Below are 107,322 nucleotides of genomic sequence, written 5' to 3'. Positions count from 1 at the left end.
GGGCGGTCAGGCTAGGGCGGTGGTGGGGAGGTCGACGATGTGGGCTCCGCCGTCGACGACGAGGGTGGCGCCGGTGATGTAGGAGGCGTCCGGCGAGGCCAGGAAGCGGATGGCGGCGGCGATCTCGTCGGGGTCTGCTGGACGGCCGAGCGGCACATCCTTGCTGACGATGGCGTAGCCCTCCTCGCGGGAGGCTAGGCCGGCCTGGCGCGCGAAGTCGTCCATCTCCTCGTCCGCCATCGGGGTGCGCACCCATCCCGGGCACACCGCGTTCACGCGGACCCCGCTGCGGCCGTAGTCGCGCGCGAGGCTGCGGGTGAGCCCGAGCAGGGCGTGCTTGCCCACCGTGTAGCCGGCGACCCCCGGGCCGGCGAAGAGCCCGGCGAGCGACGAGACGACGACGATGCTTCCGCGGGAGGCGGTCAGCGCGGGCAGCGCCGCCCGGGCCAGCACGAACGCCGTCGAGACGTTGGTGCGGAACGACACGTCCCACGCCTCGTCTGAGGTCTCGGCGACGGTGCCGAGGCCGTGGCCGCCCGCGTTGGCGACCACCGCATCCACGCGCCCGAAGTCGGCGACCACGCGGGCGAGCGCAGCCTCCGTCTGCTCGCGGTCGCTCGTGTCGCACGGCAGCGCGAGACCGCCGAGCTCCTCTGCGACCGCGTCCAACGGTTCACGTCGCCGCCCGAGCAGGACGACACGCGCGCCCTCCGCGGCGAACCGGCGCGCGGCAGCGGCACCGATGCCGGTGCCCCCTCCGGAGATGACGACGACGGGCTTCTGCATGGCGGTCCTTTCGAGGAGGGGATGGGAGGCGTCAGGCCGGGAACGACGAGCGCGCCAGGTAGCCGAAATCCGAGACCAGGGCGTGCCCGTTCACGGGCCGGGACACCGGGGACGCGAGGTAGAGCACGTGCCGCGCCACCTCCTCCGGGCTCTGAACGGGGAAGCCGACGTCGGAGAAGCCGACGTCGGCCACCCCCAGGTCGGCGCGCGACATCGGCGTGTCGACCACCGACGGACACACGCAGTTGACGCGCACGCCGTCCGGCGCGAGATCGACCGAGAGCGCCCGCGCCAGCTGCAGGACGGCGCCCTTCGATGCGTTGTACGGCACCATCCCGGGCGCGGCGACGAAGCTGGAGTCCGACGCGAGCAGCACCATCGCCGGACTCGCCGAGCGGCGCAGATACGGGAGGGCGTGCTTCGCGGTGAGGAAGGTGCCGGTCACGTTGACCGCGAGCACGGCGTTCCACTCGTCGAGGCCGATGTGCTCGATGCCGCGGCCGAACGGTCCGGAGATTCCGGCGCAGGCGACCACCGCATCCACACCCCCGAGGGAGGCCGCGGCGGAGTCGAGCGCGCTGCGCACCTCGTCCTCCACCGTGAGGTCGGCGCGGTGGGTCACGGTGCCGCCCGGCGAGCGGTCGATCCCCGCGACCTCCGCGCCCTCCGCGGCGAACGCGCGCGCGCACGCCGCTCCGATCCCGGAGGCGGCACCGGTCACGACGACGCGCCGTCCGGCCAGGTCCAGATCCATGGGTTCCAGCATCCCGTCGGGCCGCCGGTGCCGGAACGGCGAACGGGCACCCGTGCGCGCACAGGACAACGGCGTTCGCTCGGCGACAAGCCCGCGCCGCCCCGCGGCTGCCACGATCGACGCACCGGGCCGAAGCCGTCCCGGCTGCGGCCCCCCACGCAGCCCCCGAAGAAGGAACCCCATGAGCGAACCCCGCGCCCACGACCGTCTCAAGGCGAACAGCCTCGGCGTCGCCGGCATCGTCTTCCTCGTCCTCGCCGCCGTCGCCCCGCTGACCGGCATCGTCGTCGTCGCCTCGCTGGCGATCGCGCTCGGGAACGGCGGAGGGACCCCGGCCTCGTTCCTCATCGTCGCCGTCGTGCTGCTGCTCTTCGCGGTCGGCTACGCCCAGATGTCGAAACAGCTGGTGAACGCCGGGGGCTTCTACGCCTTCGTGGTGAAGGGCCTCGGCCGCACCGGCGGCCTGGTCGCCGGGCTGATCGCCACGATCGGGTACAACTTCTTCGTCGTCGGCACGATCGGCACGAGCGGCTTCTTCATGCAGACCGTCATCGCCGACCTGACCGGCCTCAACGTGTACTGGTACGTCTGGGGCCTGCTCTCGATCGTCGTGTCGTTCCTGATGGCGCGGCGCGGCGTGGACTTCTCCTCCAAGATCCTCGGCGTCTCGCTGGTGCTCGAGACGCTCATCCTGGTCGTCTTCGACATCTCCGTGCTGGTGCAGAAGGGATTCGACGTCGCGGCCTTCAGCCCGCAGGCGGTGTTCTCCGGCTCGCTGCCGATCGGTCTGCTCCTCGCCGCGACCGGCTTCCTCGGCTTCGAGGCGACCGCGCTGTTCAGCGAAGAGGCGAAGCGGCCGCTGAAGACCATCCCGCGTGCCACATATGTCGCGATCTGCGCGATCGGCCTCATCCTGGCGGTCACCACGTGGGCGGTCGTCAGCGCGACGGGAGTGCCGCAGGCGCAGGCGGTCGCGGTGAAGCACCTGCCGACCGGCGACCTGATCTTCACGCTGTCGCAGCAGTATCTGGGAACGGTCATGACCGACATCATGATGATCCTGCTCCTGGTCAGCCTGTTCGCCGCGATGCTCGCGTTCCACAACTCAGCAACGCGCTACCTGTACGCGCTGGGCCGTGCCCGCGTGCTTCCCCGCGCGCTCGCCCGAACACGTCCCAACGGCGCGCCCCAGCTCGCGGGCATCGTGCAGGCCGTGTTCGCGGCCGTCGTCGCTGGCCTGTTCGCCCTGGCCGGGCTCGACCCGATCTCGTCGCTGGTGCCCAGCATGATCGGCTTCGGGACGCTGTGCGTCCTCGTGCTCCAGGCGCTCGCGGCGCTGTCGATCGTCGTGTACTTCCGGCGCCGCCGCGACCCGCGTTGGTGGTCCACGTTCGTCGCGCCCGGGATCGGCTTCCTCGCCCTGCTCGTCATCGTCGTCATGGCGATCGTCAACTTCGACATCGTGGCCGGCTCGGACGCGCTGGCGATCCGCCTGCTGCCGCTGCTGCTCGTGGTCGCCCTCGTCGGCGGCATCGGCTTCGGCTGGTACCTGCGCCGGTCGAAGCCGGCGGTGTACGACGCCCTCGCCACCGACCTGGAGAGGTTCGACGCCCACGCGACCACCGAGGCGGAGGCGCAGGAGCCCGTCGCCTGATCCTCGCCACTCCTCACCCGGAACGGATGGCCTCCAACGGCCAGCCGTTCCGGGTGAAGTACGCGGATAGCCGAGCCAGAACAGCGTCATCGCTCGCGGACGGGTCACGGAGCCAGCGCTTCCGCGCCATTGCGATCAGCGCCTCCCTGGCCGCCGATTCGTTGGCGTCGGCCGTATAGCCGATGAACTCCGGCATCGACCAGACATCGAGAACGCCGGTCGCTTCGAGCTGCTCCCTCAGTGCGCGGTCATCGGTGAGAACCACATCGGCATGCCCCCAGAGAGCAGCGGCGACGACGTGTCGGTCTTTGTCGTTGACTTCGATCTGCACCGTCACGTCGACGGCACCCGGCCACGCGACGCGTGCCTCCGGGAACACGGCATTCATCGTGTCCAGGAGCGCGGTGCGATCGGCTGGGCTCATCCCTTCGGGAAGATGGCGGCGGACTTCGTCCAGCACGCCATCGCTCCAGAGAACGCGGCACGTTCCTGCTTCGGCGAGGGAGAGAACGATGTCCCGCCAACGAGCCCGCACGAGGATATTGGCATCGGCAAAGACCCGGAACGGCACGTCAGAACGCGTCGCCCTCGTACCCGCCGGCCTCCTCCGTCAGGTCGGAAAGACGATCCAGCCCCTCGCGCCTGCTGTGACGGCGCTCCTCGGCATAGCGCAGGACGTCGGCCAGAGCGACCCGACGATGGGTGTTGCGGTAGTGCACTTCGAGTTCTCCCTTGTCGAGAAGCTGGACGACGAACATACGAGAAACCCCGAGAAGGTCGGCTGCCTGCGAGGTGGTGAGCAGGGTTCCCGTCGAAGCGATCACCACCGCATCGCCGTGAGCGAGGCGGCCGAGCAGCTCGACGACCGCGTTGGCGACGTCAGCCGGGAGGGACACGGAGACCGTCTCGGCCTCCAGCCTGATCGCGCCGGACGATCCGCGAAGGGCGGCAACGAGACCCTCCAGTTGAGACCGCTCCGAGGCATCGACAGCATCCACCGCGCGGGAATCGATCAGCGTCATGTGAGCTCCCTTCGCCTCGAGGCTAGTCGGGCGGGCAGCTAAACGCAATAAGCGCTCTATTCGCTAAAAATGCATGCAATGCCTGCAGGGCACCGCAGCCGAGGAGGTCGCCTGATCGGGCGCTGGCGGACAAGCGCCGCGCGCCCGCCGTCAATGCGGGCGCGCGGCGCCCTCCGCATACTGGACGAAACCCGGAACCGAAGGACCCTGGATGCACCAGCACAGCAGCACCGTGACCGCGCCGACCGCGGTCGTCCACCCGCTCGACCCGCTCACGGCGGACGAGCTCGCCGCCGGCCGGGCCGTTCTCGACGCGGCCGGCCTGATCGGACCCGGCACACGCTTCCCGAACGTGCTCCCGGTCGAGCCGGAGAAGACGGCCGTCACGGCCTTCTCCCCCGGCGACGCGATCGAGCGCAGGATCCTGTACGTGCTGCTCGACACCGCCACCGGCGAGGCCGCGGAGGCCATCGTGTCGGTGACCTCCGGAGAGGTGATCGAGCACCGGGCGCTGGGCACCGCCGACTCCCCGTACGGCCAGCCGCAGTACCTGTTCGAGGAGTACGAGGCCGCCGAGCGCATCGCCAAGGCGTCGCCGGGGTGGCAGGCGGCGATGCGCCGCCGCGGGCTCGAGGACCGGATGGAGTTGGCCTTCTGCGCGCCGCTCGCCCCCGGCTTCTTCAACCGGGCCGACGAGGCGGGCCGTCGCGCCATCCGCTCGCTCACGTTCCTGCGCGACAGCCCGGAGGACTCGCCGTGGTCGCATCCGGTCGAAGGCCTGATCGTGCACATCGACCTCACCCGTGGCGAGGTCATCCGCGTCGAGGACGAGGGCGACATCCCGGTGCCCGAGCTGAACGGCAACTACGACGCCGCCACGATCGGGGCCGCGCGCACCAGCCTGAAGCCGATCGAGATCACCCAGCCGGAGGGTCCGAGCTTCCGCGTCGACGGCAGCCGGGTCGAGTGGGAGAACTGGAGCTTCCGTGTCGGCTTCAACGCCCGCGAGGGGCTGGTGCTCAACCAGGTGGCGTTCCGCGACGGCGACGAGGACCGGCCGGTCCTCACGCGCGCGTCCGTCCCGGAGATGGTGGTGCCGTACGGCGACACCACGCCGACGCGGTTCTGGATCAGCTACTTCGACGCGGGCGAGTACCTGCTCGGCAAGAACGCGAACACCCTGACGCTCGGGTGCGACTGTCTCGGCGTCATCCACTACTTCGACGGCGTCGTCGCCGACGACCACGGCAACCCGGTCACGATCCCGCAGGTCGTCTGCATGCACGAGGAGGACTACGGCATCCTCTGGAAGCACACCGACCTCACCGGGAAGACCGAGGTGCGCCGCTCCCGGCGCCTGGTCGTCTCGTACTTCTCCACCATCGGCAACTACGACTACGGCTTCTTCTGGTACCTCTACCTCGACGGCACCATCCAGGTGGAGGCGAAGGCGACCGGCATCGTGTTCGCCGGGGCCGGGGTGCCGGGGTCCACCGACCCGCACGCCGCCGAGATCGCGCCGGGACTGTTCGCCCCGGTGCACCAGCACCTGTTCTGCGCGCGACTGGATGTCGCCGTCGACGGGGAGCGCAACTCGCTCGCCGAGGTGGATGCGGTCGGCATCCCGATGGGACGGGACAACCCCTACGGCAACGCGTTCACCTGGACGACGACCCCGATCGAGCGGGAATCGGACGCGGCGAGGACGGCGAACACCGCGACCGCGCGGGTCTGGGAGGTCACCAGCGCCGAGCGGCGCAACGCGGTGGGGAGGAAGACGGCCTACCACCTCATCCCCCAGCCGAGCGCGACGCTGCTCGCACAGCCGGGCTCCAGCGTGTACGATCGCGCGACGTTCGCGACGAAGCACCTCTGGGCGACGCGCTTCGACCCGGCGGAGCGCTTCCCCGCGGGCGACTACCCGAACGCGCACGCCGGCGGCGCCGGCCTCCCCGCGTGGACGGCCGCCGACCGGTCGCTCACCGACGAGGACATCGTGCTCTGGCACGTCTTCGGGCCGACGCACATCCCGCGCCCGGAGGACTGGCCGATCATGCCCGTCGACTACTCGGGCTTCCTGTTCAAGCCGTACGGCTTCCTCGACCGCAACCCCGCCCTCGACCTGCCCGACGGCGCCGCAGCGACCTCCTGCTGCGGCGGCGGGGACGGCTGCACCTGCGGGCACTGACCACCCCATCCGACGAAGGAGTCCCATGTCCATCACGCTGTCCGACACGTCCACCTGGCTGCCGCTCGACGGCCTCGCGCCCGGGTTCGATGCGAACAAGGCACCCACCACCGGCGACCTCGCCGGTCGCACCATCACGGTCGTCGACGAGCGCGGCACCCGCATCGCCCACCGTTTCGGCGACTCCCGGGTCGAGTGGGAGTACACCCCGGGCGACGGGGACGCGATCGAGGCGAGCACCGGGTCGGATGCGTACGAGGCGTTCCTCGTCGACGACGGCCTGTACTTCGCGCAGTTCCACCACGAGCACAAGCCGGATGAGGCGGTCTCTCTCATCCTCGATCTGGCCAACGGCCGGGCGCTGTCGGTGATCCAGGCGATCGGCGGCCCGTTCCCCGGGACCACGGCTGTCAAGCAGCTGTTCGTGCCCGCCGTGATCGAGGGCGCGGAGCAGCGGGGCGCGGCCCCGGCGCCGACCACGACCCTGATCGGGCGCCGCGTGATGTGGGTGTACAGCTCGCTGCACGCGTACGAGCACGTGTACCTGAGCCCGAACTGGTACACCTGGCAGTGCCTCGCCGGCCCCGAGAAGGGACTGGCCGACACCGACGAGAACTCGGTCTGGCAGGTGCGCCCGGGCATCTACGTCTTCGCCTGGCGCGAGAAGGTCATCCCCTGCGCGTCGGTCACCATCGCCGACCACCGCGATCAGAAGGCCATCCGCTCGCACGGCGTGCTCTTCGGACTCGACGAGAGCGGCCGGGTGCCGACGCACTTCACGTTCGGCGCCCACGGCAGGCTGCTGTCGAACACCGTCCACCCCGCGCCGTACGACCCCACGGAGGCGTGAGGGTGACGACGGCCGACCTCATCGTCGCCGGGAGGCTCTACACCGTCGACCGGGAGCGGCCCCATGCCGAGGCGATGGCGGTGCGCGACGGCCGCATCCTCGCCGTCGGCACGCGCGACGAGGTCGCTGCGCTGCGCGGACCGCAGACCCGCGACCTGGACTTCGGCGACGCCGTCGTCATGCCGGGACTCGTGGACGTGCACAACCACCACGCGCACGCCGGCCGTGCCGAACTGTATGAGCTGACCTTCCCGAACACCGCCTCGCTCGACGAGGTCCTGGACGCCGTGCGCGCCCATGCCGCCCGGAAGGGGCCCGACGAGTGGATCGTGGGAAGCAGCTGGGGCACCGGCCTCCTCGACGCCCTCGGTCACGCGGCGGCGCGGCGCGCCCTCGACGAAGCGGCCGGGGGCCGTCCGGTGCTGCTCACCGACGACAGCCACCACAACCGCTGGGCGTCGAGCCGGGCCCTGGAGCTCGCCGGGATCGACGCCTCCACCCCGGACCCCGACCGCGGCGTGATCGTGCGCGACCCAGAGACCGGGGAGCCGAGCGGCGTCCTGCTCGAAGCCGCGGGTCTGCTCGTGGAGGAGGTCGCCGGCCCCGCCGTGACGCTCAGCCCGGAACAGCAGCAGCGCTCGTCGGCGCGCGCGATCGAGATCCTGCACTCGTACGGCATCACGGCGTTCCAGGATGCGGCGATCTCGCTCGACCAGATGCGTGCGCTCAAGGCGCTGGACGACCGAGGAAAGCTCCCGGCCTGGGTCGTCTCGTCCATGACGGTCAACGACCAGATCTTCGGCTACGCGGAGCTGGGCGATGCGCTCATCGAGCACCGGGAGGAGCTGACCGGCGAGCACCACCGTCCCGACTTCATCAAGATCTTCCTCGACGGCACACCACCCGCCCACTCCGGGGCCTTCCTGGAGCCGTACCTGCCCGCCGAGGGGTACGGCGACCACTTCCACGGCTCGACGACCATGCCGGCCGACGAGCTCCTGGGCTGGTTGCGCCGGACCGCCGCGCAGGGCATCTCGGCGAAGATCCACTGTTCGGGCGACGCCGCCGTCCGGATGGTGCTGGACGCGGTCGCCGCCGTGCGCGCGGACGGGCACACCGGACCGCTCTACCAGATCGCGCACGGGCAGTTCATCGCGGCGGACGACCTCCCGCGGTTCGCCGAACTGGGCGTGGCCGCCGACATCTCCCCGTTCCTCTGGTTCCCGGGCGTCATCGCCGACGCGCTGAGCACCGTCCGTCCCGCCGCCGAGGTGAACGGCCTACAGCCGAACCGGTCGCTGATCGACTCCGGCGCCCTCGTCGCCGGCGGCTCCGACTGGCCGGTGAGCGAGACGCCGAACGCCTGGGAGGGCATCCAGGGTCTCGTCACCCGGGCCGACCCGCACGGGCAGCGGCCCGGTGTGCTCGGCCCGGAGCAGGCGATCACCCTGCCCGAGGCGATCGAGGTGTTCACCCTGAACGGCGCCCGCGCCATGGGCCTGGGCGACGTGACGGGCTCGCTGACCGCCGGGAAGTCGGCCGACTTCGTCGTGCTCGATCGCGACCCGTTCGGCATCCCGGTGACCGAGCTGGTGACCCTGACCGCGCAGCGCACGTACTTCGCCGGACGCGAGGTGTTCTCCCGCGCGTGACGCTCCGGAGCGCCCGGGAGTCTTTCCCCTACACTTGTGGAGACTCCCGGGCCGACCGGGCGACGAGGGGAGGGCCATGCCCAAGGTGATCGACCACGACCAGCGGCGTTCCGACATCATCGACGTCACGTGGGGGCTCATCGTGAAGGGCGGACTCGAGGCGGCGACGATGCGCGAAATCGCCGCAGAAGCGGGGTTCGCCAACGGCGCGCTGAAGCACTACTTCCCGGGCAAGGACGAGATCATCCAGGGCACGTACGACCGTGCGCTCGGGATGATGAGCTCGACCGTCGAGAGCGCGGTCGACGGCAAGACCGGGCTGGAGGCGCTGAAGGCGATCGTCTACGCCTCCGCGCCGACCACTCCCGAGTCGATCACGGCCGGCCGGGTGCTGCTGAGCTTCTGGGAGCGGGCGCTGTCCAACCAGGACCTGCACGCGTCCTACCGCACGCACCTCGTCTCCTGGCGCACCGGGCTCGCGTCGTACCTCGCGCAGGGCCGCGCGGACGGCGACATCGTGACGGACACTCCCGACGAGCAGCTCGTCGACGAGATCGTGCTCATCAACGCGGGCGCGAACATCATGAGCCTGCTGGCGCCGGAGCTGTCGACCCCGGAACTCCTCACGGCCCAGCTCGACGCGTTCTTCGACCGGATCACGCGCCGCTGAGCGGCCGTGGCCGCGACCGTTCGCAGTCGGCCGCGGCCACGGCCCGGGTCAGACCGCGGTCGCGACCAGGATGCGCGGGCTGCCCGGCAGGGCGACGGTCCGCTCGGCGCGCCAGCCGGCGTCGGTGAGCCAGGTGCGCACCACCGCCTCCGGGTACACCACGGTGCCGTCGATGTTGTAGTACTCCCCCGCGTGCAAAGCGTCGATCTTGCGCTGCTGCGGGTCGTCGTCGAGGAAGAAGTCGAGCAGGACGAGCGTCGCGCCGTCGGCCGCGGCCGCCCGCGCGTTGCGGAGGATCGCACGGTTCTGCGCGTCGTCGAAGCGGTGGATGACGTGGTTGACCAGCACCAGGTCGTGGGCGCCCTGCGGCGCGGCCGTCGCGGTCTCCGCCCCCTCCACGGTCGTGCGGTCGGCGTAGCCGGCTTCGGCGACCGCCTGGCGCACCGGCTCGACCGACTGCGGGTCGAAGACGAACCGCACCCGCAGGTCCGGGTTCGTCTTCAGGCCCTCGAGCGCGAACGCGGGGCTGAGGCCGCCGAGGTCGAGCGCGTCCCGGTACGGGGAGAAGTCGAACGACCGCCCGAGCATGGCCGCGTGCAGCTCGTTGTACCGCATGACGCCGGCGAGGAAGTCGCCCCAGCCCGACTCGTCGAGCTCCAGCACGCCGGGCGCGTCGGAGTCGACGGTGCGGTCGTAGCCGAGCCATTGGGTGTAGCTGGTCGATCCGAGGAAGGCCAGGAAGGGCCCGAGGTCGAGCTCGGCTCGCGCACCGGTGAGGAATGCCGCGGAGTCGGCCGTGAGCGCGTAGCGTCCCCCCTCGCGCGTCAGCAGTCCCTGCGCGGACATGCTGTCGGCGAGGATGCGCACCTGGCGCTCCGGCACGCCGGTCGCGGTCGCCAGCCCGGCTGCGTCGAGGGGGCCGTCCGCGAGCGCCGGGAACAGGCCGACGCGGCTGGCGGCGAACAGCTGCTTCGCGCCCATGAAGCCGATCGCGATGTCGACGATCGTCTCGGGGCTGGGGGTCTGGATGGCGGTGGTTGGGGTCACGTCGCGGCTCTTTCGTTCGGTCGTCTCTGACGGATGAGAGGGAGGATCGGGCCGACTCTACCCATTTCCCGGTTTATTTTCTACTATCATAGAAAAACCGGACGCGAAGGACGACGATGCCCACCACCACCCTTGCCCTGCACTCCACTCCGGCCGTCGCCGGCGCACCCGCGCGCGGGCCCGTCCTGCTGCTCCACGGCTTCGCCGCCAGCGCCCGGGAGGACTACCTGACGACGGGATGGCCGCAGGCGCTCGCAGCCGCCGGGCACGAGGTGCACGCGGTCGACCTGCCCGGCCACGGCGACTCCCCCGCCGTCGCCGGCAGCGCCGCGACCACCTCCGCCGTCGTCGCGGCACTGGCGGCGGTCGTCGACGACCTCGGAGCGGACGTCGACGTCATCGGCTACTCGCTCGGAGCACGTCTCGCCTGGGAGCTCCCGGCGGCGACCGGGCGCGTCCGCCGCCTCGTGCTCGGCGGCCTCAGCCCGTTCGAGCCGTTCGCCACGGTCGACACGTGCGCCGTGGCGCGCGCGGCGGCAGGAGACGGGCGGCCCGCCGACCCCCTCGTCGCCATGATGGCGACCATGATCGCAGCGCCGGGCCGGGATACCGACTCCCTCCTCGCGCTGATGGCGGGGCTCGCCGCGGAACCGTTCGACCCCGCGCTCGGCGCGCCCCGGGTCCCGACGCTTGTGGTCGCCGGGGCGGACGACGTCATGACCCAAGGCCTGGATGCGCTCGCCGCAGGCCTCCCGGACGGCCGGTTCCTGCGCGTGCCCGGCGACCATCGCGGGGCGCTCGACTCGGAGGCGTTCCGCGCGGCCGCGATCGCCTTCCTCGGCGGACGGCCCGGCGACGCCGCTATGTGACGGCCACTCGCTCGCGGCCGGCCGAAGGGGTTCCGGCCGGCCGCGTCCCTCCGAAGTAGCCCGGGTTCAGGGGGCCCAGGTGCCGTCCGGGGCGACGGCACCGTCCAGCCACAGGCCGGCGGTGGCCTCCCGCAACCGCTCCGCGCCGACACGGTCGAGCAGCTCCAGCGCACCCAGGTTGTCCTCGAGCTGCGACAGCCGGCTGACGCCGAACAGCACATTCGCCGTCGCGGGATGCGCCAGCGCGAAGGCGATGCCGAGCTGCGTCGGAGTGGCGCCGAGGTCGGCTGCGATCCGCTCCACCTCGGGGTAGACGGCGACGATCCGCTCCCGGATGCCGCCGACATCCGCGCCGATCTTGCGCGCGGGCGACAACTTGCCGGCGAGGATGCCGCCCTCGAAGACGTCGGAGGCCTGGAGCGCCAGAGTCCCGTCCGCGAAGAGCTCGCCGTAGTGCGACCCCTCGGCCATCGCACGGCGCACCAGGCCGTACTTCAGCTGGGCGAAGGTCGGCGGGGTGAGCCCCTCCGCCTCCGCGGTCTCGAGCGCCGTCCTGACATCCCGGATAGCCCAGTTGTTGACCCCCCACGCGTCGAAGCGGCCGGCCGCGATCTGCTCGGCGACCTCGCGGACGATCCGCGGCACATCCACCTCGCCGACGTAGTCGCCGACGACGACGAGGTCGGCGCGGTCGACGCCCACGCGGTCGAGCGAGACGTCCAGCTGCCCGGCGAACGACTTCTCCGGGTACTCCCACAGCCAGAGCTTGCCGCAGAGCAGGTAATCGTCGCGACCCAGGCCGGCGGCGCGCACCGCTTCGCCGAAGAGCAGGTCGGTGCGCGCGTTCTCGGCGTGCGGACCCATGTCGTAGTGAGCCACGTCGAAGAAGGCGGCGCCGACCTCGTGCGCGCGGCGGATGAGCGCGACGGCTTCGTCCGGCGCCATGCGGTCCCAGGTGTTCCAGGAGCCGAGGGCGAAGACGGGCACGTCGGGACCGCCCGGGCCGAGGGGGCGGGTGGGGATGCGGACGGTTCCAGCGGACACGGGGCCTCCTTGCGACCATGGTTTTTCTACGGTTGTATAATATACCGAGCGCCCCGCGGGAGTGGCGCCCCCAGCAGAGAGGTGCACCGTGACCGACACCACCCACCCCCACGAGCCCACCGGAGCGGACGCCGCCCCGCCCACCGAGCGAACGGTGCTCATCACCGGCGGAGCGGGCGGCATCGGGCGCTGCATCGCGGCCGCGTTCCTCGCGAACGGGGACCGCGTGGTGCTGGCGGACGTCGACGCCGACGCCGTCGCCTCTGCCGCGGCCGACCTCGGCCCCGGCGCCTGGGCGGTCGCGGTCGACATCACCGACCCGGTGGCCGTGCAGGCCGCGGTCGAACAGGTCGTCGCCGACCACGGGAGCGTCGACGTGCTCGTCAACAACGCGGGCGTGCTGTCGGTGCACGGCCGGCTCACCGAGCTCTCCCCCGACGACTACGGCGTGATCGTGCGCGTCAACATCCTGGGCACCTTCACCGTCACGCAGGCCGTCGCCCGTCACATGACCGCCGCGGGCATCCGCGGGGCGATCGTCAACATCTCCTCCATCGGCGGCCGCCAGCCCACCCCCGGGATGGGCGCCTACGAGTCGAGCAAGGCCGCCGTCGACTCCCTCACCCGCTGGGCCGCGATCGAGCTTGCCGACGCCGGGATCCGCGTCAACGCCGTCGCACCCGGACCGGTGCTCACCCCGATGCTGCGGGCCGGGATGCCCGACGGCTCGCCCGCGCGCGCCGCGTGGGCGTCGCGCATCCCGCTGGGCCGCCTGGCCGAGGTGGACGATGTCGCGCCCGCCGTGGTCTTCCTGGCCGGCGCCGACCACATCACCGGCGTCAGCCTCCCCGTCGACGGGGGCCAGCTGCTCGCGTGACGCGCGGAGCGCCTCGCCTGGGGCGCGGGTAGCGCCGCGCCTGGGGCGCGGGGCGCCTCGCCTGGCGCGGGTAGCGCCGCGCCTGGTCCGCGCGAAAGGGAGGCGGCCGGCCCGTGAATCGCGGCCGACCGCCTCCCTTGTGCGCCGGCGACCGGCGTGTCGCCCGAACAGTACTCCCGACGCGCGCACTCGCTTCCGTCGGACGACACGCCCGGAATCTCCTGCTGGGCTGCCTCCCGTCGGAGAACCGAACGCGCGGCGGCCGATTCTCCGACCGAAGCCGGGGCCCGGGCCGGAACGGCCCGTCCGGCTCAACCGTCACCGCCCTACCGCCGCACCACCCCTGCTTCCGTCGGACGACACGCCCGAAATCTCCTGCTGGGCTGTCACCGGTCGGAGAATCGATCGCACAGCGGCCGATTCTCCGACCGAACCCGCCGGCCGGCAGCGCGCAGCCGGCCTACACCGCGGCCGCGACGCGCTCAAAGACGATGTCGCCGTCGACCACGGTCAGCTCGACTCCGACGGCGGGCAGCTCGCGTGGCGAGAGGGACAGCGGGTCGGCCTCGAGCACGCACAGGTCGGCGGCCTTCCGCGGCTCCAGGCTGCCCTTCCACGGTTCCGCGCCGTCCTGGCGTGCCGGCACCGTCGTGTATGCGCGCAGCAGCCGCCGCATGCGCGCCGCCTCGTCTCCCGGGGCCGGCGCGCCGAGCCAGGCGTCGGCGTCCGCCACGCCCTGGCGCCAGTCCGGGGCGAGGATCGGCGCGTCCGAGCTGAGCGACACCGGCACACCCGCCGCGGCGGCCGCCTCCAGCGGCCACGCGGACGCCGCCACCTCGTCCCCGAGCACGGCGGCGAGCCACGGCGCGGTCGTCACCGCGATGCCGGCCTGCACGTTGAGGCCCATCCCGAGCCGGGACATCCGGGCGAGGGTCTCCGGCGTGACCAGGTCACCGTGGATGATGTAGTGGCGCAGCTCCATCCGGCTCTCCGCCAGCGCATCCTCGACGGCATCCACGACGGTGTCGATCGTCCGGTCGCCGGTGGCGTGCACGCCGACCTGCAGCCCCAGGCGGTTCGCCTCCCGGATCATCAGCCGCAGGTTCTCCTCGCGCTCCTCCGCGTCGGCGCCGTCGACCAGGAGGCCGCCGGAGCCGCCGTCCGGGTAGCGGTGCCGCGTCCACGCCTGGTGCATGGGCGGGATGCCGTCGGCGAAGATCTTGACGCCCGCCACCCGCAGCCAGGTCGGGCGGTCGGTCTCGCGCCGGAGTGCGCGCAGTCCGGTGAGCACGTCGCCGAGCGTGCTCGGCCCGTCCAGCACACCGAACAGGGCGAGGACGTTGACGCGCGCGGTGAGCGCTCGCTCCGCCTCCAGCTCGATGTAGGCCTCGAGCACGTCCTGGCCGAAGCAGCCCGTGGCACCGGAGTCCTCGCCCGGGCCGAGGCCGGGCTCCGTGTACGAGGTGATCCCGAAGGACGCGGCGAGCTCCTGCGCACGGAGGATCGCCGCGCGCCGGTCGGCGCGGGTGGCCAGCAGCGGGGCCGAGTGCGACGTGTCGTGCGGGTCGCCGCCTGCCGCGTCCCCCGAGGCCTCCGGCCCGGATTCGTCGCCCATCGCACCGAAGACGGTCCGCGGCCACATCGCCCCGAGCCAGGCGGCGTGCAGGTGCGAGTCGTTGATGCCGGGCAGCACCGCGCGCCCGTCCAGCTCGATCACGCGGGTGCGCCGCCCGATCGTGTGCTCCACGTCGGCGTCGCTGCCCACGCGCAGGATGCGCCCGTGCCGGACCGCGATCGCGGTGCCGGTGGTGTCGGCGTCGTCGAGCGTGTGCACGACGCCGCCGCGGAGGACGAGGTCGGCGTGGGGGTCGGCGCCGGTGCCGACGGTGGTGGGGTGCACGGTTCCTCCTGTTCGCGGTCGACCTGGCAATTTTGGTCAACGTATGTAGAATAACCCACACCGACGATCCTGGAGCCATCGATGACGATTCCCAGCACCACCCGAGCGGCCGTCCTCACGGCGCACGGCGAACCCCTCGACCTGCAGGAGCTCCCGCTGCCCCGCACGCTGGAGCCGGGAGCGGCGCTCGTCCGCATCTCGTGCGCGACGCTGTGCGGCACCGACATCGAGATCTGGTCCGGAGCGATGACCTTCCCCGGGATGCTCCCCCTCGTCCTCGGCCACGAGATGGTCGGCGAGGTGGTCGCCGTCGGCGAGGGCGTCCACGACACGCTCGGGCGCCCGCTCGCACCGGGCGACCGCATCGGCTGGTCGGAATCAACCTGCGGCGAATGCTTCGGCTGCACGGTGCTCCGGCAGCCGGTGCACTGCTCGCGACGCGGCTACGGCTTCCTGCAGCGCTCCGACGTGCCGCCCTACGCGACGGCCGGTCTCGCCGACTACGCCTACGTGACGCCCGGCGCCGCAAAGCTCCTGCTGCCCGACACGGTGAAGGACACCTGGGCGTCCATGGCGGGATGCGCGGCCAAAACGGTCCTACGGGCGTTCGATCGCGCCGGCGGCGTCCGGCCCGGATCGCGCGTCGTCGTGCAGGGGTCCGGCGCGCTCGGCATCTTCGCGACGGCCGTCGCCCGGCTCTCCGGCGCGGGAACCGTGATCACCGTCGGCGCCCCGGCCGACCGTCTCGCGGCCGCGCGCCGCTTCGGCGCCGACGTGGTCGTCGACATCGCAGGCGGATCGGACGCGACCGTGCAGGCCGTGCTCGACGCGACCGGCGGACAGGGCGCCGACCTCGTCATCGACCTCGCGGGAGCGCCGAGCGTCGGACCGGAGGCCGTCGCGATGGCCGCGCCCCGCGGAACGTTCGTGGTCGTCGGCTCCACCGGCCCGGTCGGCCAGCCTCTCGCCCTGAGCGCGGTCATGGGCAAGGAACTGACGGTCGTCGGATCGCTGAACGGCGACATCGCCGACTACTTCCGCGCCATCGAGTTCTTCTCCGCCTTCGCCGGCCGGATGCCGTGGGACGAACTGTTCAGCACCCCGGTCGGGCTGGCGGAGGCGTCGGCGAAAGTCGCCTCGATGGCCGCGCTCGGCGAGATCAAGGCCGTCGTCGATCCGCGGATCGGCTGAGAGGAGCATCCCGATGACCACCACCATCCCCACCCGCCCGATCGGCCGCTCCGGCCTGCGCACGGGCGTCCTGTCGCTCGGCTCGTGGCACACCTACGACCGGATGGACTTCGCCGACGCCGTCGAGCTCGTCTCCACCGCGGTCGAGCACGGCATCACCCTGTTCGACGTCGGGGTCTACGGCTTCCGCGGCATGCAGCCGCCGGTCTTCACGGACGTGCTGTTCTCGGCCATCGTCCGCGCCGCAGGTCTCGCACGCGACAGCTACCTGCTGTCCGAGAAGCTGTGGCTGGAGGGCTACGGCGAAGGAGGGTTCCGCCCGCAGCTGGAGAACGCCCTGTTCCGCGTCGGCGCGGACTACGCCGACCTCGTCATCCTCGGCGACCTCCGCCGCCACGACCTGCAGCTGCGCGACCTCGTGCTCGACCTCGCCGGGCTCACCGAGGCCGGGCTCATCCGGGCCTGGGGTGTGAACAACTGGTCCGCCGCCGCCATCCAGGCGCTCATCGACATCGCCGCAGAGGAAGGCGTCCCCGGCCCGCAGGTCGCCCAGCTGAAGTACAGCGTCGCCCGGCGGTCGATCCCCGACGGGGAGCCGTTCGCCCGCCTCTTCGAGCAGGGGCTCTCGATGCAGGCCTCCGACGTGATGGAGGGCGGCATCCTCGCCGGCAACGTCTCGCCGGGGCGCGAGGTGGGCCGCGACCCGGGCGGGATCCGCGACCGCATCGTCGCCGACGTGCCCGCCTTCGCGGCCCTCGCGGCCGAGCTGGACACCACCCCGGCACAGCTGGCCGTCGCCTTCACCCTCACCCACCCGGCCACCGCCACCACCCTGTTCGGCGCCAGCCGCCTGGAGCAGCTGACGAGCAACCTCGCCGCGGTCGACCTCGTCGAGCGCGTCGGCGCCGAGACGCTGCGCGCCCGCGTCGAGCCGTTCTGGGCCGACCGCGGCGTCGTCGACCCGGCCGGCCCCTGAGCCGCAGGAACGCGTCCCGCAACAGCAGACCACGACAAGGAGCATCATGACCGTCGTCCCCGTCCCCTTCGACCCCGACATCGCACCGGTGCTCGACGCCATGGCGGCCGACCCGCAGCCGCCGCTCAGCCGCGAGAGCCTCCCCGCGACCCGCCCCGGCGCAGCCACGCTGTTCCCGTCGGCCGCCGAGGTGATCGGCGCCCTCCCGATCGACGCGGAGGACCGGGTCATCCCGGGTCCGGCGGGCGCCCCCGACCTGGAGGTCACGATCCTCACCCCGCGCGGCCACGATGCGACGCGGCCGGCGCTGCCGGTGCTCTACAACATCCACGGCGGCGGGATGATCGTCGGCCACCGCAGCTGGGAGACCGGCCGCCTGGTGCAGCTGGTGGACGAGCTCGGCGTCGTCGCCGTCAACGTCGAGTACCGGCTCGCGCCCGAGAACCCCTACCCCGCCGGCGTGGAGGACTGCTACGCCGGGCTGGTGTGGCTGGCGGAGCACGCCGCAGAGCTCGGGGCCGACCCCGAGCGGATCGTGGTGATGGGCGGCAGCGCCGGCGGCGGCTTCTCGGCCGCGGTCGCGCTGCTCGCGCGCGACCGGGGCGGTCCCGCGCTCGCCGGGCAGCTGCTGCTGTGCCCGATGATCGACAACACCAACACCACGGTCTCCAGCCACCAGTACGCCGGCATCGGCACGTGGACGCGCGAGGCCAACCTGCTCGCGTGGGAGTGCGTGCTCGGCGACGAGCTCGCCTTCAGCGACCGGGCCCCGCAGTACGCGGCGCCCTCGCGGGCCGATGACCTGTCCGGGCTGCCGCACGCCTACATCGAGGTCGGCGCCGCCGAGCCGTTCCGCGACGAGGACGTCGAGTACGCCTCCCGCATCTGGGCCGTCGGCGGTCAGGCCGAGTTGCACGTCTGGTCGGGAGGCTTCCACGGCTTCGACATGTACGCACCCGGGAGCGAGCTGACCCGCGCGGCGCTCGACGCCCGCCACTCGTGGCTGCGGCGCATCCTGGAGCTCCGGTGACGACCGGCGCACCCCGGCCGGTGCCGTACGACCCGGAGCTGACGGACGGGCTCGCCGCCTTCCTCGACCAGGTGGAGGGCATCCCGCTGCGAGCGCACACCATCCTGGAGAACCGCGCCCACTTCGCGACGATCATCCCGTCGATGGAGCAGCAGGCGGCAGGCAGGGCGGTGGAGTGGGAGGACCTGCTCGTCCCGGGGCCGCACGGCAGCCCGGAGGTCGCCGTCACCGTCGTCCGGCCGGCCGGCCACGATGCCTCCAGCGCCCGTGTTCCCGGGGTGCTCGGCATCCACGGCGGCGGCCAGGTGCTGGGGACGCGCTTCTTCGGCACCGGCGAGCTGATCGATCTGGCCGTCCGTCACGGGATCGTCGGCGTGGCCGTCGAGTACCGCCTGCACCCGGAGGCCAGGGACGCCATGGGCGAGACCGCGCGCGGGACCGCCGCCGCGGAGGACTGCTACGCCGCGCTGCTGTGGTTCGCCGCGCACGCGGCCGGGCTCGGCGTCGACCCGGACCGCCTGCTGGTGTCCGGCGCGAGCGCCGGCGGCGGCCTCTCCGCCGCAGTTGCCCTGCTCGCGCGCGACCGGGGCGGTCCGCGGCTCGCCGGGCAGCTGCTGAACTGCCCGATGCTCGACGACCGCAACGAGAGTCCGTCGAGTCGCCAGTACGACGGCCTCGGCGCGTGGGACCGCAACAACAACGACACCGCGTGGGATGCCATCCTCGGCCCCGACCGGTTCGGCGACGACGTCTCGCCGTACGCGGTCCCGGGACGCGCCGCCGATCTCTCCGGCCTCCCGCCCGCGTACATCGAGGTGGGAGCGGCCGAGGTGTTCCGCGACGAGGCGACCGCCTACGCCTCGCGCATCTGGGCCGCGGGCGGCTCCGCCGAGCTGCATGTCTGGAGCGGGGCGTACCACGGCTTCTCCGGCTTCTCCCCCGGGGCCGTCGTCTCGCGCGCCGCGGTCGACGCCCGGGACAGCTGGGTGCGCCGCACGCTGCGGCTGCCGTGACCGCCACCGCCGCCGTGGCGCCCCCGCTGATGAGCGTGCGGCGCAGCATCCTGGTGCTGGGGGTCCTCGAGGCGTTCGGACCGCTGTCGATGGACCTGTACCTCCCTCGGCTGCCGCAGCTGGCGTCGTCGCTGCACACCAGCGACGCGATGGCGCAGCTCACCATGTCGGTGTGCATGGTGGGACTCGGGGTGGGGCAACTCGTCGCCGGTCCCCTCTCCGACCGGTTCGGACGCCGCCGGCCGCTGCTGGTCGGCGTTGCGCTGTTCACCCTGTTCTCGCTGGCCTGCGTGTTCTCGCCGACGGTGGAGGCGCTCCTGGTGGCGCGCCTCCTGCAAGGGCTCGCCGGGTCGGCCGGGCTGGTCATCACGATGGCGGTGGCGCGCGACCTGTACAGCGGCGCCGACCTGTCGCGGATGCTGTCGCTGCTCACGCTGGTGAGCGCGTCGGCGCCGATCGTCGCCCCGGTCGCGGGCGGGGCGCTGGCGCTGGTCGTCGACTGGCGCGGCGTGTTCCTGGTGCTCGCGGGGGTCGGCGGTGCGCTCTTCCTGCTCGCCCTGTTCGGGCTGCGCGAGACGCTGCCCGCAGCGGCACGGCACGGCGGCGGGATGCGGGTGCTCCGCGCGCACTTCGGCTCGCTGATGCGCGACCCGGTCTTCGTGCTGATGGTCATCGCGGCGGCGGCCGGCGGCACGGCGTTCTTCGCCTACCTGTCGATGTCCAGTTTCGTGCTGCAGGACGGCTTCGGCCTGAGCCCGCAGCTCTTCGCGCTGTGCTTCGCCGGGAACGCGCTCGCCAACCTCCTGGGCGCGCAGCTCAGCCGCGTGCTGGTGCGCCGCGGGGGGCCGGCGCGGCTCTACGTGTGCGGGCAGGTGGCGTCGGTGGCCGCGGCCGCGCTGCTGCTGGCGGCCGTGCTGCTCGGCTGGGGGCTGCCGGGCGTGGTGATCGCGCTGCCGCTCTGGCTGTTCGCGTCGGGCCTCGGCGGCCCGAACGGCACCACGCTGGCGCTGGGCTCCCACGCCGCGCGCGCCGGGACGGCCGCCGCCGTGCTCGGGACGGTCACTTTCACGGTCGGTCCGCTCGTCGCGCCGCTGGCCGCCCTCGCCGGCGCCTCGCCCCTCGCGATGTCCGCCACCATCGCCGCCGCCTCCCTCGCCGCAGCCACCGCCGCCGCCCTCGCCGCCCGTCGCCTCCACCCCAGCGCCTCCGCCGTCAGCTCCTAAGTTCTTCGAGCGACACGCCGGTCACAGGTCGAAAAACTCAGGAGCTGATGGCTTGGGGCGGGGTCAGGGGGCGAGGAGGAAGCGGGCGGCCTGCTCGCCGATGAGGACGGCGGGCGCGTTGGTGTTGCCGGTCGTGATGGTCGGCACGACGGAGGCGTCCGCGACCGTGATGCCCGCCACCCCGTGCACCCGCAGGCGCGGGGTCACGACGGCGTCGCCGGACACGCCCATCGCACACGTGCCCACCTGGTGGTGGTACGTGATCGCGGTACGGCGCACGTAGTCCTCGAGGTCGTCGTCCGAGACGGCGGGCCCGGGATGCAGCTCGCGGGCGCCCCACGCGGCGAGCGCCGGACGACGGCCGATGCTGCGGCACTGGCGCACCGATGCGGCGAGCGACGCCACGTCGTCCGGATGGCCCAGCGCGTCCAGGTCGATCGCGACCGGGTCGTGCGGCCCCGGTCCGGTGAGCGTCAGCCTGCCGCGCGCCTTCGGGGTGACGAGCCCCGCCATGAGGGAGAAGCCGTCCGCGGGCCCGGTGAGGTCCTCCTGGTACATGGGGACGGAGAAGTGGATGGGCTGCGTGTCGGGCACGGGGAGCTCCGGCCGGCTGCGCCAGAACAGGTGCGACTGCGTCACCGACACGCCCTTCCGCGGCGGCCCGACCGGCTTCTCCGTCGTGAAGATCACCGGCGACAGCAGGTGGTCGTGCAGGTTGCGTCCCACCCCCGGCAGGTCGTGCACGGGCTCGATGCCGACCGCGCGCAGCTCGTCGGCGGGCCCGATCCCCGACCGCAGCAGGATGCGGGGCGAGTCGAGCGCGCCGGCCGACAGCACCACCTCGTCGGCGCGCAGCCGCTGCAGCTCGCCGCCCTGCTCGAACTCCACCCCGACGACCCGCAGGCCGTCCTGGGCCGGCTCGATGAGCAGCCGGTGCACCCAGCAGCCGGTGCGCACGTCCACGCGGTCCCGCACCGGCTTGAGGTACGCCATGTAGGTGTTCCAGCGCTTGCCGTCGCGCAGTGTGACCTGCTGCTGCGAGACGCCGTCGAGGTGGCCGCTGTTGTAGTCCGGGTTGCGCTCCAGCCCCTCCTCCACCGCCGCCTGGACGATGGACTCCTGGATGGGGTCGAGCGCATAGTCGTCGGTCACCTCGAGCAGCTGCTCGGCCTCCTCGAAGATGCCGCGCACGTCGTCCCACGCCCAGCCGTCGTTGCCGCCCGCGGCCCAGCCGTCGTAGTCCTCCGGCGCGCAGCGCACCCAGATCATCGCGTTCAGGGCGTGCGACCCGCCGAGCACCTTGCCCCGCGGCAGGTGCAGGCGACGTCCGGCAGCGTGCTCCTGCGGCACCGTGCGGTAGTCCCAGTCGTCGGCGGAGTGCCACAGCTCGCCCATGCGCGACGGGTCGTGGATGGCCGGGTTGGCGTCTTCGCCGCCGGCCTCCAGCACCGTCACCCCGTGGCCGGCGTCGGCCAGGCGGCGGGCCACCACGGATCCGGCGGAGCCGGCCCCGATCACGATCACGTCCATGTGTTCTCCCGTCCTCGTCGTCTTCGCCGCCGTCGTTCCCGTGCCGGGCGCCGGTGGATGCTGTCGAGGCTGGCATGCCCGTCCCCGGGCGCAGAACGCGCGGGCGCGCGACGTTCCCGCATCGTCAACGGCCGTGCCCTGCCGGTCAAGACGGCGCAGACGGCCCATGCGGATACTGCTGGGGTCCCCATCCCCGGGCAAGCGAAGGAGCACCCCAGTGGCCACCAAGTTGTTCATCGACGGCGAGTGGACGGAGGCGTCCGGCGGCGCCATCCCCACCGTCGACCCCGCCACCGAGCAGGTCATCGAGGAGGTCGGAACGGCGGCCCTCGCCGACGTGGATGCCGCGGTCGCCGCCGCGCGGGCGGCGCTCGGCCGCGCCGAGTGGGCCGGGCTCCTCCCCGTGCAGCGGGCCGCGCTGCTGTTCCGCCTCGCCGACCTGATCGACCTGCACCACGACGAGCTGGCGGCGCTGGAGACCCGCGACCAGGGGCAGCCGCTCGGCATCTCCAGGATGGTCAGCGTCACCGGAGCCGCCGAGCACTTCCGCTACTACGCCGGCTGGGTGACCAAGATCCAGGGCACCGTCAACCCGGTGTCGTTCCCGGACACCCTGCACTACACGCGCCGGGAGCCGGTCGGCGTCAACGCGCTGATCACGCCGTGGAACTTCCCGCTGATGATCCTGGCCTGGAAGCTGGCCCCGGCGCTCGCCACCGGCAACACGGTCGTGATCAAGCCGAGCGAGGTGACCCCGCTGACGAGCATTCGCCTGGTGGAGCTGTGCCGTGAGGCCGGCATCCCGGACGGCGTGGTGAACCTCGTCACCGGCGACGGATCGGTCGGCGCGATGCTCGCGGAGCACCTCGACGTCGACCACCTGTCGTACACCGGTTCGACAGCGGTCGGCAGGATCATCACGCACGCCAGCGCGAACTCCAACCTGAAGCGGCTGACGCTGGAGCTCGGCGGCAAGGCGCCGTCGATCATCGCCGCGGACGCCGACATCGATGCGGCCGTCCTCGGCAACATCCAGGGCAGCATCCTGAACTCGGGCCAGGTCTGCGCGGCGTACACGCGCTTCTACGTGGACAAGAAGCGCGAGGCCGAGTTCGTAGACAAGCTCGCCGCCGGCGTCAGCGGCCTGCGGCTGGGCAACGGTCTGGAGGAGGGCACCGACCTGGGTCCGCTCGTCTCCGAGAAGCACCTCGGCCACGTGGAGCGCTTGGTCGCCGCCGGCCGCGAGCAGGGCGCCGAGGTGGTCACCGGCGGCGTGCGCGCCGACCGCGACGGCTACTTCTTCACGCCGACCGTGTTCGCCGGCGTGACCGACGACATGACGATCATGCGCGACGAGATCTTCGGCCCGGTGCTCTCCATCACCTCCTACGAGGACGGCGACGAGCTGGATGCGATCGTCGCCCGCGCGAACGACACCGAGTACGGCCTGGCGGCGACGATCTGGACGAAGGACATCGCCACCTCCCAGCGCCTGGCGAACGGCATCCGCGCGGGGGCTGTGTTCGTCAACATGCCCTCGATCCCCGACATGGCCGCCCCCTGGGGCGGCTACAAGGCCTCGGGCTGGGGCCGCGAGATGGGTCCGTGGGCGATCGACGCCTACACCGAGCTCAAGTCGGTCTGGCTCCACTACTGAGCGCGGCCCACACGCAAGCGCTCCGGCCCGGCAGGGTCGGAGCGCTTTCTCGTGGGGGGGGTTCAGCGCCCGATCGACCAAGGGTCGAACAGCGGGACGCCGAACGGCTCGAAGTCCCGGACGTTGCGCGTCACCACGGACAGCTTGCCGACCTCCGCCGTAGCGGCGATGAGCGCGTCCCGTTCGGGACGCGGATCGGGCACGTGGTACCCAGCCGCGACACCGGCGACCTCGTGGTCCACCGGGAGGATGCGGTCGGAGAACACCGAGTACACGTCGTCGACCCAGCGCCGGAGGTCAGCCCCCTGCTGCGGGTCGGTGTGTTCCTTGCGTGCGGTCCCGAGTTCGATCTCGAAGACCGTGATCGCCGACAGGTAGAGCGAGAACGGGTTCTGCCGCTCCAGCCAGCGGACGACGGACGGCTCGGCGCGATCTGGTCTCCGCGTGGCGGAGAGCGTCACCGTGTCGAGCAGCCACTTCACAGGTCGACCTTGCGCGCGCCGAGCAGCGCACGGGGGAACTCGAAGTCGAAGTCGCCGCGGAGGTCCTGCCGCAAGGCGTCGACGACGTTGGGCAGCTCCCCGGTCAGGCGCGAATACTCGTCGTAGGTGAGGAGGACGAACGAAGGCTTTCCGCGGTCGGTGATGATGAGCGGCTCGTCGGCCGCGGCCCGTTTGGCGGACGAGACGTCGTGGTTGAACTCGCGCGCCGTGATGATCGCCATTCGCCCTCCGATGTAGCTACGTACCTACATCGTGCCGCATCCTCATCCACATCTCCAGCCCGCCCGCGTGCCGACCCCTCACGCCGCCCGCTCGCGCAGCTTCAGCCAGGCGGCGCGGCGCTCGGCCTGACGGGCCGGGTCGGCGATGGGCGAGGCCATCAGCAGGCGCTGCGAATAGGGATGCTGCGGAGCACGTGTGACCTGCTCGCCGTCGCCGGTCTCCACGATCTCGCCGCGGTACATGACGGCGACGCGGTGACAGATGCGGCGGACGACGCCCAGGTCGTGCGAGACGAACAGGTACGAGACCCCGGTGTCGCGCTGCAGCTCCAGCAGCAGGTCGATGATGGTCGCCTGCGTCGTCAGGTCGAGTGCGCTCACCGGTTCGTCGCAGACGATCAGGCGGGGCTTCCGGACCAGGGCGCGTGCGATCGCGATGCGCTGCCGCTGTCCTCCGGAGAACTCCTTGGGGTACCTGTCGACGACGCCCGAGGGCAGCTTGACCCGGTCGAGCATCTCCGCGACGGTGGCGCGGGCGGCTCGGCGCCCTGCCCCCGCCATGGTGAGCGGCTCGGCGAGGATGTCGCCGACGGTCATGGCCGGGTTCAGCGACCCGTACGGATCCTGGAACACGACCTGGATGCTGGAGGCGAGGGCACGCCGCGCGGCACCGCTCGCCCGGGTGATGTCCTGCCCGTCGAAGACGATGCGACCGGAGGCGACGGGGACCAGTCCGAGGATCGCCTTGCCCAGGGTCGACTTGCCCGACCCCGACTCGCCGACGAGGCCGACGCATTCGCCCGCTCCGACCTCGATCGACACCTCCTTCAGCGCCCGGAAGCTGCCGCGGCGCTGGCCGTAGTCGACCACCAGGTCCTCGACGCTCAGCAGTGGGTTGGGGGATGCGGTCACGCCGGCACCGCCTTCCTGGTCGCGGGGTCGCCGGCGCCGTCGGGGCCGGCCGGTTCCCGGGATGCGTGGGCGGCGTCCAGCTCGGCGCGGCTCTCCGCGCCGTCGAGGGAGGCCGCGATGAGCTCACGGGTGTAGTCGCTGGACGGCCGGGCGAAGATGCGCTCCACCGTCCCGATCTCGACGATCTCGCCGTCGCGCATGACGACGACGCGGTCGCAGATGTCGGCGACGACGCCGAAGTTGTGGGTGACGATGACGAGGGCCATCCGGTACTCCTGCTGCAGCTCGCGCAGCAGCTCCAGCACCTCGGCCTGCACGGTCACGTCGAGAGCGGTCGTCGGCTCGTCGGCGACCAGCACCGACGGCTTGCCCGCGATCGCCCCGGCGATGAGGACGCGCTGCGCCATGCCGCCGGAGAGCTGGTGCGGGTACACCTTCATCACGCGCGCCGGGTCGGGGATGCCGACCTTGGCCAGCATCTCCAGCGCCCGCTCGCGGGCCGCCGCGCGCCCGAGCTTGTGCACGGCCCGCAACGGCTCCATCAGCTGGTGCCCGATGGTGAACGACGGGTCGAGGTTCGACATGGGCTCCTGCGGGATGTACCCCACCTCGTGTCCGAGCAGCCGCTGGCGGTCCTTGTGGCCGAGCCGCGTGACGTCGCGGCCGCCGATCCAGATCGCGTCCGCGGTGCACGCCCCGCCCGCGGGCAGCAGGTCGAGCATGCTGAAGACGGTCTGCGACTTGCCGGACCCCGACTCCCCCACGATCCCGAGCACCTCGCCGGGGGCGACGTCGAGCGTGATGCCGTGCACCACCTCGAGCTCGCTCCCGTCGGGCGCCGCGTAGGCGACCCGCAGGTTCTTCAGCTGCACGGCGGAGTCGGAGGCGCTGTGCGCGACAGCGCCGGTCGAGGTGGTCACGTCCCTGGGTTCGCCGGAGGAGCGCGCGGCGGCGCGGCGGCGACGGCGCCGGTGCACGGGCGTCCGCACGCTGACCACGTCGGCAAGCGTGGACCCGAGCACCGCGAGCGCGGCGATGGTGATGCCCAGGGCGAGGGAGGGCCAGAGCAGCAGCAGCGGGCTGGTGAGCATGGTCCGGAAGCCCTCGTTCATCATGGCGCCCCAGGCGGGCGTGCGCGCCCCGCCGATGCCCAGGAACTGGAGCCCGGCCTGCATGCCCATCGCCAGCCCGGCCGTGAGCGCGGTCTGGATGATGACCGGCGCGTACACCGCCTTGACGACGTGCCTGGCCATGATGCGGGCGTCGGTGAGACCGGCGACGCGGGCCGCATCCACGTACGGCTCGTTGCGGACGGCCAGCACCGTCGAGCGGGTCAGCCGGAAGTATCCGGGCGCCATGAAGACGCCGAGGGTCGCCATCAGAACGGTGAAGTCGTTGCGCGTGCCGGCCGCCACGATGAGCAGCACGATCATGCCGGGCACCGCCTGCAGCGCGTCGCTGACCCAGCTGGCGGCACGGTCGAAGGAGCGGCCGTAGTACCCGGCCGCGAGTCCCGCCGGGACCCCGACGACGATCGCGACGACGATGGTCACGAGCGCGCCCCAGAGGGTCGACCGGGTGCCCCAGATCAGCCGGCTGAGCACGTCGCGGCCGGCGCTGTCGCCGCCGAGCGGATGCGCAGCGCTGGGCGGCGCCTTGGTGATCGCGAAGTCGACGAAGTTCGGGTCGTGCGGTGCGAGCAGCGGCGCGAACACGGCCACCAGCACCACGAGCAGCAGCACCGCGAGCGACACCGCGCCCGCCGGGCGCCTGAGCAGGCGGACCAGGGTGGAGCCGCGCCGCCTCGTGGCGGCCGCAGCCGCGCTCTCGCGGGGGTCGATGATCACTTCCGTCGCCGTCATTGCACACGCGCTTTCGGGTTGATCCAGCCGAGCACCACATCCAGGAGGAAGTTGACCACCACGACGAAGATGACCGTGATGACGGTGATGCCCAGGAGGATGGGGATGTCGCCGTTCTGGGAGGAGCCGGAGGTCAGGGCGCCGATCCCCGGCAGGGAGAAGATCTGCTCGACGACGATCGCGCCGCCCAGGAGCCCCACGAACATGAGCGCGAGCACGGTCAGCGAGGCGGGAGCCGCGTTGCGCACCAGGTGCACGGTGACCCGCGCCGAGCTGAGTCCGCGGCTGCGGAGGGTCCGGACGTAGTCCTGGTTGTCCGCGGTGATGATCGCGTTGCGCAGCTGCTCGGCGATCATCACGATCGCTCCGAGCGACAGCGCGATCGCGGGCAGGGTGATCGACCGCACCCAGCCTTCGACGCTGACCTGGGGCTGGACGTACCCGACCGCCGGGAACCACTTCAGGTTCACCGCGAACCAGATGACCAGCACGAGGCTCACCCAGAAGCCGGGAAGGGCGAAGAGGATCACGGACGCCGCCTTGATGACCTTGTCGAGGATGCTGCCCGGCCGCAGGCCCGCGAGGATGCCGAACAGGCCGCCGAACACCGCCGAGAGCAGCACGGCGGCCGTGACCACGGAGAGCGTGACCGGCAGCTTCAGCGCGATCTGCGCGTTCACCGGCTGGAAGTTGCGCCACGAGGTGCCGAAGTCTCCGACGACGGCGTGACTGCCCCACTCCCAGAACTGGACGAGCAGCGGGCGGTCCGTGCCGATCTTCGCTGCGAGGGCCGCCTGCTGGGCGGGGGTCGCGGAGGTGCCGAGGAGTCCGGCGGTCGGGTCGCCGATCGCCAGGTGGGCGAGGAAGAAGGTGCCGATGGAGACGGCCACCAGGAGGATCACGCCGGAGACGAGCCTCTTGAGGGTGAATCTGATCATGGAGGGGGTTCCTGCCGGTCGGGGGTGCCGGAGTCGGGTGACGAGCGGTGTCGGGTGGGCCGCGCCGGTCGCACGGCCCACCCGCCGGGGGTCACTTCGCCTGGATCTGGCGGAGTGTGGGGAACATCATCCCGACCACCGGGGTGACCTGGATGTTCGACGTGGACGTGTAGGAGTTGTTCGCCTGGTACCAGACGTCGAACCACGCCTTGTCGGTGACGAGCTTGTTGAGCGCCTCGATCTCGCCGACCTGGTCGCTCGGCTTCGCCGTGAGCACCTTCTCGACGGCGGCCTTGACGTCCGGGTAGGCGTCGACGTCGGGCGTCGGGTTGTACCACTGCGGCAGGTTGATCTGCCGCTGCACGCTCGCGACCGGGTTGGAGTCCATGGAGATGAAGGCGACGAACATGGGGTAGGTCGGCGCGTTCTTCTGGTAGTCCATGTACTGCATGTCGTCCCAGGTGACCGTGATGCCCAGCTGCTTGAACGTCTGGTCCACGACGGGCTGCCACACCTGGAACACCTGCGACATCGGCATGTGCAGTTCGAACCCGTTCGGGTAGCCCGCGTCCGCGAGCAGCGACTTGGCCTTGGCGATGCTGGTCTTGTAGGTGGAGTTCAGCGACTCGACGTTGCCGGGGAGGCCCGACGGGAAGACCTGGTCGGATGCCTTGCCCGCGCCGTTGCCGACGGCCTTCAGGATGCCGGCGCCGTCGAACGCGTAGTTGAGCGCCTGGCGCACCTTCACGTCGCCGAGCGGCTTGAACTTCGCGCCCGCGCGGTCGGTGAACTGCAGGCCCACCCAGCCGGAGACCTTCGCCGCGACGTTCCAGCCGTTCTCCTTCGCCTGCTTGAGAGCCGTGTCGTCGGCGTAGTTGACGTTGATCTGCCCGGAGAGCATCGCGTTGTCGCGCGCGGTCGCATCCTGGATCGGGTAGATCGCGAGCGGCGAGAACGGGAAGTTCTTGGAGTCCCAGTGGTCCTTCACCTTGGTGAAGTGGTACTCCGCGCCGGCGACGCTGGTCTTGTCGAGCGTGTACGGGCCGGAGCCGACCGGGTCCTTCGCGAGCGTGCCCGCGTCGATCGCCTTCGGCGCCATCACGTAGCTTCGGCCGATGCCCATGAAGTAGAGGAGCATGTCGTCGCGCTGCTTCAGGTCGATCTCGACTGTCTTGTCGTCGACGGCCTTGAAGCCCGCGACGCTGGCGTAGGCCTCGCCGCTCCTGGCGCCCTTCTGCAAGTATTCGAGGCTCTTCACCGCGGCTGCGGCGTCGAGCTTCTCACCGTCGGAGAACTTCACGCCGCTGCGGAGCGTGAGGGTGACCGTCTTGAAGTCGTCCGAGACCTTCCACGAGGTGGCGAGGGCCGGGACCGGCTTGCCGTCTCCGTCGACGGCGATCAGCGGGTCGTACACGGCGGAGAGGTAGGGGCCGTCGAAGCCGATGTCGGCGAGCGACGGGTCCCAACTGGTGACGTCGGCGAACTCGCCGATGTTGAGCGGACCGCCGTCCGCTTTGGCGGTGGATGATGTGTCGCTTCCCCCGGAGCCGCAGGCGCTCAGCGCCAGCGCGGTCACGGCGGCCAGGGCCACCGCGATCATTGCTTTCTTCATGGTGTCTTCTCTCGGTTCTCTTCGGCAAGGAGGTGGAACTCGACACAACACGGGGAGCGGGTCGTCGACCGCGATCGCCGGACACTCCGGTGTGTCGTGGCGGTAATTCTACAGTTGTTGACAAGAAAGGCAACCAACGGAGAAAAACGATGGGGAAAGCCTGACACGACGGCATGGGGAACACGAAATCCCGGCAGACGGCTGGAATTTCCGTGCACGACCGCGCCCGCGGTGTACGGGAAGATATACGATCCATGCAGGGCGAACGCGCCCCGCCTCCGACGACGAAGGGACCCACCGGTGCTCGACCGCCCGACCATCCAGGCCATCGCCGACGAACTCGCCGCCGCCGAGCGGGACCGCACGACCGTCCCGCTGCTGACGGCACGCCACCCCGGCATGACGGTGGAGGACTCCTACGCGGTGCAGAAGGTCTGGGTCGAGCGCGGGCTCGCCGCCGGACGCCGGCTCGTCGGCCGGAAGATCGGCCTCACCTCGAAGGTGATGCAGCAGGCCACCGGGATCACCGAGCCCGACTACGGCGCGATCTTCGACGACATGGTCTACGAGACCGGGGCCGTCATCCCGTTCGACCAGTACTCCAACGTGCGGATCGAGGTCGAGCTCGCCTTCGTCCTCGCCGAACCGCTCGAAGGGCCGCACGTCACCCTGTTCGACGTGCTGGGCGCCACCCGGTACGTCGTCCCGGCCCTGGAGATCCTCTCCTCGCGCATCGAGATGCAGGGCAGGACCATCGTCGACACCATCTCCGACAACGCAGCCATGGGCGGCATGGTCGTGGGCGGCCGCCCGGTCGCCGTCGACGCCGTCGACCTGCGCTGGATCGGCGCCCTGCTGTACCGCAACGAGACGATCGAGGAGTCGGGCGTCGCGGCCGCCGTGCTCGACCATCCCGCCACCGGCGTCGCCTGGCTCGCGAACAAGCTCGCGCAGCACGGCACGCGACTGGAGGCCGGAGACATCGTCCTCGCCGGCTCGTTCACCCGCCCGATGTGGGTCGAACGCGGCGACACCGTCCACGCCGACTACGGAACCCTGGGAGCCATCACATGCCGATTCGCCTAGAGGCGACACCGACCTTCGCCGACCGCCTCCGCGCCGCCGACCGCCCCCTGTACGGGATGTGGTCCTGCGGGGGCAGCGCCCTCGTCGCCGAGATCTGCGCCGGGAGCGGCCTCGACATCGTCCTCGTCGACGGCGAGCACTCCCCCGTCGGGCTGGAGTCGATCCTCGCCCAACTGCAGGCCGTCGCCGCCTACCCGGTCGTGCCCCTGGTGCGCGCGCCGTTCGGCGACACGGTGACGCTCAAGCAACTGCTCGACCTCGGCGCGCAGAACATCCTCGTCCCGATGGTGGACAGCGTGGAGCAGGCCGAGGCCATGGTGCGCGCCGTGCGGTACCCTCCGCACGGCATCCGCGGCGTCGGTAGCGCATTGGCGCGGTCGTCCCGCTGGAGCCGCATCCCGGACTATCTCGCCCGCGCGGAAGTCCTCGTCTCGCTCACCGTGCAGATCGAGACGGCCGACGCCGTGGAGGTCGCGGACGGCATCGCGGCCGTGGAGGGTGTGGATGCCCTGCTCGTCGGCCCGGCCGACCTCGCGGCCTCGATGGGCCTGCTGGGCCGGCAGGACCACCCGGACGTGATCGCCGCCGTCGAGCGCGTGATCGCGGCCGGTCGCGCGGCGGGAACGCCGGTCGGGGTGAACGCCTTCGATCCCGCGACCGCGGACCGGTATGCGGCGGCCGGGGCCTCCTATCTGCTGGTCGGCGCCGATGTCACGCTGCTCGCCCGGGCGTCGGAGGCGCTGGCGGACCGGTTCATCGGCGCCTCCCCCGACGCGCCCGCACCGGCGGGCTACTGACCTTGCCCCACAACACGCGGATCGTATATGATCTCGAATACGGTCAGCAGACCCCTTCCCGGACGATGAGGAGCCACCACCCGTGAGCGACATCGGCCACCCCGGCAAGATCATCGCGGTGCACCTGAACTACCGTTCGCGCGCCGCGCAGCGCGGCCGCACACCGGCCCAGCCGTCCTACTTCTTCAAGCCGTCGTCGTCGATCGCGCACTCCGGCGGCGAGCTGGAGCGGCCGGCCGGGACGGAGCTCCTCGCCTTCGAGGGCGAGATCGCCCTCGTCATCGGCCGCCCCACCCGCCGGGTCACGCCGGAGGAGGGCTGGGCGGCCGTGTCCGGCGTCACGGCGGCGAACGACTTCGGCCTGTACGACCTCCGCGCCGCCGACAAAGGCTCCAACGTCCGCTCCAAGGGCGGAGACGGCTTCACGCCCCTCGGGCCGGTCGTCCTCCCCGCCGCCTCCCTCGACCCCGGCGCCCTGCGCGTGCGCACCTGGCTGAACGGCGAACTCGTGCAGGAGGGCACGACCGACGACCTGCTGTTCCCGTTCGGGCGCCTGGTCGCGGACCTCTCGCAGCTGATGACGCTGGAGCCGGGAGATGTCATCCTCACCGGCACCCCCGCCGGCTCGTCCGTCACGCAGCCGGGCGACACGGTCGAGGTGGAAGTGGATGCGCCCTCCGCGCCGGGCGCACCGACGACCGGCCGCCTCGTCACGCGGATCGTCGAGGGCACCATCCCGTTCGGCGACTTCGGCACGAAGCCCGCCGTCGACGACCACCAGCGGGCGGAGGCGTACGGCACTCCCGAAGAGCCCGCATGGAAACTGACGGACGACCGGCGCGCGAAGCTCGCGTCCGTCGCGACCGCCACGCTCAGCTCGCAGCTGCGCAAGCGCGGCTTGAACAACGTCTCCATCGACGGCCTCACCTCGACCCGGCCCGGCACGAAGGTCGTGGGCACGGCGCGCACGCTCCGCTACGTGCCGAACCGCGAAGACCTCTTCGCCTCGCACGGCGGCGGCTACAACGCGCAGAAGCGCGCCTTCGACGCCGTCGGTGCCGGGGAGGTGCTCGTGATCGAGGCCCGCGGCGAGCGCGGCAGCGGCACCGTCGGCGACGTGCTCGCCCTGCGGGCCCAGGTCAACGGCGCCGCCGGCATCGTGACCGACGGGGGCGTGCGCGACCTGGAGGTCGTCGCCGCACTCGACATCCCGACGTTCCACAACGGCCCGCACCCTGCGGTGCTCGGTCGCCGGCATGTGCCGTGGGACACCGATGTGACCATCGCCTGCGGCGGCGCGACCGTGCAGCCGGGCGACGTGATCGTCGGCGACGCCGACGGCCTGCTCGTCATCCCGCCCGCCCTCGTGGACGAGGTCGTGGCCGACGCGATCGAGCAGGAACGCGAAGAGGAGTTCATCGCCGAGCAGGTCGCCCAGGGCGCCCCCGTCGACGGGCTGTTCCCGATGAACGCCGAATGGAAAGAGAGGTACCGCGCATGGTCGACTCAGCGGTGAAGACGGCCGCCCCGAGCAAGTCGCAGCTGGCCTACGACTTCATCCGGGCGCGCATCGACGACGGGCGGTACGTCTCCGGCTTCCGGCTCGTGCTCGGGCAGATCGCGGGCGAGCTCGACATCAGCGTCGTCCCGGTGCGCGAAGCCATCCGGCGGCTGGAGGCGGAGGGGCTGGTGACGTTCGAGAAGAACGTCGGCGCCCAGGTCGCGCTGCTGCAGGAGGCCGAGTACACGTACACGATGGAGACCCTCGCGCTCGTGGAGGGGGCAGCGACCCAGCTCTCCGCTCCCCTGCTGAACGGCGACCACCTCCACCGGGCCCGCATGATCAACCGCGAGATGATCGCCTGCCTCGACGACTTCATCCCGCACCGGTTCACGCAGCTCAACCAGGAGTTCCACGCAGTGCTGTTCGAGGAGTGCCCCAACCCGCACATCCTCGACCTCGTGCACCGCGGCTGGAACCGCCTGACCGTGCTGCGCGACTCCACCTTCAGCTTCGTGCCCGGTCGCGCCCGCGAGTCGGTCGACGAGCACGAGCACATCCTCCAGCTCATCGAGTCCGGCGCCGACGCGCTGGAGATCGAGCTCGCCGCCCGCCGCCACCGGCTGGCGACCCTGGACGCGTTCCACGCGTACCAGAGCGAACACAAGCAGCAGCACTGACCGCACCCATCGAACGGAGGCCGCGCATGGCGCAGCACCACATCCCGGAGAACCTTCCGGACAAGATCCAGCACTTCATCGACGGCCGGTTCGTCGACAGCGTCTCGGGCAAGACCTTCGACGTCCTCGACCCGGTGTCGAACGAGACCTACGTTCAGGCCGCGGCCGGCCAGAAGGAGGACATCGACCTCGCCGTCGCCGCCGCGCACCGCGCCTTCGCAGACGGCCCCTGGCCGCGCATGAAGCCGCGCGAGCGGGCTCGCGTGCTGAACCGCATCGCCGACGCGGTGGAGGCGCAGGACGCCCGCCTCGCGGAGCTGGAGACCTTCGACACCGGCCTCCCGATCACGCAGGCGCTCGGGCAGGCGCAGCGCGCGGCGGAGAACTTCCGGTTCTTCGCCGACCTGATCGTCGCGCAGGCCGACGACGCCTACAAGGTCCCCGGCAGCCAGCTGAACTACGTCAACCGCAAGCCGATCGGGGTCGCCGGCCTCATCACGCCGTGGAACACGCCGTTCATGCTGGAGAGCTGGAAGCTGGCCCCGGCGCTCGCGACCGGCAACACCGTCGTGCTGAAGCCCGCCGAGTTCACGCCGCTGTCGGCGAGCCTGTGGGCGGAGATCTTCCGTGCTGCCGGCCTGCCCGACGGCGTCTTCAACCTCGTCAACGGCCTCGGCGAGGAGGCCGGAGACGCGCTGGTCAAGCACCCGGATGTGCCGCTCATCTCGTTCACCGGCGAGAGCCGGACCGGGCAGATCATCTTCGCCAACGCCGCGCCGTTCCTGAAGGGGCTCTCGATGGAGCTCGGCGGCAAGTCGCCCGCCGTCGTCTTCGCCGACGCCGACCTCGACGCCGCGATCGACTCCACCTTGTTCGGCGTGTTCTCGCTGAACGGCGAGCGCTGCACCGCCGGCTCCCGCATCCTGGTCGAGCGCCCGGTCTACGACGAGTTCCTGGAGCGGTACGCCGAACGCGCGAAGCACATCGTCGTCGGCGACCCGCACGACCCGAAGACCGAGGTCGGCGCGCTCGTCCACCCGGAGCACTACGACAAGGTCATGTCGTACGTCGAGCTCGGCAAGCAGGAGGGCCGCCTGCTCGCCGGCGGCGGCCGCCCGGAGGGCCTGGAGACCGGCAACTACGTCGCTCCGACCGTGTTCGCCGACGTCTCCCCGGATGCGCGCATCTTCCAGGAGGAGATTTTCGGCCCGGTCGTCGCCATCACCCCGTTCGCTTCCGACGAGGAGGCGCTGGAGCTCGCCAACGGCGTCCGCTACGGCCTCGCCGCCTACATCTGGACCAGCGACCTGGAGCGCGCCCACACCTTCGCGCAGAACGTCGAGGCCGGGATGGTGTGGCTCAACTCCCACAACGTCCGCGACCTCCGCACCCCGTTCGGCGGCGTGAAGGCGTCCGGGCTCGGACACGAGGGCGGCTACCGCTCGATCGACTTCTACACCGACCAGCAGGCGGTCCACATCACGCTCGGCCCGGTCCACACCGCCCGGTTCGGCGCGACCGCGCACCGTCCCGAGGAGGCCGCCGAGGCGGCCGAGGACGCCGGCGACGCCTGATCCCCTCCCCCACCACAGCAAGGAAGCTCTGACATGACCTCACCCATCACCCCGGACGCCCCCGAGCCCGCCGTGACCGACGGCGACCCGATCCCGGCGCCGACCCACCGCATCCGGACCCCCAAGGCGACGCCGCCCGACGTCGTCCGCTGCGCCTACATGGAACTCGTCGTCACCGACCTCGCCGCCAGCCGCGAGTTCTACGTCGACGTGCTCGACCTCGTCGTCACCGAGGAGGACGAGGACACCGTCTACCTGCGCTCCTTCGAGGAGTTCATCCACCACAACCTGGTGCTGCGGAAGGGCCCGGTGGCCGCGGTCGCCGCGTTCTCGTACCGCGTCCGCACCCCGGAGGACCTCGACCGCGCCGTCGCGTTCTACTCCGAGCTCGGGTGCCGGGTGGAGCGCCGTGCGGAGGGCTTCACGAAGGGCATCGGCGACTCCGTGCGCGTGGAGGACCCGCTCGGCTTCCCCTACGAGTTCTTCTACGAGGTGGAGCACGTGGAGCGCCTGGCCTGGCGCTACGACCTCTACACTCCGGGCGCGCTTGTCCGGCTCGACCACTTCAACCAGGTCACGCCGGATGTGCCGCGTGCCGTCGCGTACATGGAGGACCTCGGCTTCCGCGTGACCGAGGACATCCAGGACGAGGCCGGCACCACCTACGCCGCCTGGATGCGCCGCAAGCCGACCGTGCACGACACCGCCATGACCGGCGGCGACGGACCGCGGATGCACCACGTCGCGTTCGCCACCCACGAGAAGCACAACATCATCGCAATCTGCGACAAGCTCGGCGCCCTCCGCCGCAGCGACTGCATCGAGCGCGGACCTGGCCGGCACGGCGTCTCGAACGCGTTCTACCTGTACCTCCGCGACCCCGACGGCCACCGCGTGGAGATCTACACCCAGGACTACTACACCGGCGACCCGGACAACCCGGTGGTCACCTGGGACGTGCACGACAACCAGCGCCGCGACTGGTGGGGCAACCCCGTCGTCCCGTCCTGGTACACGGAGGCCTCGACCGTGCTCGACCTCGACGGGAACCCGCAGCCGCTGACCTCCCGCACCGACGACTCCGAGATGGACGTGACCATCGGCGCCGACGGCTTCTCCTACACCCGCAAGGGCGACGAGGCGCAGGGCTTCAAGCTGGGCGCGCAGGTGTAGTCGCGGCCGCCGGACGCACCAGGTGGAGGTGGCGGACACCCTCCTCCACCTTGGTTCCGCCGTCCGGGGCGAAGCCCGCGGCGCGGTAGAACGCCTGCGCCCGCGGGTTCGGGTCGGCGACCCAGAGCGCGGCGGCCGTCCCGTCGGGAACCACCGCCTGCAGCAGCCGGCGGCCGAGCCCCGACCCGTGGTGCCCGGCGAGCAGGTAGAGAACCTGGAGTTCGCGCACGTCGCCGTGCTGCGGGTCCGCGGGGCCGGACATCGCGATGCCGACGATCCGGCCGTCCACCTCGGCGACCGCGAAAGTGTTGGCGGCGTACCGGTCGTCCGAGAGCACCGTCGTCCACATCCGCTCCCGCCTGGCCGGCGCCTCCGGGTCGTCGAGCACGGCGTCGGGCATGATCCCGCGGTAGGTCTCACGCCACGACTGGACGTGCACGCGCGCCATCCCTTCGGCGTCGTCCGTCCGCGCCGGCCTCACCTCGACATTCCCCATCCCATCAGGCTACGGCGTCCGTGCACGACGGTCGGGTAGCCTCGGCCCATGGGGGATGTCGTCGTCGCGCCAGGCGTGCGCTGGTACCGCAGAATGCCGCCCGCAGGACTCGGGCGCCTGGCCCGCGCGGTGTGGTGGGCCGGCCACGGGCAGTTGTTCATCGGGCTCGGACTCGCGGTACTCGGGCCTGCGCTGTTCGGCCTGGCGCAGCTGAGGATCGGAGCGGGTGGCGCCGCCTACACCGGCGTGCTCCTGGTCGCGATGGCGGCGCCCTTCTGCTGCTCCGGGCTGATGCTCCGGCGGTTCGCGCCGCACCTCGACAGCGGCGGGAACGCCCTGTTCTTCCGGGTGATCGAGCTCATCGCGGTCGTGCTGTTCATCGCCGTCCTGTCGATCGCCTTCGTGTTCGTGGACATGTTCGTGCTCATCCTCCTGAGCTGGGCGTGGGTGCTCGGCGCCTCCTAGCGACCCGGCCGCACTCGCTCGGCGGAGGACTTTCGGCCCTCACAGCACAGACCCCGTCGATCGCACCCTTGGCGTATGAACACCAAGACCGTCACGCATTCCGCCGAGGACCTCAAGATCCGTCACGACGTCCAGTCGGAGCTGGGCTGGCAGCCCGCGCTCGACGACCCCGCGCACATCGGCGTCGCCGTCGATGCCGGCGTGGTCACGCTCAGCGGCCACGTGCGCACGCTCAGCCAGCGCCTGGCCGCGGTGATGACCGCGCAGCGGGTGACCGGCGTCCGCGCCGTCAACGACGAGCTCGAGCTGCGACCCGTCGCCGGGGAGCCCGAGGGCGTCGAGCTCGCGAAGGCGGTGGACGACGTGCTCAGCTGGACCTCGGGCCTCCCGCCGAAGGGCATCCACGTCGAGGTGGACGGGCACACGGTCATCCTGACCGGCCTGGTCGACTGGGACTTCCAGCGCACGGCGGCCGCCCGGGCCGTGCAGCAGCTCCGCGGCGTGCACAGGGTGGAGAACCGGGTGCAGCTGACGGGACGACCCGACGCCCAGGACGTCGAGCACCGGGTCCGTCAGGCGATCGTCCGCAACGCCGCCCTCGACGCCCGGAACATCGTCGTCACCTCCGACGGCACGGAGCTCACCCTCACCGGCACGGTCCGCTCGTGGATCGAGAAGCACGAGGCGGAGGTCACCGCCTGGTCTTCGCCGAACGTCACGATGGTCCACAACCTGCTCCAGGTGCACCTGGGGGACGGACGATGAGCGCCGGACGCCCGGCGCGCTCCGGGGCCCTGCTGGAGATGGCGGGCCTGGCCGTCGTCTGGGCCGTGCTGCTCTTCGCGATCGCCGTGCTGGCGCTGCAGCTCCTCTCCGTGATCTACGCGTCTCAGATCGACACGGTCCTCCGCGTCTTCGGCGTGTCGGCCGGCTGAGCGCGCGGCGGCTCCGCCGCCTCGGCCTCCGCGATCCGTCCGATGGTCCGCAGCAGGCTGTCCGGGTTGAGCGAGATGGAGTCGATGCCCTGCTCGACCAAGAAGGCGGCGAAGTCGGGGTGGTCGCTCGGCGCCTGGCCGCAGATCCCGATCGTGATCCCCGCCTCGTGCGCCCGCCGGATCGCCTCGGCGATCATCCACTCGACCGCCGCGTCGCGCTCGTCGAACAGCGGCGCCAGCAGCTCGGAGTCGCGGTCGACGCCGAGCACCAGCTGCGTGAGGTCGTTCGACCCGATCGAGAAGCCGTCGAAGCGGCGCGCGAACTCGGACGCGCGGATAACGTTCGAGGGGATCTCGCACATCATGTAGACGCGAAGGCCCTGCTCGCCGCGCACCAGCCCGTTGGCGGCCATCTCCTCCAGCACGCGGTCGGCCTCGCCGGGTGTGCGGCAGAACGGCACCATCGGGATGATGTTGGCGAACCCGAGCAGCTCCCGTGCGCGCTTCAGGGCGGCGCACTCCAGCGCGAACCCCTCGCGGTAGCGCGGGTGGTAGTAGCGGGAGGCGCCGCGGAAGCCCAGCATCGGGTTCTCCTCCGGCTCCTCGAACGCCTCCCCGCCGAGCAGGTGCGCGTACTCGCTCGCCTTGAAGTCGCTGAGGCGCACGACCACGTCGTGCGGGTGGTACGGCGCGGCGAGCTTGGCGATCCCGCGGGCCAGCTTCTCGACGAAGAAGTCCTTCGGGTCGTCGAACCCGGCCGTCAGCTCCCGGATCCTCGCGCGCGCGTCCGCGTCCACCCGGTCGGGATGCACGAGCGCCATCGGGTGCACGCCGATCACGTTGTTGACGATGAACTCCATCCGGGCGAGACCCACACCGGCGGCGGGGAGGCGCCACCAGCGGAAGGCGGCGCTCGGGCTCGCCACGTTGACGTTCACGCGGGTCCGCGTCGCCGGGACGCGGCTCAGGTCGACCTCAGTGGTCTCGAACGCGAGCTCACCGCCGTAGACGTGACCGACATCGCCCTCGGCGCAGGAGAGAGTCACGGGCTGGCCGTCGCGCAGGGTCTCCGTTCCGGATCCTGTGCCCACCACCGCCGGGATGCCCAATTCGCGGGCGACGATCGCCGCGTGGCTGGTGGATCCTCCGTGATCCGTGACGATCCCGGAGGCCCGCGCGATCACGGCCACCCAGTCGGGGTCGGTCATCTCGGCCACGAGGATCGCGCCGTCCGTGAAGCGCGCGATCTGCGACGGGTCGCGGATGACGCACACGGTCCCGGCCGCGATCGCATCGCCGATCGCGGCGCCGGAGAGCAGCAGCGGACCCGTCTCGGTCAGGTGGTGCTCCACGAACACGGGACGCGTCTTCACCGACTGCACGGTCTCCGGCCGCGCCTGCACCAGGAAGAGCTCGCCGGTCATCCCGTCGCGCGCCCACTCCACATCCATCGGCCGGCCGTAGTGCTTCTGCACCGACCGCCCCCAGCGCGCCAGCTGGAGGATCTCGTCGTCGGTCAGCGTGAACGCGGCGCGGCGGCGGGCCGGGGTGTCGAGCGTCCGGGTGCGTGCGGTGCCGCCCTCGCCGTAGACCATCATGCGGGCCTTCGCGCCGAGGGCCTTCTCGATGATGGGCTCGGCGCCGGGCCGGTCGAGCAACGGCGTGAACACCTGGTACCGGTCCGGGTCGACCGCGCCCTGCACCACGAGCTCCCCGAGGCCCCACGCGGCGCTGATGACCACGACGTCCGGGAAGCCTGTCTCCGTGTCGATGGTGAACATGACCCCCGACGCGCCGAGGTCGGAGCGAACCATCGACTGGACGCCGATCGAGAGCGCCACTGCCAGGTGGTCGAACCCTTGCGCCTCGCGGTACGCGATCGCCCGGTCGGTGAAGAGGGATGCGTAACAGCGACGGCAGGCCGTCAGCACGGCCTGCTCGCCCGCGACGTTGAGGAAGGTCTCCTGGGCTCCGGCGAAGCTCGCCTCCGGGAGGTCTTCCGCCGTCGCGCTGGAGCGCACGGCGACGGCGGGCGTCGGCGTGCCGGTCCGCTCGCCGAGCCGCCGGTAGGCGCGGAGGACGGCGTCCGCGATGGCGGGAGGGAACTCCGCCGACAGGAACAGCCTGCGCAACTCCTGCCCGGCCTCCCGCAGCGTCACGGCACCGGAGCGGTAGCGCTCGAGCTGCTCGCGCAGGGCCGGCTCGATCCCGTTCTCTGCGACGAACGCGCGGTACGCGGAGGCCGTCGTCGCGAACCCGTCCGGGACGCGGATGCCCTCCGGCGTCAACGATCCGGTCATCTCTCCGAGGGAGGCGTTCTTGCCGCCCACCCGCGGAACATCGTCCATCCCGACCTCGTCGAACCACAAGACGAACCCGTCCACCGGTCTCCTCCGATCCGCCGTGGCGCCGCCGGTGGCGCCCACGCGTCGGGGCGACGGTACGTCCCGCCGCGACGGCCGGCACAGGGGCTTTCGGCCCGCCGTCGCGGCCGGGCGGTCAGGCCCGGTCGAGCATCACCTCGAACCGTTCGACGTCGGCGCGGTCGCAGAGCGCGGTCGCCGGGGTGATGACGGCGGCGGTTCCGGCCGCCACGGCCGCGCGGAACGCCGCCTCCACCGGCCGCGACTGGGCGAGCCGGAGGACGAAGCCCGCGACGAAGGCGTCGCCGGCGCCGACGGCGCTGACGACGTCCACCACGGGCGCCGCGAGCCGCAGAACGCCTTCCGCCGAGACGAGGACGGCACCCTCGGCGCCGAGCGTGAGGGCGACATAGCGCGCCGAGCCGTCCGCGACCAGTGCGGTGGCCGCGTCGATCCGGTCGTCGAGGGTCGGCAGCGGGGCGCCGGCGAGCTGTTCGAGCTCCCGCCCGCTCGGCGCGACCGCGAAGACCCCCTCGGCCAGAGCCGCGCCGAGCGCGGGCCCGGACGCGTCGACGACGCACTCCGCCCCCGCCTCCCGCGCCAGCCGCACGGCCCTCGCGTAGAAGTCCGCCGGGACGCCCGGCGGGAGGCTCCCGCTCGCCACCAGGAAGCCGCCGGGAGCGACGGTCTGCCCGATCACATCGAGGCACGCGCCCCACTCCTCCACGCTGAGGGTCGGCCCCTCGAGCACGAAGCGGTACTGCGCTCCCGTCGCCCGCTCCTCCACGCTGAGGCTCTGCCGGGTCTGCCCGGCGATCGGCACGACCACGCTCGGCACGCGCTCGGCGTCGACGAGGCGCCGGTAGGCCTCGCCGATCGGGCCTCCCGCGGTGTACAGGGCGAGGCTCCGGCCGCCCAGGCGGTGGATGACCCGCGACACGTTGACGCCGCCCCCGCCGGGGTCCAGGCGGCTCCCGCTGCAGCGCAGCTTGTGCTCCCTGACCACCTCCTGCGTGGACGCGCTGATGTCGAGGGCGGGATTCAGGGTCACGGTGAGGATCTGCCGGACCGGGCGGGCGTCGACGGGATGCTGCTCCATCGTGGCGGCCTCCTTCTCGGGTACGCCGCGCTCAGCCGCGGTGGCGCCGACTGTAGCGGCCGGCGGACGGGTGCCGCGGGCCCTAGGTCCCGCCCGTGCGGCCCGCCGGCGAGGAGGATCGACCGGGTGGGAGGCGAGCGGATGTACGCGGACAGAATCGAGGCGGGTCGCGAACTCGCCGACAGCCTGCAGTTCCTCGCGGTCCACGACCCGGTCGTGCTCGGCCTCCCGCGCGGCGGCGTCCCGGTGGCGGACGAGGTGGCGAAGGCCCTGCACGCTCCCCTGGATGTGATCGTCGTCCGGAAGCTCGGGGTGCCGTATCAGCCGGAGCTGGCGATGGGCGCCATCGGCGAGGGCGGCGTCCGGGTCGTGGACGACGACGTGGTCCGGATGGCCGGTCTCACCGACGCCGACCTGGCCGAGGTCGAGCACCGGGAGCGGGCCGAGCTGGAGCGGCGCGTCCGCCCGTTCCGCGGCGATCGCGAGCGCGTATCCCTCGCCGGTCGGACGGTCATCATCGTCGACGACGGCATCGCCACCGGGTCGACGGCGCGCGCCGCCTGCCGCGTCGCCCGGGCGCTCGGCGCTTCCCGCGTCGTCGTCGCGGCACCCGTCGGTCCTGCGGAGGCCGCCTCCCGGCTGATCCCGGACGCCGACGATGTCGTGTGCCTGGAGGAGCCGGTGCCCTACTTCGCCGTCGGCCAGGCGTACCGCGACTTCACCCAGACGACCGACGACGAGGTCGCGAGCGTTCTCGCACGCGCGGCCCTCCGGCCGACGGGAGCGCCCGCCGACCTGGACCCGGAGGTCGAGATCCCGGCGGGACGCGTGACGCTCGCCGGATCGCTCGCCGTGCCGGATCAGGCAACCGGCCTCGTCCTGTTCGCCCACGGCAGCGGCAGCTCCCGGCACAGCCCGCGCAACCGCTTTGTGGCCGCTGTGCTCAACGCCCGGGGCATCGCCACACTCCTCCTCGACCTGCTGACGCCCGGCGAGGAGCACGACCGCCGGCTGGTCTTCGACATCGAGCTGCTCGCCGAGCGGCTCGGCTTCGCGACCCGGTGGGCGCGACAGGACGAGACGACGGCCGGGCTCCCGCTCGCCTACTTCGGTGCGAGCACCGGGGCCGGTGCCGCGCTGACCGCGGCGGCTCAGGAGCAGGAAGGCGTCGTCGCCGTCGTCTCCCGCGGCGGCCGCCCCGACCTGGCCGGCGCCGGCGCGCTCGAGCGCGTCACCGCGCCGACCCTCCTCATCGTGGGCGGGAACGATCCGGAGGTGCTCGACCTCAACCGGCTCGCCCTCTCCCGGATGCGGTGCCCGACCCGGCTGGAGGTCGTCCCGGACGCCGGTCACCTGTTCGAGGAGCCGGGAGCTCTGGAGACGGTCGCGCAGCTGGCGGCCGGATGGTTCGAGCAGCACTTGCCGACCGCCGATCGGCTCGCCGCCGGCTGAACCAGCGCGCCGCCTCGTCGGCGCCCCAGACGATGACCGGGCACGGCAGCAAGAGCAGGATCAGCCACGCGGGAGGCGGCGCCGTGCCGAACACCGTCTGCAGCACGGGCACGGAGCAGAGGGCGGCGGCGAAGAGCAGCTCCACGCCGATGGCCGCGAGCAGCGGCGGGTTGCTCAGGACGCCGAGCCGGCGGAGCGAGGTTCGCTCGGTGCGCGCCGCGAAGGCCGTGCCGACCTGGCAGGCGACGATCGTGAGGAACGTCGCCGTGGTCGCCTGCAGATAGACGCCGTGGAGGGGGTCGCCGGGCCCCACGGGCGCCCCCGGCGTCCAGCCACCGGCGACGAGCACCGCGAAGAACGCGCCGAGGGCCAGCGCGGCGGAGAGCACCCCCATCAGGCCCCACGCCCGGAGCAGCAGGCGGCGCGTGATGAGCGGCTCCGAGCGGGGGCGCGGGCGCCGCGACATCACGTCCGGCTCCGCCTTCTCCCGGCCGAGTGCGAGGGCGGGGAGGATCTCCGTCCCCAGGTCGATCGCGAGGATCTGCAGCACGGTGAGCGGGAGCGGGATCGCGCCGCCGGACAGCGCGAACAGCATGAACGGCACGACCTCCGGCACCGCGTGAACGAAGATGTAGAGCACGAACTTGCGCAGGTTGTCGTACGCGCGCCGCCCCTCCCGGATCGCCGTCACGATGGTCGCGAAGTTGTCGTCGGTGAGGACCATCGTCGCCGCCTGCCGGGCGACATCCGTCCCCGAGCGGCCCATCGCGACGCCGATGTCGGCCCGGTGGAGGGCCGGGGCGTCGTTCACCCCGTCGCCGGTCATCGCCACCGTCTGGCCCTCCTGCTGCAGCGCCTCGGCGATCCGGAGCTTCCCCTCCGGCGTGCTGCGGGCGAAGACGAACTCGCCCGGCTGGGCGAGCAGCGCATCCAGCTCGGGCTCCGAGAGCGCGTCCGCCTCGCTTCCCGTGATGACCCGGTCCGTCGCGATGCCGACCTGACGCGCGACCTCGCTCGCGGTCGTCCCGTTGTCGCCGGTGACGACGTGGATGGTGATCCCGGCGCTGTGGCAGGCGGCGACCGCCTCGGGCACCTCGGGCCGCGGCGGATCGAGCAGGGCGACCAGCCCGAGGAGACAGAGGCCGGACTCGGCCGCGGCCGCATCCTCGGGCGGAGCCGACGCCTCCCGGGATGCGAGCGCCAGCACCCGGAGGCCGTGCCGGGCGAACCCATCCACCGCGTCGAGCACCTCCCTGCGATCGGAGTCCGTCGCCGGCCGCGCACGCGTGCCGTCGAAGACCGAGACGCACAGCGGGAGCAGCAGCTCCGGGGCTCCCTTCACCGCGACGAGCAGGCGGTCGCCGCGGCGGCTCACCACGCTCATCCGCTTCCGCTCCGCGTCGAACGGGAAGGTCGCGACCCGAAGCGCCACGCGGGCGCCGAGCCGCTCCCCCGCCTCCCGCAGGGCCGTCTCCATCGGGTCGGACAGGCGCTCCAGCTGGTTGCAGTCCACCATCACCTCGGCGAGCGGGCCGAGCGCGGGGTCCGGCGCCGTCGGGTCGATCGCCCGTCTCGCGCTCCACACGGCCGTGACCGTCATCGCGTTGCGGGTCAGCGTCCCCGTCTTGTCCGTGCAGATCACGGTCGTCGAGCCCAGCGTCTCCACCGCGGAGAGCTGCTTCACCAGCGCACCCTGACGCGCCAGCACCCGCACGCCCACCGCGAGCGCCAGGGTGATGGTCGGCAGGAGCCCCTCGGGAACGTTGGCGACCAGCAGCCCGATCGCGAACACGGCGGCCTCCGGCAGCGACAGCCCCGCCAGCAGGCCCAGCGGGAGGAAGAGCGCGCCGACCCCGACCGCCACTCCCGCGATCAGCCAGGTGGAGCGCCGGACCTGCCGCTCCAGCGGGCTGAGCTGCGGCGTCGCCTGACGGGAGAGGGTGGCGATCCGGCCGAGCTCCGTCGTCGCTCCCGTGGCGAACGCGACGGCCCGCGCCTGCCCGGACGTGCACTGCGCGCCCGAGAAGACCGCGTCCGGGGCGTCGATCAACCGGTCCGCCGTGTCCTCGGCACCGGCCGACCGGGTGACGGGAGCCGACTCGCCCGTCAGCGTGGAGAGGTCCATCTCGACGCTCCCCTCGATCAGCCGTGCGTCGGCGGAGACCCGGTCGCCCTCGGTCACCAGGATGACGTCGCCGGGCACCAGGTCGACCGCCGGCACCTCCGAGGCGACGCCGTCGCGGACCACCGTCGCCTGCTGCGGGAGGTAGCGGGACAGCGCCTCGATCGCCCGCTCCGCCTGCCTCCCCTGCAGATAGGCCACGATCGCGTTGATGACGATGACCGCGAGGATGGCCCAGCACAGGACGGGCGTCCCGGCCACCCACGCCAGCGCGGCCGCAACCCACAGCAGCAGCGCGAGCGGGTGCGTGAACTGCCGCACCAGCTCGCGCAGCCAGCTCGCCCGCCGCCCCGTCGGCAGTGTGTTGGGGCCGTGAATGGTGAGCCGCCGGGCGGCCTCCCTGCTGCCGAGCCCGTCCCGTCCGGTCTTGAGGTCGCGGAGCAGGGTGTCGATGGGCTCCCGTGTGGGCCGTTCGTCCGGCTGCGGCGCCACCGCGCCTCCTCCCCGGCCGCGGACGTCCTCCGGAGCGCGCGACCCGCTCACTCCTATGGAGTCAGGTCCGCGGCCGGCGCGGCAGGGACGAAAGGCCCCCGCGGGAGGCAGGCTCCGTTAGTCCGGAGTCGGTTCAGCGGGAGCCGAGCATGGAGCCGTTCATCGAGTAGCCGCCCCGCGGGTCGGGCGACGGCTCCGGCTCGTCGAACCGCGGGTTCGCTTTGCCCGGGAGGCTCTCCGGGCGCCGGTGCATGCGGCGGGCGAACAGCACCGCGACCACCGTCGCCGCGAGCAGCGCCACCCCGGCCGCGATCAGCGCCCAGCCGATCGTCTCGCCGCGGGCGACCAACGCGATCCCGAACGGCGCCGTCAGCCACGTGCCGGCGCCGGTGATGCAGGCCACCACCCACAGCAGCGCCACCCGCCGCCGCCGGCGCTCATCGTTCTCGAGTCCCGCAAGCAGTGCGCTCATCGTGACCACCCCCTGTCCTGAAGCATAGCGACTGCTCCCACCGACCGGGACCAGGACGCCGGCGCTACCCGCGCTCGACGATCTCGAACCGGTTGCCCTCCGCATCGTGCACCGCGAACATCGCCGGCACGCCGGGCCAGCGCAGCAGCTCGCCGACGTCCACGCCGCGCTCGCTCAGGCTCCGATGGGCGCGTTCGGCATCCTCCGTCTCGAAGCGGATGCCGGTCTCCACGCCCGCGGGCGCGTCGTCGCTCTCCGGCACCAGCGACACCGACACCGCGGAACCCGGCGGCGCGAGCATGATCCACCGCGTCCCGAGCTGCGGCAGCGGTGCGTCGACACGCACCTCGAAGCCGAGCACGTCGCGGTAGAAGGCGAGCGCGCGATCCTGGTCGCTCACGGGGATGCCGATGGTTCCGACGCCGACGATGCCGGGTCCTTCCGGGTCTGCCACGCGCCCATGATGCCGCAGGCACGCGCGCGCGGGAAGCCCCGCCCGCCCCCGCGACTGCGGCGGTGCGGAACGACCGCGGCGCGGCGCGCACCCGCAGACGTTCCGGGAGGCCGCCGATGCGCGGAAGGTGTTCCGGCGGGGAGCGGCTGCTAGGCCGCCGGCCCCGACGGGATCGTGGCTGCGAGGCCCGCGGTGACGTCGACGTAGCCGACCGAGCCGCCCAGTTGCGCGAAGCGCGCCATCGAGGAGATGGGCCGCTTCGTTCCGGAGTCGAGCAGGTAGATGGAGCCGTCCGGCGTCCGGAGGAACTTGGTGGCGGGCGCCCCCACGCGGAGCAGGGCGCAGGTGTAGGAGTCGAGGGGCGTGAACACCAGCGGGTAGAGCGGCTTCGTCGTCGCATCCAGCGACCGGAGCGTACCGGCCGCTGCGACGTAGTCCGTGCCTCCACACGTGATGCCGTAGCCCATGACCGATTTGGCGGCCGGGTAGCCGGCGAGGACGGCGCTGTTGACGAACGAGAATCCTGTGATCCCGATGGAGGCGGGGATGTCGAATGTCGAGAACGGGATCTTGTTGGTGAGGCCGTTGACGAGGTACACCGTCGCGTCGGCGGCACTGCGGACCAGCGTCCCCGACGTGAGGGCGATCGGCCCGATCGGCAGACCAGCGATGACGGAGGCCGGCACGACGCGGATCACGGGGCTCTGTCCCTTGGGGGTGAGAGCCAGGAGCGCTCCCCACGACGAGACGGGCTTGATGTCGGTCGGGCCGACGATGTAGACCGTCCCAGAGCTCGGGGACTTGATGAAGGAGCCGGTGGGGTAGCCGGGAAGCAGCGGGGCGGGAGTGGGAGCGGGCGTCCCGGGCGACGGCGACGGCGTGGACGTCGGAGTCGGGGTCGGGGTCGCCGTGGCGGCGGGGGTCTGCGTCGGAATGACCGACGGCGTCGGTGTCGGGGTCGGCGTCGCTGTGACCGTGTAGCCGCCCGCGGCCGCCGCGGAGCGGCTGTGAGCCCCCCACCCGGCCACGACGCGGTAGGTGTGGGAGCCGGCCGACTGCCCTGGCACCGACACGCTCCAGGCGCCGGATGCAACGTCGACGGAGGCGGTCCCGGCGGCCGTGGTGCCGCCATCCAGGTAGACCGAGACGGAGTTGCCCGTCGCCGCATTCGGCAGCGTACCCGTGAGGACGGTCGTCGTCCCCGGCGTCACCTGGGTGACCGCGGGTGCATCCACCGCCACCATGGGCTCCCACCCGGTGTGCTGGCTGAGGACGCTGGCGGCGTTCCCCTGGATCGGGTAGATCGCCGAGTAGCCTACGCTGTCGGTGCACGCCGCGCTCGACCAGGTCCCGCTGGAGTTGACCCCGACCGCGTAGAAGCCGATCATCGCCGGACCGCCCGAGTCGCCGTGGTACATGCACATGCTCGTCTGCACGGAGTTGACGGTCTGGCCGCCGCTGATGCCCTGCGCGTAGTTGACGCGCTGGACCGTTCCGCACGTCCAGCCGGTCGTCCGGCCGGACTTACAGACATACGCTCCGACGGTGGCGGTGATCGTGCCGCGCACGGGGATGGCGTTCCCGTCCCAGGTCGAGACCAGTGGTCGCGGGGCGACGGCCGGGTTGCTCACGCCGATCAGCCCGGAGTCGTAGCCCCCGCCGAACTGGAACGAGTTGTAGTCGAGGTTGCCGATCGTCGAGCCGGACGTCCCGGTCTGGTTCGGCTGGGTCTGGACGTACCGCGTGGCGGTCACGGGAGCAGCGGGAACCGGGGAGTTGCCGAGCAGGCAGTGCCCCGCGGTCGCGACGCTCGCTGCCCCGGACGCGTTCCACCCGTTGAACCCCGTAGAGCAGATCGAGATGTAGCCGCCGCCGACCGGCAGGTACCATCCCGATCCGTCGACCAGGTCCTCGTAGGATGTGGCCGTGGACACGGCGGGCGCGGCCGGAGGTGCGGAGGCGGAAGGCTCCGCCCCGAGCGCGCGGGCGACCTCCCGCTCGTGCGAGTCGGTGGTGTGCACCTTGAGGACGCTGCCGTCGAGCCACACCCGCGCCGGGTCGATTCCCGCCTTCTGAAGCGAGGCGATGGTGGCCGGAGCAGCGGCGGCGGCCTGCGCACCCGCAAGGTACTGCTGCGGCGTGATGTGGAGGTCCCGGGAGATCGCCGTCTTCAACCCGTCGGGCAGGGTCGACGGGTCGGGCGGCTGCGCGGCCGGGGTCGACGGGCTCGTGGCCGGAGCGGTCGGCGACGGCGCCGGAGTGCCCGCCGCGTCCGGTCCGCTCGTCGTGGGCGGAGGGCTCGGGGCGTCGGCGCGCACGCGGTCGGCCGTACCGGTGCACGCAGCAAGGGCGGCGGCCACGACGACGACAACCATGGAGGTGACCATCGTCACGGATGTCGCGAGCCTCTTCGGCTGCATCAGGCGGCTCCTCCGGCGGTTGCAGGACTCGACCATCGCTGGCTCGGTATCACGCGTCTACCGTACTGGGCCGCGCATCCTTCCGGTCGCGACTCGATCGTTCTTGTACGCAGAACGACAGCCGCCGCACGACCGCACGATGCCGGGACTGCCCGGATCCGACGGCTGAGAGCGTCAGATCTCCGATGCTTTTACTGCTGGGGTACCTGGACTCGAACCAAGAACAACTGAACCAGAATCAGCCGTGTTGCCAATTACACCATACCCCACTGCTCCGAACCGCGGCCCGGGCACGAGAACCAACTCTAGCCTACCCGCAGGCCGGACTACAAAACGGCGGCGTCGTCCAGAGCAAGCCCGATCAGGTCCCGGTTGACCGCGGCGGCGACCGTCGCTCCGGCGCCCGCGGCGACGATGAGCTGCTGCGGTCCGGGTGCCGTGGTCTCCCCCGCCGCGTACACGCCGGGGAGGGACGTGCGGCCGTGCCGGTCGGTCACGAGGTAGCCCTCCTCGTCGCGGTCGAGGTCGAGGGCGTCGGCGAAGCCGAGGGCCGGCGACCACACCGGACGGAGGAAACCGCCGGCGCGCGGGACGACCGTCCCGTCGTCGAGCCGGACGCCGGTCATGACGCCTTTCTCGCCCACGACGTCGTCGATGCGGCGGCGCTCGACGCCGACACCGAGCCGGCCGAGGGCGCGCTCCTCGTCCTCCGTCACACGACCGGCGCCGTTCGTGAAGACGATCAGGTCGTCCGTCCACTGGGTCAGCAGCAGTGCCCGCTCGGCGAGGTCGTCGGTCTCGCCGATCAGCGCGAGAGGCCGGCCGGCCTCCTCGTAGCCGTCGCACTCGACACAGCTGTGCAGCTGGGTGCCGTAGTACGCGCGCAGGCTCGGGATAGCGGGCATCGCCTCGGTCACGCCGGTCGCGATGACCACGGTGTCGGCGGTGACGTCGATGTCGGCGCCGCCGCGCACGCCGCGGCCGGTCACCCGGAAGCCGGAGCCCTCGACGGCCAGCCCGGAGACCTGGGCGAACACCACGGTCGCGTTGTCGTACGCGTCGACCTCCTCCCGGCCCATCCGGCGCAGGTCGAGCGGGGACACCCCGTCGCGCGTGAGGAACCCGTGCGCGCGCAGCGTGGCCGCGTGCCGGGGGCGGTTGCCGTCTACGACGAGCACGCGCCGGCGGGCCCTGGCCAGGTTCAGCGCGGTCGACAGCCCGGCGGGACCCCCGCCGACGACGACCACCTCGTACGATGCGTCCAGCGGCGACGCCTCCCCGGTCATGGCCGTTACCCGAGCGACGCCGACAGGCGGTCGAGGCGGGCGATGGTCTCGGGCTTGCCGAGGATCTCCATCGACTCGAACAGCGGAGGCGACACGCGGCGGCCCGACAGCGCCACCCGGAGCGGCCCGAACGCGACCCGCGGCTTCAGCCCGAGGCCCTCCACGAGCGCCTCCCGCAGCGCGGTCTCGATGGCGTCGTGCGTCCACTCCGACTCGGGCACGAGCTCGAGCGCGCCGAGGGAGGCGGCGAGCACCTCGCCCGCGTTCGCGGGCAGGGACGCGCGCGCGTCGTCCTCGACGACCAGCGAGGCGGCGTCGGTGAACAGGAAGCCGAGCATCCCCGGCGTCTCGCCGAGCAGTTGCACACGCTCCTGCACCAGCGGTGCGGCCTTCGCCAACACCTCGCGCTGTGCGGGCGTCAGCGGCTCCTGCACCACACCGGCCCTGGTCAGGTACGGGATGGTGCGCTCGGCGAAGTCGGCGACATCCAGCAACCGGATGTGGTCGCCGTTGATCGACTCCGCCTTCTTCAGGTCGAAGCGCGCCGGGTTGGGGTTCACATCCTTCACGTCGAACGCGGCCACCATCTCCGGCAGCGAGAAGATGTCGCGGTCGTGGGTGAGCGACCAGCCGAGCAGGGCCAGGTAGTTCACCAGGCCCTCGGGGATGAACCCGCGGTCGCGGTGATGGAACAGGTTCGACTCGGGGTCGCGCTTCGACAGCTTCTTGTTGCCCTCGCCCATGACGTACGGGAGGTGGCCGAAGCGCGGCACGAACGTGGTCACGCCGGCGTCGATCAGCGCGTGGTACAGCGCGATCTGCCGGGGGGTGGAGGACAGCAGGTCCTCGCCGCGGAGCACGTGCGTGATGCCCATGAGGGCATCGTCGACCGGGTTCACGAACGTGTACAGCGGGTGACCGTTCGGGCGCACCACGACGAAGTCGCTGAACGACCCGGCCTTGAAGGTGATCTCGCCGCGCACGAGGTCGTCGAAGCTCAGGTCGTCGTCCGGCACGCGCAGGCGCAGCGCCGGCTGTCGGCCCTCGGCGCGGTACGCGGCCTTCTGCTCGTCGGTCAGGTCGCGCTCGAAGTTGTCGTAGCCGAGCTTCGGGTCGCGGCCGAGCGAGACGTTGCGCGCCTCGATCTCCTCGGCCGTCGCGAAGCTCTCGTAGATGTGGCCCGACTCGACCAGCCGCGCGATCAGGGCGCGGTAGATGTCGTAGCGCTGCGACTGCCGATACGGGCCGTCGGGGCCGCCGACGTCGATGCCCTCGTCCCAGTCGAGCCGCAGCCAGCGGAGGGCGTCGAGGATCATCTCGTAGCTCTCCTCGCTGTCACGCGCGGCGTCGGTGTCCTCGATGCGGAAGATCAGCTTGCCGCCGGTGTGCCGGGCGTACGCCCAGTTGAACAGCGCCGTGCGGATCAGGCCGACGTGGGGCGTGCCGGTCGGGGACGGGCAGAACCGCACGCGCACGTCGGCGCCCGTGGCGGTGGAGAAGGGATGAGCGATCGAGTCAGACATACATCCGCGATTCTACCGGCCGGGATGCTCCCGGCCGGACTACTTCGGGGCGCGCACCGGGTTGACGAGTGAGCCGACGCCGTCCACCTCGACCTCCACCGTGTCGCCCGCCTTCATCGGGCCGATCCCGGACGGCGTCCCGGTCAGGATGACGTCCCCCGGCAGCAGCGTGAAGACGCTGGAGGCGTAGGCGATGATCGACGGGATGTCGTGCACCATGTCCGAGATCGGCGCCTCCTGCTTGAGCTCGCCGTTCAGGCGGGTGCGGAGCACCGCGCTGGGCGAGAGCTCGGTCTCGATCACGGGGCCGAGCGGGCAGAAGGTGTCGAAGCCCTTCGCGCGCGTCCACTGGCCGTCCTTCTCCTGCAGGTCGCGCGCGGTGACGTCGTTGGCGACGGTGTAGCCGAAGATGTGCTCCGCGGCGTCCTCCGCCCGCACGTTGCGGGCGATCTTCCCGATGACGACGGCGAGCTCGCCCTCGTAGTCGACCCGCTCGGACTGCGGCGGGACGACGATCGCGTCGCCAAGGCCGATGACCGCGGTGTTCGGCTTCAGGAACAGCAGCGGCTCCCCCGGCGCCTCGCCGCCCATCTCGGCGGCGTGCTCGCGGTAGTTCTTGCCGACCGCGACGACCTTCGACCGCGGGATGACCGGCGCGAGCAGCGAGCCGACCTTGCCGAGCGGGATGCGCTCCCCCGTCGTGTCGAAACCGGTGAACATCGGGTCGCCCGCGAGGACGACGAGGGCGTCCTCGTCGACGATGCCGTAGTCGATGGCGGGGGTGGACTGGCCGTCGCGGGTGTGGCTGAATCGTGCGATCTTCACGCGTCCGAGCCTACCGCTGCGGGTGCGGGGTCAGTCGGCCGCGCTCAGTCGGCCGCGCTCAGCGCCGCGACGATCCGGGCGATGGCCGGGGTCGGGATGCCGTGCCGCTCCCCGACGCGCAGCAGCGCGCCGCCGAGCGCGTCGAGCTCGCTCGGTGCGCCTGCGGCCAGGTCCTCCTGCAGCGACGTGCGCATCCCGCCGGGGACGCTGCGGAGCGCGCGCACCAGGTCGAGCTCCGCAACGGGGACGCCCTCGGCCGCCGAGCAGGCGACGATCTCTGACACGACCGCCTCGGTGAGCTCGGGATCCTCGCTGAGGGCGGCACCGGCCGGCTGACGCCAATACGACGTCAGCAGGGCGAGCGCGGCGAGCAGCCGGAACTTGGCCCAGAGCACCTCCGCCTCGGTCCCGCCGATGCGCACGCTCGGACCGGCATCGGCCAGAGCTCGGACGGCGGCGGACTCCGCCGCAATCTCCGGCGCCTCGATCCGGACGAACGGGCTGCGGTGGTCGATCACCGTCGCGGAGGCGCGCAGCGCCGACACCGCGACCGACGCGCCCGCCACCGGGACCCCGGGAAGCGCGTCGCGCAGCGGCGCCATGTGCTCGATCCCGTTGAGGAACGACACGACCTCCGCCGGCCGTGCGGCGGCGATCCCGGGAAGCACGTCGGCCAGCCCGTAGGCCTTGGTCGCGACGATCACATGTGCACCCGCCGGCACCTCGGTCTCGGCCCGGATGCGCTGCACGCCGTCGCCGAATTGCTCGCTGCGCACCTCGATGCCGTCGCGGCGAATGGCCTCCACGGTGCCCGGCCTCCCCACCGCGACGACCTCGTGCCCGGCCCGCTGCAGCAGCCAGGCGAACAGACCGCCGACCGCCCCCGGGCCGACGACCGCGAACACTTCGTCATCCTCGTCCGTCACCGGTCGCTCCTCTCGCTCCCGTGCGCCTCACGGCGTTCGCCGCCGAGGTGCTCGTCGTTGTTCCGCCCTGCGCGGTGTCGGGCGCAACGACGAGCACCTCGCGCGGGCTACGCGTCGAGGCGGTACATCCAGTTGTGGCGGTCGTGGGCGCGGCCGTACTGGATGTCGGTCAGCTCCTGGCGCAGCGACATGGTGAGCTCGCCCGGAGGGGCGGTGATGTCGCCGACCGTGAAAGTGTCGGACTTCAGCTCGCCGATCGGCGTGATCACCGCGGCGGTGCCGCAGGCGAACACCTCGACGATGTCCCCGGACTCCACCCCGTCGCGCCACTCGTCGATCGTCACCTTGCGGCGCTCGACCTTGTGGCCGCGGTCGCGGGCGAGCTGCAGCACGGAGTCGAGCGTGATGCCCTCGAGGATGCTGTCCGACTCCGGGGTCACGAGGGTGCCGTCCTTGTAGACGAGCACGACGTTCATGCCGCCGAGCTCTTCGAGGTACTTGCCCTCCACCGAGTCGAGGAAGAGCACCTGGGCGCAGCCGTGCTCGTACGCCTCCGCCTGCGGCAGCAGGCTCGACGCGTAGTTCCCGCCGGTCTTGGCGGCGCCGGTGCCGCCCTTGCCCGCGCGCGACCAGCGGTCGGAGAGCCAGATGGACACCGGGGCCACGCCGCTCGGGAAGTAGGCGCCCGCCGGGCTCGCGATGAGGTAGTACGCGACCTTATTGGCCGGGCGGACCCCCAGGAAGGCCTCCTTGGCGAACATGAACGGGCGCAGGTAGAGGCTCGTCTCGGGCGCCTCCGGCACCCAGTCGCCGTCGACCGCGATGAGCTGCTTCAGCGAGTCGAGGAAGTGCTCGACCGGCAGCTCGGGCAGCGCGAGGCGGTACGCCGACCGCTGCATGCGGGCGGCGTTGGCCTCCGGGCGGAAGGTGCGGATCGAGCCGTCCTCGTGCCGGTACGCCTTGAGGCCCTCGAAGATCTCCTGCGCGTAGTGGAACACCGCGGCCGAGGGCTCGAGCTGGATCGGGCCGTACGGCGAGACGCGAGGGCGGTGCCACCCGCCCTTCGCGGACCAGCAGATGTCGACCATGTGGTCGGTGAAGTAGTTGCCGAAACCGGGGTTGGCGAGGATCTCCGCCCGGGCGGCGGCATCGCGCGCCGCCTCGTTGCGGGTGACGTTCCAGAGCAGGCCCGAGGTCTCGGTGGGTCCGGTGGTGAGGTTGATGCTGGTCGAGGTCATGTCAGTCCTTTGCGCGACGGTGAATCAATTCTGCGCCACCCGGGCGGCGATCGCGTCCCCGATCTCCGAGGTGGAGCGGGACGCGCCCGTGCGGGCGGCGAGGTCGGCGGTCACCGCCTGCTCGACCCGCCCGGCGAGCTCCCTCTCGCCGAGGTGGCGGAGGAGGAGGGCCGTGGAGAGGATCGCGGCGGTGGGGTCGGCCTTCTGCTGGCCGGCGATGTCCGGAGCCGATCCGTGAACCGGCTCGAACATGCTCGGGAAGGCCCCGGCCGGGTTGATGTTGCCCGAGGCCGCCAGCCCGATGCCGCCGCTGATCGCGGCCGCGAGGTCGGTGAGGATGTCGCCGAAGAGGTTGTCCGTGACGATCACATCGAATCTAGCAGGATCCGTCACCAGGAAGATCGTCGCCGCATCGACGTGGAGGTAGTCGACCGCCACATCGGGGTGCTCGGCCGCCACCGCATCCACGATCCGCTTCCAGAGCCCGCCGGCGAAGGTCAGCACGTTGGTCTTGTGCACGAGGGTCAGCTTCTTGCGCCGCTGCTCGGCCTGCTCGAAGGCGTACCGGACCACGCGCTCGACGCCGAAGGCGGTGTTGACCGAGACCTCGTTGGCGATCTCGTGGGGGGTGCCCTGCCGGATGGCGCCGCCGTTGCCGACGTACGGCCCCTCCGTGCCCTCGCGCACCACGACGAAGTCGACCTCGCCCGGAGCGGCGAGCGGGCTCGCGATGCCCGGGAAGAGCGTGGTCGGCCGCAGGTTGACGTAGTGGTCGAGGGAGAACCGGAGCTTCAGCAGCAGCCCGCGCTCGATGTTCGCGCCCGCGAGGCGCGGGTCGCCGGGCTTGCCGCCGACGGCGCCGAGCAGGATGGCGTCGTGGCCGGCGATCGCCGCCAGGTCGTCGTCGGTCAGCACGTCGCCGGTGGCGAGGTAGCGGTCGGCGCCGAGCGAGAAGTGCGTCTTCTCGAACGACAGGCCGCTGCCTGACGTCGCCGCGTCGAGCACCTTGACCGCTTCGGCGATGACCTCTGGACCGATCCCGTCGCCCGGGATGACGGCGAGCTTGACGGAACGGGACATGGCACTCCTGCGGTGGTCGGCGATCGATTCGGTACAGCAACCCTATCGCCGCGCACACGACGCCGCGGCGTCAGGAGCGCACGTGCCGCAGCGTGACGAGCGCCACGATCGCCGCCGTCGCGACCAGCCCCACACCGATCACGGCCGTGACGCCGACGCCGCTGTCGAACGCGGCCCGCGCCGACTCCAGCAGCTGCTCCGCGAGCGGCCCGGGCAGCGAGCCCGCCACCGTCACGGCGCCGCCCAGGGTCTCCCCCGCGGCGTCCGCCTGCCCGGCAGAAAGGCCCGCGGGCACGACGAGCGCCGCCCGGTAGGAGGCGGTGATGATGGTGCCGAGGATCGCCGTCCCGAGCACCGCACCCAGCTCGTAGGCCGTCTCGGAGACGGCGGACGCTGCACCGGCCTTCGCCGCGGGGGCGGTCGAGATGACGAGCTCGTTCGAGACCGTCTCCGCAGCCCCGATGCCCGCGCCCAGGAGCACGAACGACGCGAGCAGGACGGCCCACGGCGCCCCGCCGCCGGTCAGCGCCACGAGGAGGTAACCGGCGGCCGAGAGCATCAGGCCTCCGGCGATGACCACACCGGGCCGGATGCGCCGTGCGACGGGCACCACCACGAGCCCGGCCACGATCATCGTGGCGAGCCCGGGCAGCAGCACGAGGCCGGACTGGAGGGGCGACAGCCCTATCACCAGCTGCAGGTGCTGCGACACGAAGAACAGGAAGCCCACCAGCGAGATCACGCTCAGCAGGTTGACCACGATCGCCCCGCTGAAGGCCGGCCGCGTGAACAGGCGCATGTCGAGCATGGGCTGGGGCCTGCGCAGCTGCCGCCGGACGAACAGAGCGCCCGACGCGACGCCCAGCACGATAGCCGCCACCGCGACCGGCGAGAAGCCGTCGACCGCCAGCACCTTGATCCCGTAGACGACGGGCGCCATCGTGAGCAGCGAGAGCAGGATGCCCACGGCATCCACCGGGCCGGGAGCCGGGTCGCGCGACTCCTTCACCAGCAGCGGCGCCAGCACCAGCAGCGGGATGAGGACGGGCACCGCGAGCAGGAACACCGACCCCCACCAGAAGTGCTCGAGCAGCACGCCGCCGACGATCGGGCCGAGCGCCGACCCGGCCGCGAATCCGGAGGCCCAGATGGCGATCGCGAGCCGCCGCTGCTCCCGGTCGAGGAAGACGCTGCGCAGCAGCGACAGGGTCGAGGGCATGAGCATCGCGCCGAACACACCGAGAGCGGCGCGGGCGCCGACGAGCCACTCGGCGGTCGGCGCGAACGCGGCGAGGGCCGACACGGCGGCGAACCCGGTGGCGCCGACGAGCAGCAGCCGGCGGCGGCCGATGCGGTCGCCGAGGCTGCCCATCGCCACGAGCAGCCCGGCGAGCACGAGCGGGTACACGTCGACGATCCACAGCATCCCGATCGCGGTGGGCCGCAGCGCTTCGGAGATGGACGGCAGCGCGAAGCTCAGCACCGTGTTGTCGACCGACACCAGCAGCGTCGGGAGCATGAGAACGGCCAGCGCCGCCCAGCCGCGGGCGCCGGCGCGGGCGACGGCGGGGACGGGGAGCGTGCTGGTCGAGGACATGAGCACTACTGTACCGTCTGGACGGTACAGTAGCAAGCGAATACGGCTACCATGGGCGTCATGCCGCCCGCCGCGTCCACGCCCTCCTCCTCCCCCGCCCCGGGTGCGGCCCAGAGCTCCGCGCGCGACCGCGTGCTCGACGCCTACGAGGAGCTCCTGGCGGAGCAGAGCGAGCGGGCCGCCACCCTCGACGCCGTCGCCGCGCGGGCCGGCGTCTCCAAGGGCGGCCTGCTCTACCACTTCGCGTCGAAGGAGGCGCTCGCCTCCGGTGTCCTCGACCGGTTCTCTGACCTGATCGAGGACGACATCCGCCGCATGCGGGAAGCCGAGGACGGGCCGGTGGACTACTTCCTGCGCACGTCCATCCCGACCGATTCGCGGTTCGAGCGGGCGATCGTCGCCATCGCGCGGCTGGCGCAGGCTGCCGACCCGCGTGCGCGGGACGCCCTCGCGAGCGCACAGCGCCGCTGGCTGGAGGTGCTCCAGGAGGCCGTCGGCGACCCGCTGGTGGCGCGCACCATCATGCTCATCGGCGACGGGATGTACTACAACACGGCCCTGCTGCCCGCCGCCAACAACGTGCTGCGCGACGAGACCGACATCGACGACCTCGTGACCCTCATCCGCCGCTTCGCGGAAGGCCGCTGACCCCGCACATTCCTGCCGAATGTGCGGAACGGCGGCGCCATTCCGCTCATTCGGCAGGAATGTCGCGGGTCAGGACTCGGTGATGTCGATCTCCTGCATGAGGTCGGCGTCGATCGCCAGGCGCACCTTCTCGAGCAGGCCGTCCGGCACGCGGGAATCGACCGTGAGGACGCTGAGCGCCTTGCCGCCGGCGGAGGTGCGGGCGACCTGCATGCCGGCAATGTTGATGTCGGCCTCGCCGAACTCGCGGCCGTACACCGCGACGATACCGGGGCGGTCGTCGTAGACCATGACGACGAGGTGCTCGGCGACCGGGACCTCCACGTCGTAGCCGTTGATGCCGACGATCTTCTCGATCTGCTTCGGTCCGGTGAGCGTGCCGGACACCGAGATCTGCGAGCCGTCGCTCAGCGCGCCGCGCAGGGTGATCAGGTTGCGGTACTCCTCGCTGACCGAGTCGGTGATGAGGCGGACCTCGACGCCGCGCTGCTCGGCGAGCAGCGGCGCGTTCACGTACGAGACGGTCTCGCTGACGATGTTGGTGAAGATGCCCTTCAGCGCCGCGAGCTTCAGCACGCTGACGTCGTAGTCGGCGAGCTCGCCGCGCACCTCGACGTCGACGCTGGTGACCGGGCTGGCGGCGAGGCCGGAGAACACCTGGCCGAGCTTCTCGACGAGCGGGATGCCGGGACGCACGTAGGGGTCGATCACGCCGCCCGCGACGTTGACCGCGTCCGGAACGAGCTCGCCGGAGAGGGCGAGCCGCACCGAGCGCGCGACCGAGACGCCCGCCTTCTCCTGCGCCTCGTCGGTGGAGGCGCCGAGGTGCGGGGTGACCACGACGTTCTCGAGGGCGAGCAGCGGCGAGTCCTGCGGCGGCTCGGAGACGAACACGTCGAGTCCGGCGCCCGCGATCGTGCCGGTGGTGAGGGCACGGTAGAGCGCGTCCTCGTCGATGAGGCCGCCGCGCGCGACGTTCACGATGAACGCGGTGTCCTTCATCAGCGCCAGCTGGTCGTCGGAGATCATGCCGGTCGTCTCCGGCGTCTTCGGCATGTGGATGGTGACGAAGTCGGCCTGCGCGAGCAGCTCATCGAGCGTCACCAGCTGGACGCCGAGCTGCTGCGCGCGGGCGCTGGTCACGTACGGGTCGTAGGCGATGACATTGGTGCCGAACGACTGCAGCCGCGCCGTGATGAGCGCGCCGATGCGGCCCAGGCCGATGATGCCGACGGTCTTCTCGTACAGCTCGACGCCGGTGTACTTCGACCGCTTCCACTGCCCCTGCGCGAGCGCGTTGTGCGCGGCCGGGATGTGGCGGGCGAGGCTCAGGATGTGGCCGACCGTGAGCTCGGCGGCCGAGATGATGTTGGAGGTCGGCGCGTTCACGACCATGACCCCGGCGTTGGTCGCCGCCTTGATGTCGACGTTGTCGAGTCCGACACCGGCGCGGGCGATGACCTTGAGCACGGGTGCGGCGGCGATGACCTCGGCGTCGACCTTCGTGGCGGACCGCACCAGGATGGCGTCCGCGTCGGCGACGGCGGAGAGCAGCGCCGGCCGGTCGGTGCCGTCCACCGAGCGGATCTCGAAGTCGGGCCCGAGGGCGTCGACGGTGGCGGGCGAGAGTTCTTCGGCGATCAGGACGACCGGCTTTGTCACGTGGCAGATCCTTACGGTGGTGCGAGGGCTGGCTTGGGATGAAGTGCGCCACGGTCGGTGGGGCGCCGAACGGCTTAACTCTAGCGGGGCGTCAAGCGGGCTTTTCGCCGCGTTACGGGAGCGGAGGCGGACGGGCCGGGAGAGGATGGACGGGTGACCCCGTTCGAGATCGTCCAGCTCGTCCTGCGCATCGCGCTCGCCCTCGTCTTCGTGGGGATGGGGGTCCTGCACTTCGTCCCGGGTCCGGCGCGCGGCATGGCCGCGATGATCCCGCCGGCCGTGCGGGTGGTCCCGCCGCGCGCGCTCGTGGCGTTCACGGGCGTCTGCGAGGTGGCGGGAGGGATCGGGCTGCTGGTCCCGGCGACGCGGGTGGCCGCCGCGGTCTGCCTTGTCGTGTTCCTCGTCGCCGTCTTCCCGGCGAACGCGTACGCCGCGGGCAAGACGGAGCGGTTCGGAGTGTTCGCCACACCGCTGGTGCCGCGGGCGCTCCTGCAGGTGGTGCTGATCGCCCTGTGCGTGGTGTGCGCGCTGTAGCAACGCCCAGCGCGTGTGGCGCGATCTCCGGGGTGCCGCGCGCGACGCGTGCGGCACCCCGGAGATCAGGGCACGGTGACCGTGACGGTCGGGCTCAGCGAGCGACCTCGCCATCGACGTAGTCGTCGTCGTTGGAGGCGTTCCAGGCGAAGAGCTTGCGCAGCTCGCGGCCCGTGGCCTCGATGGGGTGCTGCTCGCCCTTCTTGCGGAGGGCGAGGAACTCCGGCGCGCCCGCGTCCTGGTCGGCGATGAAGCGCTTGGCGAAGGTGCCGTCCTGGATGTCGGAGAGAACGGCCTTCATGTTCTCCTTGACGTGCGGGTCGATGACGCGCGGGCCGGAGACGTAGTCGCCGTACTCGGCCGTGTCGGAGACGCTCCAGCGCTGCTTGGCGATGCCGCCCTCCCACATCAGGTCGACGATGAGCTTGAGCTCGTGCAGCACCTCGAAGTAGGCGACCTGCGGCTGGTAGCCGGCCTCGGTCAGGGTCTCGAAGCCGTACTGGACGAGCTGCGAGACGCCGCCGCAGAGGACGGCCTGCTCGCCGAACAGGTCGGTCTCGGTCTCCTCGGTGAAGGTGGTCTTGATGCCGCCGGCGCGCAGGCCCCCGATGCCCTTCGCGTACGAGAGGACGAGCGGCCAGGCGTTCCCGGTCGCGTCCTTCTCGACCGCGACGATGACGGGGACGCCACGGCCGGCCTCGTACTCGCGGCGGACCGTGTGGCCCGGGCCCTTCGGGGCGACCATGATCACGTCGACGCCCTCGGGCGCCTCGATGTAGCCGAAGCGGATGTTGAACCCGTGGCCGAAGACGAGGGCGTTGCCCTCCTGCAGGTTGCCCTGGATGTCGTCGGCGTAGAGGTGGCGCTGCACCTGGTCCGGCGCGAGGATGACGATGACGTCGGCCCAGGCGGCCGCGTCGGCCGCGCTCAGGACGCGGAAGCCCGCCTCCTCGGCCTTCGGCCTCGACTTCGAGCCCTCCTTGAGGCCGATGACGACCTCGACGCCCGAGTCGCGCAGGTTCTGCGCGTGGGCGTGGCCCTGCGAGCCGTAGCCGATGACCGCGACCTTCTTGTTCTGGATGATCGAGAGGTCCGCGTCGTTGTCGTAGTAGATCTCAGCCACTTGGCTTCTCCTTGCTGATTGGTTCGGGGACGTTCTTAGTTCTTGAAGACGCGCTCGGTGATGGACTTGCCGCCACGGCCGATCGCGAGCAGGCCCGACTGGGCCATCTCCTTGATGCCGTAGGGCTCGAGCACCTTGAGCAGCGCCTGCGTCTTTCCGCTGTCGCCGGTGACCTCGATGACGAGGGCGTCGGTCGCCACGTCCACCACCCGGGCGCGGAAGAGGTTGACCGCCTCCAGCACCTGCGAGCGGGTGGAGTTGTCCACGCGCACCTTGATCAGCAGGTGCTCGCGCTGCACCGACTGCGCGGGGTCGAGCTCCACGATCTTGATGACGTTGATGAGCTTGTTCAGCTGCTTCGTCACCTGCTCGAGCGGGAGGTCTTCGACATCCACGACCACGGTGATGCGGGAGAGGCCGTCGACCTCGCTCGTGCCCACCGCGAGCGAGTGGATGTTGAAGCCGCGGCGGGCGAACAGCCCCGCCACGCGGGTCAGCAGACCGGGCTTGTCCTCGACGAGGAGGCTCAGAACGTGCGTGCTCATGGTCACTCCCCTCCGAAGGACGGACTGTGGTCGCGGGCGTACTGGACGTAGCTGTTGCTCACGCCCTGCGGCACCATCGGCCACACCATCGCGTCTGCGCTCACGACGAAGTCGATCACCACGGGGCGGTCGTTGGTCTCCAGCGCGAGCTTGATCGCGGCGTCGACCTCTTCTTCTTTCGTGACGCGGATGCCGAGGGCTCCGTACGCCTCGGCCAGCTTCACGAAGTCGGGGACGCGGACGGTGTCGTGGCCCGTGTTGAGGTCGGTGTTGGAGTAGCGGCCGTCATAGAAGAGGGTCTGCCACTGCCGCACCATGCCGAGCGACGAATTGTTGATGATCGCGACCTTGATCGGGATGTCGTTGATCGTGCAGGTGGCGAGCTCCTGATTGGTCATCTGGAAGCAGCCGTCCCCGTCGATCGCCCACACGGTGCGATCCGGCTGGGCCACCTTGGCGCCCATCGCGGCAGGCACCGAGTAGCCCATCGTTCCGGCGCCGCCGGAGTTGAGCCACGAGTTCGGACGCTCGTACTTGATGAATTGAGCGGCCCACATCTGGTGCTGGCCGACGCCGGCGGTGTAGACGCCCTCCGGTCCGGTCAGCTCGCCGATGCGCTGGATGACGTACTGCGGCGCGAGCAGCCCGTCGGTGGTGGGCGTGTACCCGAGCGGGAACTCCTCGCGGAGCCCGTTGAGGTAGGTCCACCACTCGACCAGCTCGGGCTTGCCGGACCTCGTCGCGTCCTGGTACGCCGCGGTCAGATCGACGATGACGTCCTTGGCATCGCCGACTATGGGGACGTCGGCGACGCGGATCTTGGAGATCTCGGCGGGGTCGACGTCGACGTGCACGATCTTCGCGTTGGGGGCGAACAGCGCCGTGTTGCCGGTCACGCGGTCGTCGAACCGGGCGCCGAGCGACACCAGCAGGTCGGCCTCCTGGAGCGACAGCACCGCGGGCACGGTGCCGTGCATGCCCGGCATGCCGAGGTGCTGCTTGTGCGTGTCGGGGAAGGCGCCGCGCGCGGTCAGCGTGGTGACAACGGGCGCACCGGTCGCCTCGGCGAGCTCGAGGAGCTCCTGCGATGCCCGCGAGCGGATGACGCCGCCGCCGACGTAGAGGACCGGCTTCTTGGCCTCGGCGAGCAGCTGGGCCGCTGCCAAGACCTGCTTGCCGTGGGCCTTGGTGATCGGCCGGTAGCCGGGAAGGTCGACCTTCGGCGGCCAGACGAAAGGCGCGGTGTTCTGCTGCGCGTCCTTCGTGATGTCGACGAGGACGGGACCCGGACGGCCGGTGCCGGCGATGTGGTACGCCGCCGCGATCGTCGCCGGGATCTCCTCCACGCTCTTCACGAGGAAGGAGTGCTTGGTGATCGGCATGGTGATGCCGACGATGTCGGCCTCCTGGAACGCGTCTGTGCCCATCAGGGTGGAGAACACCTGGCCGGTGATGAAGACGACGGGCACGGAGTCCATGTGCGCGTCCATGATGGCGGTGACCAGGTTGGTCGCGCCGGGGCCGGAGGTCGCCATGGCGACGCCGACCTTGTTGCTCGCGACCGCGTAGCCCTCGGCCGCGTGGCCGCCTCCCTGCTCGTGGCGGACCAGGATGTGACGGATCTTGGACGAGTCCATGATCGCGTCGTAGATGGGGAGGATCGCACCACCCGGCAGCCCGAAGACGTCGGTGACGCCGAGGAGCTCGAGGGTGCGGACGACCGACTGGGAGCCGGTCAGGTTCTCGGGCGACGCCTTGCCCGGCGTCGCGGACGGCAACACAGTACTGGGGGTTGCATCCGTGGACATGCCTGTCATCAGTCCTTACGTACGAACGGTGGATTGGGGTGCGGAAGCCGCGCCTCAGCCGGTGACGGCTCCTTCGGCTGCGGAGCGCACGAGTTTGGAGAACTTCGCGAGAACGCCACGGGTATAGCGCGGAGGAAGAGGCGCCCAGCCTTCACGGCGGGCGGTCAGCTCGGACTCGTCGACAAGTAGGTCGAGGGAGCGAGCCGCGATATCGACCCGTATCAGATCACCATCGCGCACGAAGGCGATGGGACCTGCGTCCACCGCTTCGGGTGCTATGTGGCCGATGCACAGGCCGGTTGTGCCGCCTGAGAATCGTCCGTCCGTCAATAGTAGTACATCCTTGCCGAGGCCTGCGCCCTTGATGGCGGCGGTGATGGCCAGCATCTCGCGCATTCCCGGGCCGCCCTTGGGGCCCTCGTAGCGGATGACCACCACGTCGCCGGCCTTGATGGTGCCCTCGGTGAGGGCGTCCATCGCCGCGCGCTCGCGCTCGAACACGCGTGCGGGGCCCTCGAATACCGAGGCGTCGAAGCCGGCCGTCTTGACGACCGCGCCCTCCGGAGCCATGGAGCCCTTGAGGATGGTGATGCCGCCGGTCGGGTGGATCGGGTTGTCGAGCGACCGCATGACCTCGCCGTCCGGCGCGGGCGGGTTGATCTCGGCCAGGTTCTCGGCGACCGTCTTGCCGGTGACCGTGAGGCAGTCGCCGTGCAGCAGGCCCGCGTCGAGCAGCGCCTTCATGACGACGGGGACGCCGCCGTGACGGTCGACGTCGTTCATCACGTACTTGCCGAACGGCTTCAGGTCGCCGATGTGCGGCACCTTGTCGCCGATCCGGTTGAAGTCGTCGATCGTCAGGTCGACCTCGGCCTCGTGCGCGATCGCGAGCAGGTGCAGCACGACGTTGGTGGAGCCGCCGAACGCCATGGCGACGGCGATGGCGTTCTCGAACGCCTCCTTGGTGAGGATGTCGCGCGCGGTGATGCCCTTCTTGAGCAGGTTCACCACGGCCTCGCCCGAACGGTGCGCGTAGTAGTCGCGGCGGCGGTCGGCCGAGGGCGGAGCGGCGGAGCCGGGGAGGCTCATGCCGAGCGCCTCGGCGACGGAGGCCATCGTGTTGGCGGTGTACATGCCGCCGCAGGCGCCCTCGCCGGGGGCGATCGCGCACTCGATGCGCTTGAGGTCTTCTTCGCTCATCTTGCCGGCCTTGCACGCGCCGACCGCCTCGAACGAGTCGATGATCGTCACGTCTTTCTCCGTACCGTCGGAGAGCTTCACCCAGCCCGGCGCGATCGAGCCGGCGTAGAGGAAGACGGCCGAGAGGTCGAGCCGCGCGGCCGCCATGAGCATGCCGGGGAGCGACTTGTCGCAGCCGGCGAGCAGGACGGTGCCGTCGAGGCGCTCGGCCATCATCACCGTCTCGACGGAGTCGGCGATGACCTCACGCGAGACGAGCGAGAAGTGCATGCCCTCGTGGCCCATCGAGATGCCGTCGGAGACGGAGATGGTGCCGAACTGGAGCGGATACCCGCCGCCGGCGTGCACGCCCTCCTTCGCGCCCTGCGCGAGGCGGTCGAGCGAGAGGTTGCACGGGGTGATCTCGTTCCAGGACGAGGCGATGCCGATCTGCGGCTTCTCCCAGTCTTCATCGCCCATTCCGACGGCGCGGAGCATCCCGCGGCTGGTGGTGGCTTCGATCCCGTCCGTGACGACGCGCGAACGCGGCTTCCAATCGACTTCTGGCATGTGACAACTCTAGGACGTCTCGAATGCCGCTCGGACCATGTGCCCGGGACCTGTGGACAGCGGCCCGCGGCGTCAGGCTGTGGACGGCTTCACGTGCGCCGCGCGCGCCTCCGCCAGCAGCGTCAGCAGCGTCGCGATCGCGCGCTCGTCCGCGACGCGGTACTGCGCGAGAGTCTCCCCGCGCCCGACCTTGATGCCGACGTCGCCGCGGGACGGGTCGAGGACGCGGAAGCCGTCCTCGTCGGTCACGTCGTCGCCCGCGAAGAGGACGGCGGTCGCCTGGGTGTACTCGCGCAGCCGCTCGACGCCGTCGCCCTTGTGGGCCTCGCGCACCGAGAACTCGATGATGTCCTTCCCGTCGCGGATGGTGAGGTCGTCGCCGATCGCGGCAGCGGCCTCCCGCGCCCGGGCGACCACCTCGGGTCCGCGCTCCGCCGCCACGAGCCGGTAGTGCACCCCGTAGCCCACGGGCTTGGTCTCGAGCTTGGTCGACGGGATGTCGTCGACGAGCTCCTGCAGCGCCTCCCCCAGGCGCGCGAGCCGGTCCTGCTCCTCGGCTGTCAGGTCGAGCGAGACCCCGTCGCGGCCGAAGCGGATCTCCACGCCGTGCGAGCCGATCAGCAACGCGTCCTCGTCGGCCTCCGTCACGGTCTCCAGGCTCGACAACGGCCGCCCGGAGACGTAGGCGACCCAGGTGTCCGGGAGGTGCTCCAGGCGGTCGAGCGCGGCCTTCGCCTCCGGCAGCGCCCGCGCGCCGCGGGGAACGTCGACGAATGGGGCGAGCGTCCCGTCGAAGTCGAGGGCGAGCAGGAGGCGGTCGGCGCGGGCCAGCCGCTGCAGCGCGCTCGCGAGCGCGACGGCGGAGGCAGGAGGCAGCGGGGATGCGGTGTTCGTCATTCGTCTTCCGGAGAGGATCGGGTGGTTCAGCGCCGGTTGACCGGCGGGTTCTGCAGCGGGTGGTCGCCGTGGGCGCTCCGCGTCAGGGCGTCGAGGAACGACGCGGACCAGCGCGCGACGTCGTTGGTCAGCACCTTCTTGCGCAGCGCGCGCATCCGGCGGGTGCGGTCGCGCTTGGGCATCGCCAGCGCCTGCATGACGGTGTCCTTCAGGCCCTCGATGTCGTGCGGGTTGATCAGCAGCGCCTGCCGCAGTTCGTCGGAGGCGCCGGCGAACTCGCTGAGGACGAGCACGCCGTCCTCGTCGACGCGCGTGGCGACGTACTCCTTCGCGACCAGGTTCATGCCGTCGCGCAGGGCGGTCACCAGCATCACGTCGGCGGCGAGGTAGAGGGCGACCATCTCCTCGCGCGGGTAGCCGTGATGCAGGTAGGCGATGGCGGTGTGGCCGAGGGTGGAGTAGTCGCCGTTGATCCGGCCGACGGTCAGCTCGATCTCGTCCCGCAGCTGGCGGTACGTCTCGACCCGCTCGCGGCTGGGGCTGGCGACCTGCACGAGGGTGACGTCCTCGACGCTCAGCCGGCCCTCCTCCAGCAGCTCGCCGAACGCCTTCAGCCGGTGACCGATGCCCTTGGTGTAGTCGAGCCGATCGACGCCGAGCATGATCTTCTCGGGGTTGCCCAGCTCCTCGCGGATCTCGCGCGCCCGCGCCTGGATCTCGGGTCGGCGGGCGAGGTCCTGGTACTGGTCGGCGTCGATGGAGATCGGGAAGGCCCGCGCGAGCACCGTGCGGACGAGCCCGCCGCGCCGGTCGGTGGTGACGTGGCGGTGCGACCCTGCCTTCGGGTCGTCCGTGTCGATCGGCACCTCGATGATCGGACCGCGGGTCTCGTAGCCCTTGAGCCGCCGGACCGCGCGCGAGAAGTTGCCGGCGTCGGCGACGCGCTGGAACCCGATCACGTCGGCGCCGAGCAGCCCGTCGATGATCTGCCGGCGCCAGGGAAGCTGAGAGTAGATGCCGTAGGGCGGGAACGGGATGTGGTTGAAGAAGCCGATCACCAGGTCCGGCCGCTCCTCGCGCAGCATCGCGGGCACCAGCTGCAGCTGGTAGTCGTGCACCCAGACGACGGCGCCGGGCGCGGAGACCGCCGCGGCCGCTTGCGCGAACCGGCGGTTGACCCTCACGTAGCTCTCCCACCACTCGCGGTGGTAGCTCGGCTGCGCGATCACGTCGTGGTAGAGCGGCCAGAGGGTGTCGTTGGAGAAGCCCTCGTAGTACTCCTGCAGCTCCTGGTCGGAGAGCGGGACCGGGTGGATGTTGATCCCGCCGGCCTCGAACGGCTCGACGTCCTCCCCCGCGACGCCGGCCCAGCCGATCCACACGCCGTCCTGGGAGCGCATCATCGGCTCCAGCGCTGCGACGAGCCCACCCGGCGACGGTCGCCAGTCGGCCTCGCCCCGGTCGTCGACCACCCGGTCGACGGGCAGTCGGTTGGACACGATGACCAGGTCGTAGGTCTCCTGGTGCGTCTTCTCTGTCGTGGATCCGGTCGTCGGTTGGGGCGTCGTGCTGATGGTCGGTCAACTCCCTCGAGGGGTCGCGGTGGACACCAGCCAGGGTACCAGCGTCCTCCAAGGCCCCTTCGTGCCGCCCGGCTACTTCGCCGTGCCGAGCAGCTGCGTCAGCCGCTTGGCGTACTGCGCGTACCCGGCCGCCGTCGGGTGGAAGATGTCGGCGCCCGAGGTGTTGAGCCAGGGATGCGGGTCGCCGAACGCATGCCCCGTGAAGTCGACGGGCAGGTAGGTCATGGCGACCCCCTTGGCACGCTGCTCCTCCACCGCCTGCCGGATGACCTCGTTCAGGCCGATGGCCGCGGCGTTGATCGCGGCGGAGGTCTGGAAGTCCTTCGCGCTCGGGTCGGACGAGTCGTACAGGAGCACGTAGCTCGTGACGACGATGCGCGCATGGGGGCCGCCTGGGCGATCGCGGAGTATGTGGTGCGCAGACGGTCGGGCAGCACGTTGAGCAGCGACAGCGCGGCGGTCACCTCGTTACGGCAGGCCGTCACCTTTCCGGCTGCGCAGTCGCCCGCGATCTGCGCCACCCCGAGGTCGTTGCCGCCCACGCTCACGGTGACGAGGTCGGTGCGGTCGTCGAGGGCGATCAGCTGGTGTTTCAGGAGGTCGGAGGTGGTCGCTCCGGCGCACGCGGCGTTCACGACCAGGTCGACGCCTGATGTCCGCGCGAACACCGTCGGGTAGGCGGCGGAGCTCAGCCGGCACTTGCCCTTCTCGTTGCCCGCGCCCATGCCGGCCGCGAACGAGTCCCCGAGCGCGACGTAGCGCGTCGACGCGGTGAGCGGCTGCTTGGGGAACGGGTCCGGCGTCGCACTCGGCGTCGGCGCGCCCGTCGCCGCGGGCTGCTGCGGCGCGGCACCGGTGGGCGCACCGGAGCAGGCGCTCAGCGTCGCGACGGCCGCGACCGCCAGCAGCGCGACGGCGGCGCGGAGCACGCGCGACCGCGCGGGCGCGGCCATGCCGCGCGGGTGCCGTCGTGCTTCGGGTCGCATCCGACCGAGCGTACCGGTGAAGCCTTGGCGAACGCTCAGACGCGCTCGGTGAGAGCGAGCAGGATCGCCGGGACGGACTCGGAGAGCCGCTCGGGGAAGGTGCGCTCGTCGCCGGCGAGCACGGCCCGCGCCTCCCCGTTCGCGCACAGCTCGGCGATGACGCGCACGGCCTCCTCCGGCGCGATCGTGAACCGGCGCCGCGCGCTGGTGAGCGCCGCGACCACGGTCTGGGTGAGGTCGGCGAAGAACTCGTCCTGGTAGCGGAGGTAGTCGGCGGCGATGGTGTGGTCGCGCAGGGCGAGCAGCCGGAACTCCGCCTGCACCAGCCACCAGCGCGGGTCGTCGGACTGCAGCTCCAGGATGCGCGTGACCGTGCGCACGACGTCGTCGTCGCCGAGCTCGGCCCCCTGCTCGCCGACGAGCGGCCGCAGGAACTGGGCGACGCCGGTCTCGAGCTGCTCGAGCCGCATCTCCTTCTCGCGCTCCATCAGGGCGAAGAAGAGCTCCTCTTTGCTAGAGAAGTTGGAGTAGAACGCGCCGCGCGTGAAGCCCGCCCGCTCCACGATGGTCTCGACGCTGGCGGCGCGCACGCCCTGCTCGGCGAACACTTCGAACGCGGCGTCGAGCAGCCGTGCGCGGGTGCGACGGCGGCGGGCGGATTCGGCGGGCGCGTCGTCGCGCTCGTCAGCGTCGTGCCCGCTCTGCGGCTCGTCTCTGAGAGTCGTGGTGTCCAAGCTGAAACCTTCCTGAAACCGAGGTCCGATACAAGAGTGTATCCGATACGGTTCTGTACGGATACAACGGTGTATCGAAACCTCATCCGTCGTCTTCGCTACTCATACCGGGAGAACGCGTGTCCTCGCTGCTGTATTCGATCGGCCGCTGGGCCTACCGCGCCCGGAAGCTGGTCGTCATCGTCTGGATCGGCCTGCTCGCCCTCCTCGGCGGCGGCGCCCTGCTGTTCAACCAGGGCACCGACAACAGCTTCAGCATCCCCGGAACCGAGTCGCAGGAGGCGCTCGACACGCTCAGCCGCACGTTCCCGCAGATCAGCGGCACGACGGCGCAGATCGTCGTCGTCGCACCGGAGGGACAGGCCGTCGACAGCGCCGACGTGAAGCAGCCGGTGGAGGACGCGGTCGCTGCGATCAAAGACATCCCGGGCGTCTCCGGCACCACCTCCCCCTACTCGAACCAGGTCAAGGACCTCATCTCGAACGACCGCTCCGCCGCGATCGTGCAGGTGCAGCTGAAGGGCCAGACGACCACGGTCTCCACCGAGACCAAGGACGCCTTGAAGAAGGCGGGGGCCGACCTCGAGAAGCAGCTGCCGGAGGGCTCCAAGTCCGCCGTCGGCGGACAGCTGTTCTCGCAGAGCCTGCCGACGCTCTCGGCCATCGAGCTGATCGGCGTCGGAATCGCCCTCATCGTCCTCATCCTCACGTTCGGCTCGTTCCTGGCCGCCGGGATGCCGCTGCTCACGGCGATCCTCGGGGTCGCGATCTCGATGTGCCTGATCTTCATCGCGACGCTGTTCGGGTCCATCTCGTCGACGACGCCGATGCTCGCCCTCATGCTCGGCCTCGCCGTCGGCATCGACTACTCGCTGTTCATCATCTCCCGGCATCAGAGTCAGCTGAAGGCGGGGGTGCCGCCGGAGGAGTCCGCCGCACGCTCGGTGGCGACCGCGGGCTCGGCAGTGCTGTTCGCCGGCATCACCGTCATCATCGCGCTCGCCGGGCTCGCGGTCGCCGGGATCCCGTTCCTCACGACCATGGGCATCGCCGCGTCCGTCGCGGTCGGCGTCGCCGTGCTGGTCGCGCTGACCTTGACGCCGGCGATGCTCGGCTTCGCCGGAGCCCGCCTGACGCCGGGACGGCGGGCCGCGCGGAAGGCGGAGAAGGCCGCGAAGGCCGCGAAGGCCGACGGCTCCGACGCACCGGCGGCGGCGGCCACCGCACCCGCCGCGCACACCTTCGCCCACGCCGCAAAGGCCGACATCCCGCCCGGGTTCTTCCGCGGCTGGGTGCGGACCGTCATCCGCTTCCCCATCGTCACCGTCGTCGCCGTGATCGTGGCGCTCGGCATCGCCGCCCTCCCCGCGCTGCAGCTGCGCCTCGCGCTGCCCGACGCGGGTTCCCAGCCGCAGGGCGCGCCCGCCCGGGTCGCCTACGACCTCGTCTCCGAGCACTTCGGACCCGGCTACAACGGCCCGCTCATCGTCACCGGATCGATCATCTCCAGCACGGACCCGGTCGGCCTGATGACCAAGATCGGCGACGAGATCGCGCAGCTCCCCGGCGTCGCCTCCGTGCCGCTCGCGACGCCGAACCAGACGGCGGACACCGGGATCGTCCAGGTCGTCCCGACCACCGGACCGGACGACCAGAAGACGGCCGACCTCGTCTCCGAGATCCGCTCGAAGCACCAGCACTTCCTCGACGAGTACGGCGTCGACCTCAAGGTCACCGGCAACACGGCGGCGCAGATCGACGTCTCCTCGCGGCTGGGCGGCGCGCTGTTGCCGTTCGGGATCCTGGTGGTCGGCCTGTCGCTCATCCTGCTCACCATGGTCTTCCGCTCCATCGCGGTGCCGATCAAGGCCGCCCTCGGCTACCTGCTGTCGGTCGGTGCCGCGTTCGGTGCCGTGACGGTGGTGTTCGAGTGGGGCTGGCTGGCCGACGCCCTGCACGTCGACAAGACCGGGCCGATCATCTCGTTCATGCCGATCATCCTGATGGGCGTGCTGTTCGGCCTCGCCATGGACTACGAGGTGTTCCTCGTCAGCCGCATCCGCGAGGACTACGTGCACGGCGGCGACGCCCGCCGCGCCATCCAGAGCGGGTTCGTCGGGTCGGCCAAGGTCGTCACCGCCGCCGCGATCATCATGATCTCGGTGTTCGCGGCCTTCGTGCCGGAGGGCGACACCTCGATCAAGCCGATCGCCCTGGGCCTCGCGGTCGGCGTGTTCGTCGACGCGTTCCTCGTCCGGATGACGCTCGTGCCCGCCGTTCTGCAACTGCTCGGCGACAAGGCCTGGTGGATGCCGCGCTGGCTCGACCGCATCCTCCCGTCGTTCGACGTCGAGGGGGACGGCTTGCAGAAGGAGCTGGAGCTCGCGGATTGGCCCGAGGACGGCGAGGGCGTGATCGCGGCCGCCGACGGCCTGGGCGTCAGCACCCGCCGGCAGCGCCTCGTCGGCGACGTGTCGTTCCGGCTGCACGACGGCGAGGTGCTGGTCGTGCACGGAGACGACCGCACCGCCGCGCTCGCGCTGCTCATGGCGGTCACCGGCCGCACGAAGGTCGACGCCGGCACCGTGAAGGCGGCGGGCTTCGTCCTGCCGACCCGCGGCGCGGCGGTGCGGTCGAGGACAGCCATCGTGCGGCTGGGCTCCGCCGAGACGCCCGTCGACGACGTGCGGCACGCGCTCGCCGGCCGGCCGCAGCTCCTGGCACTCGACGCGGCGGACGCCGTGACCGACCCGGTCGAGCGCCGCCGCATCCACGCCGAGCTCACGGCGGCGCTCAGCCGCGCCCGCGTGGAGCAGCGGCCGTTCGCGCTCGTCGTCAGCTGCGTCGACCCCGCCGGCCTGGACGATCTGCTCCCGGATGCGGCCGAGCCGACCGAGGTCGACCTCGCCGCCGCTCCCCCGGCGGCGACCGCGCTCCCCGAACTCCCCGAACCCGACCGCGCCCAGCACGGCGCCCACCTCGAGAAGGCCGACGCCCGATGACCACCCCCACTTCCCCGCTCCGCCGCCCCGGCTCGCTCTTCTCACTGGAGCGGATGCGCTCGGACAAGCGCGTCACCTGGCTGACCATCGTCGGCATCCTGCTGGTGCCGATCGTCGTCGGCGGCCTGCTCGTGTGGGCGCTGTGGAACCCGACCGAGCGGCTCGGCGAGGTGAAGGCCGCCGTCGTGAACCTCGACCAGCCGGTGAAGCTCAACGGCCAGACCGTCCCGCTCGGGCGCCAGCTCAGCGCCGGACTGCTCGACAGCACGCACGACAACTTCACCTGGGTGCTGACCGATCAGAAGGACGCGTCGAAGGGGCTCGCGAGCGGCGAGTACGTGTCGGTCGTGACCATCCCGGAGAACTTCTCGAAGGCGGCCACCTCGACCGCGGGGGCGCCGTCGGACGCGACGCAGGCGACGATCGACGTGCGCACGAGCGCGGAGTCGAAGCTTGTCGACCCGGCGATCAGCCAGGCCGTCACGACGACGGCGACCTCGGTGCTCAACAAGCAGCTCACCTCGACCTACATCGAGAACGTCTACGTCGGCTTCAACACGCTCGGAGAACAGCTGGGGAAGGCCGCGACCGGCGCCGACCAGCTGGCGAGCGGTCTCACCCAGCTCGCGAGCGGCACGCACCAGCTCGCGGACGGCGCCGCGCCCCTCGCGAGCGGCGCCTCCTCGCTCGCGACCGGGGTGTCGCAGCTGTCGACCGGGGCGTCACGGCTGTCGGAGGGGGTGCAGCAACTGTCCGGCGGGGCATCGTCGCTGGCGTCGGGGTTGCAGCAGACCGCCGACGAGACGGCGGCGCTGCCCGGCGGTCTTCGCTCGCTGAGCGGGAATGCCGGCACCGCGGCGAGCGACGTCACGAGTGCGACGACGAAGATCGGTGCGGCCCTGTCCTCCTCGTGCACCCCGGCGGCGATCGCGACGAGCCCCGAGCTCGGCAGCCTGTGCCAGGCGGTGCAGGGGCAGATCCCGACGCTGAAGGACGGCATCACGAACGCGACGATCGCGCAAGTCGGCGTCGACACGGTCGCGGGCAAGACGGATCAGCTGGTGACCGGCCTCGGACAGGCGGCCGGCGCCGCCTCGCAACTCTCCAGCGGCGCCGCGCAGTCGGCATCGGGGGCGTCGGCCCTCGCCTCCGGCGCGTCGCAGTCCGCGGACGGCGCGCAGCAGCTGGCGACCGGTGCGCAGCAGCTGAGCGACGGGATCCCGGCGCTCGCCTCCGCCGCCGACCAGTCGGCCGCGGGCGCCGCCTCGCTGGCCACCGGACTCCACACGGCGGTCAAGCAGCTGCCGGCGTACGACAAGGGCGAGCGGACCAGCCTGGCCTCCGTCGCCGCCGAGCCCGTCACGCAGAAGACCTCGGGCGATCAGGCGTTCGGCACGTCCAGCATCCCGCTGTTCGCGTCCGTCGCCCTGTGGCTGGGGGCACTGGCGACCTTCCTGGTGCTCCAGGCGCTCTCGCGCCGGGCCCTGCTGACCTCCCGCGCCGCCGGACGGATCGCGCTCGACGGCTTCGTGCCCGCCGCGGCGCTCGGCGTGGTGCAGGGCGTCCTGGTCGCGGCCGTGATGACGCCGGCGCTCGGCCTCGATGTCGGCCACTGGTTCGGGTTCGCCGGGCTGGCCGCCGCGGCCGGGGTCGCGTTCGCCGCGGTCAACCACGGTCTCGCCGCGCTGTTCGGCGGGGTCGGGCGGTTCGTCTCGATGCTCGTCGTGGTGGTGACGCTCGCCTCCGGCATCGTGTCGACCGCGCCGACCTTCTTCGACGCGGCGCTGCCCTGGCTGCCCACCTCCCCCGCGATCACCGCCATGCAAGGCGCCGTCGAGGGCACGACGGACGCCTGGCGCGGCCTCGGCGGACTACTGCTGTGGGCGGCGTTCGGCTTCGCCCTGGCGCTGATCGCGGTGGCGCGGCGCCGCGTCATCAACGCCGCGCAGCTTCTCCCCGCCGAATAGCCGCATCGATGGGACGCGACACGCCGCAGACGCGACACCGTCTACGGCGTGTCGCGTCCCATGTATCCGTCGGTCAGCCCAGGTAGGCGAGGGCCAGCGTCGCCAGGACGACGGTGACCGGGGCGACGAGCAGGCCGAGGAGCACATAGCGGCTCCAGCGGATCTCGACGTCGAAGCTGGTCAGCCGCTGGTGCCAGAGCAGCGTCGCCAGCGACGCCCACGGCGTGATCAGCGGCCCGGCGTTCACGCCGATGAGCAGCGCCGCGAGCCGGACGGGGCTCTGGGCGACCGGCTCCAGCGCGAGGTAGGCGGGCAGGTTGTCGATCGCGTTCGCGCCGACGAGCCCGGTGAGCGACAGCCGGAGCAGCGCGAGCGGCGACTCGCCGGTCCCGGAGACGCTGGCCAGCAGCGTCCCGAGCCCGGCCGCGTGCAGCGCCTCGATGAACAGGAACAGGCCGGAGGCGAGCAGCACCAGCTGCCACGGCAGCAGCCCGAAGCGCACGACGCTGCGGCGACGGACCAGGAACAGCACGGCGAGCACGACGGCCGCGACGGTCGTCGGCAGCCACACCGGCAGGCCGGAGACGAGGAGCGGCACCAGCACGACCACGACCGCGCCGGACACCCAGAACAGCACGGGATCCTCGATGCCGTCCTCCTCCCCCGTCTCGTAGCGGACGAGCAGCGAGCGCCGGGCGATGACGAAGACGACGACCATCGGCACCACCATCGCCACGATCGCGGGGGCGAACATGAGTGCGGCGAAGGCGGCGGGTGACGGGTCGCCCATCGAGTGCTGGGCCAGCAGGTTCGTCAGGTTGGACACCGGGAGCAGCAGGGAGCCGGCGTTCGCCATCCACACGGTCGTCAGGGCGAACGGCAGCGGGTTCAGCCCGGCATGGCGAGCCAGCACGATGACCACGGGCGTGAGCAGCACGGCGGTGGTGTCGAGCGAGAGGAAGATCGTGCTGAGCGCTGCGACCAGCACCACCAGCAGCCAGAGCAGCCAGGCGCGGCCTCGGCCCCAGCGTGCGGTCTGCTGGGCCAGGACGGTGAAGACGCCGGCCTCGGCGGCGAGCTCGGTGACGACCGTGATCGCGATGACGAAGAGCAGGATGGGCCAGACCCGGTCCCACAGCTCGACCACCTCGGGGACGGGCAGCAGGCCGGTCGCGACGGCGACCCCTCCGAGGACGAGCAGCACGGCGCCCACGATCGCGGTGCGCATCCCACTCCTCCCGGTCCCGACTAAGGAAGCGTACGCTACGGGACGACACCGAAAGGAACGGGATGCGCAAGTACCTCTTCAACGGCGCCATCATCAGCGCGGTCATCGGCCTGTGGACCACGGTCCAGTCGTCGAAGAACGGCCCGCGGGACTGGCGGATCCCGCTCATGTGGATCAACGCCGGGATCTCGCTCGTCCTGGCCGTCGGGGCCGTGCTCGAGGAGTCGAAGGAGGCGTCCGAGCGCGATTAGCCCGCGTGGGCGCACGAAAGGGCCGCTGACCCGCGGATTTCCGCAACTTTCCCGGCGTGTCCAGCAGGAACACGCGGCGAACGTCCAGGACACTTGTATTCAGGTGAACCTGGAAGGGGTGCGCGATGTTTGGTCGTAGGCGGCACGTTGCCGTGGTTCCGGCGGCGCCGGTACCCCAGCTGACGGATGCGCAGATCCTTGAGCTCGTCCACGCCAAGGTCGCCGAGCTGATCGGAGAGGACGGCGAGTGGACGGTCGTTCGCCGCGCTCAGGACGACACCGACACGATCTTCCACTCGATCCTCGCGCAGTCCGTCTCGGTGGGCATCGCCGCGGCCATCGCGGAGGCACGTCGCCGCCTCGATGCCGGCGAGTCGCTCTCCGAGCCGCAGCACCTCGCCGCCACCGTCGCAGACGCGCCGACCGCGACCGCCGAGCAGCCCGCCGCGCACGTCGCCGCCGAGGCACCGGCCGCCGCGGTCGAAGCGAACGACGCCCCCGCTCCCGCTGTCGAGGCCGCCCCCGCCGCCGAGGCCGAGCCCGCCGCTTTCGGCTGGGAGCCCGCGCCGATCACCCAGTGGACCGACCTCCGCAAGCCCGTGACCGGCGAGTTCCCGCTGGTCTCGCACCGCTCCGCGGCCTGAGGCCCGAAGCGAGTCACCGCCGCAGCACCTCGGCAACACGACGCCGCTGGTCTCAGCCGCAGGTGTACGTCACGCCGCCGACCTCATGCACCCCGGGTCCGAGTTCCGCGCAGGTCGCCGCGATGCCGCCGAACAGGCCCGCGAACGCGAGGATGATCGCCACGACGCCGAGGACCGACAGGAACGTCGTCACCGACCCGACGACGATACCGGCGATCGCGAGGCCACGGCCCCCTTCGCCGCGGCGCTTGATCTGGCCGAGCGCGATGGCGCCGCAGACGATGCCCGCCAGGCCGACGACGAAGGAGGTCGCCAGCGCCACGATGGCGAGCACGTTGGTCTTCTGGGCCGGGGATGAGACCGGAGCCGGGGGTGCAGCTGAAGTGTTCATGGGCGCGTCCTTTCGTCGTGGCGAGCGATCTCCACTCAGGTAGAGACTGGCCCTCCACCGGATCGTGACGAAAGTCAGCCGAGCTGCTTCCAGTCCTCCGGCCCTTCCGATCCCGCCGGGTACTCCTGCAGCGGCACGCGGCCTTCGCGCCAGGCCTTCAGCACCGGCTCCACGATCCGCCAGCACTCCACGGCCGTGTCGGCGCGGACCGACAGCGACGGGTCGCCGTCGAGGATGCCCTCCAGCACCTCGCCGTAGGCCAGGAGCGCGCCCGGGCCGAAGTCCGCCGTGAGCGATGCGCGCTCCAGCTCGAACGGGTCGTCGCTGCCGTTGATGTTGATCTCGAACGACATCGAGTCCGGCGCGAACAGCAGCCGCAGCTTGGCCGGCTCCATCGTGCCCTTCAGTCCCGTCGGGATGTGCTGCGCGGGCGTGAAGGTGATGACCATCTCGCGCCGCCTGCCGCCGAGGGCCTTGCCCGATCGCAGCGTGAACGGCACGCCCTTCCAACGCCAGGTGTCGATCTGCAGCGTGAGCTCGGCGAGCGTCTCCGTCTCGCGCGACGGGTCGACGCCCTGCTCGTCGGCGTACGCGGGCAGCTTCTTGCCGTCGACCTCCCCCGCGGCGTAGCGCGCACGCCGGCTCGCCTTCTCCGGGTCGTCGCCCCACACCCGGGTCGCCCGCAGCACGATCTCCTTGGCGTCGCGGAGGTCGGCCTCCCCCAGGGTCGACGGCGGCTCCATCGCGAGCACCGCCATCACCTGCAGCAGATGGCTCTGGATCATGTCCATCAGCGCGCCGGCGCCGTCGTAGTAGCGGGCGCGGCCCTCCAGCGCCAGCGTCTCGTCGTAGATCACGTCGACGCGCTCGATGTGGAGGCCGTTCCACAGCGGCTCCAGGATGCTGTTGGCGAACCGCACACCGAGGATGTTGAACACGCTGGACCGGCCGAGGAAGTGGTCCACCCGGTGGATCCGGTCCTCGGGCACCAGCTTCGCCAGCGTCGCGTTCAGGCGGATGGCGCTCTCCCGGTCGGTGCCGAAGGGCTTCTCCAGCGCGAGCGTCAGACCCTCGGGCAGGTCGAACGTCCCGAGCGCCTCGCACGCCTTCGCGGCGACGGCCGGCGGCAGCGCGAAGTAGAGCGCGGGCACGCCGTCCGCGTCGGCGAGCAGGCCTTTCAGGTCGTCCGCGCTCGTGGCGTCCGCCTTCACGTAGCGGGTCTCCTTCAGCAGCTTGTCGACCGTCGGCCCCTTCGCGTCCACCGTCGAGAACGACGTCGCGACGATCTTCCGCCAGGCGTCGTCGTCGAGGTCGTCGCTGCTCGACCCGATCAGCGTGAAGGTGCGCTCGGGCTGGTCGGTGAGCAGCTGTCCGATGGCAGGGAGGAGGAGCCTCGACGTGAGATCGCCGGATGCTCCGAGAATCACCAGAGTGTCCACGGACTGCGTCATGTCGATCACAGTACGTCCATACTGGGAATATGTCGCTCCCTATCGAGGATTACGCCCTGATCAGTGACTGCTTCACCGGGGCCCTCGTCGGCAAGGACGGCAGCATCGACTGGCTGTGCCTTCCGCGCTACGACTCCCGCTCGATGTTCGGCTCCCTGCTCGGCACCGAGGACCACGGCCGCTGGCTGGTCGCGCCCGCGGACCCGTCCGCCACGAGCACCCGCCGGTACGAGAAGGACACCATGATCCTCGTCACCCGCTGGCGCACGGCCGACGGCGAGGTGGAGGTCACCGACCTCATGCCGATGGGCGACCACCGGGCGGACGTCATCCGGCGCGTGCGCGGCGTCCGCGGCACCGTGCGGATGCACCAGGACCTGCGCATCCGGTTCGGGTACGCCACGGCGATCCCGTGGGTGCGGCAGGAGAAGTCGGAGCGGCCGCATGCGCTCGTCGCCGTCGCCGGCCCGGACGCGATCGTCGTGCGCGGCGCCGAGCTGCACCCGGCCGACCACACGCACGAGGGCGACTTCACCGTTCGTGCGGGACAGACCGTCGACCTGACCCTCACCTGGTACCCGTCGCACCGCGAGCCGCCGGAGCACCTGGATGTGGAGGCCGCCCTGCAGCACACCCGCGAGTGGTGGACCGACTGGGCGAGCCGTGCGAGCCACCAGGGGCCCTACCGCGACGAGGTGGTGCGCTCGCTGCTCCTGCTGCGCGCCCTGTCTCACCTGGAGACCGGCGGCATCGTCGCCGCGGCCACGACCTCGCTGCCGGAGTCGTTCGGCGGCGAGCGCAACTGGGACTACCGCTACGTCTGGCTGCGGGACGCCTCCCTCACGATCGGCGTCCTCCTCGCCCACGGCTACATCGACTACGTCGACCACTGGCGCGACTGGCTGCTCCGTGCGATCGCGGGCGACCCGGGCGAGGTGCAGATCATGTACGGCCTGGCCGGCGAGCGGGATCTCTCCGAGCGGATCATCGACAGCCTGCCCGGCTACCAGGGCGCGAGCCCGGTGCGGCTCGGCAACGACGCATCCAACCAGTTCCAGGCCGATGTGATCGGCGAGGTCATGCTCGGCCTCGACCGCGGCCGCCGCGCCGGCGTCGCCGAGACCCGCTTCTCGTGGGCGCTGCAGCGCGCCCTGATGGGCTACCTGGAGCAGCACTGGCGCGACCCGGACCACGGGATCTGGGAGATCCGCGACAAGCCGCGACAGTTCACGCACTCCCGCGCGCTGGTGTGGGCCGCCTTCGACTGCGCCGTGCGCGCCGTCGAGGAGTACGGCCTCGACGGCCCGGCGGAGCGCTGGAAGCGCGAGCGGGACGCCATCCGCGCCGACATCGAGACGAACGGCTGGGACCAGCACCGCGGCACCTACGTGCAGCACTACGGCAGCACCGAGGTGGACGCCTCCCTGCTGCAGCTGGCGCAGGTGGGCTACGTCTCGCCCGACGACCCGCGGATGCTGGGCACCGTGCGGGCGCTCGAGGAGGATCTGCTCCGCGACGGCCTGCTGCTGCGCTACCGCACGGAGAGCGGGGTGGACGGCCTGCCGCCCGGCGAGCATCCCTTCCTCGCCTGCTCGTTCTGGCTCGCCGAGCAGTACGCCGCCTCCGGACGGCTGGAGGACGCGACCCGGCTGATGGACCGGCTGGTCGGGCTGGCCAACGACGTCGGCATGCTCTCCGAGGAATACGACGTCGACGGGCGGTCGCACGCCGGCAACACCCCGCAGGCGCTCACCCATCTGGCGCTGGTGCGCGCCGCGGACGCGATCGGGGGCGTCCCGCTGTGACCGGCACCTCGACGGCCGCAGGCACGCTCGAGGAGACCGGCACGGACGAGCTGCTGCAGCTCGGGTCGCCGTGGGTCACGATCGTGTGGAACGACCCGGTCAACCTGATGAGCTACGTCACCTACGTCTTCCAGACCTACTTCGGGTTCCCGCGGAAGGAGGCGGAGCGGCTGATGATGCTGGTGCACACCGAGGGCCGCGCGGTCGTCGCGACGGGCACGCGCGAGGAGATGGAGCGGCACGTGGAGGCCATGCACGACTACGGCCTCTGGGCGACGCTGACGAAGGCGGACGCGTGATCCCGTTCCGCCGCCGCAGGGACGGCCGCGTCTCGGCGCGCTTCGAGCCGGGCGAGGCGCAGTTGCTGCTGTCGCTCGCCGAGGAGGCCGTCGAGCTCGCCCGGGCTGCCGCCTCCCCGGAGAACGCGATCGCCGACCCCGCGCTCGGCCGGCTGCTGCCGGACGCCTACCCGGACGACCCGGAGGCGTCGGCCGAGTTCCGGCGGTTCACTGCGCCGGGGCTGGCCGATCGCAAGGAGGCCGCCGCGCTCACGGTGGTGGACACCCTGGCTGGCTCGGCCGGGAGTTCCCGGGTGGAGGTGGTGCTGGACGACGTGCAGGCGACCGCGTGGCTGCGGACGATCACGGACGTGCGCCTGGTGCTGGCGGCGCGGCTCGGGATCCGGCAGGACGGCGACGAGGGCGATGTCCACGACGAGGAGTCGGCGATGCAGCGGGCCGTCTACGACTGGCTCGCCGCGGTCCAGGAGTTCCTGGTGCTGGCGCTGCGGCCCCGCCGCTGATCAGACGGGGAAGCGGATGGCGGCCGCCGCCGGTCCTCCGCCCGGCACATCCTCCGCGCGGAGGGCGTAGACCTTCGCCTTGGAGGCCAGCGCGCGGCGAAGGATCTCGTCGACGACGCCGTAGTCGCCCGGCTCGTCCTCCGGCGCGAGCGTGATCGCGCCCGTCGTCTCGTCGACCGTCCCGGGCACCCGGCGATCGATGTCGATGATGAGCGACTCCACCGCGCCGAACGTGGCGGCGCGGGCGATGTCGCTCAGGTCGACCAGCGCCGTGCCCGCAGCGATCCGGCTCTCGTACGTCTCGCGCAACTCGGCGACCTTGCCCGCGTAGAGCCGGTCGAGCACGCCGCGGGCGGCCGTCGCGAGTTCCTCGTCGGTCTTGTCCTCCGGGTTGCCGGCGATGACCTCCGGCACGAGCCGCGGGTGCTCCCCCGCCCCGCGGAAGATGCCGATCAGCGGCTCGGCGGCGGCGAGGATGAGCGGCTCGGTCGAGTTCGCGAGCAGCGGGTGCAGGGCGCGCTCGATCGCCTGCACATACTCCAGGTACCGCACCTTCTGCCCCTCCGAGCCCTGGATGCGGCCGTCCGGCGACCGGCCGCTCACCGAGGCCAGCCCGACGGCGTCGGCGACGTCCTTCGGCATGCCCGGCACGTCGATCCGCTCCGGCGGCCGGTCGGGCGTCAGCTGCAGCAGCCGCACCGAGTTGCCGGCCAGCGCCAGGATGAGCGCGGTCTGCGGGAACGTCAGCGCCCGCAGCAGCGGCTTCACGTAGAAGCGGTCGGTGACCTCGCAGGACGTCCCGAGGCGGTTCGGCAGCCGGAACGTCTCGGCCAGCTCCCCGTCGAGGAACACCGCGAGGGACCGGGACTGGTAGCGCCAGAAGTCGCGGTCGTCGAGGATGCGCTCGCCTTCCGCGTGCGCGGCCTGGATGCGCGCCCGCGGAACCTCGAGGGCTTCGAGAGCGCGGACCGCCGAGGCGAGGTGGTTCTTGAGCTCGATCCTGGCCCGGTCGGCTTCCGGAGGCGTGGTGCCCGTCGGCAGGTAGATGCTCACGCATCCGGGCTGACGGAAGGCGGCGATGCGCTCCACGTCGGCTTTGGTGGGAACGTCCTTGTACTCCACGAGAGCTCCTCTCACCCGGCGATGGCGTGATCGCGTGCCGCCCAGTCTTGTCTGACCGCGGGGGCTCCACAAGACCGGCGTCGACTTACTCCAAGATCGGTGTGGCGTCGCTGGAGCGCGACGTGTCGAAATAGGGGTGGGACGTTCGTATAGACGGTGAGAGCGCCCCTTCCCACCGACCCGGGCGCTCGGGAAGGATCACCATCATGACCCAGTATCTCCTCAGCGTCATCGAGCCCGACGGCCCGATGCCCGCGCCCGACGTGATGGCGCGGATCGACCGCGACGTCACCGCCGTGGACTCCGACATGCGCACCTCCGGCGTGTGGGTGTTCTCGAACGGGCTGCTGCCGCCGTCCTCCGCGACCGTCCTGCGCCCCGGCGACGGCGAGGTGCTCGTCACCGACGGCCCGTTCGCGGAGGGCAAGGAGCACCTCGGCGGGTTCTCGATCGTCGACGTGCCCGACCTGGATGCGGCGCTCGAGTGGGGCCGCCGCCTCGCCCTGGCGACCACCCTCCCCATCGAGGTGCGGCCCTTCCGCGGCTGAACCCCGATGGAAGACGATGCCCGCATCGAGCGGATCTTCCGCCATGAATACGGCCGCGCCGTCTCCGTGCTGTACCGCGTCCTCGGCGATCTCGACCGCGCCGAGGACGCGGTGCAGGAGGCGTTCGCGGTCGCCGTCGAGCGCTGGCCGCGCGACGGCATCCCGCCTGCGCCCGCCGGATGGATCATCACCACCGCCCGGCGGCGGGCGATCGACCGGCTGCGCCGGGAGGGGGTCGGACGGTCACGGGAGGCCGAGGCCGTGCAGCTCGCCGCGTTGTCCGAACCGGACTCCGCGCCCGACGACATCCCCGACGACCGGCTGCGGCTGATCTTCACCTGCTGCCACCCCTCCCTGTCGCCGGAGGCGCGCGTCGCCCTCACCCTGCGGCTGCTGGGCGGCCTGAGCACGGCCGAGATCGCGCGGGCGTTCCTCGTGCCCGAGGCCACGATGGGGCAGCGCCTGTCGCGGGCGAAGGCCAAGATCCGGGATGCGCGCATCCCGTACCGAATCCCGTCCTCCGCCGACCTTGCGCAGCGGCTCCGGTCGGTGCTGTCGGTGCTGTACCTCATCTTCAGCGAGGGCTACGCGGCGAGCGCCGGCGACCGGCTGGTGCGCGAGGAGCTGTGCGACGAGGCGGTCCGGCTCGCACGCGTGCTGCGGTCGCTGCTGCCCGACGAGGAGGAGGTGCAGGGGCTGCTCGCCCTGCTGCTGCTCGTGGATGCGCGGCGCGCGGCGCGGGTCGACGCCGCAGGACTGATGGTCCCGCTGCCGGAGCAGGACCGCTCCCTCTGGAACGCGGCGCTGATCGCCGAGGGGCACGACATCGTGCGGGAGTGCCTGCGCCGCGGCCGCCCCGGCCCGTACCAGCTGCAGGCGGCCATCCAGGCGGTGCACGACGACGCGCCGTCGGCCGGCGCGACCGACTGGCGGCAGATCGTGCTGCTGTACGACCAGCTGCTGCGCGTCGCTTCCACACCGGTCGTCGCCCTCAATCGCGCGGTCGCGGTCGCCGAAGTGGAGGGTCCGGTCGCCGCGCTGGACGCGGTCGAACCGCTGCGCGAGCGGCTGGCGAGCTTCTACCTGCTGCACGGCATCCGCGCCGGACTGCTCGCCCGCGCCGGTCGGCTCGAGGAGGCGGCCGACGAGTACGAGGCCGCCGCCGCCCTCTGCACCGGCGAGGCGGAGCGCGCCTTCCTCCTGGGTCGCCGCGCGGCGCTCACCGGCTGAGCCTCCGCCCCTTCCCCCGGTGTCCGGTCAGGCGCAGAGTGGGGTCATGGACATCGCCTTCCTCGGACTCGGCCGTATGGGCCGCGAACTCGTGCCGCACCTGATCGACGCCGGCCATCGCGTGACCGCCTGGAACCGCTCCCCGGGACCTGCGGAGACCATCGGCCGCCGCGGTGCGCGCATCGCATCGTCGGCCGCCGACGCCGTGGAAGGCGCCGAGGTCGTCGTCACCGTGCTGTTCGGCCCGGACGCCGTCCGCGAGACCGTGCTCGACCCGTCGCTGCCGATCCCCTCCGGCGCGCTGTGGATCGATGTCACCACGGTCGCCCCGTCCGACGCCGGCGACTTCGCGGGGTGGGCCGAGCGGGCGGGAGTGCGCTACGTCCACTCGCCCGTCGTCGGGTCGCTCGCGCCGGCCCGGGCCGGCGGCCTGGCCGTGCTCATCGGCGGCGAGCACGACGCCGCCCGCGAGGCCCGGTCGGTGGTCAGCCTGTGGGCCGACCCCGACAAGATCCGCACGTTCGACTCCCCGGCGAAGGCCGCATCGGCCAAGCTCGTCGCGAACCTCGCGCTCGCGATCTCGATGGAGGCGCTGAGCGAGACGCTGCGGCTGGGCACGGCGGGAGGCCTGTCGACCGACGAGGTGCTGTCGCTGCTGCCCCTCACCACGATCGCCCCGATCGCCTCGATGAAGGGCCTGGTCGTGGCCTCCGGCGACTTCGGCGACACGCAGTTCTCCGCCGCCCTGCTCGCCAAGGACCTGCGCCTCATGCTGGCGACCGCCGACACCCCGCTTCCCGCCGCCGCCCTCGTGGCCGCCGAACTGCAGCGCGCCGTGGACGCCGGCCACGGCGAGGAGGACTTCTCGATCATCGCCCGAGACCGCTGACCCGTCCGCTCGCCAATAGTTCCTGAGTTGATCGGGCGACACGACGAGTAGAGGCGGAAGAACTCAGGAGCTGTCGGTTGGTCGGTCGGGACCTCAGTTGGCGGGCATCGGCGCCCCGATCGGCGAGCACTGCGTGTCGAGCGCGGCCAGGTCGCGATTGACCTTCTGGACCTCCGGCTGCGCAGCCGTCGCCCCCTCGACGAAGCTCGACAGCGCACTGGCCAGTGAGCTCCATGACGGGTCCGCCTTCACTGCTCGCTGGGCCGCCTCGGTCGCCGGTGCCAGCGCCGCCGGGTCCGCGGGCACGCCGATGGAGCCGCTCGCCAGCCCGGTGCTCACGATCTGACAGGCCTGGCGAGCGTCGCTCTCTCCGGCCCGCGGCGCCGACGACGAACCGGCGGACGGTTGCGACGGCGTTCGCGCCGGCGTCGGCGAGGATGCGCCTCCGCCACCGGTCGACTTCTGCGTGGTACCCGCCGGTGACGACGTCCGAAGCGGCGGAGGCGCTCCGACGCACCCCGTCAGCACCGCGCTCAGGGCCACGACGAGCGCCGTGGAAAGCACCTTCTCTCGCATGAGATCCCCCCTCATGTCGACTCTTCCGATTCGAGTCGTCTTCTGGCATTCTTTGCCCAACGCTACAGAAGCGCAAACTTTCAGGGGGGAAATTGCGTAGATTCTTTGCGGCCGTCGCTGCGGCCCTTCTCATCGTCACGGGACTGACCGTCGGCGCGGCGCCGGCGAGCGCCGCCACCTGCGGCGATGCCGCCTGCGCGGGCATCCCGACCAGCAAGCAGGCCGTCGCCGCGCAGCTGGTCAACGCCCACAGCGCCGGCTCGCTCGTCATCCCGGCGGCATACCCGGGCATCTTCCCGAACGAGATCGCCGCGATCGCCAACAACACCGTCACGCCGACGTGCGACGTCGACATCCGCGCCCTCCAGACCATCCTGATCGTAATCAAGAAGTTCGGGTCGGCCACGATCACCGACCTCAACCGGGACTGCTCGGGCGGCACCGATGCCACCTGCCCCGGAAGCCCGGTGCACTGCGTCGAAGGCAACGGCGGAGTGCCGACCAGCGCGATCGACTTCGGATCCATCGGCGGCCTCGGGGGGCCGAGTGCGTCGTCGGCGTCGGCGCTCTTCTCCTTCATCGCCACCTTCGTCCCGCAGGTCACGAGCGGCGCGTGGACGGAAGCGCTCTGCGGTGAAGCGGCCGTTTCGCCGTACATGCACCAGTTCTTCGTCTCGGGCGCCGGCTGCGACCACCACCACATCGACTACCGCGGCACGCCGTCGCCCCTGAACCTTCCCGCCCCGAACTCCGCCCCGACGGGCAACTACGAGGGCATCTCGAGCCCGTCCGCGAACAGCATCGTCGCCTCCGGATGGGCGGCGGACTTCGACACTCCCGCTCAGTCGGTCAACGTGGCGGCCTCCCTCGACGGGGTGCGCGTCTCCGTGACGCCGGCGAACCTTTACCGCAGCGATGTGAAGCGGATCTACCCGCAGCTCAGTGGGAACAACGGCTTCGCCGTCACCCTCGCGGCAAGTCCGGGCAGCCACACCGTGGCGATCTCCGCCATCGACACCTCCACCGGTGCCGAGCAGCCGCTCGGGTCGCGAACCGTGACCGTGACCGGCTCTGCACCCACCGCGACACGGGTCGAGGGCTCGGACAGGTACGAGACCGCCGCGGCCATCTCGCGCAGCGCCTTCCCGGGCACCGCACCGGCCGTCTACATCGCCAGCGGGCAGAGCGCGGTCGACGTCATCTCCGCGAGCTCGGCGGCGGCGAAGGCCGGCGGCCCGCTGCTCCTGAACGACGGCACGGGCCTCCAGCCCGCGACGCAGACGGAGCTGCAGCGTCTGAGCCCGTCGCGCGTCTACTTCGTCGGCGGCGCGTCGACGATGCCCGACTCTGTGATCGCCGCTGCGCAGGCCCTTGTTCCCGGCGCGACCGTCACCCGGCTCGGCGGCACCGACAGGTTCGAGACGTCGCGCAACGTGATCCGTTCGGCCTTCACGAGCACGCCCGTGCTCTTCGTGGTCGATTCGAACGCGTGGACCGATGGCCTCCCGGCGGGCAACATGGCGGCGTTCAACGGCGAGCCGGTGCTCATCGTGAACGGCCCGAGCGGAACCATCGACGCCGCCACGACGACGCTGATCCGTGATCTCGCGCCGGGCGCCATCCGTGTCGTCGGCGGCCCGGCCGGGGTGAGCGACGCGACCCTCGCGGCGCTGGGCCAGCTGGTGTCGAACACCCTCCGTGTCAGCGGGTCCGACCGGTTCACCACGGCCGTCGAGGCTGCCCGGCGCACGTACGGGTCGACGGGCAAGACCACTGCCTACATCGTCTCCGGCGTCAACTACGCGGACGGCATGAGCGCGGCGCTGCTCTCGGGCAAGAATGCTGCTCCGCTGTTCCTGTCCCGGGCCGACTGCGTCGATCAGAGCACGCTCCAGGCGATCTACGGGTACGGGGTTCAGAACCTCGTCCTGATCGGGGGCACCGCGACGCTGACGGCGTCCGTGGCGGCTCTCAAGCCCTGCGGGGTATAGCACCCACCGCACCGGCCACGCCGCCAGCCGCCGCCGGAGATCCGGGCGACTTTCCGCCCGGATCTCCGACGGCTGTCTGCCCGGACGGAGATTCAACCGTTCGACTCCTCAGCTGGGCGGCGTCGAATCCTGCACCTGGCGCAGCTTCATGCGCCGTGGGATGTTCCGGGTCGCGATGATCGCGTGAACGTCCGGAACCCTGCTCGCTGTCGCAGGATCAGCCGAGCGGAGATTCTTGAGCGCCTCGCCGAGGATCTCGAGTTGGCGCTCCACGGCCGCTTGAAGCACCCAATCGGCGAGATAACTCTCGCGCTCGCGACCTTCGGCGACGGACGCAGCCTTCATCGCGGCCTCGCGCGCATCCCAGAGGAAGGCCGGCGACTCACGCAGCATAGACGTCCTCGGCACTGCCGAACGCCGACCGCGCGAAGTACGGATTGCGGACCGCCCCGGCATCGACCAGGTCCACGCCTCGACCGACGATCCGCTCCAGCTCCTGCTTCAGTTCGAAGTAGTCGTGGAAGAGCGCCCCGCGTCCGGGCAAGAAGTCGACGAGGAAGTCGACATCGCTCGTCGCGCGATCGAAGTCATCGCCGAGCACCGAACCGAATATGCGGAGCCGTTCGACTCCGTACGCTTCGCACGCACGCGCGATCGCCTCGAGGTCGACGGGCACCGCGGTGATCATGGCGAGATCATCCCACGCGGGCCGCGTCGCCAGGGCGCACGCCAGAAAGTACTGAGCAAGTGCTGGCTCATGCGGCGCGCTCGCCACGGCCACGGCGAGGAGGACTTCTCGGTGATCGCGCGCGACCGCTGACGGCTCGCTCACGCTCGGGAGTCGGTCGCCTCCGCGATGCGTCCGTCCACCGCCGACTCGCCGTTCGCACGGCGACCGCCCAGCCACGCGGGCACCGAGATGTTCTTCAATCGGAGGGCGCGCGACTCGACGAGGTACCACGACGCCGCCGCGAATCCGGTGGTCGCGACCAGCCCGATCGCCGCATACAGGGGGAACCCCAGCGCAGCGAGCCCGTAGAAGGAACAGAGCTGCTGCACGGGCCAGCTGTAGATGTAGAGCCCGTAGGAGAAGTCGCGCTTGACGCCGATCCGTGTGAACGGGGACGGCAACCGGGCACCGGCCCAGACCACCACGTAGAGGTACGCCGGTAGGCCGATCGGACGGAACCCGACCGTCACATAGGTGACCACCGCCACGATGAGGCAGATCCCGAACAACCACCAGGAGAGGCGCGGCGCGAGCAGCACATCCCGCCAGAGGTAGATCACGGAGCCGAGCAGGAAGCAGACGGTCAGGGTGGCCTGGCGCGTGTCCGACGCGCCGAGCACCGCGGACAACGCGATCTGCTGCCAGACCCACGCGGCAATCAGGAGGACAGAGACGACGCGACGGTTGAGCACCTTCATGGCTGCGAGCGCCATGACGATGAGGTAGCAGGCGAACTCATACGGAAGCGTGTAGATCGAGCCGTCCCAGAGGGTGGGGTACGGGTTGGAGGCAAGAGTGTCGCCGATCTGCTGCTGGTTGTTCGCCAAGAGGAAGTTGTTCAAAACGAAGCCCCACGGTGACGGCTGGGCGGTCGGGTACTCGGTCAGTCCGTGGGAATGACGCCACACGACGGGTGCGAACACCAGTGCGATCACGACCAGGCACACCCAGTAGGCGGGCATGATCCGGACCAGCCGATGCCACAGGTATCGCCCGACCGAGTGACGCTCTGCGCTGCGCGTGATCAGGAAGCCCGAGAGCGCGAAGAACCCCTGCACTGCGAGGAACCCGAGGTGGTTGTTCTGCCGGGCCAACGCGTAGCCGTAGCCACCGAGCGGGACGGCGTGCGTCACGATCACCGCTGCAGCGAGGAAGAGGCGTAAAAACCCCATGCTGTTGCGCCGGGGGTCGAAGATACTCATGGGGGATGATGCTGCCATGGCAGCGACAGCGCCGGAGGCCAGGTGGCCGCAATCACCTGCGGACAAGCGAAAGGCCCCCGCCGCTGTCTCCAGCTGCGGGGGCCTTCAGGGTGGTGCGCCCCCAGGGACTTGAACCCTGAACCCATTGATTAAGAGTCAATTGCTCTGCCGATTGAGCTAGAGGCGCATCCGGCTCGGTGACCCGAACCGAGGCTCAACACTAGCATCCGTTTCGGCCATCCCGCCAATCGAGGATCGCTCGTGTCAGCGGAGGTCTTTCCTCGGCATCACGATCTCTTTGATGATCAGGATGATCCCCGCCGAGATCGGGATGGCGACCAGCGCGCCCGGCAGGCCGAACAGCGTCGATCCGGCCAGCGCGGAGATCAGCACCACCGATCCGGGTACCTGAACGGCCTTCCCCATCACCCGCGGCGTCAGGATGTACGCCTCCACCTGCATGTACACGAGCATCAGCACCAGCACGACCACGCCGCTCACCGGCGAGTGGATGAACGCGAGCACCGACATGACCGCCGTGGTCAGCACCGTGCCGATGAGCGGGATGAGCGTGATGAAGAAGGCGGCGAGCGCGATCAGGAAGGCGCCGGGAACTCCGGTCGCCAGCAGCAGGATGAGGCTGTACACCGAGTTGCAGAAGGCGAGGATCACCATCCCGCTGAGGTACTTCCCGAAGTTCTGCAGGATGCGCTCGGCGTAGCTCTCGAATCGGGCCCGGTTGGAGCGGCGCACGAGCCGGTAGGCGGCCTGCTTCGTGCTGTCGTACGAGGCGATGAAGTAGATGGTCAGGATCGCGATGAAGAAGCCGGTCGTCACGGCGTTCAGCACCGAGAGGCCGAAGCCGAGTAGGCCGTTGCCGATCGTGGCCCACGTGTTCGGGTCCTTCGCCTGGTCCGAGATCCAGGTGAACACTTGCCCGAGGACGCCGTTGGTGGTCTCGTTTACCGAGTCGAACCAGCCCTCCGCCCGCAGGGCCGCGATCTCCTTCGGCACCTGGGTGGCCAGGTTCGCGATCTGCTGCACGATCAGCGGCACCACGACCCAGATGATGGCCACGAGCAGCGCGACGATGAGAAGGATGACGGTCACGATCGCCCACACGCGGGTCATCCCCCGGCGCTGGAACCAGCGGATCAGCGGATCGAGCCCGACGGTGGCGAACATCGCCAGGAACACCGAGAAGATGATCGACCGCAGGCCGTACAGCATGAAGCCGGTGGCGACGGCCCCGATCGCGCCGAGCGCGGCGAGGTAGCCGAACAGCAGCGGGCTGCGGCGGATGAGCGGCTCGGCGGAGGACGTGCGCGCGGGACCGCCGCCGTCGCGGCCTCGGCTGACAGGTCGCCGGATGAATCGCATGCTGCCTCCGCTCGACGCCCGGGACGGGCTACCTGGACTGTATTGGCAATCCGCCCGGCGAGGCTATCTTTCGCCGGCGGTCAGCCGACGTCATCGAACGACTCGAGTGCGCCCGGGTCCCCCGGCTCCGGGGCGGGCGTGAGCGGCGCGAGCTCCGCGGTCTTCTCTGCGAGGCTGCGCACCAGGCCGGCGTCCTCGATCTCGACGACGCCCTCGAGGTGGGCGGCCTCGCTGAGGATCTGGCTGGCCGGGCCGACGAGCACCTCGATGCGGTCTCGGTCCCCCTGCAGCGTCCGGCCCGGGACGAACACCGTGTCCGCGATGCCATGCCTGGCCAGTGCGCGTGCGTACTCCATCAACGCCTCCGCCAGGGCATCCCCGGTGTAGAACGCCGTTCCCGCATACACGATCCGTCGCATACCTCCACACGTACGCTTCGCGGCCCGGGCTGCCAACCCCGTACCCGGCTAGGCTCGTGGCTGTGACGAACACCGCCGACTCCCGCCCGCTCGACGGCGACCTCGCGCTGGCCCTGCGGCTGGCCGATACCGCCGACGCGATCTCGCTCCGCCGGTTCCGCGACCTCGACCTGCACGTCGAGACCAAGCCCGACCGCTCCCCCGTCACCGAGGCCGACCTGGCGGTGGAGCGCGCGATCCGCGACGCCATCGCGGCCGAGCGCCCGGGCGACGGCATCCTGGGCGAGGAGTACGGCACCGAGGGCGACAGCACCCGGCAGTGGATCGTCGACCCGATCGACGGCACCGCGAACTACCTGCGCGGCGTCCCGGTGTGGGGCACGCTCATCGCGCTCGCCGTCGACGGCACCCCCCGCGTCGGCGTCGTCAGCTCCCCCGCCCTCGGCCGCCGTTGGTGGGCGACGTCCGGCGGCGGGGCCTGGACGACGGATGCGCCCGGCGCCCAGCCGCGCCCGCTTCACGTCTCGGGCGTCTCCGACCTCGAGCACGCCTCGCTCAGCTTCCAGAGCATCGCCCAGTGGGACCAGGCCGGCTACCTCGACCGGCTCATTGACCTGACCCGGCGCATCTGGCGCGACCGGGCCTACGGCGACATGTGGTCCTACATGCTGCTGGCGGAGGGGGTGCTGGACGCCGTGGCCGAGTTCGACGTGAAGACCTATGACCTGGCGGCGCTCATCCCGATCGTGGAGGAGGCGGGCGGCACCTTCACGTCGGTCGACGGGACGCCGGGGCCGGGCAACGGCTCCTCCCTCGCGTCGAACGGGCTGCTCCACCCCGCGCTGCTCGACGCGCTCTCCGGAGGGCCCGCCGACCGCTAGCCGCGCGGCCCTTCCCCGACCCCCTAGGCTGGCCGGGTGAACGCAACGACGACGACGGAGCCGCTGGTCCACATCGCGAACTTCCGGATGGACTTCGGCCGCACCACCGTGATCCGCGACCTGTCCTTCGACATCCGGCGCGGTGAGACGTTCGGGTTCCTCGGCAGCAACGGCTCGGGCAAGACGACGACGATCCGCGCCCTGCTCGGCATCTACCAGCCGACCGCGGGCGTGCTGCACATCGACGGCCGCCCGTTCAGCCCGGAGGCCGGCGAACGGCTCGGCTACCTCCCGGAGGAACGCGGGCTGTACAAGAAGGAGTCCGTGATCGACGTCATGGTCTACTTCGGCCGGCTGAAGGGCCTTGGCGCCGAGCAGGCGCGCCGCTGGTCGCGCTCCTACCTGGAACGCGTCGGCATCGGCGAGAAGGAGAAGGTGCGGCTCGACAAGCTCTCCGGCGGACAGCAGCAGAAGGTGCAGCTGGGCGTGACCATCATGAACGACCCGGAGCTGCTCATCCTCGACGAGCCGACCAAGGGCTTCGACCCGGTCAACCGGCGCCTGCTCATGGACATCATCGACGACCAGAAGCGCGCAGGGTCCACGGTCATGATGGTGACCCACCAGATGGAGGAGGTGGAGCGCCTGTGCGACCGCGTCATCCTGCTGAAGGACGGCACCGCACGCGCCTACGGCACGGTCGAGGAGGTGCAGGACCAGTTCGGCGGCACGATCGTGCACGTCGACCACGCGGGCGCCATCCCGGACTCCCCCGCCTACCGGCTGCTCACCGACGACGACGGCCACGCCGAGCTGGAGGTGGCGGACGGCGCCGACCCCGCCGCGATCCTGCAGGGACTCGTGGATGCGGGCGTGCGCGTGTCCCGCTTCGCCCCCACCCGCAAGTCGCTCGACGACATCTTCGTCGAGGTCTACGGCGCCGAGAGCCAGGAGGACTGACACATGGCCCGCCACAACCTCAGCACCGTCATCGCCTTCGAGTTCCGCCGCACCGTCACCAAGCGGCGGTTCTGGGCGATCACGCTCATCCTCCCGATCCTGGTGTTCGGGCTGGGCGGGCTCATCATCGCGTCCAACGTGTCCACGGCGAACACGGCCGACCAGCAGAAGAACGCGCGCTTCGAGTTCCTGTACACCGACGCCTCCGGCCTCGTCGACGCGGGCATCGCCAAGGAGTACGGCGGCACGGAGATCGCCTCGGAGGCGGAGGGCGTCGAGGAGGTGCAGATCGGCGGGACCCCGGCGTACTTCTCCTACCCGGCCGACCCGGCCAAGCAGACCGTCAAGGTGTGGGGCGAGGACGCGGGGGTGTTCCAGAACAGCCGGTACTCCGCCGTGGCACAGTCGCTGCTGGCGGCGAGCGTGGAGAGGAAGGTCGGCGATCCGACCGACGTCGCGGTGCTGCGCGGAGACGTCAGCACGTCGACCACCACGTTCAAGGACGGGAAGGTCGCGCCCGGCTTCGAGGCCATCCTGCCCGCTCTGGTCTTCCTCGCGGCGTTCTTCATCGTGATCGTGTTCCTCGGCAACCAGATGCTGAACTCCACCCTGGAGGAGAAGGAGAACCGCGTCACGGAGATGATCCTGACGACGATCAACCCGACGAACCTGCTGCTCGGGAAGGTGATCTCGCTGTTCGCCATCGGCATCATCCAATTGGCCGTCTTCGCGCTGCCGATGCTGGTCGGGTATCTGTTCTTCCGCGACCAGCTGCAACTGCCGAACTTCGACCTCAGCGGGCTGGTGTTCGAGCCGCAGAAGATGATCGTCGGCGCCCTGATCCTGATCGGCGGGTTCGCGCTGTTCACCGGGACGCTCGTCGCCGTCGGCGCGGTGATGCCGACGGCGAAGGACGCAGCACCGGTGTTCTCGGTGGTGATCTTCGCCGTCGTCATCCCGCTGTACGCGTCCGGCTTCGCGATCAGCTCGCCGCAGGCGCCGATCGTGCAGCTGCTCGCCTACTTCCCGTACACCGCGCCGATCACGGCCCTCATCCTGAACGCGTTCGGCTCGCTGCCGCTGTGGCAGGCGATCGTCATCATCGTGGAGCTGTTCGCGCTGTCGGTGGTCGTGCTGCGCATCGCGGTGCGGCTGTTCCGCTACGGCTCGATCGAGTACACCAGCAAGGTGCGGATCCGGGATGTGCTCGGCCGCCGTCCCGAGCGCGCCCAGCCGACGCAGCGGACGGGCGCCTGATGCGCGCCGTCGTCGTGACGCAGCCGGGCGGGCCGGAGGTGCTGTCGCTCGCCGAGCGGCCCGATCCGGTCGCCGGCGAGCACGAGTTGCGCATCCGCGTCGCCGCCGCCGGGCTCAACGGGGCCGACCTCAGTCAGCGCCGCGGGTTCTACCCCGCCCCGGCGGGCGCTCCCGACTGGCCGGGACTCGAGGTCTCCGGCACGGTCGACGCGGTCGGCCCCGGCGTCGACGGCTGGAGCGTCGGCGACCGGGTGTGCGCGCTGCTGCCGGGCGGGGGCTACGCCGAGCTGGTCACGGTCGACGCCGGGCTCGCCCTGCCGGTGCCGGAGTCGGTGGACCTGGTCGAGGCGGCCGGTCTCCCCGAGGTGGCGGCGACGGTCTGGTCGAACGTGTTCCGGCTCGGCCGGCTCGTCGCCGGCGAGACGCTGCTGGTGCACGGCGGGTCGAGCGGGATCGGCAGCATGGCCATCCAGCTCGGCCGGGCGTTCGGCGCCGACGTCATCGCGACCGCGGGCAGCGCCGACAAAGCGGCGTTCTGCCGCGAGCTCGGCGCGCACGCGGCGGTGGACTACCGCTCGCAGGACTTCGTGGAGGCTGCGCTCGCGTTCACCGACGGACGCGGCGTGGATGTGGTGCTCGACATCGTCGGCGGGTCGTACATCGCCCGCGACCTGGAGGCGCTCGCCGTGGGCGGTCGCATCCTGTCCATCGCGGTGCGCGAACGGGAGCCCGCGTCGGTCGACATGGGACTGCTCATGCGGAAGCGGGCAAGCATCCACGGCACCACGCTGCGCGCACGTCCCCTCGCCGAGCGCACGGCCGTCATCGCCGGGGTGCGGGCGGCGGTCTGGCCGCTGCTCGCCGAGGGGCGGGTCCGGCCGGTCATCGACTCGGTGTTCCCCCTGGAGGATGCGGCGGCCGCGCACCGGAGGATGGAGAGTTCGGCGCACCGCGGGAAGATCCTGCTGCGCGTCGGGTGACCGCATCCACCAGGGCGGCCGAGACGGCGCCGAGCAGGTAGGCGAGCAGATCCGTCCACTGGAACGTGGTCCCGAGCACCAGCGCCGCGGCCGGGACGCTCTGCGCGAGCGCGGCCGGGATGCCGGTGAGCTGGAAGGCCTCGATCGCGGCGCAGATCGCGGTCGCGACGGCGGCGACCACGGCGGACCGGGCCCGCACGGAGACGGCCGCGACCACGACGTAGATCAGGGCCGCGTAGAGGGCGTCACCGGCGAACGCCGCGGCCGGGCCGTCCAGCCCGCGCGCCACCAGAAGGCCGGCGGGGACCATCAGAACGGCTGCGACGACCAGGGCGACTCGGCGACCGCGGACGGGAGGCATGGCTCAACGCTACGGTCGTCCCGGCGGCCGCGCGTCCCTCCTGCGGCGCAGACGCGTCCTCCGGTGGGAGGATCGTAGGCATGACCGACGCCCCCACCGACGACGCGCTGTCCCGTCTGCCGAAGGCCGAGCTGCACCTCCACATCGAGGGAACGCTCGAGCCGGACCTGGCCTTCGAACTGGCCGGCCGCAACGGCGTCGAGCTGCCGTACGCGGATGTGGCGGAGCTCGCCGCGCAGTACGACTTCGACGACCTCCAGTCGTTCCTCGACCTCTACTACGCGACGATGGCGGTGCTGCGCACCCGCGACGACTTCGCCGAACTGACCCGCCGCTACCTGCGTCGCGCTCACGCGCAGGGCGTGCGGCACGCGGAGCTGTTCTTCGACCCGCAGGCGCACACCGCGCGCGGAGTCGCGTTCGACGATGTGGTCGACGGGATCGGCGACGCCCTCGACGAGGCGGAGCGCGAGCTCGGGATGTCGGGCGGCCTCATCCTGTGCTTCCTCCGCGACCAGCCGGTCGCATCGGCCGAGGAGGCACTCACCGCGGGTCTCGCACGGACGGACCGCATCGTCGGCGTCGGGCTCGACTCCGCCGAGGTCGGCTACCCGCCGTCGCTGTTCGAGGGCGTCTACGCCCGGGCCAGGGAGGCGGGCCTGCACGTGGTGGCCCACGCCGGCGAGGAAGGGCCGCCCGCGTACGTGTGGGAGGCGCTCGACCTGCTGAAGGTGGAGCGCATCGACCACGGCATCCGCTCGATCGAGGACGACGAGCTGGTCGCCCGGCTCGCCGCCGAGCGCATCCCGCTGACCGTGTGCCCGCTGTCCAACGTGCGCCTGCAGGCGACGCCCGACCTGCGCGACCATCCGCTGCTCCGGCTCGACGCCGCGGGCGTGCAGGTGACGGTCAACTCGGACGACCCGGCGTACTTCGGCGGCTACGTGGGTCGCAACTTCGAAGCGATCCGGGATGCGCTGGGCGTCACCGCGGACCAGGCGCGCCGGTTCGCCCGCACGTCGATCGAGGCGTCGTTCGCGTCGGAGGACCGCAAGGCGCAGCTGCTCGAGGAACTGGAGGCCTGGCGGCCATGAGCGACCCGCGCACCTTCGTCACCGCCGACGGCCGCGCCGTCCGGTACTTCGACACCGGCGGCGACCCGGCCACGCCCGTGCTCATCTGGCATCACGGGACGCCCCAGACCGGCGCCGTGATCGCACCCGTCGCCGCGGAAGCCGCGACGCGGGGCCTCCGCGTCGTCTCGGCGGCACGGCCCGGCTATCCCGGCTCCGACGCGCTGCCCGGCCGCTCCGTCGCCGACGCGGCGGCGGACGTGCTGGCGATCGCGGACGCGCTCGGCGTCGACCGCTTCGTCACCGTCGGCGCGTCCGGAGGCGGACCGCATGCCCTCGCTCTCGCCGCCCTCGCGGGCGAGCGGGCGACGGCGGCGGTCACCCTCGCGGGGCTCGCCCCCTTCGACCACTCCCCCGACTGGTTCTCCGGGATGGCGTCGCCCGACGCCCTGCGCGCCGCGCTGGCCGGACGCGACGCCCGGCTGGCCTACGCGGAGACGGCGGAGTTCGACCCGGAGTCGTTCACGTCGCGCGACTACGAGACGCTGAAGGGGGTCTGGGGCGCGCTCGGCGCGAACGCTGGCGCCGGAGCGGCGGAGGGGCCGGTGGGCGAGGCCGACGACGACCTGGCCTACGTCGCCCCGTGGGGCGTCGAGCTGCGCGCGGTGCGCACGCCCGTGCTCCTCATCCAGGGCGGCGCCGACCGCGTCGTCCCCGCCCCGCACGCCGCAGCCCTGCTGGAGCGGCTCCCGAACGCCGAACTGTGGATCCGCCCGCGCGAGGGTCACGTCTCGGTACTCACTGCCCTCGGCGTCGCCCTCGACTGGGCCCGCACCGTTCGTGCCGAATGAGCGCAATTCGTGACGAATAGCGCTCATTCTGCACGAATCGCGGGCGCTCAGGAGGCGGTGCGCGGCCCGAGCACGAGGTCGACCAGCCGCTCGGCGTAGCCGGGATCGGCGGGGGTGCGGGCGAGGGCGCGGAAGACGAGCGCGCCGATGATGGTCTCGCTCACGTCCTCGATCGGGAGGTCGGCGCTCAGGTCGCCGGATTCGCGCGCCTCGCGCAGCCGGGACGCGAAGAGCCGCGGGTCCGCGAGGCTCTCGCGCAGCCGGCGCCCGACATCTTCGTTCTCGGTGGCCGCGGCGATCAGCGAGCGAAACAGGCCCTCGCCCGTCGGACTCTCGATGATCCCCTGTGCCGTTCGCAGCCAGGAGGTCAGGTCGGCTCGCAGGTCGCCGGTGTCCGGGAAATCGAGGGTGCCGGGCAGCAGCATCCCCTCGAGCAGGCAGTCCGCGATCAGGGCGCTCTTGCCGGACCACCAGCGGTAGACGGTCTGCTTTCCGACGCCCGCGCGCGCGGCGATGCCCTCGATGCTCAGGTGGTCGTAGCCGCGCTCGGCGAACAGGGCGGCGGTGGCGTCGAGGATCGCCACGCGCGCGGCCTCGCTGCGCGGAGCACCCCGTCGTCCGGCCATGGCTCCCAGCCTATCGTCACTTTACGAGACGGACCGTTGCGTATTATGAACCGACCCAAGCCACACGAAGGGACGTCATGGCCGAGCTGCTGTACCGGATCGGGAAGTTCTCCGCGCGCCGCGGCTGGCAGGTGATCGTCGCGTGGCTGCTCGTGCTCGGCATCGCCGTCGGCGGGTTCCTGATCGGCTTCAAGGGCCTCGCGAGCAGCTTCGACGTGCCGAACACCGCCTCCGGCAAGGTCGTCGACGAGCTCACCGAGAAGCTCCCGGACTATGCGGGAGCGTCGGGCACCGTCGTCTTTCAGACGAAGGACGGCTCCAAGCTCGACGCCGGCCAGCGGGCCGCGATCAGCGCGCTCGTGAAGGACGCGGACACCCTGCCGGACGTCTCCAAGGTCGTCGACCCGTTCGCCACCGAGGCGCAGCGTGCGCAGGCCCGGCAGCAGGTCGCCGACGGCCGGACCCAGCTGGATGCCGCGGCAGCGCAGCTCGACGCAGGGCAGACGCAGCTGGATGCCGCCAAGGCGCAGCTGCAGGCCGCGGGCGCACCCACGACGGCGCTCGACGCGCAGCAGCAGACCATCGACCAGGGCCGTACGCAGCTCGCCGAGAAGCGCACGGAGCTCGAGCAGGGCTCCGAGCTGCTGTCGCTCTCCGACGGCATCCGCGTCGTCTCGAAGGACGGCTCGACCGCCCTCGTCAACATCGCCTTCACCAAGCCCCGGCTGGAGCTGTCGGAGGGCGCGAAGCAGGCCGCCATCCTCCACTTCGAGTCGAAGCCCGTCGACGGCGTGCGGGTCTCCTTCTCCACCGACATCGCGCAGGGCGTTCCGCAGATCGTCGGCGTCGGCGAAGCGGTCGGCGTCGTGTTCGCCGCGATCGTGCTCGTCGTCGTGCTCGGCTCCCTCGTCGCCGCCGCGCTGCCCCTCGTCACCGCGCTGTTCGGCGTCGCCGTCGCCGCGCTCGGCTCCCTCGCCTTCTCCGGCGTCGTCGACATGGCCTCGGTGACCCCGGTGCTGGCGATCATGCTCGGACTCGCGGTCGGCATCGACTACTCCCTCTTCATCGTGAACCGGCACCGCCGCCAGCTGCTCGAGGGCGCCGAGGTGCACGAGTCGATCGGCCTCGCCAACGGCACCTCGGGCAACGCCGTCGTCTTCGCCGGCACGACCGTGGTCGTGGCCCTCCTCGCGCTCAACATCACCGGCGTGCCGTTCCTCGGGCTGATGGGCACGGTCGGGGCGGTGGCCGTGATCCTCGCAGTGCTCATCGCGGTGACCCTGACGCCCGCGCTCCTCGGACTGCTCGGGACGCGCCTGCTGAGCCGGAAGGCCCGTGCCAGGATCGGCACCGAGCGGCACTCCGACCCGAACGTCCGCCCGATGCGCACGTGGCGCGCGGTGCTCACGGTGGTCGTCACCGCCGTGGCGTTGCTCATCGTCGCCATCCCCGCCCTGTCGATGCGGGTCGGCCTGCCCGACGGTTCTTCCGAGCCGGTCGGCTCGACCACGTACGACGCGTTCACCGAGACCGCCGACGCGTTCGGCGCCGGGTCCACCGGTCCCCTGCTCGTCACCGCCACTGTCTCGGGAGGAGTAGACGAGGCGAACGTGACCGCCACGCAGCTTCAGGTGGCGAAGACCCTCGCCGACCAGCACGATGTCGCCGCGGTCGCGCCGATCGCGGTCTCGAAGGACCGCGAGCTGCTCGCCTTCCAGGTGGTGCCGAAGGAGGGCCCCAACGCGGTCTCCACCGAGAAGCTCGTGAACGGGCTGCGCGACCTCGGCCCGCTCGACGGCGGCATCCGGCTCGGTGTCTCCGGGCAGACGGCGATCAACCAGGACATCTCCGCCAACCTCGCCGCCGTGCTGCCGCTCTACCTGCTCGTCGTGGTGGGGCTGTCGCTGATCATCATGATCCTGGTGTTCCGGTCGCTCCTGGTGCCGCTGATCGCGACGGGAGGCTTCATCCTGTCGCTGTTCGCCACCTACGGCGCCGTCACGGCCCTGTTCCAGTGGGGCTGGGGCGCCGACGCGCTCGGCATCCACACCGGACCGGTGCTCAGCTTCCTGCCGGTGATCCTCGTCGGGATCCTGTTCGGCCTGGCCATGGACTACCAGCTGTTCCTGGCCTCCGGGATGCGCGAGGCGTACGTCCACGGAGCGCCCGCGCGGCTCGCGGTCGCCCGCGGCTTCCGCGCCGGCCGTACGGTGGTCGTCGCTGCCGCGCTCATCATGGTCTCCGTCTTCGGCGGGTTCGTGTTCAGCGACTCCACGATGATCCGCTCGTTCGGCTTCGGACTGGCGTTCGGCGTCCTGGTCGACGCGTTCGCCGTGCGGATGCTGCTCATGCCCGCGCTCATGCACCTGCTGGGACGCTCGGCCTGGTGGATCCCGCGCTGGCTCGACCGCATCCTCCCGAACGTGGATGTGGAGGGCGCCGCCCTGGAGCGCCGCCACCACGCCTGACCCCACCCGCACAGCGATTCGTGCCGAATGTGCGCTTCGCCCACCGCAGAACGCACATTCGGCACGAATCGCCCGCGTCGTCAGCCCGCCGTGGCGAGCGCCTTCGCCTTCAGCGTGTCGAATTCGGCCGGGGTGATGGCGCCGCTGTCGAGCAGCCGCTTCGCGGACTCGATCTCACCGGCCGCCGAGCCGGACCCCGCGACCGACCGGATGTACTGGTCGTTCGCCTGCTGCGCCTCGGCCGCGCCCGCCATGCTCCGCTGCGCCATCTTCCTGCCGCGGGCGATCAGGTAGATGAGCGCGGCGAGGAAGGGCACCACGACGATGAATAGCACCCACAGCGCCTTCGCCCACCCGTTCAGCTCGGGGTCGCGGAAGATATCGATGAGGATGCGGATGAAGATCGTGATGCAGACGATCACGATGTAGAACCAGAACGCCCAGACGAGGAAATCCCAGAAAGTCATGACGGCTCCCTTCCTACCGCCAAGCGCCCATCGCTTCGCGTGGCCAGACGGTACGTCCGGGGGTGCCGTCGTGGCTAGACGGCACCTGCTCACCAGGTGGCGGGGTGCACGAAATCCGCCGCGGGCCGGCCCAGCCACTGCGTGAGGCGCATCGCGAGATCCATGTCCGCAAGGCGTGCGGTGCGCAGGTTGGTCAGACGGCTCGGGGTGCAGCCCAGCTGTTCGGCCAGAGCCGCCCAGGTGAGTCCGCGTCGGCGCCGCTCGTCGTTCACGGCCCCGTGGAGTTCGGGAAGGTCCCAGCGCAGGCGGGCGTCGGTCCCGACCGACGGCAGGCGCGTGTCCCCGACCTCTCGCCCCTCCCCGAAGAGGAAGTCCTCGGGAGACCGTTCCAGCCATTGCAGCAGCATCAGCGCGTACTGGCAGGACATCGAGCCGCGTCTCACGGTGCGGACAAGCGCTCCCGAGCACACAGCATGGTCGTTCAGCGCGGCTCTCAGCTCGCCCGACTGTTGCGTCAGCTCCTCCGCCAGAGCCGGCCAGCCCAGCGCGAACCGCACCCGGCGGGCGTCCAGCTCAGCAACGAGGGCGTCCCCGTTGAAGACGAGAGCAATCGGCATGCGTGCAGTCAAGCACGCGCCACCGATCGCCGGAAGTGTCTCCGGACTCGAACAACGCGTGACAGCGACCATGGTGGAGATGGGGGGAATCGAACCCCCGTCCACTGCTGTGGTCATGTGCCTTCTACGGGCGTAGCCAGTGAAATCGCTTTCTCGGCCCCGGAGCTTGTCGCTGGCACCTGCTCCGACGGGCCCAGTATCAGTGGAAGTCCCTCTGCGCCCTGATGCTCAACGCAGAAGCAAGTTCTCTAGCTGACGCCAGGATCCGGGTAGAGAACAATTCCCGGTCTGACGGTCTCTCAAATGGCGGAGGTGGACTTACGCCGCGAGGGCGAAGTCGGCCTTGGCCGAGACAGTGCTCTTGTTATTGGCACTTATTTTTTCGCATGGATCGTTAACGAGATAACCATGCATCCTCGACCCGCTTCTCACAGTCACGCAGACAATGTCGAAACCGATCATCCCCGTGAACGGCCGTGAGGCCGGGTCGCTGTCACGCGCTGTTGAGTTGTCCAGATGCAGTGCCCGCCGTGATCCGGCGAGCTTCTCATCATACAACACCGACGGCTCCCGGATTATGCCAGCATCGATGGATGGCCGACACGATCATCACCGTCCAGGGCGAGTACGAGCTGCGGCACCCGGCGGAGCGGGGCGCGCTCCGGCTCCGCGTGTCCTACGAAGGTCCATCGCGGGATGAGGTGCTCGCGCTCACGGCGCAACGTCAGCTGTCCCTCACCTCCGAGCTGCGGGAGCTGCACAGCCCGCAGGCAGGCCCCGTCACGCAGTGGTCCTCCGACCAGCTCCGCGTCTGGGGCGAACGGCCGTGGGGTCCGGACGGCCAGCGGCTCGACGTCGTGCACCACGCCGAGGTCGGCATCGATGCCCTGTTCAGCGACCTGGCTGCGCTCTCCGACTGGGTAGGCGTGGTCTCCCTGCTCGACGGCGTCACGGTCGACGGGGTCACCTGGTCGCTGACGGAAGCACGTCGTCAGTCGCTGACGCAGGAGGCCCGCCGGCGCGCGGTGGAGAACGCGGTGGCCAAGGCGACCGTCTACGCGACGAGCCTCGGGCTCACCACGGTGAAGCCGGTCGCGCTCAGCGACCCGGGGATGCTCGGCGACGGGTCCGCACCCGGCCAGCCGCCGCAACCGTTGTTCGCACGCTCCGTGTCGGCCGACAGCGGCGGGGCGACGCTGGCACTCAAGCCGGAGCAGCTGACGATCGCGGTGCAGGTGCACGCCCGGTTCGCAGCGAGCTGACCGGCGCGCGACTCAGGACCCCGGCGTCGCGGGGCCCGGCGTCGACGGCGGCCGGGTCGGGAAGCCGGTGAGCTTCAGCACGCGGGTCGCGGTCACCGTCCCGCCGGAGCGGGTCCCGATCACGACGACCTCGTCGCCGCTCGCGAAGTCCGACTTCGAGGCCGACTGGCCCGGGACGCCGAACACCGTCGACGAGTCCACCTTCACCTTCACTGCGGCGAAGCTCTCGCGGTCGACGGTCCACGTGTCGCCGGAGATCGAGGCGATCGTCCCGCGGACCAAGACGTGGCCCATCTGGCCGTTGCCGTCACCGTTGCCCTTGCCGCCGTTCCCGTCACCGTCGCCCGGCCTCCCCGGCATGCCCGGCATCCCGGGGACCCCCGGCTGCTGCCCCTGCGGAAGCACGCGCGAGATCGCCCGCTCCCCCATATGCGTCACCACGTTGGCGACCGCGAAGGCGCCGGCGGTGAACAGCCCGAGCAGGATGACGACCGAGAGCACCAGCGTCGAGATCGCGAACGCGAGACCGTGCCGCTTGTAGAACGGCTCCGCCGGGGCGCCGGCCGGCCCCGTCCCTGCCGGCCCCGTCCCCGCAGCAGGCGGAGGCGTCGAATACTCCGGCCGGGGTGGAAGCGGCTCAGTGGGCTGGGTGTTGCTCATGCTCACATGAAAGCAGCAGTCCCCCCGGACCGCGCTGGGAACAGGTTATGGGTCCGATGAGAATGTCGGACCCTCAGGCCGGCTCGACGAGCACGGAACGGAGCTTCGCGAGCTCCACCTCGTCCAGCCCCGCGTCGAGCAGGTAGGCGCGCACGCTTCCGGCGCGCTCCTCGATGCGGTCGATCGTCGTCTCCAGCGCCTCGCGCGGGCTGCCGCCGAGGATCACCCGCAGGTCGGGCGTCACCTCGACCCCGTAGCCGCGGACGAGCTCCAGCATGCCCTCCAGCCACGGACCCTCGAGGTTGGCCTCGGTGAGGGCGTAGTCGGCGACGACCGTCTCGCGGTCGACCCCGACGGCCAGCAGCGCGAGCGCGATGACGATGCCCGTGCGGTCCTTCCCTGCCGTGCAGTGCACGACCACCGGCTCGTCTCCCGTGTCGGCGATCTCGCGCAGCGCGCTCACGATCACATCGGTGTGCTGGAACACGATCTTGTCGTACAGGTGCACGATCGTCGCACCGACGGTCGACGCCGACGCCCCGGAGCCTTCGAACACCGGCAGCCGCAGCACCTCGACGTCCAGCCCCTCCAGGTCGTCGGGCAACGACTCCACCTCGAAGTCGTCGCGCAGGTCGATCACGACCCGGACGCCCAGCTCCCGCAGGGCCTTGCGGCCCGACTCCCCCAGGCGGCCGAGCGCGTCGGCGCGGTACAGCTTGCCCACCCGCGTGGTGCCGCCCGCCGCCGGATAGCCCCCCACGTCGCGGAAGTTGTAGGTGCCGTCGATCGGGAGTCGCTGACCGGTGGAGTCCATGGGGCTAGTCTCGCACCGCCGGTCACTCGCCCAGGTGGTTGCGGGTCGACATGGCCCGGTCCGCCTCGCGCTTGTCCTGGCGCTCGCGCAGCGCCTGGCGCTTGTCGTACTCGCGCTTGCCCTTCGCGACCGCGATCTCGACCTTCGCCCGGCCGTCGTTGAAGTAGATCGAGAGCGGCACGATGGTGTACCCGCCTTGCTTCACCTTGCTCTCGATCTTGAGGATCTGCGCCTTGTGCAGCAGCAGCTTGCGCTTGCGCCGGGGCGCGTGGTTGTTCCAGGTGCCGTCGGCGTATTCCGGGATGTGCACGGCGTCGAGCCACGCCTCGCCGCCGTCGACGAAGCCGTAGCCGTCGACGAGCGACGCCCTGCCCAGCCGCAGCGACTTCACCTCTGTTCCGGTCAGCACGAGACCGGCCTCGAAGGTGTCCTCGATCAGGTAGTCGTGGCGCGCACGGCGATTGGTGGCCACGACCTTCTGGCCACGTTCCTTCGGCACGGCTCACTCCTCACGTCGACGCCGGATGCACCCGCGGGTTCGCGGGGGCAGCGGACCAGTCTAGCGCAGGGAGGCCCCTAGACCTTCAGGTAGCGCTTGATCGCGAAGTTCGCGGAGGCCGCGGCGAGCACCACGCCGATCACGACCAGGATGGGGATGACCAGCCAGGCCTGCTCCATCCCGACGAAGTTGATCGACTGGATGCGCTCGCTCAGGTACCCGCGGACGAAGAACTGCACGCCGAGTCCGATCACCACCGAAGCGAGGATCGAGCCGACGAGCGCCGCGATCACGCCCTCGATGATGAACGGGGTCTGGATGAAGCGGTTCGACGCGCCGACCAGCCGCATGATCCCGATCTCCCTCCGGCGCGAGAACGCGGAGAGCCGGATCGTGGTCGCGATCAGCAGCACGGCCGCGATCAGCATCAGCGCGGCGACGCCGATGGCCGTGTAGCTGGCCGCGTTCAGGATGCTGAAGATCTGATCCAGGTAGCTGCGCTGGTCCACGACGCTCTGCACACCGGCCGACCCGGACAGGGTCTCGGTGAGCACCGCGGACTGGTTCGGGTCCTTCAGATTCACCCAGAACGTCTGCGGGATCATGTCCGGCGTGACGAAGTCGGCGATCTGGTTGCCCTTGAACTGCTCCTTGAACTGCTCGTAGCCCTGCTTCTGGTCCTGGAAGTAGAACTTCTGGATGTAGGGCGAGAGCTCGGGCGACTCCAGCTGCTTCTTGACCGCCTCGACGGTCTGGTCGCTCGCCGGGCCGCTCGCGCAGTTGTCGGTCGGCGTGCAGAGGTACACGGCGACCTGGGCACGGTCGTACCAGTACGTCTTCATCTGGCCGATCTGCAGCTGCAGCAGCACGGCGGTGCCCACGAAGGTCAGGGAGATGAAGGTCACCAGCACGACCGAGACGACCATGGAGAGGTTGCGGCGGAGGCCGTTGCCGACCTCCGACCAGATGAGTCCTAATCTCATTTCGTCGGCCCCACATTCTGGTCGCCCTCACGGTCGGAGCCCTCGCGCAGACCGCTGAGGTCGAGGTTCGCCGTGAAGTTGAGGTGGTCGGGCAGCTCCTCCGAGGAGGGCGCCGGAGGGACGGGCGCGGTCGCGAACTGCTGCGGCGGCGGGTAGGCCGACGGCTGCTGCGGCTGGGCCGGCTGCTGCGGGGCCGGCTGCTGCTGCACCCGCTGCACCGGCGCGGTGTGCTGCGGCACCGACACGGGCGCCGTCGGCGTCGAGGTCGGAGCGTTCGGACGGGTCATCGGCTCGGCGTGGGCCGCGGCGCCCGCGATGTGCGATCCGGCCGCGGCCCCGGCGAACACCGGGGTCCCCGCGGTGACGGGCTCGTCGCGCTCCAGCGGCTGGGCGACCGGGATGGCGGCGGTGAAGCCGTACCCGCCGTGCCGCTCGTCGCGCACGATCTGGCCGCCGACGAGTTCGATCACGCGGCGCTTCATCTGGTCGACGATCGCCGCCTCGTGCGTTGCCATGAGCACCGTGGTGCCTCCGGCGTTGATGCGCTCGAGCACGGCCATGATGCCGGCGCTCGTCGCAGGGTCCAGGTTTCCGGTCGGCTCGTCGGCCAGCAGCACCTGCGGCTTGTT

The 107,322-nt window shown here is 71.3% G+C and carries 100 protein-coding genes, 2 tRNA genes, 1 other RNA gene and 1 pseudogene (1 of these 104 cut by a window edge); 44 read left to right on the top strand and 60 right to left on the bottom strand.

What is annotated here, in order from left to right; translation table 11 throughout:
- Positions 1-6: 6 nt before the first annotated feature.
- On the bottom strand, positions 7-786 hold the full coding sequence (locus HNO83_RS14935) for an SDR family NAD(P)-dependent oxidoreductase (protein ID WP_175338303.1): 780 nt from the start codon (positions 784-786) through the stop codon (positions 7-9).
- 31 nt (positions 787-817) lie between these two features.
- A complete protein-coding gene (locus HNO83_RS14930) occupies positions 818-1,540 on the bottom strand; it encodes an SDR family NAD(P)-dependent oxidoreductase (protein ID WP_175338302.1) in 723 nt (240 codons plus the stop codon).
- Positions 1,541-1,721: 181 nt separating this feature from the next.
- Here HNO83_RS14930 and HNO83_RS14925 point away from each other — a divergent pair, with 181 nt between their 5' ends.
- Positions 1,722-3,194: an APC family permease gene (locus HNO83_RS14925; RefSeq protein ID WP_175338301.1), complete on the top strand. Its 1,473-nt coding sequence runs from the start codon at positions 1,722-1,724 to the stop codon at positions 3,192-3,194.
- A gap of 13 nt (positions 3,195-3,207) precedes the next feature.
- Here HNO83_RS14925 and HNO83_RS14920 read toward each other — a convergent pair whose 3' ends face one another.
- Positions 3,208-3,765 carry a PIN domain-containing protein gene (locus HNO83_RS14920; RefSeq protein WP_175338300.1) on the bottom strand — a complete coding sequence of 186 codons (558 nt, stop codon included), beginning with the start codon at positions 3,763-3,765 and terminating at the stop codon, positions 3,208-3,210.
- A 1-nt stretch (position 3,766) separates the two neighbouring features.
- Positions 3,767-4,216 carry a helix-turn-helix domain-containing protein gene (locus HNO83_RS14915; RefSeq protein WP_175338299.1) on the bottom strand — a complete coding sequence of 150 codons (450 nt, stop codon included), beginning with the start codon at positions 4,214-4,216 and terminating at the stop codon, positions 3,767-3,769.
- Positions 4,217-4,427: 211 nt separating this feature from the next.
- Between HNO83_RS14915 and HNO83_RS14910 the strand changes: the two genes are divergently transcribed.
- From HNO83_RS14910 to HNO83_RS14895, 4 genes are all read left to right on the top strand, one after another.
- Complete coding sequence (locus HNO83_RS14910) at positions 4,428-6,404, top strand: primary-amine oxidase (RefSeq protein ID WP_175338298.1); 1,977 nt, start codon at positions 4,428-4,430, stop codon at positions 6,402-6,404.
- 25 nt (positions 6,405-6,429) lie between these two features.
- Positions 6,430-7,254: a molybdenum cofactor biosynthesis F family protein gene (locus tag HNO83_RS14905; RefSeq protein WP_175338297.1), complete on the top strand. Its 825-nt coding sequence runs from the start codon at positions 6,430-6,432 to the stop codon at positions 7,252-7,254.
- A gap of 2 nt (positions 7,255-7,256) precedes the next feature.
- Positions 7,257-8,906 (top strand): amidohydrolase, encoded by a 1,650-nt coding sequence (locus HNO83_RS14900; RefSeq protein WP_349627229.1) that lies wholly within the window; start codon positions 7,257-7,259, stop codon positions 8,904-8,906.
- A gap of 76 nt (positions 8,907-8,982) precedes the next feature.
- On the top strand, positions 8,983-9,576 hold the full coding sequence (locus HNO83_RS14895; RefSeq protein WP_175338296.1) for a TetR/AcrR family transcriptional regulator: 594 nt from the start codon (positions 8,983-8,985) through the stop codon (positions 9,574-9,576).
- A gap of 48 nt (positions 9,577-9,624) precedes the next feature.
- Here HNO83_RS14895 and HNO83_RS20805 read toward each other — a convergent pair whose 3' ends face one another.
- Positions 9,625-10,623 carry a methyltransferase gene (locus HNO83_RS20805; RefSeq protein ID WP_349627228.1) on the bottom strand — a complete coding sequence of 333 codons (999 nt, stop codon included), beginning with the start codon at positions 10,621-10,623 and terminating at the stop codon, positions 9,625-9,627.
- Between the two features lie 116 nt (positions 10,624-10,739).
- On the opposite strand from HNO83_RS20805, the gene HNO83_RS14885 reads away from it, so the two are divergent.
- Complete coding sequence (locus HNO83_RS14885) at positions 10,740-11,492, top strand: alpha/beta fold hydrolase (RefSeq protein ID WP_175338295.1); 753 nt, start codon at positions 10,740-10,742, stop codon at positions 11,490-11,492.
- A 66-nt stretch (positions 11,493-11,558) separates the two neighbouring features.
- Here HNO83_RS14885 and HNO83_RS14880 read toward each other — a convergent pair whose 3' ends face one another.
- Entirely contained in the window at positions 11,559-12,536 is a 978-nt protein-coding gene (locus HNO83_RS14880) for an aldo/keto reductase (RefSeq protein WP_349627227.1), read from the bottom strand.
- A gap of 88 nt (positions 12,537-12,624) precedes the next feature.
- Here HNO83_RS14880 and HNO83_RS14875 point away from each other — a divergent pair, with 88 nt between their 5' ends.
- Positions 12,625-13,413 carry an SDR family NAD(P)-dependent oxidoreductase gene (locus tag HNO83_RS14875; RefSeq protein WP_349627226.1) on the top strand — a complete coding sequence of 263 codons (789 nt, stop codon included), beginning with the start codon at positions 12,625-12,627 and terminating at the stop codon, positions 13,411-13,413.
- A 460-nt stretch (positions 13,414-13,873) separates the two neighbouring features.
- Here HNO83_RS14875 and HNO83_RS14870 read toward each other — a convergent pair whose 3' ends face one another.
- Positions 13,874-15,313: an amidohydrolase gene (locus HNO83_RS14870; protein WP_175338293.1), complete on the bottom strand. Its 1,440-nt coding sequence runs from the start codon at positions 15,311-15,313 to the stop codon at positions 13,874-13,876.
- Positions 15,314-15,394: 81 nt separating this feature from the next.
- On the opposite strand from HNO83_RS14870, the gene HNO83_RS14865 reads away from it, so the two are divergent.
- From HNO83_RS14865 to HNO83_RS14845, 5 genes are read left to right on the top strand one after another with little or no spacing between them, the layout of a single operon-like run.
- Positions 15,395-16,504 carry a zinc-binding dehydrogenase gene (locus HNO83_RS14865; RefSeq protein ID WP_175338292.1) on the top strand — a complete coding sequence of 370 codons (1,110 nt, stop codon included), beginning with the start codon at positions 15,395-15,397 and terminating at the stop codon, positions 16,502-16,504.
- A gap of 13 nt (positions 16,505-16,517) precedes the next feature.
- Positions 16,518-17,480, top strand: coding sequence for an aldo/keto reductase (locus tag HNO83_RS14860; protein WP_175338291.1), 963 nt, complete (start codon positions 16,518-16,520; stop codon positions 17,478-17,480).
- Positions 17,481-17,526: 46 nt separating this feature from the next.
- Complete coding sequence (locus HNO83_RS14855; protein WP_175338290.1) at positions 17,527-18,510, top strand: alpha/beta hydrolase; 984 nt, start codon at positions 17,527-17,529, stop codon at positions 18,508-18,510.
- Complete coding sequence (locus tag HNO83_RS14850; protein ID WP_175338289.1) at positions 18,507-19,523, top strand: alpha/beta hydrolase; 1,017 nt, start codon at positions 18,507-18,509, stop codon at positions 19,521-19,523. The genes HNO83_RS14855 and HNO83_RS14850 overlap by 4 nt, the downstream gene beginning before the upstream one ends.
- Complete coding sequence (locus tag HNO83_RS14845) at positions 19,520-20,746, top strand: multidrug effflux MFS transporter (protein ID WP_349627225.1); 1,227 nt, start codon at positions 19,520-19,522, stop codon at positions 20,744-20,746. Before HNO83_RS14850 ends, HNO83_RS14845 begins: the two co-directional genes overlap by 4 nt.
- A gap of 63 nt (positions 20,747-20,809) precedes the next feature.
- Here the strand turns inward: HNO83_RS14845 and HNO83_RS14840 are convergent, their stop codons facing one another.
- Positions 20,810-22,276, bottom strand: a complete 1,467-nt coding sequence (locus tag HNO83_RS14840; RefSeq protein WP_175338288.1) for a GMC family oxidoreductase — start codon at positions 22,274-22,276, stop codon at positions 20,810-20,812.
- A 217-nt stretch (positions 22,277-22,493) separates the two neighbouring features.
- Between HNO83_RS14840 and HNO83_RS14835 the strand changes: the two genes are divergently transcribed.
- On the top strand, positions 22,494-23,933 hold the full coding sequence (locus HNO83_RS14835; protein WP_175338287.1) for an aldehyde dehydrogenase family protein: 1,440 nt from the start codon (positions 22,494-22,496) through the stop codon (positions 23,931-23,933).
- A 62-nt stretch (positions 23,934-23,995) separates the two neighbouring features.
- Here HNO83_RS14835 and HNO83_RS14830 read toward each other — a convergent pair whose 3' ends face one another.
- The 6 genes from HNO83_RS14830 to HNO83_RS14805 form a co-directional block, all read right to left on the bottom strand.
- A complete protein-coding gene (locus tag HNO83_RS14830; RefSeq protein WP_175338286.1) occupies positions 23,996-24,415 on the bottom strand; it encodes a type II toxin-antitoxin system VapC family toxin in 420 nt (139 codons plus the stop codon).
- Positions 24,412-24,657 carry a type II toxin-antitoxin system Phd/YefM family antitoxin gene (locus HNO83_RS14825; RefSeq protein WP_175338285.1) on the bottom strand — a complete coding sequence of 82 codons (246 nt, stop codon included), beginning with the start codon at positions 24,655-24,657 and terminating at the stop codon, positions 24,412-24,414. Before HNO83_RS14825 ends, HNO83_RS14830 begins: the two co-directional genes overlap by 4 nt.
- A 78-nt stretch (positions 24,658-24,735) precedes the next feature.
- The gene (locus HNO83_RS14820) at positions 24,736-25,569 is read right to left on the bottom strand and encodes an ATP-binding cassette domain-containing protein (protein ID WP_175338284.1); all 834 of its coding nucleotides are present in this window, start codon (positions 25,567-25,569) and stop codon (positions 24,736-24,738) included.
- Complete coding sequence (locus tag HNO83_RS14815; RefSeq protein WP_175338283.1) at positions 25,566-27,431, bottom strand: dipeptide/oligopeptide/nickel ABC transporter permease/ATP-binding protein; 1,866 nt, start codon at positions 27,429-27,431, stop codon at positions 25,566-25,568. The genes HNO83_RS14820 and HNO83_RS14815 overlap by 4 nt, the downstream gene beginning before the upstream one ends.
- Entirely contained in the window at positions 27,428-28,369 is a 942-nt protein-coding gene (locus tag HNO83_RS14810) for an ABC transporter permease (protein WP_175338282.1), read from the bottom strand. Before HNO83_RS14810 ends, HNO83_RS14815 begins: the two co-directional genes overlap by 4 nt.
- 91 nt (positions 28,370-28,460) lie before the next feature.
- Complete coding sequence (locus HNO83_RS14805; protein ID WP_175338281.1) at positions 28,461-29,981, bottom strand: ABC transporter substrate-binding protein; 1,521 nt, start codon at positions 29,979-29,981, stop codon at positions 28,461-28,463.
- A gap of 300 nt (positions 29,982-30,281) precedes the next feature.
- On the opposite strand from HNO83_RS14805, the gene hpaH reads away from it, so the two are divergent.
- The 6 genes from hpaH (at position 30,282) to hpaD (ending at position 36,792) form a co-directional block, all read left to right on the top strand.
- Positions 30,282-31,067 carry a 2-oxo-hept-4-ene-1,7-dioate hydratase gene (gene hpaH / locus HNO83_RS14800; protein WP_175338280.1) on the top strand — a complete coding sequence of 262 codons (786 nt, stop codon included), beginning with the start codon at positions 30,282-30,284 and terminating at the stop codon, positions 31,065-31,067.
- Positions 31,052-31,864 carry an HpcH/HpaI aldolase family protein gene (locus tag HNO83_RS14795; protein ID WP_175338279.1) on the top strand — a complete coding sequence of 271 codons (813 nt, stop codon included), beginning with the start codon at positions 31,052-31,054 and terminating at the stop codon, positions 31,862-31,864. Before hpaH ends, HNO83_RS14795 begins: the two co-directional genes overlap by 16 nt.
- An 82-nt stretch (positions 31,865-31,946) precedes the next feature.
- Positions 31,947-33,380 carry a fumarylacetoacetate hydrolase family protein gene (locus HNO83_RS14790; RefSeq protein WP_175338278.1) on the top strand — a complete coding sequence of 478 codons (1,434 nt, stop codon included), beginning with the start codon at positions 31,947-31,949 and terminating at the stop codon, positions 33,378-33,380.
- Positions 33,362-34,045 (top strand): GntR family transcriptional regulator, encoded by a 684-nt coding sequence (locus HNO83_RS14785; RefSeq protein WP_175338277.1) that lies wholly within the window; start codon positions 33,362-33,364, stop codon positions 34,043-34,045. The genes HNO83_RS14790 and HNO83_RS14785 overlap by 19 nt, the downstream gene beginning before the upstream one ends.
- Positions 34,046-34,071: 26 nt before the next feature.
- Positions 34,072-35,619 carry a 5-carboxymethyl-2-hydroxymuconate semialdehyde dehydrogenase gene (gene hpaE / locus HNO83_RS14780; RefSeq protein WP_175338276.1) on the top strand — a complete coding sequence of 516 codons (1,548 nt, stop codon included), beginning with the start codon at positions 34,072-34,074 and terminating at the stop codon, positions 35,617-35,619.
- A gap of 33 nt (positions 35,620-35,652) precedes the next feature.
- The gene (gene hpaD, locus HNO83_RS14775; protein WP_175338275.1) at positions 35,653-36,792 is read left to right on the top strand and encodes a 3,4-dihydroxyphenylacetate 2,3-dioxygenase; all 1,140 of its coding nucleotides are present in this window, start codon (positions 35,653-35,655) and stop codon (positions 36,790-36,792) included.
- Here the strand turns inward: hpaD and HNO83_RS14770 are convergent.
- A complete protein-coding gene (locus HNO83_RS14770; RefSeq protein WP_175338274.1) occupies positions 36,770-37,288 on the bottom strand; it encodes a GNAT family N-acetyltransferase in 519 nt (172 codons plus the stop codon). The genes hpaD and HNO83_RS14770 overlap by 23 nt on opposite strands.
- Positions 37,289-37,336: 48 nt before the next feature.
- Between HNO83_RS14770 and HNO83_RS14765 the strand changes: the two genes are divergently transcribed.
- From HNO83_RS14765 to HNO83_RS14755, 3 genes are all read left to right on the top strand, one after another.
- The gene (locus tag HNO83_RS14765; protein WP_175338273.1) at positions 37,337-37,753 is read left to right on the top strand and encodes a hypothetical protein; all 417 of its coding nucleotides are present in this window, start codon (positions 37,337-37,339) and stop codon (positions 37,751-37,753) included.
- A gap of 75 nt (positions 37,754-37,828) precedes the next feature.
- Positions 37,829-38,518, top strand: a complete 690-nt coding sequence (locus HNO83_RS14760) for a BON domain-containing protein (protein WP_175338272.1) — start codon at positions 37,829-37,831, stop codon at positions 38,516-38,518.
- Positions 38,515-38,688 (top strand): hypothetical protein, encoded by a 174-nt coding sequence (locus HNO83_RS14755; RefSeq protein WP_175338271.1) that lies wholly within the window; start codon positions 38,515-38,517, stop codon positions 38,686-38,688. Before HNO83_RS14760 ends, HNO83_RS14755 begins: the two co-directional genes overlap by 4 nt.
- Here the strand turns inward: HNO83_RS14755 and ppsA are convergent.
- Both ppsA and HNO83_RS14745 read right to left on the bottom strand, forming a co-directional pair.
- A complete protein-coding gene (gene ppsA / locus HNO83_RS14750) occupies positions 38,643-41,072 on the bottom strand; it encodes a phosphoenolpyruvate synthase (RefSeq protein WP_349627223.1) in 2,430 nt (809 codons plus the stop codon). The two genes, HNO83_RS14755 and ppsA, sit on opposite strands and share 46 nt — an antisense overlap.
- A gap of 115 nt (positions 41,073-41,187) precedes the next feature.
- Positions 41,188-42,150, bottom strand: a complete 963-nt coding sequence (locus HNO83_RS14745) for a 1-phosphofructokinase family hexose kinase (RefSeq protein WP_175338270.1) — start codon at positions 42,148-42,150, stop codon at positions 41,188-41,190.
- 141 nt (positions 42,151-42,291) lie between these two features.
- Between HNO83_RS14745 and HNO83_RS20150 the strand changes: the two genes are divergently transcribed.
- Entirely contained in the window at positions 42,292-43,602 is a 1,311-nt protein-coding gene (locus HNO83_RS20150; protein ID WP_249776751.1) for a phosphoribosyltransferase family protein, read from the top strand.
- 10 nt (positions 43,603-43,612) lie between these two features.
- Here HNO83_RS20150 and HNO83_RS14735 read toward each other — a convergent pair.
- From HNO83_RS14735 to HNO83_RS14680, 12 genes and pseudogenes are all read right to left on the bottom strand, one after another.
- Positions 43,613-46,216: pseudogene (locus HNO83_RS14735) on the bottom strand (cation-translocating P-type ATPase); the annotation flags it as partial.
- Between the two features lie 133 nt (positions 46,217-46,349).
- Complete coding sequence (locus HNO83_RS14730; protein WP_175338268.1) at positions 46,350-46,688, bottom strand: hypothetical protein; 339 nt, start codon at positions 46,686-46,688, stop codon at positions 46,350-46,352.
- A gap of 64 nt (positions 46,689-46,752) precedes the next feature.
- Positions 46,753-47,142 carry a VOC family protein gene (locus tag HNO83_RS14725; protein ID WP_175338267.1) on the bottom strand — a complete coding sequence of 130 codons (390 nt, stop codon included), beginning with the start codon at positions 47,140-47,142 and terminating at the stop codon, positions 46,753-46,755.
- Between the two features lie 149 nt (positions 47,143-47,291).
- Positions 47,292-49,562: a S1 family peptidase gene (locus HNO83_RS14720; protein WP_175338266.1), complete on the bottom strand. Its 2,271-nt coding sequence runs from the start codon at positions 49,560-49,562 to the stop codon at positions 47,292-47,294.
- A 197-nt stretch (positions 49,563-49,759) separates the two neighbouring features.
- Positions 49,760-49,831: transfer RNA gene (locus HNO83_RS14715), tRNA-Gln, on the bottom strand.
- A 57-nt stretch (positions 49,832-49,888) separates the two neighbouring features.
- Positions 49,889-50,848 carry an NAD(P)/FAD-dependent oxidoreductase gene (locus HNO83_RS14710; RefSeq protein WP_175338265.1) on the bottom strand — a complete coding sequence of 320 codons (960 nt, stop codon included), beginning with the start codon at positions 50,846-50,848 and terminating at the stop codon, positions 49,889-49,891.
- 5 nt (positions 50,849-50,853) lie between these two features.
- The gene (gene gltX, locus HNO83_RS14705) at positions 50,854-52,371 is read right to left on the bottom strand and encodes a glutamate--tRNA ligase (protein WP_175338264.1); all 1,518 of its coding nucleotides are present in this window, start codon (positions 52,369-52,371) and stop codon (positions 50,854-50,856) included.
- Positions 52,372-52,410: 39 nt separating this feature from the next.
- Positions 52,411-53,196: a fumarylacetoacetate hydrolase family protein gene (locus tag HNO83_RS14700; RefSeq protein ID WP_175338263.1), complete on the bottom strand. Its 786-nt coding sequence runs from the start codon at positions 53,194-53,196 to the stop codon at positions 52,411-52,413.
- A 44-nt stretch (positions 53,197-53,240) separates the two neighbouring features.
- Positions 53,241-54,122, bottom strand: a complete 882-nt coding sequence (locus tag HNO83_RS14695; RefSeq protein ID WP_349627222.1) for a ketopantoate reductase family protein — start codon at positions 54,120-54,122, stop codon at positions 53,241-53,243.
- A 107-nt stretch (positions 54,123-54,229) separates the two neighbouring features.
- The gene (locus HNO83_RS14690) at positions 54,230-55,360 is read right to left on the bottom strand and encodes a branched-chain amino acid aminotransferase (protein WP_175338262.1); all 1,131 of its coding nucleotides are present in this window, start codon (positions 55,358-55,360) and stop codon (positions 54,230-54,232) included.
- Positions 55,361-55,384: 24 nt separating this feature from the next.
- Complete coding sequence (locus HNO83_RS14685; RefSeq protein WP_175338261.1) at positions 55,385-56,440, bottom strand: 3-isopropylmalate dehydrogenase; 1,056 nt, start codon at positions 56,438-56,440, stop codon at positions 55,385-55,387.
- A gap of 70 nt (positions 56,441-56,510) precedes the next feature.
- Positions 56,511-58,037: an MFS transporter gene (locus HNO83_RS14680; protein ID WP_175338260.1), complete on the bottom strand. Its 1,527-nt coding sequence runs from the start codon at positions 58,035-58,037 to the stop codon at positions 56,511-56,513.
- A 51-nt stretch (positions 58,038-58,088) separates the two neighbouring features.
- Between HNO83_RS14680 and HNO83_RS14675 the strand changes: the two genes are divergently transcribed.
- Complete coding sequence (locus HNO83_RS14675; RefSeq protein ID WP_249776750.1) at positions 58,089-58,685, top strand: TetR family transcriptional regulator; 597 nt, start codon at positions 58,089-58,091, stop codon at positions 58,683-58,685.
- 69 nt (positions 58,686-58,754) lie between these two features.
- Here HNO83_RS14675 and serA read toward each other — a convergent pair whose 3' ends face one another.
- A complete protein-coding gene (gene serA / locus HNO83_RS14670) occupies positions 58,755-60,347 on the bottom strand; it encodes a phosphoglycerate dehydrogenase (protein ID WP_175338259.1) in 1,593 nt (530 codons plus the stop codon).
- 153 nt (positions 60,348-60,500) lie between these two features.
- Here serA and HNO83_RS14665 point away from each other — a divergent pair, with 153 nt between their 5' ends.
- Positions 60,501-60,881, top strand: coding sequence for a DoxX family protein (locus tag HNO83_RS14665; RefSeq protein ID WP_175338258.1), 381 nt, complete (start codon positions 60,501-60,503; stop codon positions 60,879-60,881).
- Between the two features lie 94 nt (positions 60,882-60,975).
- On the opposite strand, the gene ilvC is transcribed toward HNO83_RS14665, so the two are convergent.
- From ilvC to HNO83_RS14625, 9 genes are all read right to left on the bottom strand, one after another.
- On the bottom strand, positions 60,976-62,004 hold the full coding sequence (ilvC, locus tag HNO83_RS14660) for a ketol-acid reductoisomerase (RefSeq protein WP_175338257.1): 1,029 nt from the start codon (positions 62,002-62,004) through the stop codon (positions 60,976-60,978).
- A gap of 35 nt (positions 62,005-62,039) precedes the next feature.
- A complete protein-coding gene (ilvN, locus tag HNO83_RS14655; RefSeq protein WP_064108653.1) occupies positions 62,040-62,549 on the bottom strand; it encodes an acetolactate synthase small subunit in 510 nt (169 codons plus the stop codon).
- A gap of 2 nt (positions 62,550-62,551) precedes the next feature.
- The gene (locus HNO83_RS14650) at positions 62,552-64,357 is read right to left on the bottom strand and encodes an acetolactate synthase large subunit (RefSeq protein ID WP_175338312.1); all 1,806 of its coding nucleotides are present in this window, start codon (positions 64,355-64,357) and stop codon (positions 62,552-62,554) included.
- A gap of 54 nt (positions 64,358-64,411) precedes the next feature.
- The gene (gene ilvD, locus HNO83_RS14645; protein WP_175338256.1) at positions 64,412-66,106 is read right to left on the bottom strand and encodes a dihydroxy-acid dehydratase; all 1,695 of its coding nucleotides are present in this window, start codon (positions 66,104-66,106) and stop codon (positions 64,412-64,414) included.
- 72 nt (positions 66,107-66,178) lie between these two features.
- On the bottom strand, positions 66,179-67,003 hold the full coding sequence (gene otsB / locus HNO83_RS14640; protein WP_175338255.1) for a trehalose-phosphatase: 825 nt from the start codon (positions 67,001-67,003) through the stop codon (positions 66,179-66,181).
- 26 nt (positions 67,004-67,029) lie between these two features.
- Positions 67,030-68,502 (bottom strand): alpha,alpha-trehalose-phosphate synthase (UDP-forming), encoded by a 1,473-nt coding sequence (otsA, locus tag HNO83_RS14635; protein WP_349627221.1) that lies wholly within the window; start codon positions 68,500-68,502, stop codon positions 67,030-67,032.
- A 156-nt stretch (positions 68,503-68,658) separates the two neighbouring features.
- Positions 68,659-68,943, bottom strand: coding sequence for an SGNH/GDSL hydrolase family protein (locus HNO83_RS20450; RefSeq protein WP_249776749.1), 285 nt, complete (start codon positions 68,941-68,943; stop codon positions 68,659-68,661).
- The gene (locus HNO83_RS14630; protein WP_249776748.1) at positions 68,862-69,572 is read right to left on the bottom strand and encodes a GDSL-type esterase/lipase family protein; all 711 of its coding nucleotides are present in this window, start codon (positions 69,570-69,572) and stop codon (positions 68,862-68,864) included. The genes HNO83_RS20450 and HNO83_RS14630 overlap by 82 nt, the downstream gene beginning before the upstream one ends.
- A 35-nt stretch (positions 69,573-69,607) precedes the next feature.
- Positions 69,608-70,306: a TetR family transcriptional regulator gene (locus tag HNO83_RS14625; RefSeq protein ID WP_175338254.1), complete on the bottom strand. Its 699-nt coding sequence runs from the start codon at positions 70,304-70,306 to the stop codon at positions 69,608-69,610.
- A 119-nt stretch (positions 70,307-70,425) separates the two neighbouring features.
- Here HNO83_RS14625 and HNO83_RS14620 point away from each other — a divergent pair, with 119 nt between their 5' ends.
- Together HNO83_RS14620 and HNO83_RS14615 are read left to right on the top strand one after the other, a co-directional pair.
- Positions 70,426-73,308, top strand: a complete 2,883-nt coding sequence (locus tag HNO83_RS14620; RefSeq protein WP_175338253.1) for an MMPL family transporter — start codon at positions 70,426-70,428, stop codon at positions 73,306-73,308.
- Positions 73,305-75,275 (top strand): YhgE/Pip domain-containing protein, encoded by a 1,971-nt coding sequence (locus HNO83_RS14615; RefSeq protein WP_175338252.1) that lies wholly within the window; start codon positions 73,305-73,307, stop codon positions 75,273-75,275. The genes HNO83_RS14620 and HNO83_RS14615 overlap by 4 nt, the downstream gene beginning before the upstream one ends.
- A 73-nt stretch (positions 75,276-75,348) precedes the next feature.
- Here HNO83_RS14615 and HNO83_RS14610 read toward each other — a convergent pair whose 3' ends face one another.
- Positions 75,349-76,503, bottom strand: coding sequence for an SLC13 family permease (locus HNO83_RS14610; protein ID WP_175338251.1), 1,155 nt, complete (start codon positions 76,501-76,503; stop codon positions 75,349-75,351).
- 62 nt (positions 76,504-76,565) lie between these two features.
- Here HNO83_RS14610 and HNO83_RS14605 point away from each other — a divergent pair, with 62 nt between their 5' ends.
- Together HNO83_RS14605 and HNO83_RS14600 are read left to right on the top strand one after the other, a co-directional pair.
- Entirely contained in the window at positions 76,566-76,754 is a 189-nt protein-coding gene (locus HNO83_RS14605) for a hypothetical protein (protein WP_249776747.1), read from the top strand.
- A 152-nt stretch (positions 76,755-76,906) separates the two neighbouring features.
- Positions 76,907-77,398, top strand: coding sequence for a hypothetical protein (locus HNO83_RS14600; protein WP_349627220.1), 492 nt, complete (start codon positions 76,907-76,909; stop codon positions 77,396-77,398).
- A 52-nt stretch (positions 77,399-77,450) separates the two neighbouring features.
- On the opposite strand, the gene HNO83_RS14595 is transcribed toward HNO83_RS14600, so the two are convergent.
- Entirely contained in the window at positions 77,451-77,789 is a 339-nt protein-coding gene (locus HNO83_RS14595) for a DUF4190 domain-containing protein (RefSeq protein ID WP_175338249.1), read from the bottom strand.
- 74 nt (positions 77,790-77,863) lie between these two features.
- Entirely contained in the window at positions 77,864-79,240 is a 1,377-nt protein-coding gene (locus HNO83_RS14590; RefSeq protein ID WP_175338310.1) for a glucose-6-phosphate dehydrogenase, read from the bottom strand.
- Positions 79,241-79,269: 29 nt separating this feature from the next.
- On the opposite strand from HNO83_RS14590, the gene HNO83_RS14585 reads away from it, so the two are divergent.
- Genes HNO83_RS14585 through HNO83_RS14575 form a run of 3 tightly spaced genes read left to right on the top strand, consistent with a single transcriptional unit; the run spans position 79,270 to position 81,847 of the window.
- Positions 79,270-81,045: a glycoside hydrolase family 15 protein gene (locus HNO83_RS14585; RefSeq protein ID WP_175338248.1), complete on the top strand. Its 1,776-nt coding sequence runs from the start codon at positions 79,270-79,272 to the stop codon at positions 81,043-81,045.
- Positions 81,042-81,344 carry an ATP-dependent Clp protease adapter ClpS gene (gene clpS, locus HNO83_RS14580; protein ID WP_175338247.1) on the top strand — a complete coding sequence of 101 codons (303 nt, stop codon included), beginning with the start codon at positions 81,042-81,044 and terminating at the stop codon, positions 81,342-81,344. The genes HNO83_RS14585 and clpS overlap by 4 nt, the downstream gene beginning before the upstream one ends.
- The gene (locus HNO83_RS14575; protein ID WP_175338246.1) at positions 81,341-81,847 is read left to right on the top strand and encodes a DUF2017 domain-containing protein; all 507 of its coding nucleotides are present in this window, start codon (positions 81,341-81,343) and stop codon (positions 81,845-81,847) included. The genes clpS and HNO83_RS14575 overlap by 4 nt, the downstream gene beginning before the upstream one ends.
- Here HNO83_RS14575 and HNO83_RS14570 read toward each other — a convergent pair whose 3' ends face one another.
- Complete coding sequence (locus HNO83_RS14570) at positions 81,848-82,969, bottom strand: baeRF11 domain-containing protein (RefSeq protein ID WP_175338245.1); 1,122 nt, start codon at positions 82,967-82,969, stop codon at positions 81,848-81,850.
- A gap of 206 nt (positions 82,970-83,175) precedes the next feature.
- On the opposite strand from HNO83_RS14570, the gene HNO83_RS14565 reads away from it, so the two are divergent.
- Genes HNO83_RS14565 through HNO83_RS14555 form a run of 3 tightly spaced genes read left to right on the top strand, consistent with a single transcriptional unit; the run spans position 83,176 to position 85,636 of the window.
- Positions 83,176-83,517, top strand: a complete 342-nt coding sequence (locus HNO83_RS14565; RefSeq protein WP_175338244.1) for a YciI family protein — start codon at positions 83,176-83,178, stop codon at positions 83,515-83,517.
- Between the two features lie 6 nt (positions 83,518-83,523).
- Positions 83,524-84,747, top strand: coding sequence for an RNA polymerase sigma factor (locus HNO83_RS14560; RefSeq protein ID WP_175338243.1), 1,224 nt, complete (start codon positions 83,524-83,526; stop codon positions 84,745-84,747).
- Between the two features lie 46 nt (positions 84,748-84,793).
- A complete protein-coding gene (locus tag HNO83_RS14555) occupies positions 84,794-85,636 on the top strand; it encodes an NAD(P)-dependent oxidoreductase (protein WP_175338242.1) in 843 nt (280 codons plus the stop codon).
- A gap of 93 nt (positions 85,637-85,729) precedes the next feature.
- On the opposite strand, the gene HNO83_RS14550 is transcribed toward HNO83_RS14555, so the two are convergent.
- Positions 85,730-86,212 (bottom strand): hypothetical protein, encoded by a 483-nt coding sequence (locus HNO83_RS14550; RefSeq protein WP_175338241.1) that lies wholly within the window; start codon positions 86,210-86,212, stop codon positions 85,730-85,732.
- Positions 86,213-86,304: 92 nt separating this feature from the next.
- On the opposite strand from HNO83_RS14550, the gene HNO83_RS14545 reads away from it, so the two are divergent.
- A complete protein-coding gene (locus HNO83_RS14545; protein ID WP_175338240.1) occupies positions 86,305-88,203 on the top strand; it encodes a cell wall-binding repeat-containing protein in 1,899 nt (632 codons plus the stop codon).
- A gap of 108 nt (positions 88,204-88,311) precedes the next feature.
- On the opposite strand, the gene HNO83_RS14540 is transcribed toward HNO83_RS14545, so the two are convergent.
- From HNO83_RS14540 to HNO83_RS14515, 6 genes are all read right to left on the bottom strand, one after another.
- Positions 88,312-88,596, bottom strand: a complete 285-nt coding sequence (locus HNO83_RS14540) for a HepT-like ribonuclease domain-containing protein (protein WP_175338239.1) — start codon at positions 88,594-88,596, stop codon at positions 88,312-88,314.
- Complete coding sequence (locus tag HNO83_RS14535) at positions 88,586-89,035, bottom strand: nucleotidyltransferase family protein (protein ID WP_217499076.1); 450 nt, start codon at positions 89,033-89,035, stop codon at positions 88,586-88,588. Before HNO83_RS14535 ends, HNO83_RS14540 begins: the two co-directional genes overlap by 11 nt.
- On the bottom strand, positions 89,032-90,135 hold the full coding sequence (locus HNO83_RS14530) for an acyltransferase family protein (RefSeq protein ID WP_175338238.1): 1,104 nt from the start codon (positions 90,133-90,135) through the stop codon (positions 89,032-89,034). Before HNO83_RS14530 ends, HNO83_RS14535 begins: the two co-directional genes overlap by 4 nt.
- Positions 90,136-90,246: 111 nt before the next feature.
- A tRNA-Lys gene (locus HNO83_RS14525) sits at positions 90,247-90,322 on the bottom strand.
- A 77-nt stretch (positions 90,323-90,399) separates the two neighbouring features.
- Positions 90,400-91,515: an AI-2E family transporter gene (locus tag HNO83_RS14520; protein WP_175338237.1), complete on the bottom strand. Its 1,116-nt coding sequence runs from the start codon at positions 91,513-91,515 to the stop codon at positions 90,400-90,402.
- A gap of 80 nt (positions 91,516-91,595) precedes the next feature.
- On the bottom strand, positions 91,596-91,934 hold the full coding sequence (locus HNO83_RS14515; protein ID WP_175338236.1) for a hypothetical protein: 339 nt from the start codon (positions 91,932-91,934) through the stop codon (positions 91,596-91,598).
- A 62-nt stretch (positions 91,935-91,996) separates the two neighbouring features.
- Between HNO83_RS14515 and HNO83_RS14510 the strand changes: the two genes are divergently transcribed.
- From HNO83_RS14510 to HNO83_RS14495, 4 genes are all read left to right on the top strand, one after another.
- Positions 91,997-92,815 (top strand): inositol monophosphatase family protein, encoded by an 819-nt coding sequence (locus HNO83_RS14510; RefSeq protein WP_175338235.1) that lies wholly within the window; start codon positions 91,997-91,999, stop codon positions 92,813-92,815.
- Positions 92,816-92,902: 87 nt separating this feature from the next.
- Positions 92,903-93,775 carry an ABC transporter ATP-binding protein gene (locus HNO83_RS14505; RefSeq protein ID WP_175338308.1) on the top strand — a complete coding sequence of 291 codons (873 nt, stop codon included), beginning with the start codon at positions 92,903-92,905 and terminating at the stop codon, positions 93,773-93,775.
- A 3-nt stretch (positions 93,776-93,778) separates the two neighbouring features.
- On the top strand, positions 93,779-95,032 hold the full coding sequence (locus HNO83_RS14500; RefSeq protein ID WP_175338234.1) for an ABC transporter permease: 1,254 nt from the start codon (positions 93,779-93,781) through the stop codon (positions 95,030-95,032).
- Positions 95,032-96,012: an NAD(P)H-quinone oxidoreductase gene (locus HNO83_RS14495; RefSeq protein WP_175338233.1), complete on the top strand. Its 981-nt coding sequence runs from the start codon at positions 95,032-95,034 to the stop codon at positions 96,010-96,012. Before HNO83_RS14500 ends, HNO83_RS14495 begins: the two co-directional genes overlap by 1 nt.
- Here the strand turns inward: HNO83_RS14495 and HNO83_RS14490 are convergent.
- Positions 95,915-96,373, bottom strand: a complete 459-nt coding sequence (locus HNO83_RS14490; protein WP_175338232.1) for a ribosomal maturation YjgA family protein — start codon at positions 96,371-96,373, stop codon at positions 95,915-95,917. The two genes, HNO83_RS14495 and HNO83_RS14490, sit on opposite strands and share 98 nt — an antisense overlap.
- Positions 96,374-96,453: 80 nt before the next feature.
- On the opposite strand from HNO83_RS14490, the gene HNO83_RS14485 reads away from it, so the two are divergent.
- Both HNO83_RS14485 and HNO83_RS14480 read left to right on the top strand, forming a co-directional pair.
- Positions 96,454-97,467 carry an adenosine deaminase gene (locus HNO83_RS14485; protein WP_175338231.1) on the top strand — a complete coding sequence of 338 codons (1,014 nt, stop codon included), beginning with the start codon at positions 96,454-96,456 and terminating at the stop codon, positions 97,465-97,467.
- Positions 97,464-98,297 (top strand): alpha/beta fold hydrolase, encoded by an 834-nt coding sequence (locus tag HNO83_RS14480; RefSeq protein WP_175338230.1) that lies wholly within the window; start codon positions 97,464-97,466, stop codon positions 98,295-98,297. The genes HNO83_RS14485 and HNO83_RS14480 overlap by 4 nt, the downstream gene beginning before the upstream one ends.
- A 47-nt stretch (positions 98,298-98,344) precedes the next feature.
- Here the strand turns inward: HNO83_RS14480 and HNO83_RS14475 are convergent, their stop codons facing one another.
- Complete coding sequence (locus HNO83_RS14475) at positions 98,345-98,923, bottom strand: TetR/AcrR family transcriptional regulator (protein ID WP_175338229.1); 579 nt, start codon at positions 98,921-98,923, stop codon at positions 98,345-98,347.
- A 77-nt stretch (positions 98,924-99,000) separates the two neighbouring features.
- Here HNO83_RS14475 and HNO83_RS14470 point away from each other — a divergent pair, with 77 nt between their 5' ends.
- Positions 99,001-101,391 (top strand): MMPL family transporter, encoded by a 2,391-nt coding sequence (locus tag HNO83_RS14470; RefSeq protein ID WP_175338228.1) that lies wholly within the window; start codon positions 99,001-99,003, stop codon positions 101,389-101,391.
- 80 nt (positions 101,392-101,471) lie between these two features.
- Here the strand turns inward: HNO83_RS14470 and HNO83_RS14465 are convergent, their stop codons facing one another.
- From HNO83_RS14465 to ssrA, 3 genes are all read right to left on the bottom strand, one after another.
- Positions 101,472-101,858: an SHOCT domain-containing protein gene (locus HNO83_RS14465; RefSeq protein ID WP_175338227.1), complete on the bottom strand. Its 387-nt coding sequence runs from the start codon at positions 101,856-101,858 to the stop codon at positions 101,472-101,474.
- An 89-nt stretch (positions 101,859-101,947) separates the two neighbouring features.
- Positions 101,948-102,475, bottom strand: coding sequence for a helix-turn-helix domain-containing protein (locus HNO83_RS14460; protein WP_175338226.1), 528 nt, complete (start codon positions 102,473-102,475; stop codon positions 101,948-101,950).
- Between the two features lie 71 nt (positions 102,476-102,546).
- Positions 102,547-102,941: a transfer-messenger RNA gene (ssrA, locus tag HNO83_RS14455) on the bottom strand.
- A 127-nt stretch (positions 102,942-103,068) separates the two neighbouring features.
- Here ssrA and HNO83_RS14450 point away from each other — a divergent pair.
- Complete coding sequence (locus HNO83_RS14450) at positions 103,069-103,737, top strand: SIMPL domain-containing protein (RefSeq protein WP_175338225.1); 669 nt, start codon at positions 103,069-103,071, stop codon at positions 103,735-103,737.
- A 12-nt stretch (positions 103,738-103,749) separates the two neighbouring features.
- On the opposite strand, the gene HNO83_RS14445 is transcribed toward HNO83_RS14450, so the two are convergent.
- The 5 genes from HNO83_RS14445 to ftsE form a co-directional block, all read right to left on the bottom strand.
- Positions 103,750-104,397 carry a DUF5666 domain-containing protein gene (locus HNO83_RS14445; protein ID WP_217499075.1) on the bottom strand — a complete coding sequence of 216 codons (648 nt, stop codon included), beginning with the start codon at positions 104,395-104,397 and terminating at the stop codon, positions 103,750-103,752.
- Positions 104,398-104,470: 73 nt separating this feature from the next.
- A complete protein-coding gene (locus tag HNO83_RS14440) occupies positions 104,471-105,211 on the bottom strand; it encodes a tyrosine-protein phosphatase (protein WP_175338223.1) in 741 nt (246 codons plus the stop codon).
- A 22-nt stretch (positions 105,212-105,233) separates the two neighbouring features.
- Entirely contained in the window at positions 105,234-105,710 is a 477-nt protein-coding gene (gene smpB, locus HNO83_RS14435) for an SsrA-binding protein SmpB (protein ID WP_175338222.1), read from the bottom strand.
- Between the two features lie 77 nt (positions 105,711-105,787).
- Complete coding sequence (ftsX, locus tag HNO83_RS14430) at positions 105,788-106,693, bottom strand: permease-like cell division protein FtsX (protein ID WP_175338221.1); 906 nt, start codon at positions 106,691-106,693, stop codon at positions 105,788-105,790.
- On the bottom strand, positions 106,690-107,322 hold the 3' portion of the coding sequence (gene ftsE, locus HNO83_RS14425; protein WP_175338220.1) for a cell division ATP-binding protein FtsE. The gene runs 462 nt beyond the window's last position; only the last 633 of its 1,095 coding nucleotides appear in the window; its start codon lies beyond the right edge, outside the window; it ends in the stop codon at positions 106,690-106,692. The genes ftsX and ftsE overlap by 4 nt, the downstream gene beginning before the upstream one ends.

Source organism: Leifsonia sp. C5G2 (assembly GCF_013359685.1).
Classification (GTDB): domain Bacteria; phylum Actinomycetota; class Actinomycetes; order Actinomycetales; family Microbacteriaceae; genus Leifsonia.
Note: the sequence above shows the minus strand (reverse complement) of the source record. Positions and strands in the feature narration are given on the sequence as shown.

Excerpts from the sequence above, each read along its gene's own strand:
- HNO83_RS14685 (WP_175338261.1), bottom strand. The coding sequence starts at position 56,440 with ATGTCCCGTTCCGTCAAGCTCGCCGTCATCCCGGGCGACGGGATCGGT.
- HNO83_RS14590 (WP_175338310.1), bottom strand. The coding sequence starts at position 79,240 with ATGACGCAGTCCGTGGACACTCTGGTGATTCTCGGAGCATCCGGCGAT.
- HNO83_RS14860 (WP_175338291.1), top strand. The coding sequence starts at position 16,518 with ATGACCACCACCATCCCCACCCGCCCGATCGGCCGCTCCGGCCTGCGC.
- HNO83_RS14805 (WP_175338281.1), bottom strand. The coding sequence starts at position 29,981 with ATGAAGAAAGCAATGATCGCGGTGGCCCTGGCCGCCGTGACCGCGCTG.
- HNO83_RS14500 (WP_175338234.1), top strand. The coding sequence starts at position 93,779 with ATGGCCCGCCACAACCTCAGCACCGTCATCGCCTTCGAGTTCCGCCGC.
- HNO83_RS14760 (WP_175338272.1), top strand. The coding sequence starts at position 37,829 with ATGAACACCAAGACCGTCACGCATTCCGCCGAGGACCTCAAGATCCGT.
- HNO83_RS14475 (WP_175338229.1), bottom strand. The coding sequence starts at position 98,923 with ATGGCCGGACGACGGGGTGCTCCGCGCAGCGAGGCCGCGCGCGTGGCG.
- HNO83_RS14690 (WP_175338262.1), bottom strand. The coding sequence starts at position 55,360 with ATGACCTCGACCAGCATCAACCTCACCACCGGACCCACCGAGACCTCG.
- HNO83_RS14895 (WP_175338296.1), top strand. The coding sequence starts at position 8,983 with ATGCCCAAGGTGATCGACCACGACCAGCGGCGTTCCGACATCATCGAC.
- HNO83_RS14540 (WP_175338239.1), bottom strand. The coding sequence starts at position 88,596 with ATGCTGCGTGAGTCGCCGGCCTTCCTCTGGGATGCGCGCGAGGCCGCG.
- HNO83_RS14470 (WP_175338228.1), top strand. The coding sequence starts at position 99,001 with ATGGCCGAGCTGCTGTACCGGATCGGGAAGTTCTCCGCGCGCCGCGGC.
- HNO83_RS14865 (WP_175338292.1), top strand. The coding sequence starts at position 15,395 with ATGACGATTCCCAGCACCACCCGAGCGGCCGTCCTCACGGCGCACGGC.
- HNO83_RS14815 (WP_175338283.1), bottom strand. The coding sequence starts at position 27,431 with ATGACGGCGACGGAAGTGATCATCGACCCCCGCGAGAGCGCGGCTGCG.
- HNO83_RS14505 (WP_175338308.1), top strand. The coding sequence starts at position 92,903 with ATGGACTTCGGCCGCACCACCGTGATCCGCGACCTGTCCTTCGACATC.
- HNO83_RS14810 (WP_175338282.1), bottom strand. The coding sequence starts at position 28,369 with ATGATCAGATTCACCCTCAAGAGGCTCGTCTCCGGCGTGATCCTCCTG.
- hpaE (WP_175338276.1), top strand. The coding sequence starts at position 34,072 with ATGGCGCAGCACCACATCCCGGAGAACCTTCCGGACAAGATCCAGCAC.
- ftsX (WP_175338221.1), bottom strand. The coding sequence starts at position 106,693 with ATGAGATTAGGACTCATCTGGTCGGAGGTCGGCAACGGCCTCCGCCGC.
- otsB (WP_175338255.1), bottom strand. The coding sequence starts at position 67,003 with ATGACGAACACCGCATCCCCGCTGCCTCCTGCCTCCGCCGTCGCGCTC.
- HNO83_RS14825 (WP_175338285.1), bottom strand. The coding sequence starts at position 24,657 with ATGGCGATCATCACGGCGCGCGAGTTCAACCACGACGTCTCGTCCGCC.
- HNO83_RS14755 (WP_175338271.1), top strand. The coding sequence starts at position 38,515 with ATGAGCGCCGGACGCCCGGCGCGCTCCGGGGCCCTGCTGGAGATGGCG.
- HNO83_RS14485 (WP_175338231.1), top strand. The coding sequence starts at position 96,454 with ATGACCGACGCCCCCACCGACGACGCGCTGTCCCGTCTGCCGAAGGCC.
- HNO83_RS14595 (WP_175338249.1), bottom strand. The coding sequence starts at position 77,789 with ATGAACACTTCAGCTGCACCCCCGGCTCCGGTCTCATCCCCGGCCCAG.
- HNO83_RS14885 (WP_175338295.1), top strand. The coding sequence starts at position 10,740 with ATGCCCACCACCACCCTTGCCCTGCACTCCACTCCGGCCGTCGCCGGC.
- HNO83_RS14855 (WP_175338290.1), top strand. The coding sequence starts at position 17,527 with ATGACCGTCGTCCCCGTCCCCTTCGACCCCGACATCGCACCGGTGCTC.
- HNO83_RS14565 (WP_175338244.1), top strand. The coding sequence starts at position 83,176 with ATGACCCAGTATCTCCTCAGCGTCATCGAGCCCGACGGCCCGATGCCC.
- HNO83_RS14585 (WP_175338248.1), top strand. The coding sequence starts at position 79,270 with ATGTCGCTCCCTATCGAGGATTACGCCCTGATCAGTGACTGCTTCACC.
- HNO83_RS14495 (WP_175338233.1), top strand. The coding sequence starts at position 95,032 with ATGCGCGCCGTCGTCGTGACGCAGCCGGGCGGGCCGGAGGTGCTGTCG.
- HNO83_RS14745 (WP_175338270.1), bottom strand. The coding sequence starts at position 42,150 with ATGGAGCAGCATCCCGTCGACGCCCGCCCGGTCCGGCAGATCCTCACC.
- HNO83_RS14915 (WP_175338299.1), bottom strand. The coding sequence starts at position 4,216 with ATGACGCTGATCGATTCCCGCGCGGTGGATGCTGTCGATGCCTCGGAG.
- HNO83_RS14560 (WP_175338243.1), top strand. The coding sequence starts at position 83,524 with ATGGAAGACGATGCCCGCATCGAGCGGATCTTCCGCCATGAATACGGC.
- HNO83_RS14480 (WP_175338230.1), top strand. The coding sequence starts at position 97,464 with ATGAGCGACCCGCGCACCTTCGTCACCGCCGACGGCCGCGCCGTCCGG.
- HNO83_RS14925 (WP_175338301.1), top strand. The coding sequence starts at position 1,722 with ATGAGCGAACCCCGCGCCCACGACCGTCTCAAGGCGAACAGCCTCGGC.
- HNO83_RS14440 (WP_175338223.1), bottom strand. The coding sequence starts at position 105,211 with ATGGACTCCACCGGTCAGCGACTCCCGATCGACGGCACCTACAACTTC.
- HNO83_RS14680 (WP_175338260.1), bottom strand. The coding sequence starts at position 58,037 with ATGTCCTCGACCAGCACGCTCCCCGTCCCCGCCGTCGCCCGCGCCGGC.
- ilvN (WP_064108653.1), bottom strand. The coding sequence starts at position 62,549 with ATGAGCACGCACGTTCTGAGCCTCCTCGTCGAGGACAAGCCCGGTCTG.
- HNO83_RS20150 (WP_249776751.1), top strand. The coding sequence starts at position 42,292 with ATGTACGCGGACAGAATCGAGGCGGGTCGCGAACTCGCCGACAGCCTG.
- HNO83_RS14465 (WP_175338227.1), bottom strand. The coding sequence starts at position 101,858 with ATGACTTTCTGGGATTTCCTCGTCTGGGCGTTCTGGTTCTACATCGTG.
- HNO83_RS14610 (WP_175338251.1), bottom strand. The coding sequence starts at position 76,503 with ATGCGCACCGCGATCGTGGGCGCCGTGCTGCTCGTCCTCGGAGGGGTC.
- HNO83_RS14730 (WP_175338268.1), bottom strand. The coding sequence starts at position 46,688 with ATGAGCGCACTGCTTGCGGGACTCGAGAACGATGAGCGCCGGCGGCGG.
- HNO83_RS14710 (WP_175338265.1), bottom strand. The coding sequence starts at position 50,848 with ATGACCGGGGAGGCGTCGCCGCTGGACGCATCGTACGAGGTGGTCGTC.
- HNO83_RS14520 (WP_175338237.1), bottom strand. The coding sequence starts at position 91,515 with ATGCGATTCATCCGGCGACCTGTCAGCCGAGGCCGCGACGGCGGCGGT.
- HNO83_RS14530 (WP_175338238.1), bottom strand. The coding sequence starts at position 90,135 with ATGAGTATCTTCGACCCCCGGCGCAACAGCATGGGGTTTTTACGCCTC.
- HNO83_RS14675 (WP_249776750.1), top strand. The coding sequence starts at position 58,089 with ATGGGCGTCATGCCGCCCGCCGCGTCCACGCCCTCCTCCTCCCCCGCC.
- HNO83_RS14515 (WP_175338236.1), bottom strand. The coding sequence starts at position 91,934 with ATGCGACGGATCGTGTATGCGGGAACGGCGTTCTACACCGGGGATGCC.
- hpaD (WP_175338275.1), top strand. The coding sequence starts at position 35,653 with ATGACCTCACCCATCACCCCGGACGCCCCCGAGCCCGCCGTGACCGAC.
- HNO83_RS14555 (WP_175338242.1), top strand. The coding sequence starts at position 84,794 with ATGGACATCGCCTTCCTCGGACTCGGCCGTATGGGCCGCGAACTCGTG.
- HNO83_RS14615 (WP_175338252.1), top strand. The coding sequence starts at position 73,305 with ATGACCACCCCCACTTCCCCGCTCCGCCGCCCCGGCTCGCTCTTCTCA.
- HNO83_RS14490 (WP_175338232.1), bottom strand. The coding sequence starts at position 96,373 with ATGCCTCCCGTCCGCGGTCGCCGAGTCGCCCTGGTCGTCGCAGCCGTT.
- HNO83_RS14785 (WP_175338277.1), top strand. The coding sequence starts at position 33,362 with ATGGTCGACTCAGCGGTGAAGACGGCCGCCCCGAGCAAGTCGCAGCTG.
- HNO83_RS14905 (WP_175338297.1), top strand. The coding sequence starts at position 6,430 with ATGTCCATCACGCTGTCCGACACGTCCACCTGGCTGCCGCTCGACGGC.
- HNO83_RS14445 (WP_217499075.1), bottom strand. The coding sequence starts at position 104,397 with ATGAGCAACACCCAGCCCACTGAGCCGCTTCCACCCCGGCCGGAGTAT.
- HNO83_RS14605 (WP_249776747.1), top strand. The coding sequence starts at position 76,566 with ATGCGCAAGTACCTCTTCAACGGCGCCATCATCAGCGCGGTCATCGGC.
- ilvD (WP_175338256.1), bottom strand. The coding sequence starts at position 66,106 with ATGCCAGAAGTCGATTGGAAGCCGCGTTCGCGCGTCGTCACGGACGGG.
- HNO83_RS14450 (WP_175338225.1), top strand. The coding sequence starts at position 103,069 with ATGGCCGACACGATCATCACCGTCCAGGGCGAGTACGAGCTGCGGCAC.
- HNO83_RS14935 (WP_175338303.1), bottom strand. The coding sequence starts at position 786 with ATGCAGAAGCCCGTCGTCGTCATCTCCGGAGGGGGCACCGGCATCGGT.
- HNO83_RS14795 (WP_175338279.1), top strand. The coding sequence starts at position 31,052 with ATGCCGATTCGCCTAGAGGCGACACCGACCTTCGCCGACCGCCTCCGC.
- HNO83_RS14460 (WP_175338226.1), bottom strand. The coding sequence starts at position 102,475 with ATGCCGATTGCTCTCGTCTTCAACGGGGACGCCCTCGTTGCTGAGCTG.
- HNO83_RS14910 (WP_175338298.1), top strand. The coding sequence starts at position 4,428 with ATGCACCAGCACAGCAGCACCGTGACCGCGCCGACCGCGGTCGTCCAC.
- gltX (WP_175338264.1), bottom strand. The coding sequence starts at position 52,371 with ATGTCTGACTCGATCGCTCATCCCTTCTCCACCGCCACGGGCGCCGAC.
- HNO83_RS14770 (WP_175338274.1), bottom strand. The coding sequence starts at position 37,288 with ATGGGGAATGTCGAGGTGAGGCCGGCGCGGACGGACGACGCCGAAGGG.
- HNO83_RS14550 (WP_175338241.1), bottom strand. The coding sequence starts at position 86,212 with ATGCGAGAGAAGGTGCTTTCCACGGCGCTCGTCGTGGCCCTGAGCGCG.
- HNO83_RS14765 (WP_175338273.1), top strand. The coding sequence starts at position 37,337 with ATGGGGGATGTCGTCGTCGCGCCAGGCGTGCGCTGGTACCGCAGAATG.
- HNO83_RS14930 (WP_175338302.1), bottom strand. The coding sequence starts at position 1,540 with ATGGATCTGGACCTGGCCGGACGGCGCGTCGTCGTGACCGGTGCCGCC.
- HNO83_RS14630 (WP_249776748.1), bottom strand. The coding sequence starts at position 69,572 with ATGCGACCCGAAGCACGACGGCACCCGCGCGGCATGGCCGCGCCCGCG.
- HNO83_RS14840 (WP_175338288.1), bottom strand. The coding sequence starts at position 22,276 with ATGGACGTGATCGTGATCGGGGCCGGCTCCGCCGGATCCGTGGTGGCC.
- HNO83_RS14650 (WP_175338312.1), bottom strand. The coding sequence starts at position 64,357 with ATGTCCACGGATGCAACCCCCAGTACTGTGTTGCCGTCCGCGACGCCG.
- HNO83_RS14720 (WP_175338266.1), bottom strand. The coding sequence starts at position 49,562 with ATGCAGCCGAAGAGGCTCGCGACATCCGTGACGATGGTCACCTCCATG.